A 98,507-nucleotide genomic window follows, 5' to 3' on the forward strand; every position below is an offset into this window, starting at 1 on the left:
GCAAGTCAAGATCGTGGCAGACGACGCAACCTGTACGATTGCGTCCAATGGAACTCCCAATCATGACTTCAACGGAGCCACCGCTCGATTTGCGAACGATTTTAAGCCTCTTCTTAGCGAATTTCAGGTTCCAAGAAATCCCAAGAAAGCGAGTAAACCTACACCGCTGGGCCAAAGGGCCTATAATGCGGTGTTGCTAAACGGCACTCCGGTCGATCTGCTTTCGGCTGGCTGTTATCGACCAAGTGGCCCACGTGCTGACAAAAACGGAAACGTTCTGGCTGGCTGCACCACTCGCGATCCCTGGCTTATTGACCCGCCCTCGTATGACAAATACTTCGGCGTTGACCTGCATAATGCGCATACCCAACCCGATGGTCGCTATCACTATCATTCAAATCCCAACGCTCTCTTCGTTGACCGAGTATTAGACAAGCCCTCCCCAGTCATAGGCTTCGCATCCGACGGATTTCCGATTTTCGGAACTATTTTCAAGGATTCCGATGGCAATATCCGCGCAGCTGTTTCTGGTTATTCACTGAAAACAGAGGAAAGACCCGCGCCGCCTGAAGGGCCGGGCGGAAAGCCAGACGGTACTTATATCGATGATTATACCTTCACCGGTCAAGGTGATCTGGACGAGTGCAACGGCATGACCGTTAACGGGCAATACGGATACTATGTCACAACAACATATCCATGGATCATGAATTGTTATGTCGGCACACCTGATCCTTCTTTCAGAAAATAGAGGATAGGAGGCACAACACCTCGCGCCCCTCTTCCCCCGGACCACATCACCTGCCATAATGGGGGAAACTCAAAAACAAGAGCAGCACCCATGCCCGACGATCTGTTGACGCCCGAAGTGACCAATACCTATGACGCCTCCTCGATCGAGGTGCTCGAAGGGCTGGAACCGGTGCGCAAACGCCCGGGCATGTATATCGGCGGCACGGATGAACGCGCGTTGCACCATATGGTGGCTGAAATCCTCGACAACTCGATGGACGAGGCGGTTGCGGGTCACGCCAACCGGATCGAGGTTGAACTGCACGCAGATTACGCCCTGACCGTTCGTGACAACGGGCGCGGTATCCCAATCGACCCGCACCCGAAATTCCCCGACAAATCCGCGCTTGAGGTCATCCTGTGTACCCTGCACGCGGGTGGGAAATTCTCGGGCAAAGCCTATCAGACCTCGGGCGGTCTGCATGGCGTGGGTGCGTCGGTGGTGAACGCTCTGTCGGATTCGATGGTCGTGCAAGTGGCGCGCGATAAGCAGCTATTCGAACAACGCTTCTCGCGCGGTATCCCTCTGGGACCGGTGGGAAAAGTAGGCGCAGCGCCCAATCGGCGCGGAACAACCGTGACCTTCCACGCGGATGCCGACATCTTCGGCCATCACAAGTTCAAACCGGCGCGCCTGTTCAAATCCATACGCTCCAAGGCCTATCTGTTCTCGGGCGTTGAGATTCGCTGGAAATCCGCCATCGACGATGGTGAAACCCCGACCGAGGCGACGTTTCACTTCCCCGGCGGTCTGTCGGATTACCTGAAGGAGACAATGAACGGCTCGTCGACCTATGCCGAGCAGCCCTTTGCCGGCACCGTGGACTTCAACGAGAAATTCGGCACCCCCGGCAAGGTCGAATGGGCGATCAACTGGACGCCCTCGCGCGACGGTTTCATCCAGTCATACTGTAACACCGTCCCCACCCCCGAAGGCGGCACCCATGTCGCCGGGTTCTGGGCCGCCGTCCTTAAGGGGATTAAGGCTTATGGCGAGCTGATCAACAACAAGAAGGCCGGTCAGATCACTCGTGACGACCTGATCACCGGTGGCTGTGCGCTAGTGTCGTGCTTTATCAGTGAACCGGAGTTCGTGGGCCAAACCAAAGACCGCCTTGCCACGGTCGAGGCACAACGGCTGGTCGAAAACTCGGTCCGCGACCATTTCGACAACTGGCTGGCGGCTGACACGAAATCCGCCGGGGCGATCCTCGACTTCCTCATATTGAGGGCCGAGGAACGCCTGCGCCGACGGGCCGAGAAGGAAACACAACGCAAGTCCGCCACTAAGAAACTTCGTCTCCCCGGCAAGTTGGTGGACTGTAGTAGTTCAACACGCGACGGCACGGAATTATTCATTGTCGAGGGTGACTCGGCGGGCGGCTCCGCCAAAATGGGCCGCGACCGCAAAACACAGGCCCTGCTGCCCCTGCGCGGCAAGATCCTGAACGTGCTGGGCGCGGCCAGTTCGAAACTGGGCACCAATGCCGAAATCAACGACCTGACCCAAGCGCTGGGTGTGGGGCTTGGCACCAAGTTCAACGTCGACGACCTGCGCTATGACAAGATCATCATCATGACCGACGCGGATGTGGACGGAGCGCATATCGCCTCGCTGCTGATGACGTTCTTCTTTACCCAGATGCGGCCCATGATCGATGCTGGGCACCTGTACCTCGCCTGCCCGCCCCTCTATCGCCTGACCCAGGGCGCCAAGCGCGTTTACTGCCTGGACGAGGCCGAGCGGGACGAGTGGCTTGAGAAAGGTCTGGGCGGCAAGGGCAAGATCGACGTCTCGCGCTTCAAAGGTCTGGGCGAAATGGACGCCAAGGACCTGAAAGAGACCACCATGGACCCCGCCTCCCGCAAACTGATCCGCGTCACGATTGATGAGGACGAACCCGGCGAGACCGGCGACCTTGTCGAGCGCCTAATGGGCAAAAAACCCGAACTGCGTTTCCAATACATTCAAGAGAACGCGCGGTTTGTGGAGGAGTTGGATGTTTGAGAGAAATGTGATAAACTAGCTAATTAGTTGTATTTTAAGCTAGGATTACTAATGCCGAACTCAATTGGTGAATGGGTCGGGCTGGTTGGTGGGTTGATTGGGATAGTTGGCGCCGGCGTTGCAAGTATAGCATTCGTTCTACAGTATTTCGCAACACGCGAAGAGCTACGCATAGTAGATTGCCAATACCACTATAGAACCGAAATTATCGAGGCCCAGGCCGCTATTAAAGTATATGCTGATGTTTTTCCGTCTCTAAGAGCTGCGGCCGCTAAAGCTGAAATTCTCCACAATGGAGACAAAGAAGACGAAAGTCTATTGATCGCTTACAGAGAAGCCGTTGAAAAACAAAACGACGCTAAAGAAGTAATTGAGCGCGCTAGAGCTCAAGAAGCCAATGCCAAGGAGGAGATTGTAAAATGCAGACATCCAGGAGAAGAAAATTTTCAGCAATCATAGTTTGCTTCACACTATTTGCCGGTCAAACAAATGCTTCGCCAGATTCTCGATCAACCCTTACGGATTTGACTAGCAGCGGTCTGGATACACTAATAATTTCGCTCCCGGCTCCAATTATTTTTTCTCCCCGGACTGTTAGAGAGTAAAACAATCTGGAGTTCTTTTTGTTCTCAATAAAATTAACAATTGTGGACTATCTAATCCTTAGACTTCAGAATGTCTAAGTTCCTCCACCGATTTGGCGAATACAAAGCGTCAGAAAGCATCGTATGGATGCCTACATTCATCGCTCAATATATCCACTGTTCATAGTTGATAATAGACACACTGCCTAAAATTATCATGTGAATCAGTCGCTGCGGATTGGCGCATGGTTGATGTCTTGTATCAAGCGCTGGGTTAAAAACGCGCGACACATCCCCGGTAGGCCGGGCTTCAGCCCGGCACGCCGCAACCCCCTTGCCTAACCCGTTGATCCCGTTCACACTTACCCTCAATCCGTCATCCAAGAACGACCTGTGAGGTTCCGAGCGTCCAAGACCCAATTTAACAACCAACAGATTCCGAACGGGAGGACAACATGAAAACACTAACCCTCGGGCTGGTCCTGACTCTGCTGGCCTCGGCAGCCCCCGCGCAGCAGATGCTTAGCACCGCATCCCCCATTCCAGACGGGGCCGAGACGCGGTTTTGCTATTATGGTGGCATGGCCTATTCACCGGACTCGTTCATCCTGCTGACCGGCGACAATACCGTCACTTCAACGATCAGTACGCGCGAGGAACGCCTGCTGCGGTGCCATCGCAATGACGATGGCTCTCTGACATGGCGACCGCAGAGCACGTTTCAGCTGAACAAGTAGGATGGGTTTCTAACCCGTCACTGCGGAACAAGTGCGATGGGGTTAAACCCCATCCTACCCTGCTTTGTCTTCCAACCACGCGACAATCTGTTCGGCTGGCCCTTCCCATCCCGGCTCCATGAACAGAAAATGCGCGTGGTTTTCCGCGGGCAGAAACGTCGCGCGATCTCCGTAGAGTTTCGCCAGCGCGCGGCAGGTATTGGGGTTCACGGCCCGATCCTCGGTGCCCGACACGATCAGAACCGGGCAATCGACCTTGTCGATATCCACCTTCATCGCGTGGTGATCGTCGAACATCCAGAAGAACATTTCGAACATCACCCGCCCGCTTTCCGGGCCGAGTTGGTCGAAGACTTCGTGCTGCTGAGCTTCGGGCATCTTGTTCAGCGCGAAAGGGGCCATCAGGTCAAAATCGACGCGCATGGGCTGTTTCCAGAATGCCCCGCCTTCCATCAAAGCGCGCGGCACGGCGCGTTCGTCATCGGTTTCGGGCAAGGTGCCCCAGGCCGCGTTCGGGTTGATCAGGACGATGGCACTGGCCAAGCCCCGAGACGCCACCTGCTGCGCCACCACCCCTGCGATAGCGTGCCCGAGCAGAACCGGTTTGCCGTCCAACCCCTGCACGAAATCGGCAATGTCATCGGCGTAATCCATGACGCTGGTATCCGTCAGGCCAGGATCGGGATCTGCCTTGGGATCTCCGCCATGAAAGCGCAGCGCGGGTGTATGCACTGTCCAGCCGCGTGCGCGGAAGAACGCGGCGTAATCCTGCATGCACCACGGCCCGGCAAAGGCCCCGTGGATCAGAACAATCTCTTTTGTCATGAAAATCTCCCTCACCTCTGATCAGTATGAGAGGTGAGGGATGATATCTGCAAGCCTGTTAAAGCGCGGTTCTGAACAGCGTGGTCAGATTGTCCTCGGTCAACTCGATCGGGTTGCCGCCACAGGACGGGTCGATGATCGCGCCTTTGACCAGTTCGGGGATCGACACTTCGGTCACGTCTAGGTCGGACAGTTTGCGCGGAATGCCGAGCGAGTCGTTGAACTCCTGCACAAAGGCACGGAAGCCGTCGAAGCCGCCATCGATGCCCAGATAAGCCGCTGTCTGTTGGAAACGATCCGCAATGGCAGGCGCGTTGAAATCCAGCACGGTCGGCATGCACACCGCGTTGGTCGTGCCGTGGTGGGTATTGAACATCGCACCAATCGGGTGACTCATCGCATGGATCGCACCAAGACCCTTCTGGAAAGCTGTCGCCCCCATCGCCGCCGCACTCATCATCTGGGCGCGCGCTTCGATATCGGTGCCATCGGCATAGGCACGCGGCAGATAATCCTTAACCAGCCGCATGCCTTCCAGCGCGATGCCCTGAGACATGGGGTGATAATGCGGGCTGCTATACGCCTCAACGCAATGGGCAAAAGCGTCGAGACCAGTACCGGCGGTGATGAACTTGGGCATGCCCACCGTGAGCTCAGGATCGCAGATAACAACCGTTGGCAGGACCTTGGGGTGGAAGATGATCTTCTTGGCATGTGTCTCAGAATTGGTGATGACGCTGGCGCGCCCCACTTCGGACCCGGTTCCGGCGGTCGTGGGAACGGCGATGATTGGCGCGATGGCATCGGCATCCGCTCGGGTCCACCAGTCGCCGATGTCCTCAAAATCCCAGACCGGGCGGGTTTGACCGCACATGAAGGCAACCATCTTGCCAAGATCCAGCCCCGAGCCGCCACCAAAAGCGATCACCCCATCATGGCCGCCCGCGTTATAGGCTGCAACACCGGCCTTGAGGTTCTTTTCATTGGGATTCGGGTCCACCTCGGAAAACAACCCGCGGCCCAAACCTGCGGCCTCCATGATATCCAGCGTCGCAGTTGTGATTGGGAGATCAGCCAGTCCCTTGTCTGTGATTAGCAGCGGCTTGCTCATACCCGCAGCTGTACAAGCCTCGGGCAATTCCTTGATCCGCCCTGCCCCGAATTTGATCGCAGTCGGATAAGACCAGTTTCCAACAAGTGTCATGTCAGATTTCCTTCTTAATAAGGGCCTGCCCCGGCGAGGGGGTTAATCCGGGGCAGGCAAATCGTCCTTAGCCCGTTACCTTCTTGAGGTGATAGGATTTGGGACGTGTCAGATTGTGGTAGCCGATGACAGACAAGCCGCCACCGCGCCCGGTGTTCTTGCAACCCGTCCAGCAAAGGCCGGGGTCTAGGTAGTCCGCTCGGTTCATAAAGACGGTGCCGGTTTCGATCAGATCGCCAACACGCGCAGCCCGATCCACATCGCGCGTCCAGAGGCTTGCGGTCAGGCCAAACTCGCTGTCATTCATCAGCGCGATAGCTTCCTCGTCTGAAGACACTTTCATAATGCCGACGACGGGTCCAAAACTCTCATCCCGCATAACGCGCATGTCATGGGTGACATTGGTCAGGATCTGAGGTGTCAGATATGCGCCACCATCATCCTCGGGGAACGTGTCGATATGGGCCACCGCGCCAGCCTCGACCGCCTCGGCAATCTGCGCCCGTACCTCATCGGCAAAGCGCGCATTGGCCATCGGGCCCATCGTTGTCTCAGCATCTAGCGGGCTGCCCAGCTTATACTCCTTCACGATCTCCACCGCTTTGGCGACGAATTGATCGTAAAGGCTTTCGTGCACGTAAATCCGCTCGATCCCGCAACAGCACTGACCCGCGTTGAACATGGCGCCATCAATCAGAGTATCCACCGCCGCATCCAGATCGGCATCTTCCATCACATAGCCCGGATCCTTGCCACCCAGTTCGGTGCCGACGCCGGTGAAGGTCCCCGCCGCGGCGTGCTCCATCGCTTGGCCACCACCCACTGAGCCGGTGAAGTTCACAAAATCAAACGCCTTGCCTGCGATCAGATCATTGGTCACGTCATGGCTCAGAAAGACATTCTGGAACACATCTTCTGGCACACCAGCTGCATGGAAAGCCTGCGCCATGCGCTCGCCCACCAGCAGCGTCTGTGTGGCATGTTTCAACACCACCGTATTACCAGCGATCAGCGCCGGAGCCACCGTATTGATCGCTGTCATGTATGGGTAATTCCAAGGTGCCACCACGAATACCACCCCATGCGGGATGCGCTTTATGTAGCGCTTGAAGGTCCCATCTTCGCCCACGGCGATATCGGCCAGAGACGCCTCGGCGATCCCGGCCATATGGCTGGCACGTTCGTTGAACCCGCCAAACTCACCGCCATAGCGCACAGGACGTCCCATCATGTGCGCAAGCTCTGGCACGATCTCATCATTCATCGCACCAACTGCGGCCACGCCCGCCATGACAAGATCAATCCTCTCCTGCAGCGGACGCACCGCCCACGCTGCCTGAGCCGCACGTGCACGCGCAGCAACCTCAAAAGCGGCGTCCTGTGACAACACCTCGCGTTCGGCAAAAACCGACCCGTCAATCGGCGAGACACATTTCAACATCTGTCCCATATTCACTCCATTTCCGAAAGAAACAGGATCCCTGCTTCATCTGGCCATAAATATCTCGGGGAGCGCGAGGGGCTGGCCCCTCGCTTCCACCCTCTCAAGCCCGCTCAAACCCGCGGGCAACTTCCCAATCGGTCACCACGCGCTCGAATTCCTCAATCTCCACTTCCGCCGCGCGGGCATAGTGATCGACAACCTCATCCCCCATCGCTGTGCGCAACATGGCCGAGCCATGCAGCGCTTCCCGCGCCGCTTGCAGATTGCCCGGGATCATCCCGGTCTCACCCTGATAAACATCGCCCGTGGTGGGGGGCTGCAACTCCAACCCTTCTTCTATGCCAGCGATCCCCGCAGCCAGCATCCCCGCCATCGCCAGATATGGGTTCATGTCCGAGCCCGGGATACGGCATTCCACCCGAACCGCTTTGGTTCCGTCTCCGCACAAACGGAAACCCGCAGTCCGGTTATCCACCGACCAGATAATCCGCGTCGGCGCAAAAGTACCCTTCATGAACCGCTTGTAGCTGTTAATGTAAGGTGCCATGAAATAAGTGTAGTCGGCGGCGTACTTCAACAAACCCGCCATATAGCTTTTCATGATCGCCGACATTCCAAGCGGATCTTTTTCGTCGAAAAAGATCGGCACCCCATCCGCCCAAAGCGACTGATGCACGTGTGAAGAACTGCCGACTTTCTCATGATGCCATTTCGGCAGGAAAGTCGCCGCATGACCGTGCTGCCATGCAATCTCTTTCACCGCGTTTTTTGCGATCGAGTGATACTCAGCCGTGTCCATCGCCGGCGCGTATTTGATGTTCAGCTCTTCCTGCCCGGTCTCGGCCTCACCCTTCGTGTTCTCGACCGGTATCCCCGCATCCCACAGATGGTTGCGGATCGGGCGCATCACATGCTCTTCCTTGGTGGTCTGGAGAATGTGGTAGTCTTCGTTATAGCCCGAGATCGGCTCAAGATCGCGAAAGCCCTCCTTGCGGATCTGATCAAAGCTCTTTTCGAACAGGAAAAACTCCAGCTCGGTCGCGCACATCGCATCATAGCCCATCGCCTTCAGCCGGTTCACCTGACGTTTCAGGATCGAGCGCGGCGCGTGCGGCACTTCCTCATGCGTGTGATGATCCAGCACATCGCACATCACCATCGCCGTACCTTCCAGCCACGGCACCGGACGCAGGGTGCTCAGGTCCGGTTTCATCACATAATCGCCATACCCCCGTTCCCAACTGGTTGACGCATAACCATCGGGCGTTCCCATTTCGAGATCGGTGGCCAGCAGGTAATTGCAACAATGGGTTTCCTCCCATGCGCCAGCAACAAAGTGCCCTGCGTGAAACCGTTTGCCCATCAAACGGCCCTGCATATCGACCATGCAGACCAGCACGGTATCAATCTCTCCGGCAGAAACCTGCGCCTTAAGATGCTCGAACGTCAGCATTATTCACCTCTGCGATGCGCGAGAATTTTCGTCGAAAATTCTTGACCTCTGTTTGGTCCGGCCCGCATTAAAGCGGACCGGTCCTGTTCTGTCAGCCGTAGCGGTAAGGCCGACCGGCCTTGAGCATCTCGGCATTATAGCGTTTGAAGATATCCACAACCTTTGCCTTGGTCTCGGATTCTGCTGCGATTTCATCCCAGAATTTCACAGCAGCCTCTTCGACCGTTGCCCATTCCGCGTCGGGGATGGTGGTCAATTGCATCTTGGTTCCGTTAACCCGCAGATTGGCCTCGCCACCCCAATACCACCACTGACGATAATAATGCGACTGGTCACAGCACACTTTGAACAGCGTCTGCAGATCTTCGGGCAACTCGTTCCAGCGGTCCATATTGGCAAAGAAATGGCCCGCCCAGGCACCTGAGATGTTGTTGGTCAGGAAGTAGTTGGTTACATCCGCCCAACCCACAGTATAGTCTTCGGTGATACCTGACCAGGCGATACCGTCCAGCTCGCCGGTCTGTACCGCAACCTCGATGTCCTCCCATGGCAGAGTCACAGGAACCACACCAAACTGGCTGAGGAACCGGCCCGCCGTTGGGAAGGTAAAGACACGCTTGCCTTGCAAGTCCGCGAGGCTGTTGATCGGGTCTTTGGTGGCAAAGTGGCACGGGTCCCACGCTCCGGCGCTGATGTGTTTGACACCGACCTTGGAATATTCTTCGTCCCAGATCTCGTTCAGGCCCCATTGGTTGAACAGCACTGGCACATCGAGCGAGTAGCGTGAGGCGAACGGGAAGTAACCACCGAACACCGTGACTTCGGTTGGCGACGCCATCGAGTCGTCGTCCGACTGCACCGCGTCAATGGTGCCCTTCTGCATAGCGCGGAACAGCTCGCCGGTCGGGACCAGCTGATCGGCATAGAACAGCTCGATCTGCATGCGGTCGCCAGCGATCTGGTTGAACATCTTGATGGCCGGATCGATCACATGCTCGGCCAGTGCTGGGCCCGCATAGGTCTGCATCCGCCAGGTGATCGTGCTCTGCGCCAGTGCAGGCGTTGCCAGAGGTGCTGCGGCAACACCGACACCTGCGGTTTTCAGAAACTTACGTCTTGTCGTCATGTCAATTTCCTCTCCGTTAAAGTTTGGGTGCCCGTTTGCCGGGCCTTCTGGTTAATTTCCGTAAACATACCCGGGCAGCCACAAGGCGATCTCGGGGAACGTCATGATGATCGCGAGCGCTAGGATCATCACCCCGACAAAAGGCACGATCGAGCGATAGATGTCTTTCAGGCTGATCTCGGGCGGCGCCATGGCGCGCATCAGGAACAGGTTATAGCCAAAGGGTGGCGTCATATACGCGATTTGGGTCGTGATGGTGTAAAGGACGCCGTACCAGATCAGATCAAAGCCGAGCGCACCGACCAATGGCACATAAAGCGGGGCGACAATGACCAGCATCGCGGTGTCGTCCAAAAACGTACCCATCACGATAAAGCTGAGCTGCATCAAGATCAGGATCAGCCAGGGCGACAGACCAAGTTGCTCGGTGAACAGGTTTTCTATTGCCTTCACCGCGCCTAGCCCGTCAAACACCGCACCAAAGCCTAGCGCTGCAAGAATGATCCACATGAACATGCAGGAAATTGCCAGCGTCTGTTTGGTGCAGTCCTCGAAAATCTTCCACGTCATTCGACGCTTGAGGATCGACGCCACCAGCGCTGCCAGCGCCCCGATGGCCGAGCTTTCCACCAGAGAGGTCCAGCCGTTCACGAAGGGCAGCATCATCGCGGCAAATATGATCAACGGCAAAGCCCCTGCCCCGAGAAGGCGCAGCTTTTCGGCCCGAGGCACTTCGTGCGCATCTTTCATCGCAGGGCCCAGATGTGGCTGAAGGCGGCATCGGATCCAGATATAGAGGATGAACATCGACGCCATCAGCAGCCCCGGCACAATGCCAGCCAACCACAGCTGTCCCACAGGCTGCCGTGCGATCATCGCGTACAAGACCAGAACAACCGACGGCGGCACAAGGATGCCAAGGCTGGACCCGGCCTGAATGACCCCAGTCACCATGGTTTTGTCATAGCCGCGCCTTAGCAGTTCAGGCAGTGCGATCGTTGCCCCAATAGCCATACCGGCCACGCTGAGCCCGTTCATCGCCGAGACCAGCACCATCAGACCGATGGTGCCGATGGCAAGCCCACCGTTTACCGGCCCCATCCAAACATGGAACATGCGATAGAGATCGTCAGCCAGACGGCTCTCGCTGAGGACATATCCCATGAAAATGAACATCGGCAGGGTCAGCAGCGGATACCATTTCATTAGTTTCATCGCCGCAGAAAACGGAATGTCCTGCCCGCCTGTCCCCCAAAGCGCCAGCGCGGCAACGGCCGCAACGGCACCAATCGCCCCAAAAACGCGCTGCCCGGTGAGCAGCATCAGCATCATCGAGGCAAACATAAAAATGGCGATAAATTCCTGGCTCATGCCCGCGCCGCCCCGATCTCTTGCCCGTTGATTCGCGCAATGTCTTTGAAGAATTCTGAGATTGCCTGCAGCAGCATCAGGAAGAAGCCGAACACCATGATCGCCTTGATGGGCCAAATGTAGGGCCGCCATGCGGTAGATGAACGCTCCAGCCGCCCAATCTCTTCGCTGCCGGTTAGAAGGCCGGTGAAATAGGTGACAGGTTCATCACCCCAATAGCCAAGGCTGTAGGCGGTTGAACCGAGGCCACCATAGAAAAGGACGCCGAGATACAGGATCAGTAGCATCACTGTGAAAGCGTCGAACCATGCCTTCTTGCGATGGCTCCAATTGTGGTAGAATAGGTCCATCCGAACGTTCGATCCCATCTGGATCGAATATGGCCCGCCCATGATGTAATAGGTCACCATCGCGAACTGCGCCATTTCCAGAGTCCACAGCGATGGGAGGAAAAACGTTTTCGAGATCGATGACCACAGCAGAATGCCCATCATCACAAACAGGCCCCACATCATCACCCGGCCAATCCGATAGTTCACCGCATCGACCACTCGCACATATGTTGCCATCGCCCTGATCATGCGACGTCTCTGCTGCGCATGATCGACAATGTGCGATTGATCCATGGCGCCAGGCAATCCGCCATGACTTGCTGCTGCTCATGGGTCTGGATCAAGTCGTTTCGGACCTCGATCATGACATTCAACAGCCCATTGGGCATCGCATGGCAATCCAACGTATGAGCAACACCATCTGCTGCCGAATAAGGTTCGTTCAGGCGCGTAATCAGCGGCAAATCGGGGTCTGCGCTGGTTATCATCTTTTTGGCGAATCGCGCGTCCTTGCCATGTAGCAACCCGAGTTCGACATCGCGGGGAGTGCCCCGATACACAGGCGTGAAGCTGTGCACCGTTACCATCAACTCTAACGAATGAATGTGCTGGGATATGGTATCATTCAGCGCCTGCGCAAATGGTGCATAGACGCCATCAACGCGATCTTGACGCGCCTTTGGTACCAAATCGACATTGGCGGGGATCACGGTGTCTTCGCTCTGTGCCGGTATTGCATCGCGTGCCTCGGGCGGGCGGTTACAGTCATAGACCAGCCGCGAAATTTCACCCTGCACCAGAACGCCGTCCAGCTGTCGGGCAAGCGACTGGGCGACCGGCAGCGCGCCCGGATCCCAAGCGATGTGGCTGCTCAGCGCTTCGGAATTTAGACCCATGTCCCCCAGCCAAACCGGAATTCGACGAGATGCATGTTCGCAGACCACCACGACCTTGGGCTCACCTGTCGTCTCGCCGATGCGAACGACCGGGCCAAAGTCAGGGCAAACATTGATTGCAGAGGGGTCGCGTGATTCCATGTGGAAAAATTTCCACAGACAATCTTCACCTGTCAATAATTTTCCTGTACAAAACCTTACACACAAGATTGCTTTGTCAAATTTTATACAGCAATGTGTCCGTCAACTGACTGAGGAACTTGCCGTGCGGGTGACAGAAAGGCTCCATGCGCATCGCGAAACGATGACGCCGTCTGAACGACAGTTGGTAAATGTGCTTTTGGATGACTATCCGATGGCGGGCCTTGGCAGCATAACGGAACTGGCGAGCGTCGCCTCGGTATCGACGACGACAGTTGCACGGATGCTGCAGAAAACTGGATTTGAGGGTTACCCCCAGTTTCAGGCTGCGATCCGTGGCGAAGTGAAAGAGATGATCTCGGGTCCCGTGGCCAAACGCGATGTCTGGCAAAATGACCTGCCTGAAGAACACATCCTCAACCGTTATTCACGTCAGGCGCTTGAAAACCAGAAACGTTCGATTGATGAGATTGACCCGGCAGAATTTGACAGTTTCTGCCGCCTGCTCTGTGATCCCAGCCGGCGCGTTTTCATCACCGGGGGCCGGATCACCGGTGCGCTGGCGCAATACCTATATCTTCACCTGCAAATGATCCGCCCGGATGTGAAGCTGTTGTCTGACGCCGCTTCTTGGACCCACGATCTTCTGGAAGTGCGTGAGGGCGATGTGTTGGTCGCATTGGATGTGCGCCGGTATGAGAACACAACCCTGCTGATCGGACAGCTCTGCCACGAACGCGGGGCCGAGGTGGTTCTGCTGACAGACCAATGGCGATCCCCGATCCATCGACTGGCGAAACATACATTTGCCGCCCGTATCGCAGTACCTTCCGCCTGGGACTCGATGGCGTCGTTGTTGGTTTTGCTAGAATGCGTGGTTGCAGAGATGCAAGAACGCCTATGGGACAGCGTTAAACAGCGTACAGACGAGTTAGAGCAGGCGTTCGACCGCACAAAACTGTTCCGCAAATTCGGCCAAAGCTCTGGGTCCTGATCGCATCCAAAGCGTTATCGGGTACAACTGCGCGTGAGGACTGTTGTCAGTTTCCGCGCAAGCCGTACACTCCCCTCCATGACATTTATTGCCGACAATCAACTGCCGCTGCTGATCCTGGCCTTCCTGATTGGCCTGATCGGCACCGGGTTCCTGTTCCGTAAGCCCGCAGGCCATCGGGCGTGGAAACTTGCGGATCTGGTCTGGGTCGTCCTGGGCGGGATTGGTGCGCTGGTGGCGGTCATGGCGGGGCTCTACACGTCGGACAGTTCTCGGCTGGACCGTCAGATTGATGTGGCCTATGCCGCCACACTTGCGTTCGACCGAGATGCCGCAAGATTCCGACTGCGTTTCTGCGATCCGGCCTATGACCCGGACACGGCCGTTTTATGTGAGAAGGTGGAATTCCTGTCAGCCTCGACCGCAAGCAATGCCGATTTACCTTTGTTTATTGCCGTCACAAACGAAGTGGCGCCGCTGCAAGGGCTTCATTTTCTGTTCGGCCGCACCACTCAGGATGACATGGACGAGGCGCGCGAAATGACGGCAAAGGCGGATGCGTTCAGCATTGATCAGTTCCTTGTTTTCACCTCACTGGATGAAGCAACACAAACCGCGATTGACAACATGCGGCGCAAAGTGCCTGCAATTGCCGGAGATTATCTGATCCTGGCTCAGAGTTACGACGATCTGATCGAACAGGTCGGCAAGCTCAAGGACGAATGGGAATACCTGCAGGCAAATGCGCATATTTTAGTGCTGCAGATTATCGCCTTGTGCCTCGTCAGCTTTGCCGCGCCCTTCCGGCTGGGCAAGTCCATCGTCGAACTGCGCACCGCGTTCAACCCCGATACGACTGCGCCAAAAGGTGCGGATCAGCCCCAAGAAAGTACCGCGCCAGTGTCCAAAGGTTCCGTCCACCCCGCCGAAACCAGCCCTGACGGATATAGCGTTCCGCACTCGTAACCGCGTCAGCCTTTAACAGTACTGGGCGCGGCAATGCACGAATCAAGGCCACGTCTTCCATCAGCGGCTGATCCGGGAACCCACCAGCTGAAGTATAGTCCTGGCGACGCACCAGCAGCCCCTGATCGCCATAAGGCAATCGAAACAGACGGCTACGCAGATTGGCCCAAGCGGCGACCCAACTGGCACCAAACCCGCTGGCACGAAATCGTAACCGGAATGCTGCTGGCTGGTCCGTTTCCAGATGCTCTGCAACCACGGTACTCCAACCCGATTGCAGCTCCGTGTCGGCATGCAGAATCAATAGCCAATCACCCAGGGCCTCTGCACATCCTCGCTGCAACTGCCCGCCGCGCGATGCAGGGCCAGTCACGATCCGGGCTCCTGCCTCATCAGCGATTTCCAGCGTCGGGTCGTCCGAACCGCCATCGCTTACGATCAACTCGCGGATCAGTCCGGTCTGGAGCCCTTCCATCAACGCCTGCAAGGTGCCCGGCAGGGCCTGCCCCGCATTCAAGGTTGGAATCACGATAGAGATCGGGGCGGACACGTCTGAAACCCTCTGGTCATGGCAGCGCGATCTCCTATATCACGAGGCCAGACGAAATAACGAGGATCAACCCATGTCCAATCGCCGCATTCTGCGCCTGTCCGGCAAGGATACCGAAAGCTTTCTGCAGGGGCTGATCACAAATGATGTGCAGCGGCTGGACGACGGTCTGGTCTATGCCGCTCTTTTGACCCCACAAGGTAAGTATCTGGCCGACTTCATTCTGAAGCGGGATGGTGCCTCGATTTTGCTGGATGTGGCCGAAACACTGGCCGATGGGCTTGCCAAACGGTTGACCATGTACAAGCTGCGCGCGGATGTAACCATCGACGAAACTGATCTTAATCTTCAGCGCGGCACCGGCCCTGCGCCGGATGGCGCCCTGCCCGACCCTCGGCACTCTGATCTGGGATGGCGCGCCTACTCCGCTGCGCCCGAAGGCGATGACGGAACCGACTGGAATGCGATCCGAGTTCGGCATTGTATCCCCGAAACAGGTATCGAATTAACGCCCGACAGCTATATCCTTGAATCCGGTTTCGAGGCCCTGAACGGGCTGGACTTCAAAAAGGGCTGCTATGTGGGTCAGGAAGTCACCGCGCGCATGAAGCACAAGACCGAGCTGCGCAAAGGGCTACGTGTTGTCGAGATCGAAGGCGCGGCACCGGTCGGGACCGAGATTCAATCAGGCGGCAAACCCGCCGGTGTGTTGTTCACGCAGTCTGACGGTAAGGCGATCGCTTATCTTCGGTTGGATCGCGCGAGTGATAACATGCAGGCGAGTGACGCGAGGCTCAAACTGCCAAGCTGATCTTTGTTGCCGAGCCGGCACGGCCTCTTGCCTCTAGACTAATGCGCAGTTGAAGCTGCCAAGCTGCTCGGTATCACTATTGGTATTCGGCCAAACGGGGTACTTGGATGTTACGCCTTTATACTGCGATATGGCGTGTCAGCGCCGGGCGGCAAATCATTCTCATATTACTGTCCTTGGCAGTCGCTGCGCTTGCTGCAGCACCGCTGGAGTTTCAGCGCGACATCATCAACCACCTGACCTCGGACAGTATCGAGGTTGATCACCTGCTATTGCTTGGCGCTGGAATGATGGGTGTCATTTTACTGAGCCTCGCGTTGAAGTGGGTGCTTGGGTATCGGGCCGGAACACTGGGCGAAGACATCATCCGCCTTATCCGGGGACGACTGCTGGTGCGCGCAATCGATGTCAAAGCCGAGGGGCCCGACCTAGGTTCAGGCACGATGACAACAGCCATATCCGCCGAGGCGGAAGAGCTGGGTAAATTCGCAGGCGGTGCGTTCTCCGATCCGGTTGTGCAGATCGGGACCTTGATAAGCGTGATCGGCTACATCTCGGCCACACAACCAGGGTTGGGATTGATCGCGCTGTCCATGATTGTACCGCAGATCATCATTGTGCTGGCTTCGCAGCGTAAGGTGAATGTCTTCGTGGCCGAGCGTGTACGGATACTGCGCAGCGCAACCGACAGTGTGACGCATAAGGACCTTGAGGCAGCCTCAAAAGCGATTGAGACGCAATTCGACGAGATATTCGAGACCCGCCGCAAGATGTTTATCTGGAAACTCTCGGCCAAGTTTCTACTAAGCGTGATCAACGGCGCGGGTACCGTCGGCATCCTGATGCTGGGCGGCTGGCTTGTTCTGCAAGGTCGCACCGATGTCGGCACCGTTGTGGCCGCGATTAGCGGCCTTGGCCGCATTCAAGGACCTACAGCATTTCTGATCGCGTTTTATCGACAGGTCAGCGCCAATCGCATCAAGTACGAGTTGATGTTAGAGCTGTTCGGAGATCACCCCGAGCGCTATCGCGTTCGCCCCCAATAAAAAAGGGCCGCTCAGCGACCCTTTGTTTGGTGAAGCTGCAGGACGTCAGGCGCGTTCGGAATATTCCATGGTCTCGGTATTCACCACAATCATCTCATCCTGCCCGACAAAGGGCGGAACCATGACCTTTACACCATTGTCCAGAACGGCCGGTTTGAACGAGTTCGCGGCGGTTTGCCCTTTGACGACCGGCTCGGTCTCGACGATCTTGCAGGTGACCTTCTGAGGCAGCGTGGCGTTCAGAGCCTCGCTCTCGTAGAACTCGACCACAATGGTCATGCCGTCCTGCAGAAACGGGCGGCGTTCGCCCAAAAGGTCCGAAGGCAGTTCGATCTGTTCGTAGGTCTCAGAATCCATGAACACCAGCATGCCATCGGATTCGTACAAGAACTGCTGATCTTTTTGCTCAAGCCGTACACGCTCAACTTTATCTGCCGAACGGAACCGTTCGTTCAGCTTTGAGCCATTGCGCAGGTTGCGCAGCTCGACCTGCGCAAAAGCACCGCCTTTACCGGGCTTTACATGATCCACTTTGACAGCTGCCCACAGCCCATCGTTATGCTCAAGCACATTGCCGGGGCGAATTTCGTTCCCATTTATCTTGGGCATGACTTAAATCCTTCACAAACGGTTGATGCGTCAGTTGTTGTCCCTATATCTGGCGTGACCACACCTGACAAGACAACGAAACCTAGTGCTGCACACGCAGCAAGCTATGCAAATGACGCAACGTAGTTATGCAATTTAGGTGTATCCGAATCGCATCTAATAGGTCATAAGGACCGTCACGCCGAAAATTGCAAGAGCAAGAAAAACAGGAAAAACGAGATGAGAGATTTCGTTGACGGCACGGCCTTTAACAACGAACAAGGCAATCGTGCACGTAAACTTTTCGCAGCCGTTGTACTGGCTGCACTGGATGATGCCATCGCTGACGACAAGAAGTATGGCAATGGACCAGAACAAATTGCCCGCTGGGCGCGTTCGCGCGATGGGCGCGAAGTATTGTCATGCGCCGGTATCGACCCAAATGAGCGGGTTGTCGGCGGGTTGATGGAGTTCGTTGGTCGTGGCGTGCGCACATCTGTTGCACTGTCGCGCGAAGAAAGCGAACGTCGGAATGCGGCACAGCAGGCTGAAGCGGCCTGATTGATCCCGGCATCCAATTGAAAAAACGCGCCCTGACATCAGGGCGCGTTTTTCATTTGTGAGATCAGAAATACATGATCCATTGCCGCGCAACCCAAAGCTCGGCTGCAAGCAGAACTGTAAACAGCAGTTTTGACGAAGCTGACAAACCGCGCTGCCATAAGACTGCATAGGCAGCGATGCACATGGCCATTGAGACCGGTGCAACCCAAAACGCGTAATGTGCGCTGTCCCAATAACTGACCGGACTGTGAAAAACCCAGGAACTGAATGGCCAAAACTGCGGGCGGCCATCACCTGCATGCAGGAAAAAGTCCATCACGAGATGCAGCAGCCCCGCCGATGCGCCAACGGTTAACAGGCGCCATCCTCGCCACAGCCCCAACCCCAGCGCCAATCCCCACAGAACAAACGAGTTATCGATCGCAAACACGGTTTGCCATGCCGGCGAAAAGTAGAGCTGATCAAACACAACTTGCGGCGGGATATTCAAGACAAACACCGAGGCACTGACCATCACATAGAGCGACAGGTCAGGCAGCAACGATCCGAACAGCGCAGCCCCAAGGGTCGGCCCCCGAGCCGGGCGCGCAAAAACGGCAGCGCCGATCAAAAGATGCGCAGGTGTGTTCATCTGGGGCTTTTCCTTTGGCCTTGAATCAGGTCATCTGCGCCTGAGCATAGGAGACAGGCCATGGCACGGTCCATCATGATTCAGGGCACTGGCAGCAATGTCGGCAAATCGGTTTTGGTGGCCGGCTTGGCTCGCGCATACACCAGACGTGGGCTAAGGGTCGCTCCGTTCAAGCCGCAGAACATGTCGAACAATGCCGCCGTGACCGAAAACGGCGGAGAAATCGGGCGCGCGCAAGCCTTGCAAGCGCGGGCAGCAAAACGGCCAACCCATACGGATATGAACCCGATCCTGTTGAAGCCTGAAACCGATACGGGCGCTCAGATCATTCTACAGGGTCAGCGCGCTGGCACCATGAAAGCAGGCGATTACCGCAAGGATAAATCCAAGCTGCTGGGTGCAGCTCTGCAAAGCTTCGACCGGCTTTGCAGCGATGCCGATCTGGTGCTGATCGAAGGCGCAGGAAGTCCGGCAGAGACCAATTTGCGCAAAGGTGACATTGCCAATATGGGATTTGCCAGTGCCGCTGGGGTTCCGGTTGTTCTGGTCGGTGATATCCATCGCGGCGGCGTGATTGCCCAGATCGTTGGGACTCAGGCCGTTCTAGAGACCGGGGATCTCGAGATGATCCGAGGCTTTGCAATAAACAGGTTCAAAGGAGACGTTTCCCTATTTGATGAAGGACGCGATGATATCGCAACCCGAACCGGTTGGCCCTGCTTGGGTGTGGTGCCATGGTTCCATGACGCCTGGAAACTTCCTGCCGAAGATATGATGGACATTCGCTCTCACGCTGGTGGCGCTTGCAAGATCGTCGTGCCGCAGCTTGAGCGCATGGCGAATTTCGACGATCTCGATCCACTTTCTGCAGAACCTGAGGTCACGGTCGAGATCGTCCCCGCGGGTCGCCCTCTGCCCGGAGATGCCGATCTGGTGTTGCTGCCTGGCAGTAAATCTACAATCGGTGATCTCGCCTATTTCAGGGCACAGGGCTGGGACATCGACCTCTATGCTCATGTCCGCCGTGGTGGCCATGTTCTTGGTCTGTGTGGTGGTTATCAGATGCTGGGAAAAACCATATCAGACCCTGATGGCGTCGATGGCCGCCCCGGTCAGGTCGACGGGCTGGGGCTGCTGGATATCAGGACCGTTATGGCAGGCAAAAAGCAAGTCACACTGCGCTCAGCAACCGCCCTGCCCGGTCGTGAACCTGTCAGCGGTTATGAAATCCATATGGGCAGAACCGATGGCCCGGATTGCGCGCGCGCTTGGTTACAGATCGAGGGGCGCCCAGAGGGCGCCGCCAGCGCCAATGGACGCATTCGCGGCAGCTATCTGCATGGGATTTTCACATCAGATGCATTTCGCGCCAGCTACCTCGGCGAATTGGGCGTGACATCAGAAAACGCCTATGAGGATGGCGTCGAACAAGTGCTGGACGACCTTGCCGACCATCTGGAACAGTATATGGACCTAGATCTGCTTTTATCGCTGGCGCAGACACCGCGCGAGACTTAAGCCTTAGTCAACATCCGACGCGGCCATCGCTCGTGTGATCTCGCGTCGAACCATCTTGCGCAGATTCTTTGTAATCCGCTCTCCCAGTGCGCCTTGCAGCTCTTCCCGGACAATTTGAGCAACAAGCTCGCGCAATTCTTCTTCGCCAATCGTCACATCAGTTGGCTTTTTAGCCATAGCTTCCACCACGGACGGATCGCGAACGAAAATCGCCTCCGATCTGAATCCTGTTTCTTGAGAATGCGCAAAGCTCTTTTCTACTGGCCACTCGACGGCATGTGTCTTTGTACCAGAGTATTCATCATCACTCTCACCATCAGGCTCCCATTGATCCTCGGTGCGTGCGATCGCGGCTTCCAAGGCTTCGATCTTAGCGCTGAGGCTTCCTGCAAGATCACGCTTCGGCGCGTCTGGCTTTGCGTCGGTGTTAGTTGGCCGCACGATCTCGCCGGGCTGTAATCTCATCGGCTCGGCGGGATTACTCGGCGCATTCGCTGGCTGCTTTGATGCACTGTCACCGGCACTGTGCTGAGGCATCAACTTCAACGGCGCGGCCTTCTTGGCAATCAGCGGTTCATCGCTGACGCGGAGCGCATCAGTCAGTACCAGCCGCCCCGGCTTGGGCGCCGAAGCGGTTGGGACAAAAATAAACTCTGATTCGTCATGTACGTCTTCGTTGACCATTCGCTTGACCGACGAAAGAACGTCCTGAATATTGGCGTTTACCACACGATCTGACATTTTTTTGCTACCGCTCTAACCTTGATCCGATTGTAACCAATCCGGACCATCGTCACAACAGGTAGCTATGCCCTTTAGTCGCGGCGCAACGCCTTGAGCACCCGATCCAGATCCCGACTTTGCTTGCTGACTTGCGATGGCGCCTTCTTGACCAAATTGTAGTACAGTGTCGGATCATAGATCTGAACAGCAAGACCTAAACGTTCCGCGGTCAGCAGACCTTGCGCCTGAAGCAGCTCATATGCCGCCCGAGACCGCTCGGTCCTTGAAGCCACCTCGGCCAATTGGGCGTCCAACAAATCCTGCTGAGCATTAAGAACATCCAAAGTTGTACGTGCTCCAAGAGTCGCCTCTTCCCGAATACCGTCAAACGCGACCTGCGATGCGCGCACGCGTTCTGTAGATGCCCGCAAGCTAGCAGTCGCGGCTTGAAATGCCGCATAACGGTCGGCAACGCCCTGGGTGATGTTCTTCTGTACGTTCAACAGGTTTGCTCGTGATGCATCCCGCGTGGCCATGGCCCGACGTACCGCAGCCGCAAGCCCACCACCCGAATAAATGGGCTGATTGAAGTTCAGTGAAATTGTAGCATCATTTACATAATCGTCGTTGTCGTAACTTTCGGTCACACCCGCATCCGCGTTCAATCTGACATTCGGGCCCAAATTGGCGCGCTGCTGTTGTACGATTAGATCTAGTGCACGGACCTGATGCTGCGCGGAGATAATTGCAGGGTGATTGCGCTGGGCCAAATTAACCGCATCAGACTCCGAACGCGGAAGGTTCGGCAGCCTTGGCTGACCCGCGGTACGTCCGGGCGCTTTACCAACAGCGTTCACGTATTCAGCCTGCGCAATGCTTAGGTTACCGCGTGCCACGGCCAAATCAGCTTGGGAACTGGCCAACTGCGCCTCGGACAAAGCGACGTCCGTTCGTGTGACCTCACCCACTTCAAAGCGATCCTGAGACGCACGAAGCTCTTCCGCCGACACTTCGACGTTGTTTTGGCGGATCCCGACGGTCTCTTCTTGCAGCAGAACGCCAAGATAGGCATTTGCCGCCCGGATCAGGATTTGTTGTTCAATATCAATCAGCGACTGACGCGTGGACAGCACGGTTTCCTGCGCAGATTGCTTGCCAAGAACCGAGGCGCCTCCGTCATAAATCAGCTGGCTCAGCGTAAGGCCCGAAAAAAATCTAGAAGGATCAGCAGTGTTGATCAGATTATTTGTATTGGTGCGCGTATAGTCTTGGCTAACACGCACGGTCCAGTTGATAATCGGACGCAAGGTGGAAAGTGCAATTGCAACATCTTCGTCGGCTGCCCGCAACAGTGCACGGTTCTGCTCAAGCAAACCACTGGTGTTATACGCACCGATAAACGCATCGGTCAGATTGTCAGCCCAAACCGACCGTCCGGGTATCGCACTAAACGCGATCCCAGCCGCCAAAGTGAAGCCTTTGACCAGCTTTCCTGCCGTCGTCCCGCGCATCACCAAATCCTCTCAAATCGAAATTACGCAACCACTGGCGCAGTTTGCGCCGGTGTTTTCAAGTAATCAAGGCATCAATAAACTTCTATCGCCAACTATAGCGAAAATGCACACTCGGCTCGAAATGCTGGCAAAATCGGTGCGCTAGCATTGAACGCATATCGCCAGGATACTCGACCCGCAGACTTTAGCCCCACGCGCACTGTGCCAAGATCGCATTCCATAAACAGGCAAGCGATCCTGCCACCATCCTTGAGCTGGTCTAACAAAGTGTCAGGCACCTGTTCGACGCCACCCTGAATCATGATCACATCATACGGTCCGTGCTCCACCGCTCCTTGATCGAGCGGGCCTTCATGAACAATCGCATTGTCAGCGTCTGCTTCCATCAAAAGGCTCTGCGCCTCAGCAGCCAAACCTTCATCAGCCTCCACGGCGACGACAAGCTCTGCCATACGCGCGGCAATCGCGGTCGAGTACCCCAAACCTGGGGCGATATCCAGAACCATTTCATCGTTGGAAATATTCACTGCGTCCAACATCTTAGCCAGGGTTCTGGGCTCAAGCAAGCACCGTCCGCTGCCCAATTCGATCAGATCACCGACATACGCCGCCTCACGATGCGCATCAGGAACAAAATTCTCGCGCGCCACGTTCAACATTGCATCAATGATAGGAAATTTGGTCACATCGGACGGCCTGACCTGAGTGTCAACCATCGTGAGACGCCGGGCTGCGAAATCTGTCATGTGATCGCTCATTCCTTATCAGATTGTTATTCGGCTTTTGCCACATCCAATTGTCAGCAGCAACGGGCCAGATCGCATTTACCGGCGCGGCAAAAATTCCAACAGAGTCTGGAATATTCGCGCTCATGGCTCTGGACGTTCACCTTCAAAGCTGTTAGAACGCCGACCACACCACGGCAAGTAATTGATTTTGCTTGAAAAGGCGAGTTGGCGGAGTGGTGACGCAGCGGATTGCAAATCCGTGTACACCGGTTCGATTCCGGTACTCGCCTCCATTTTATTCTAAATCATTGACTTAGCCCTGTGGTGCTCGGGTGTGACACAAAGTGGGACACGCCTACAATGAAGCAGTCATCCTACCTAAGCCTTTCAAGACACGGTGTTTATTACTTCCGTTGGCCTATCCCTCCGTCTTATGAGCAAAAGAGATCATCTGTAAGAATATCGCTGCGTACTCGTTGCCCGCATAGGGCTGGTGATCTGGCGCGCTTTCTTGCATCTTGCGGTCGATTAATACCGGATCAAACAAACGTGCCCCGACTAAGACAAGACCAAATCCGATCAATGGTGCATCGGCACTTCAAGGCTTCGCTCGACAAGTATTTGGAACGACTAAACGACAAAGGCTTTCCAGATGGATCAATCAGTGCGATGCAGCAAGAGATTGAAATCCATGAAAACGCTGGTGAAGGCGAGGATTTACTGTCAGACCTCTATCTCGACAGCGATGCGTTTTGCGAAGCCTCTGACATAAGCACACAGGACTGGGACGATAACGCGATGGACCTACGCCGGGAGTGGCGAAAGGGACGCAGAGATATGCTCAGGCGCGTTCTGGAGGCTGTAGAACGCCTTGAACACTATTCTTATGATGACGCCCCAGCCGAGACTGTATCACCGCCCGCAAAGGCGCTCCCTGCCTAATCACCAATAGGTACCGCAATTGATGACTTCATTACGGAACATTCGCGTCAGTGGGCTGAAAAAACAGTTAGCCAGAACAGCGCGTACCTGAAAATTCTTGTTGAGTATTTTGGGCCAGACAGGTTGCTGAGCACGATAACGAAGCAAGATGCGAACGAGGTCAAAAAGGTTCTGCAAGCCTTACCATCCAGCCGGAACACCAAGCCCGCCCTGAAAAACATACCTTTGATGGAAGTCATCAAGCTGCCGGGTCAGAAGACAATCGCCCCCAAAACGATCAATAGCCACATACAAATGTTCAAAGGGTTTTTTGATTGGGCCGAACGACACGGATACTCACCGCATAGCCTCTTCGACGGCATGAAGGTGGCAAAGGCCAAAAACAGCGTAACCGAACGCAAACCCTTCAAGCCCGACCACGCCCGCTTGATTTACAAAGAACTAACAGAAAACCCGTCTGGGCTGGTGCGCAAAGAATGCCACAAGTGGGGTATGCTACTAGGAATGTTCACAGGTGCGCGCCTGAACGAGATATGCCAACTGGACATCGCCGACGTTCAACAAGAAGGTGGCGTATGGTATCTTAACATTACAGATGAGGGCGAGGACCAGCGGGTGAAGTCTGATGCCGGAAGACGCAAAGTACCCGTACACGCCGAATTGATACGCCTAGGTTTCTTGAACTTTGTAGAGAGCAGAAAGTCAGGGACACGCCTATTCCCTGAATACAGCTTCAACGCAAACGGGGGTTATGGACGCAACCTAGGACGCTGGTGCAACGAGAGTTTCTTGAAAAAGCTGCGCATTAAAGAGCCCGGCTTGGTATTCCACAGCTTCCGGCACACAGTCGTGACACGACTGAGCCAAGCCGGAGTAGCTGAGCCCATTGTACAGTGTATCGTCGGCCACGCTCGATCTGGCGTAACTCAAGAAGTGTATATGAGAGAAGGCTACCAGCTAAACCAACTCAAGACCGCGCTAGACAAATTCAATCCCTGCTGAACTTTCAAACCTAACTCGGGTACGGCTTTGAATGCGGCCCCTCGAAAAGAGACTTGGCGCTGGGGGCCGCAGCGATTGCAGCCCGAACATCTGCATCTTTGAGGTCCAACGATTGGAAACCCACCGCTTCAATCTTTGCTACAGCTTCAATGCGGCCAAATTCATCACCATGGCGTTCGGCATAACTTTTCAGACCGAGCAACTTCGGCAATGAATCAGCCAAGTGTTGCCCATGCGGGTCAACAAGATTGGCCTTAACGCTACCGTCACTGGATTGTTCAAAGAAAACAAAGTCAGGTCGCAGGATACTGGCCTGACCGTCTTCATCATAAACGATTCCCAAGGATTCGGGCTTTGCAGACGACGGATTGCGGTACCATGCCACAGATGTTTCTAGCGCCATTTCCACTTCGATCACTCTGGCTTCCCATGAGTTCAGTGCGTCAGGGTATTTACCATCTTCATCGCACAAAAGATGGTGATCATGACGCGGCAAAGGAACTTCGGTGCCGTTTTCCCTAACTTCGACTGTTGGCTGCAGCCTGTTCTTTGGCATAGCAAGCGTCACGTCCAGTGGTTCGGCGCTGAGTTCGCGCAACTCTCGGTATACGTCCTGCCGCTCATCAGTCAGCGCCTTGATTGCAGCCTCCTGCGAAGTAAGCCATGTATTTGCCAAGGCTTCCGCCTCAGCTTCCAGTGTGACTTTCACAATGTCGATCAACCCGAGCGCGGCCACATCCGTATGTGTCTGGATTGCGCATTGAGAAAAGCGGCCAGTGTAGACTTTGCATGATCGCGAAGTACGCTACCGGCAACAACACCCTTGATTGCTGAATACGGGTCTGCAGGTATAGTGGCGTTCGCCTTTGCCAATAGTACCGCTGGATTAAAGCCTCTGTAGTCGACCTCTACTGTTCTCTCTCCATTGATCCTCACTGTTCGCCTCACATGCTTGCGCACGTATTGCCACCATCCTCCATGGAACCTGCCACCTTGTTCAAACGTGCCGTTGTTGAAGATGCGGCGTAGGTACTTTGCATTCTCTGAAAACGCTAGGTCTGCGTAATCCTTGCTTATGTCTTCGTACCCCAATGACTTTGTTGAGGTTATATCAGCCTGTCCATTCACCTCGTTAATCAAGAGCAGTGCTGCCCTCATGGCATGGGTCTGTCTGGTGTCGGGATACTTAATGGGTTGCTTTTCGCTATCCCTTAGTATCAGCACCTCATCTGGCTCTGCATTCTTGAAGGCCTTCATGGTCAACTGTTCTGTGTACAGTGCCTGTATCGACTTTGAAGTCATTGCAAAGCGGGTGTGCTGTGCATTGTCCCCGTATTGGTATCCATCCGCGGTGATGCATATAAGGTCTGTACTCAACAGCCAATCAAGTGCCATGCGGAAGCGATGGGTAGTCATGTATGCCGGTCTATACCTGCTCTCACGATCAAGGCGCTGTTTCTGCCGTCCTATTCCTACGGACATTCCGCACTTTTTCACATGGGCCCGCAACACATTGACAAGCACAGTCCCTGCACAGTCACTAAACTTTTGCTGTTCTCGTTGATTGCGTTTGCGCGCATAGCTTGCTTGCCACTGCGCGCAAAGCCAATCGAGCTTGGCATCCAACCTACCCTGCGCTTGCTCATTGTTAAGTTGTAGATACGGCTCGAATGCCCAAGACTGCGCGGCACCTTGATCGGGTAAGTTAGCCTCTTCTATAGCTTGCCTAATGTGCCTCAGAAACTCTTGGCTCCGGTCTTGGTTCATTACAAAAATCCGACATATTTTTGCGCGCTCCTATCTATCTTCTTTGTCGAACCCACTTCCCCCATACCCCTCACTTCTGACCGTGTTGTTTGCTTGGCTCTTTAGCCGGGCCTTTGGGAAGTATCTAGTTCATCAGACTTTGACACGAGAGGTTAGCACCCTTTGCCATCGCTTTTTGGGCGTTGACAATACCCGCGTCAATCTCCAGCTTGTGTGACACAAAGTGAGACACACAAGCCAACCTCGCCCCCGATAACTTTGGGTATTCAATGGCTTAGAAAAATGGTAGCGAGTCCGGTACTCGCCTCCAATATTCTCAATGAAACAGTCGATTTTTTGCCTTACGGCATCGCAAGGCATATCTATTCTAACAGTTGCGCATGCGCTCTTGGGGTAAGGATGCCATCCCCAGACTTGGCCTTGTGGCCTTCCCCCAAGCTATAGCGGAGGACACGCACTAACCAATTTCAGCTCAAAACGGTAGTTATGCTGGCCTTAGCCTGCACTTAATGGCCAGCGAGCGGGACGGTCGGTTTTGTAGTGGTGCAAGAATGCACGAAACTCTGCCCAGTCTTGTCGTTCATAGAGTTCAGAAATCTTCTGTCTGTGCCAAAAACACGCTCTTTCGTGCAAAGACATAAGCTGATCGTCCTTCGCCAAGCGCGCCTTCTCGGCAGTTGCGCGGTCCCATAGTGGAAGGATCGTGCGATCCTCAACGAGGTTCGCGTTCATATTGTGCCAGTAGGCTTCGGCCTGGTCATCGTGGATGTGATTGGTCTTTCCACGATCGCGCTTGACCAGAAATGACCCGATTGAGCGGGTAACATAGTGATGAAGACGCGCGAAATCGTGGCGATACCCGGGCTTAGCTCGCCAGGTAATGGCTTCTGGATCGAGGAGCTGCCCGCCTCCGTCCACCCATCGCACCTCGGCAATGCGCTCAGGCGCGACGCCTTTTGGGCGGTGTGGACCGTAACGGGTAAACAGACCATTGTTGCGCGTGATACTCTTCAACCCTCCGGCCACGCCCGAGTAGAACCCTTGTTCGATATCACAGAGAAAAAACTGCTCAGCCACGGGCGTATCAACAAAGTCTTCAACACCTCCGCATCCGAAAATTTTCCAGGCAAAGGATGCGACATCAAAGGGCCCATCTGCTGTCTCCTCGAGCTTTTTCAACAGGTCGTGCAGAGACGGGTTTGGAAGTCGGATATTCAGATACTCATCAACATCCAAGCCGAAGGTCCAATCAGCATCCAGAAATCGCGGATGACTGCGCACACGCCTGAGCATGGTGTTCTGCGGGCTTTGGCCGGGTTTGACCGAATTGTCGACATGGGTCGCAACGCCCAGATGTTCCAGCCGTTTTGCAATCAGGTCAGTGCCATCATCACAATCATTGGTGTAAATCAGGAAATGTTCAACACCGAGCGATAGATAGTAAGAGACCCAATCAATCATGAATGGCCCCTCATTCTTCATGGTGGTGTAGACGACGATTCTGTCACTCATTTCTGGACTCTCTGCCATCTATTCAACGACCATTTCGAACAACGCTCAATGTATTGCCACAGGCTCATTATCTGATGGCATTCAAATCATCGCTCAAAGCTTCTGAACCGCAACCTGTGCGCCCTTTATCGCCTTAAGGCGAAGCCCAGCGGCATTTGCGCCCAGAAATTCGTGGAACGCGCGCATCACGCCGTCTTTCCACCAGCCCCGCCTGTGATAGTCATCAAGCATGATGACGCCACCCTCGATCATCTTGGGGAAAAGCGCATCCAGATCAGCCTTTACGCCTTCATAGGAATGGTCGCCATCAAGGTAAGCAAATCCGATGCTATGGTCTTCGAACAGGCCAAGTGCCGGGATCGAAAAATCACGTATGATCGAGATTTGTCCTTTCGCGATCTCGGTACTGTATTTGTTCGCGACCTCACCATAGATGCGATCCATGTCGTTCTGACTTTTGGCTCCGGCCAGCGAGGCACCGCCATTGGGATCAGGTTGAACCCCCCAAGGATCGATGAGGCACAGCTTGGAAGGCCGAAGTTCTTCAAGCAAAATCTGTGAAAACTCGCCCCGCCAAACGCCAATTTCAACGCTAAGACGTCCGTGCGGCATGGTCCTCAGCATTTCACGCCTCAGCGTATCTTTACGCTCTCGCTGCTGTGCCTGCTGTTTGCGGCGATCTTTGGCAGTCGCGGGGTCAGCCATGGGCTTCTTCTCCGGAATAGGAATTTTGCAGCGCGTCGACCAGATCGGCCCAGTCTGGCCGGGCTTTCAATTCTTCGGCTTTCGAACGATGCCATTCGCATGCCTTTTGATGCAGGTCTGCAAGTTCCGGATCTGCCATCATTTCGGCTTTGATCTCATGCATTGCCGGCGTGTGTTTCAAAAGCGAGCGATCTTCCACATGATTGTGGTTCATCATCATCCAATATTTGAGACCCTGATCTTGCCCTACATGATTGGTGCGTCCCCGATCTCGTTTGACAAGAAAGCTATCGGTGCTGCGGACAGCATAGTGGTGGATACGAGCATACTCGTGGCTGAAACCGCGCCATGCTTTCCATTTCACTTGATCAGCCGGGTAAAGGTTGCCACCTGCGTCTCGCCACAATATCCCTTCGTATGGCGCGTCTGGGTTGGGCGCGTCTTCCGGGTTAATTCGGGGCCGATGGGCGCGAAAACGGCTGAATTTGCCATTGTTCCGGAACAGCGTTTTGAAGCCTTTCGCCCGATGATGGGGATATGACTCTTCCGGGGCTGCGCCGAAAAACATCTCGGGCACAGGCTGATCTACAAAATCATTCAACCCTGCATTGCCGAACATTCGCCAGCAGATCGAAATCGCGTCTGCCTCTCCGCTGGTTTCTACAAAGCTGCGGATGTTACCCTCGGGCAAACGGATGTTGATGTATTCGTCAACATCCAAGCTCATGATCCAATCTGACGAATGGTAGCTTGGATGGCTCAGAGCGCGTGAAAACGCACGACCCTGAGGCGCAGCCCGAGGACCGACCTTGTTCCGCTCGTGATGCGCCCAACCTAGCGTCTGCATCCGGTCAGCTATCGTGTCGGTGCCGTCCGCACAATCATTCGTGTAGATCAGAATATCGTCAAAACCGATTGCGCGGTTGTAAGCCACCCAATCGATCATGAAAGGCCCTTCGTTTTTCATCGTGGTCACGATGAGAAAGGTCTCATTCGTCATAAGTAATACTCTTGCCTGTGCCGTTATCGGACTCTTGTCGATCTGTTTAGAATAGCCTTAGAATTTTGTCCAACTCAGTGGTAACTTCTGTTGGGGCAATTTGACGAGCCACATCCGTCATCCGAGCCTGTGCAAGTCCCCAACGCTGTCCTCCGAATTCCGCCTTTGCGCGTGCCACACTGTCGCTGATCGCTGTGCAGTCGGTGCCGTCTACGAAATACGGGTAATCTGCCCCGAGATAATATTCCGCATCATGAACCTGCCGATTGACGAGCACATTTGCTCCAACGACTGATGCATTGAAGCCTTTGGTAAATGGCTTAGCAGAGAGAATTCCGCGAGTAAGTTTCTGACTTGGATCCCGCGTGCAAATGTGGAAATTTGCTTCTGACAGTCGAGCGATGAATGCATTCACATCCCCTTTACCATCATAACCAGGAATGATCGCTTGCTCTGATATTTCGGGTGGCAGAACGGCATTATTCGGCAGTCCGAAATAGCCTAGTCTGAACTCGCCTTTGGGTGCTGACCCCGATTTCAACCGAGGATCAGCATGATGTCGCAGATGGCGCACTTGAACGCCTGGAGTTGGATCAAGCGCCGAAAGGCCCTGGCTAAGGGAACGCTCACTCTCGTAAGAGGCGGCGATATGGACATCTACAAAGCCGGGTTCAAGTGCACCGGCCACGACATCCAGATGATCGACACAGATACCTGCAGCAAGCTTTCTCAATGATGCCCTGAATTCTGGTCCGAGATTTGATGCAGCACTTTTGTGAAAAATCACAATCGCACCGCTACAAGACTCTAAAAAGCGCTGACATGCATGTGCTCTAGAGGCCTTGGGCGCTAATGCGACTTCAAATTCATAGCGCTCCGACAAATGCGCTTTGGCCATGGCAGCCAGTTGATCGACACGCATCGCCTTGCCGCCCATAGTTTTCTGGCCGATACGATATGCAAAGATCACCTTCATGACTTATGGCCGAATTCGACATCTGCGGTACGGTTTGGCCAAGAGCGATCCAAGTTTATTGATTGTATGGCCGTAAAATTGCGGCGCTTGGACAATGCGCAGATTTTGAAAACCTTCGACATCAAATCAGATCGATGTGATTCCAAGCCCAGTAATCCCTTAGAAAAAGCCGACTCCTGAATTCAGGAATTGAGACTGAATGATACAAATAATTCTTGCGATTGCATAGCTTACCACATCACATCGGCCTTTCAATGTGATGGTACGCATTCCGTTACGCGGAATGAATATACCGTCTGTGAGGATGACTCCTGCACTAAGCTTCGCTGTAGTTTCACCGATTTTGCGGGACCACCTCGTAGCCCGGCTCTTCTGGCTCATCATCCAGCATCTCTGTTGGAAATCCTGGCGCCTGGATCTCGAGCCCGGTCGCGTCTTCCAGCCGTCTGATGATATTCGGAGACAGCTCTCTCTCACCATATCGCGCGATGCCATCCTCGAATATCTTGATCATCAGCGGATTCATTTCCAGCGGCACACCTGCTCGGTCCGCTACTTCTTGAAACAATCCGATATCCTTTTTCACCAAATCCATGGTGAATGAGATATCCCGCGAACCATTCAGAATGACTTGGCTTTCGGTCTCATGCACAAACGAAGTGCCCGATGAGATTTTGATCGCCTCGTATGTGGTTCCAAGGTCCATTCCGGCGGCCTTGGCGGTCACCAAAGCCTCGGCGCAGGTGATCAGGTTGGCGGTGGCGAGGAAGTTTGTCATCACTTTCAGAACCGAGGCCGAGCCCAGCTCACCAGTATGCAGAATGCGCCGCCCCATAGTAGTCAGGAATGGCAGGATGCGCTCGAACGTCTCGCGATCGCAGCCAGCGAAGATCGAGATGTTACCTGTCGCGGCACGGTGGCACCCGCCTGAAACCGGGCAATCCACCGCTGCGCCGCCTCGTTCAATGACCATTGCGCCAAGGCGTTTAACTTCGGCTTCGTCGGTGGTGGACATCTCCATCCAGATTTTGCCGGGGACGACTTCTGGCAACATCTCCTGCATCACCGCGTCCGAAGCGGCAGGCGAAGGCAAGCAGGTGATGACCGCATCGCAATCACGCATCAGCTGCGCCGGACTTTCGGCAGCTTTGGCCCCTTTGGCGACAAATGCAGACACCAGCTCTGGATTCAGATCATGCACGGTCAGATCGATTCCATTGCGCAGCAGTGAACCCGAGAGCTTGCCTCCAACATTCCCTAGCCCGATAAACCCAACTTTCATGCGCTGCATCCTCCTGTACGCGTCTTGCAACCATGCCACCACGACACTGCAAACAGATCATGCCGCCCAGCGACCCAGACAGGTCGCTTTTTACCTGCGATATCACGGAATATCGCGACTCGCTTGACAAGCAGTACATCAGTGCCGCATGTCCCATCCGTTGGTGTCTGCGCAAGCAGATGAAAAGGGAATGCGTCAGCGGAATCACCGTCAAACGCAGCCGCCCCCGCGACCGTGACCGGAGAGGGTGCCCAAGCCACTGGCAAATGCCGGGAAGGCGGGACATCCGACAGAGGCCTCCTCTGACATCCGCAAGCCGGGAGACCTGCCAACGCCCGAAGTTGAAACCGGACGGGGTGTTCCGGTGTGCGGCTTTAATCGGCCCGCATGAAACCCCGTCCCCCACGAAGAGGATTTGGGGGGATGAGAGACATGACCGAGACCACACCGGTCGAACTGCTGGTTTGCACCACCTGCCGTCGCGGGCTACCTGTCGAAGACGATGAACAGCGCCCTGGTACATTGCTGCACAAAGCACTTGAACAGGCGGATCTGCCCGAAGGCATCACGTTGAAAGCCGTGGAGTGCCTGTCGAATTGCGATGAAGGCTGCTCGATCGTTTTGCGGGGGGGGCCGGATCGCTGGACCTTTGTGTATGAGCATCTGAACGAAACCGACCATGTCGACGCGATCGTCGAAGGCGCCACCAAGTATCTCGCGACCGAGGATGGCCTCGTCAAATGGCGTGAGCGTCCCGAACATTTCCGCAAAAATTGTGCTGCCCGCATACCCCCGATTGGAGCCCTGAAATGAGTAACCTCGAAAAACTCCCCGTCACCGTAATCACCGGCTTTTTGGGCTCGGGTAAAACCACACTGGTGCGCCATCTGATGCAAAACCCGCAGGGCAAGCGCTTGGCTGTTGTGGTCAACGAGTTTGGCGATGTTGGCGTTGACGGCGACATCCTGAAATCCTGCGCCATCCCGGATTGCCCGGCCGAGAACATAATGGAGCTTGCGAACGGCTGCATTTGCTGCACCGTGGCCGATGACTTTATCCCGACCATCGAAGCTCTGATGGCGCTGGAGCCACGCCCCGAGCATATCCTGATCGAAACTTCCGGCCTCGCCCTGCCCAAGCCGCTGCTGAAAGCATTTGACTGGCCTGACATCCGCTCGAAAATCACCGTCGATGGCGTAATTGCTCTGGCAGACGCAGAAGCCGTAGCCGCAGGTCGCTTTGCCCCGAATGTCGAGGCGGTGGACGCCCAGCGCATGGCCGATGACTCGATTGACCATGAAACACCCCTATCCGAGGTGTTCGAGGATCAGATTTCCTGCGCCGATATCATCCTGCTAACCAAGCCGGATCTGGCTGGGCCCGAAGGTGTGGCCAAAGCCAAGGAAATCATCGCCGCCGAAGCGCCCCGCCCCCTGCCTGTTGTCGAGGTCGCCGAGGGTGTCGTCGACGTGCGTGTGGTATTAGGCCTGGAAGCGGCGGCCGAAGATGACATGGAGGCGCGTCCCAGCCATCATGATGGCCACCATGATCACGAGCATGATGATTTCGAAAGCATCATCGTCGAACTGCCGGAACAATCCGACCCGCTTGATCTGGTCGCGAAAATTGAACGTCTGGCCAAGGAACTGAATATCCTGCGTGTCAAGGGCTATGCTGCGGTTCAGGGCAAGCCGATGCGCTTGCTGGTTCAGGCAGTTGGCGCACGCGTGCGTCAGCAATATGACCGCCCGTGGGAACCCGGCGAAGCACGCCGCTCGCGCCTCGTGGTCATCGCCGAGCATGATGACATCAAAGAGGCCGAAATCCGCGATATCCTCGTGGGTGTAACCGAGGCTGCCGAGTAAGACCCATGCACGTCGTCTTCCGCGAAAGCCACGGGCTCGAGGAAACCGAGACCCCGACCGATCTGGGCCAGAGCCCGGCAGATCTGGTCGTGCTGTCATTTTCCGACAGCGACCTTGGCGCTTTCGCGGCGGGCTGGCATCGCGGCGGCGGCCCTGAAGGGCGGATGCCGACGATGCGGCTTGCCAATCTGACGGCTCTAAAACATCCCCTTTCAGTCGACACCTATGTCGAACAGACATTAGAGGGTGCCAAGGGCATCCTTATCCGTTTGATCGGCGGGGTTCCCTATTGGTCCTATGGTTTGCAGCAGGTTCTGGCACTGGCGCAGGCCAAAGGGATAGCGCTTGCCGTTCTACCCGCAGATGGGCGCGAAGATACGCGACTGGATGAATATTCCACCATGCCCGTCTCAACCCTGCGTCGGTTGGCGCATTTGTGTGACACGGGCGGAGAGGTTGCAGCGCAGGCCACTCTTGCTCAGATGGCGCTGGCCGCAGGATTGTATGCGGGCCCGGTCATGGGTGCGAAAACCATTCCCGAATGCGGTGCGTGGTGTCCGGATCGCGGCGTGATCCCGGCGCAAGATGCCCTGGCAGGTGATACGAACCGCATTATCGTCACCTTCTATCGCGCTTACCTCACTTCGGCGGATACTGCGCCAATCGCGGCGCTGATCCGCAGCTTGCGGGCGCGGGGGTTCGACGCCATCGGCCTATTCGCCCCATCGCTTAAGGCACCGAATGCAGCCGATTGGCTGCGCGGGTCCATATTAGCGCTGAAACCTGCAGTGATTATCAACGCTACCTCCTTCTCAGGCAAAGGTGCGTCGGGCACCTCGCCTTTGGATGCAGCGGGAGTTCCCGTCTTTCAAGTCGCGCTCGCTACCTCGCGTCGCAAGGCCTGGGCCGAGGCGGAACGTGGTCTTTCGCCAGCGGACCTTGCCATGCATGTGGTCCTGCCCGAGGTGGACGGCCGGATCAACGCAGGCATCATTTCGTTCAAAGAACCGGGCAAACGCGATCCGCATCTGGAATACTCACGCTTTGCGCACCGGGCCGAACCCGAACGGATCGAGGCAATTGTTGACCGCGTCACCGGCTGGTTGAAGCTCAACAACACTCCGAAGGCAGATCAAATCCCCGCGCTAGTGCTGTCCACCTACCCCGGCAAGGATTGGCAGATGGCACATGCCGTCGGGCTGGACGCGCTGGCCTCAGCCGAGGCGATACTGTCTGATTTGCAGGCTGAAGGCTATGATGCCGCGCCTGCCGAACCGCTTGCCCAAACTTTGTTGGACGCTCGAATTTCTTGGCCTCTGCAAGACTACAAGGCCGCGCTTGAAACCCTGCCCGAGCAATTGCGCGATGATCTGCAAACCGTTTGGGGTGAACCCGAGAATGACGCCTGCTTTGCAAATGGCGCGTTCCAGTTCACCGCTTTGCGACGAGGCAAGGCCCTAGTCGCACTCCAGCCCGAGCGAGGGACACCTGAGCTGCGCGACGACGACTATCACGACCTGTCGCGCACCCCGCGCCACAGCTACGTCGCCTTCTATCTCTGGCTGCGCGAAAGTCTCGGCGCGGATGCCCTGATCCATATCGGTGCCCATGGGACGCTCGAGTGGCTGCCGGGCAAATCAGTCGCTTTGTGCAACGAATGCTGGCCCGAAGCACTGATCCGTGACTTACCGGTGATCTACCCCTTCATCGTTAACGACCCCGGCGAGGCCGCACAGGCCAAGCGTAGGATCGGGGCGGTTACGCTAGGGCATATACCGCCGCCCATGAAGGAAAGCGGTACTCCGGACCGAATGGTACGGTTGGAATCGCTGTTGGACGAGTTTTCGAACGCTGATGGCTTGGACCCCAAACGCCGCGATCGCCTGCAGGAGGATATCCGGGACGAAGCCCAAACCATCGGGCTTGAAAGCGACCTCGGCCTTGATCAAGCCACCAGCACGGCTGAGGCAATTACACGTATCGACCGCTTTGTCTGTGACATCAAGGAAAGCCAGTTCGGCGACGGGCTACATATCTTTGGCCGCGTGCCACAGGTGACCGGCAACTTCGACCCCGCCCCATCAGCCCATGCCGAGCGCAAAGCCCTGATCGATGCGATGGCTGGGAAACGGATTGAGGCCGGACCGTCGGGCTCGCCCTATCGCGGGCGCACGGATGTGCTGCCGACGGGGCGTAATCTTTATACCACCGATCCGCGATCCGTGCCCACACGCGCCGCGTATACGCAGGGTGTCAAACTCGCAGAAGAGCTGGTTCGGCGGCACCTGCAGGAAGAAGGCGATTATCCCAAGGGACTGATCGTCGATCTGTGGGGCTCGGCCACCATGCGCACTGCCGGTGAGGAATTCGCGATGGCGCTGCACCTTCTTGGGGTTAAGCCGATATGGGACAAGGGCTCGGAGCGGGTTTCCGGTATCGAAGTTTTGCCGATCACTGACCTTAGCCGCCCGCGTCTGGATGTGACACTGCGGGTCTCGGGGTTGTTCCGTGATGTGTTTCCGACCCTTTCTGCACTCTATGGCCAAGCTGTTCGCGCATTGTCCGCGCGCGATGAAGCGTCAGACTGGAATCCTTATGCCGGACAAGAACCCGCCGCGCGTGTGTTCGGCCCGGCCCCCGGGAGCTATGGGTTGAACATGACCCAACTGTCCGAGACCTACACGGACGAAGCGCGTATTCAGGCCGGTGAAGCGTGGCTTGAGGCGAGCTCGTTTGCTCTGGAAGGTGAGCATATCGCCCAAGACAAAGACGGAATCACGCAACGCGTTGCCAACGCTGACAGCTTTGTCCACCTGCAGGACCTGACCGAAACCGACCTGCTGCTGGCCAATGACTATGCCACACACGAGGCCGGGTTTGCAGCGGCCAAAAAGGTCACCGGCGGCTCAGTTCAACTTTATCATTTGGACAACACCAATCCTGAGAACCCGCGTGCGCGAACCTTGCCGGAAGAAATCAGCCGCGTTGTTCATGCACGCGCGGCTAATCCAGATTGGATTGCCGGGATGCAGCGGCATGGGTTCCGTGGGGCCGCAGAGATCGCTGCGACGCTTGATCACATGGCCTCTTTCGCGCATCTGTCCGGAACGGTCGCGCCGCATCTGTTCGATCTGTATCACGACGCAACGCTTGGCGACGAGGAGGTCGACGCCTTTCTGCAGGACGCCAATCCACAAGCACATCAAGCCATGCAAGACCGTTTCCGCGCGTTGCTGGAGGCCGGGCTGTGGAGCACGCGCCGGAACTCGATCCGCGCTGATCTGGAGGCACTGCGATGAGCGCGCCCATCGTCCAAGGTTGGTGCCCCGGTGCCCACCGACCAATGATGTCGGGGGATGGCCTAGTCGTCAGGGTGCGCCCGAGACTGGCACGTCTGGACGCTGAGCAAGCGAAAGGTCTGTGTAAGCTGGCCGAGCAGTTTGGCAATGGCACCATCGACCTGACCAACCGGGCCAACTTGCAGTTGCGCGGCGTTCAGGAAGACAGCTACCAACTGCTCTTGGCCGAGCTGGCTGCGCTTAATCTGTTGGATGCTGAACCTGGTATCGAAATACGGCGCAACATACTGGTTTCACCGCTCTATCAAGCTGGTGATCTGACGGCGCAATTGGCGCAAGAGTTGATCGACCGTTTAGCGGAACTGCCTACGCTACCAGGAAAATTCGGCTTTGCGATTGATACTGGCCCCGAGCGTCTGCTGGCATCGGATTCAGCCGATATCAGGCTTGAACGCAGCGCTGAGGGCCTGATTCTCCGCGCAGACGGCGCCGACACCGGGCGTCAGGTGTCAGAGTCAGACGCCATCGATCACCTGATCGCACTGGCGAACTGGTTTGCCGAACATTACACGTCTGAGACCCGGCGCATGGCACGGATCGTGGCATCATCTGGATTACCCGGCGAATGGCAGGGCGCCGTTCCCGGCCCGATTGGCCCGCTGCCTCAACCCGGTGCCTGCACTCAAGGTACAATTTACGGAGCTGTCTTTGGGCAGTTACCAGCGAGCGTGCTTTGTGATTTGATCGAACAAAGCGGTGCCGCTGCCATTCGTGTCACCCCTTGGCGTTTGATCCTGCTGGAAGGTGGCGCAGCTATTCCCACCTCTGATTTCGTCACTGATGGCAACGACCCGCTGATGGCCACCGACGCCTGCCCCGGCGCACCCTTCTGCCCGCAGGCTCAGGTAGAAACACGCGACATCGCGCGCGCGGTGGCATCGCGCATAGCGGGCAGACTGCATGTGTCGGGCTGCGCCAAAGGATGCGCCCGCATGGGGCCAGCCGATGTCACATTGGTGGGCCATGCCGGACGATTTGACCTTGTCAAACAAGGTTGCGCAGGGGATGAGCCCAACCTACGCGGCCTGACCGAAGAAACACTTATGACCATGGACTTCACCTGATGCCCTATGAATACGAAACCGACGGCGCGGCGATCTACAAGCAGAGCTTTGCCACCATCCGGTCCGAGGCCGATCTGGCCCGCTTCGATACCGACGAAGAGCAGGTTGCCGTCCGCATGATCCACGCTGCGGGTATGGTCGGTTTGGAAGACTTCGTCCATTTCTCGGACGGTTTCGTTCAGGCGGCCCGCACGGCGCTGGAAAACGGTGCGCCGATCCTGTGTGATGCCCGCATGGTCAGCGAAGGTGTTACGCGTTTCCGCCTTCCCGCCGAGAACGAGGTAATCTGTACTCTGCATGACGACCGCGTGCGCCCTCTGGCCACTGAAATGGGCAACACGCGTTCCGCTGCTGCATTGGAACTGTGGCGTCCGCATCTGCAAGGCGCATTAGTCGCCATCGGCAATGCCCCCACCGCGTTGTTCCACCTGCTCAATATGCTGGAAGACCCTGATTGCCCGCGCCCTGCTGCAATCATCGGTTGCCCGGTCGGGTTCGTCGGAGCGGTCGAATCCAAAGATGCGCTGTGGGAGGCGCAGCCGGTGCCGTCTTGTATCGTCAAGGGACGGCTCGGTGGCAGCGCCATAACCGTTGCCGCCATCAACGCCATCGCGAGCCGCGCAGAATGAGCGCGGGCAAGATCTATGGCGTGGGCCTCGGCCCCGGCGATCCGGACTTAATGAGCGTCCGCGCGGACCGCCTGCTGCGCAACGCACGCCACGTAGCATTCTTTCGCAAACCCGGTCGGACGGGGCAAGCGCGTAAGATCGTGAACGGAATGCTACCGGGCGACGCCATCGAATTTCCGATGGAGTATCCGGTGACAACCGAAATCCCAGTGTCGGATCCAAAGTACAACGAACTCCTTTCGGGGTTCTATGAAGATTGCGCAGCGCATTTGAAGATCATTACTGAACGTGGCGAGGACGTTGTTGTTCTGTGTGAGGGTGATCCATTTTTCTACGGATCATTCATGCATCTTTACAACCGGTTACGAGAGCAAGCTAATGTAGAGGTTGTGCCAGCCATTACCGGTATGTCGGGCGCTTGGACCGCGACTGGTGATCCGATTACTTGGGGTGATGATGTCCTAACAGTTCTAGTCGGAACACTTCCCGAAGAAACCTTGACCAAACGCATGAGCCAAACCGATGCTCTGGTCGTCATGAAGATCGGGCGCAACTTCGACAAGGTAAAACGAGCACTTCGAAGTGCAGGTCTTTATGACCGCGCATGGATTGTCGAATACGCTCAGATGCCGAACCAGAGGGTTTGCAAGCTGTCCGACAATTGCGAAGGTCTGACACCCTACTTCTCGATCATTCTGGTCCATGGTCAAGGGCGGCGCCCATGAGTGGTTGGATCAAGATCACTGGCCTTGGGCCGGGGGACGAAGCTTTGGTGACGCCCGAAGTGACGGCTGCTCTGGCCGAGGCAACGGATGTTGTGGGTTATATTCCCTACGTCGCGCGCGTGGCCGAGCGTGAAGGGCTGACCCTCCATGCCAGTGACAACCGGGTTGAGATCGACCGCTCTCAACATGCGTTGCAGATGGCCGCCGAGGGAAAGCGCGTTGTTGTGGTCTCATCCGGCGATCCTGGCGTGTTTGCCATGGCTGCAGCCGTGTTTGAGGCTCTGGAAAACGGGCCGGAAGGCTGGCGCGACATCCAGATTGATGTGTTGCCAGGCATTACAGCGATGCTGGCGGCTGCGGCCCGTGCCGGTGCCCCTTTAGGGCATGATTTCTGCGCCATCAATCTAAGCGATAATCTGAAACCATGGGGTTTGATCGAAAAGCGCCTGCGCCTTGCCGCTCAGGGTGATTTTTCGATGGCATTCTACAATCCGCGCTCAAGGTCCCGCCCGGAAGGTTTTGTAAAAACGCTGGAAATCTTGCGCGAAGAATGCGAGCCGGAACGCCTGATTATTTTCGCCCGTGCGGTGTCGCGTGAAGATGAAGCGCTGCGGATATCAACGCTGGCCGAGGCAACGCCCGAAATGGCGGACATGCAAACCGTCGTCATCGTTGGCTCATCCCTGACCCGCGTGATCGAGCGTGACGGTGCGCCGATCGTCTATACTCCGAGGTTCACATTAGCCAAGGATCAGGTATGAGCCAGCCAGTCCAAGACCTGCGAGACCTTCTCGAATTCAATCCGCTGGGGCACAGCGGGTCGGTCGATCATCAGGACGGGCAGGCACAGCAGCCGCGCGGCATCAAGCTTGGCGCGCGCACCCCTGCCACCCGCATTCTTGGACACAACCAATTGCGTGCCATGGCGTTGCATCAGTGCGCGGTCATCTTCCACCGTAAACGGACCGCGCGATACAACCACATCGCTGTGAGGCAGCGGCACAGTTTCCGGTGCATCCACCAACCGCAGCAGATAGTGATGCTGGGGTTGGGCTGCAAACTCTTGCAGATGCATACGACCAACGGCCAAAAACACGCGCTGTGCCGGGCCGCTCAAGGCGCTGACTGCTGCGTCGATATCCGGCACGCGCAGCCAATTGTCTCCCTTTTCCGCGGTCCAGGCAGGCCGCGTCAGCACCGCCAACGGCGTCGCGGATACAGCACAGGCTTCAACCGCGTTGCGGCTCATCTGCGCGGCAAAGGGATGAGTTGCGTCAACAACATGGCTGATCCCATGGTCGCGAACATAGCGTGTCAGTCCGACTGCACCGCCGAATCCGCCCACACGCGTTGGCACCGGTTGATGGCGGGGCGCGACAACACGGCCTGCATAGGAGTAGGTCGCCGGAATGCCTTGTTCGGCGACAGATTTTGCCAGAGCATTCGCCTCGGTCGTGCCACCAAGAATCAGGAGGTTGCGCATGTCTAAAGCTCCGTGGCTGACCGTTCTGGGTTTGGGCGAAGATGGACTGGATGGCCTGTCACCCGCAAGCCGTCAAGTGCTTGATCGGGCCGAGGTCATCATGGGCCCGCCGCGCCATCTATCGTTGATCCCAGACTGCGCGGCGGAACAGATTGAATGGCCGGTTCCCTTTGCTGATGGGTTGCCAATCCTAACCGGGTTGCGTGGAAGACGCACCGTTGTTCTTGCTTCGGGCGATCCTTTCTGGTTCGGGGCCGGCTCGGTGATTGCACGAAATTTCGACGCGGGCGAATGGACCGCCCTGCCCGGGCAATCGACCTTTTCGCTGGCCGCCGCTCGGCTGGGCTGGCCGCTTGAAAGCACGTTGACCTTCGGATTACATGCCGCCCCCCTGACGCGCCTGCGTCCACATCTGGCGCCCGGCCTGCGCGCGATACTGCTACTGCGCGACGGTAAAGCTGTGGCTGAGCTTGCAACATTTCTTGGCGAAACAGGTTTCACCGATTGCGCGCTGCACGTAATGGAGGCCCTTGGAGGCCCCCGCGAGCGCGCGCGCAGCGTATCCATGACCGAGGCGCTGTTAGGCACGTTCGAACATCCCGTCTGTGTCGGGCTGGACGTCGCGGGTGCCGGGCGTGCGTTTCCCAAAGCCTCAGGTAAACCGGATGAGATTTTCGAGACAGACGGTCAGATCACCAAGCGCCCCATTCGTGCGCTAACCCTATCGGCCCTCGCGCCCCAACGCGGTGAGCATTTGTGGGATATCGGCGGAGGCACCGGATCGATCAGCATTGAGTGGCTGATGTGTGACCCCACGCTGACCGCCGCCACCATTGAGCCGCGCGCAGATCGTGCCGAGCGTATTCGCCGAAACGCCGATGCGCTTGGGCAAGATCGACTGAAGGTGGTTCACGGTACCGCGCCTGAGGCACTGGCTGATCTCGACCAACCTGATGTGGTTTTTGTCGGTGGCGGCTTGAGCGCGGATCTGCTGAACTGGCTGCAAGAGAACCTGAGTGCCGGCACAAGGCTTATCGCCAATGCGGTAACGCTGGAAAGCGAAGCTCTATTGGCTGAGTGGCAGACCAAACTGGGTGGCGACCTTCTTCGTATCGAACTATCGCAGGCCTCGGCATTGGGCGACCGGCGCGGTTGGAAATCTGCCTATCCGGTGGTGCAGTGGAGCGCGAGGCTATGATCGTGGCCGGGTTCGGGTTTTCTTCATCGGCGACGGTGGCGAGCCTGCGTTCTGCGCTGGAACAGGCCGCGGATGGGCAAAGCGTCGACGCTTTGGCGACCGCCTCGGACAAAGACGGGCACCCGGCGCTTTCAGCGTTTGCTAAAACGGTCGCATTAAGGATTCACTTCATCCCGGCAGATCAACTCGCCGGGCAGCGCACCCTCACCTGCTCGCCCCGCAGCAGTGCCACATATGGCACCGGCAGCGTGGCCGAAGCATCCGCTCTTGCCGCAGCCGGGCACGGCGCGCGGCTGATTTCACCCAGACAAATCTCGGACGACCGGCTTGCGACCTGCGCCGTCGCCATCGGAGGACAAACATGACTGTTCATTTCATCGGCGCCGGGCCGGGTGCCGCCGACCTGCTGACCTTGCGCGGGCGCGATATCATCGCATCTTGCCCAGTGTGCCTCTACGCAGGTTCATTGGTTCCTGAGGAGATTTTGGGCCATTGCCCCGAAGGCGCGAAGATCGTGAACACCGCTCCGCTGGATTTGGATCAGATCATGGCCGAAATCGAAGCGGCTCATAGTGCGGGGCAAGACGTAGCGCGGCTGCATTCCGGCGACCTCTCTGTCTGGTCGGCTATGGGAGAACAAATCAGGCGGTTGAAAGAAATGGGTATCCCGGTCAGCGTCACGCCCGGTGTCCCCTCATTTGCGGCTGCGGCTGCGGCGCTCGGGACCGAGCTTACACTGCCCGGACTGGCGCAATCGGTTGTGTTGACCCGGACGCCCGGGCGCGCATCTTCGATGCCTGCCGGTGAAACACTGGAAAACTTCGCACGCACAGGGGCCACGCTGGCGATCCATCTGTCGATCGGCAATCTGGATACCGTTATCGCAGACCTGACGCCCGCCTATGGCGCCGACTGCCCGGTTGCTGTGGTTTATCGTGCCAGTTGGCCGGATGAACAGATCATCCGGGCGACGCTGGCCACCCTGAAAGATGCACTAGATGAACGAATTTCGCGTACGGCGTTGATCATGGTTGGTCCGGCGCTTGCAGGCGAAGGGTTTGACGAAAGTTGTCTGTATTCCAAAACATACGACCGCCGCTATCGCCCGCAAAGCGCCGATAGCCCGTGGTCGAGTTGGAGCCCCGAGAATGAATGAGTCGATGACTAACCCCCCGGGAATACTAATTTCCGCGCCGTCTTCGGGCACAGGTAAGACCACGGTCATGCTGGGATTGCTTCGGGCGCTGGCCGAGGACGGATTAAAGGTACAGCCGTTCAAGAGCGGGCCAGACTATATCGATCCAGCGTTCCACCGTGCTGCGGCGGGCCGAGCCTCGTTCAATCTGGATAGCTGGGCGATGGGAGAGCCGCTGCTCAGTGCAATCGCAGAGCAGGCGACGGGCGCGGATGTTGTGGTGGCCGAGGGCTCGATGGGCTTGTTCGACGGCGTCGCCAAGCCCGGAGAACTGGGCCATGGATCGAGCGCTGAAACAGCGCTGCGCATGGGATGGCCGGTGGTGCTGGTTCTGGATGTCGGAGGACAAGCACAATCAGCAGCCGCGACGGCGCTGGGGTTTCGGATGTATAATCCTGATCTACCCTTTGCAGGTGTGATCCTGAATCGCTGCGCCAGTCCGCGCCATGAACGCCTGACACGGTTGGGCATGGAACGTGCCGGATTGCCGGTACTTGGGGTTCTGCCTCGCCGGGGTGATCTGACCTTGCCCGAACGGCATCTGGGCCTGATCCAGGCAGTTGAGCATCCCGATCTGGAAACAGCAATCGCCGGATACGCCGCATTTCTGCGCGAGCATGTCGATCTCGAGACAATCAAAACGGCGGCTTCCTCAGGCCCCGATGGGCCATCGTCAACCGCGCTGCCGCGCCCTCCAGCCCAGCGTATTGCCTTGGCTCAGGATGCCGCATTTTCGTTCACCTATCCGCATCTTCTGGAAGGGTGGCGCAGTGCTGGCGCCGAGATTTCGCCCTTTTCTCCGCTGGCAAATGAAGCACCTGCAGAAGATGCCGATCTGGTCTGGCTGCCAGGGGGCTATCCTGAGCTACATGCCGGGACATTGGCTTCAGCGGATAACTTCCTGACTGGGCTGCGGAAACACGCAGATAGCCGACCTGTACATGGCGAATGCGGGGGCTACATGGCGTTGGGAGAGGTCCTGATTGACAAGGATGGCACCCCGCACCAGATGGCAGGATTGTTGGGTCTGCAGACTTCATACCAAAAGCGCAAATTCAATCTGGGCTATCGTAAGGCAGAACTTTTGACTCCGATGCCCGGCTTTGCGGCAGGTACAGCCTTGCGTGGGCACGAATTCCACTATTCTTCGATTGTCGAACAACCGGATGCGCCGCTGGCTCGCGTGTTCGATGCCGAGGGCGCAGAAGGTCCACAGACAGGGTCACGACGCGGCAATGTCACCGGCACGTTCTTTCATTTGATTGCTGAGGCCTCGGCATGAGCGGGTTTGTCTCATTCATCGGCTCCGGTCCGGGCGATCCGGAACTGTTGACTCTCAAGGCTGTGGACCGGATGCAGAAGGCAGACGCGGTGCTGTTTGATGATCTCAGCAGTGGGCCGATCCTGACCCATGCGCGTGACGATGCTGATCTGGTTGGTGTTGGCAAACGTGCTGGTCGTCCCTCGCCCAAGCAGGATCATGTCAGTCGACTACTGGTCGAATACGCGCAAACCGGTCAGCGGGTGGTGCGGCTCAAATCCGGTGATGGCGGGTTATTCGGACGGCTGGAAGAAGAATTGGTCGCATTGCAGGCCGCCGGTATCGAATATGAGATCATACCTGGCATCCCCTCGGCGATCGCCGCAGCTGCAGCGGCTGGTATCCCTTTGACCCGGCGGCTGACTGCACGTCGTGTGCAGTTCGTCACAGGGCATGACGTAAGTGGCAAACTGCCGGCTGATCTGAACCTGCCCGCTTTGGCTGATGCGATGGCAACGACCGTTGTTTTCATGGGCAAGCGCACCTTTCCGCTGCTGGTCGATGCTCTGCACACGCATGGCCTTTCGCTGGATACACCTGCGCTGATGGCCGAGTCCGTCTCGACCCCCGAACAGTCTTTGCATCGCTCGACGATCGGGGAGTTGTCCGAGAAGCTACAGGCCGAGATCGGAACCGCCCCGGCGTTGATCCTCTATGGCCCGCTGGCGGAGTTCGAAGATGTTTGACCTGACCCTGATCGGGATTGGGACCGGCAACCCGGATCACCTTACCTTTCAGGGCGCGCAGGCGATCAGGACTACTGATCTGATCCTGATCCCGCGCAAGGGTGAGAACAAAGCCGATCTGGCCGGGCTGCGCGAAGACATCATCGCGCGGGTCACCGAAACGCCCCCTCAGATCACGTATTTCGACATTCCCAAACGTCGGGCCGATGATGGCTATCTGCAAGGTGTCGACGACTGGCACGACGCAATCGCGCTACGTTGGCAAGAGGCGATCTCGGCCCACCCAAATGCGCGAAACATAGCGCTATTGATTTGGGGCGATCCGTCGCTTTATGACAGCTCGTTGCGGATTGCGTCGCGCCTTGACCCGCAGCCGAATGTCACAGTTGTGCCGGGCATTACGGCGTTGCAGGCGCTGACGGCCGCCCATGCGATTCCGATCAACGATCTGGGGGCTCCTTATGTTGTGACAACAGGCCGCCGCATCCGCGATGAGGGCTGGCCTAATGCGGCTTCAAAGGTTGCTGTTATGCTGGATGGCGAATGCTCGTTTCAAAGCCTCGAGATGACCGACTATGACATCTGGTGGGGGGCCTATGTGGGCATGAAAGAGGAAATCCTGATCAATGGCCCACTTGCGGATGTGGCACAGGAGATTCTGGAAACCCGTGCACAGGCCCGATCAGATCACGGCTGGATCATGGACATCTATTTGCTAAAGAAACGCGCCGCCTGACTTGTGTGCACAGGATTGTGAGGACGGTTTCAACGCTTTTCTGCCAATTATTTCCAAACCAACAGGGAAAGTAAGTTGATGAAAGCGTTCTGGGTCATGATGTGTCTGCTAGCCGTTCCTGCATGGGCTGACGGCATTGAACCCCTTTCTGGGTGGGCGGTTTACTCGAGCAACAAAAGTTACGAGAGCCTTGTTGAAGACACAAAAGCAGCCATCAAAGAAAACGGCCTGATTGTTGTAACGCAAGCCGGGCCAACCAAAGCGGCGGCTTCGCGCGGCATTACCATACCGGGCAATCGGGTAATCGGCGCGTTCAACAATGACTACGCTGTTCGGGTTCTTGAAACCTCGACCAACGCAATGATCGAAGCGCCTATCCGGTTTTACGTGACCGAGAACAAGGACGGCACCGCGACCTTGTCTTACAAAACACCCGGCTTTGTATTTGCGCCCTATGCAGATGAGGGCGGTGAAGCGCTGCACGAAATTGCCGTTGAACTTGACGCAAAGTTTCAGGCCGTGGCGGAAAGCGCCGTCAAATAGTCACACTGACGTGAAGCTGCTTGCGTCCGGGCGCGTCCTCCGCAATCTGCTGAAAGATAAACTTGTCGGAGCTTGATTGATGCAGGACCTGTCCCCCCGCGCTGCGGATATGTTGGCACAACGCCTTTATGAGGCCGGATGCCGCCACGCGTTCGGAATGCCCGGTGGCGAGGTCCTGACCTTGGTGGATGCGCTGGAAAATGCGGGCATCACCTTTCATCTGACCAAGCATGAAAACGCAGCCGGTTTCATGGCCGAAGCCGTTCATCACCGCGATGGCGCGCCCGCGATTCTGGTGGCCACGCTTGGCCCCGGTGCCATGAATGGTATCAATGTGGTCGCGAACGCCTTGCAGGATCGGGTGCCCATGATCGTGCTGACCGGATGCGTTGATGCGGATGAGGCGCTAACTTACACCCATCAGGTGATGGATCACGCGCAAGTCTATCGCTCAATCACCAAGGGTACGTTTATGCTGACGGCTGACGGAGCTGATATCATCGCCGATAAGGCGGTATCGCTCGCTAACCAGCCGCGCCCTGGCCCGGTGCACATTGATGTCCCCATCTCGGTGGCCGATAGGCGCGTATCAGGGATTAAACGTCGCCGACTGGCAAAAGTTGCCCCTGTCGCGCCCGGCGCGGAATGTCTGGAAAAGGCCCGTCGCTGGGTGGCTGAGGCCGAGCGTCCCTTGGCGATCATCGGTCTTGATGTTCTGTACGATGACTCACGCTGTGTCGTGCGTGCGTTTTTAGAGCATTTCAACATCCCCTTCGTCACCACCTACAAGGCCAAGGGGGTGGTGCCTGAGGATCATCCGCTGTGCCTGGGCGGGGCCGGTTTGTCTCCGCTGGCCGATAAACATCTTATCCCGCTGGTAGAACAGGCTGATCTGGTGCTGTGCCTGGGCTATGACCCTATCGAGATGCGCCCCGGCTGGCGCGAGATCTGGGACCCCGAAACCAAACGCGTGATCGACATATCAGCCGTCGTGAATGATCACTACATGCATCAGGCCGGTTTGAATTTGGTGGCAGATACCGGTGCAACGCTTGAGGCCATCGCCAAAGGCAACCCGGCCCGCAAGACATGGCCGCGCGGTGAACCGGAACTGGTCAAAGCCGCGCTGGCGAAAGCCTTCCCAACAGATGAAGCCTGGGGACCAGCCGCTATCATCGCAGAAACCCGTGCTGCGCTGCCTGCCGAAACACTCGCCACCGCTGACAGCGGTGCGCACCGCATCCTGCTCAGCCAGATGTGGGAGTGTTCAGAGGAACGCGGTTTGATCCAGTCTTCGGCGCTTTGCACAATGGGCTGCGCAGTTCCGATGGCCATCGGATTGAAACTGGTCGAACCGGACCGCCCTGTAATCAGCTTTTCCGGTGATGCCGGATTTCTGATGGTCGCCGGAGAGCTTTCGACCGCCGCCGAATTGGGTGGCAACCCGATTTTCCTCGTCTTCGTTGACGCCAGCCTTGCTCTGATCGAGCTGAAGCAGCGCCAGCGCCAGATGGGCAATCGCGGAGTAGACTTTGACCGCCATGACTTTGCCGCCATGGCGCGCGCATTTGGTGGGTACGGTCACACGGTTCGAAATCGCGAGGAATTGCGTGCCTCGCTGGATCAAGCGTTGAAAGCCGACAATTTCACTGTCATTGCTGCGGAAATCGATCGTGGAGGATATGATGGCCGCATCTGAAGGACCGCTGAAAGGCGTCAAGGTACTGGACTTGTCGCGCATTCTGGCGGGGCCTACTTGCACACAGCTGCTGGGCGATCTCGGGGCCACCGTCATCAAAATTGAAAACCCGGCGACCGGAGGCGATGATACGCGGCAGTGGGGTCCTCCTTACGTTGAGGATGCGGATGGCAATCGCTCGGATCTGAGCGCTTATTTCATGTCGTCCAATCGCAACAAGAAATCGGTTGCATTGGATATCGCAACACCTGAGGGTCAGGCAGAAATCAAGCGCCTGGCGTCCCATGCCGATATCCTGATTGAGAATTTCAAGCCCGGTGGGCTGGCGAAATACGGGCTCGATTATGCGAGCTTATCCAAGGAGTTTCCCAGTCTCGTCTATTGCTCGATCTCAGGCTACGGACAGACAGGCCCGAATGCGTCGAAACCCGGTTACGACCTGATGGCGCAAGGCTATGGCGGGATCATGTCGTTGACTGGTGATCCCGAGGGCGCGCCAATGAAAGTGGGCGTAGGAATCGCTGACGTGATGTGTGGCATGTATGCCTGCGTTGGTATTCTGGCTGCTCTGCGTCACCGCGATCTGACCGGCGAAGGTCAGCAGATCGATCTTGCGCTGGTGGACGCCCAGATCGCCTGGTTGATAAATGAAGGCGTGAACTATCTGACCTCGGGCGACGTACCTCAGCGGCGCGGCAATGGGCATCCCAACATTGTGCCTTACGAGGTCTACCAGACAGCTGATGGGCATGTCATTCTGGCGGTCGGAAATGACAGCCAATTCCGACGGCTCTGCGGCTTTATCGAGAAACCGGAGCTGGCCGACGACCCCCGATTTGCCACCAACCCGGCCCGCCTTGAACACCGCGATGCTTTGAACGCGGTCCTGCGCCCGGCCGTTCAAGCGCTGCAGACCAGTAGCGTCATTGCAGGGCTGGAAGGGCTGAAAGTACCTGTTGGCCCGGTGCGTACACTCGATCAGGTTTTCGCCTCTGATCAGGTCGCCGCCCGGCAAATGCGGATTTCGATGCAGGCCGCACCCGGCGAGGTGCAACTGATCGGGAATCCCCTGAATCTGTCGCTCACGCCTGTAACATATCGCAGTGCGCCTCCGGTCTGTGGGGCTGACACACAGGCGGTTCTGAGCGCGGAAAACCCCTTCGAAGATTGAAACACTCTGCCCGTTTAGGCGGCAAGTTGCTGAAACATGCCCTTGAATCGGCGGTTTTTTTCGCTTTTCCCACACACGTGTTTTCACCAATTCGAGAGCAGGGTCGATACTGTTACGACCCCGCTGCACACTCTGTTACATCGAACAGTAGAGAATACCGCAACCAGATTGGACCCGAGCATGAAACAAGACGTCTTTGGACAGATGAACACCCTCAGCCAGCCCGCAAGCGTCGAGGCGTGGGATGGTGTTCTGCTTGGGTTCATGGCGCACGCAGCCGTCACGCCGCAACATCTGGGCAAGGTGCTGGAGCTTGAGCCGGATTTTGCACTGGGTCACGCGATCAAAGGTTTGTTCATGGTCCTGCTGGGCCGGCGCGAAATGATCCCGGTCGCAGCCGAGGCTTTGACAGCAGCAAATGCGGCGATGGAACGCCAACCGATTTCAGCCCGCGAAAAGCTGTATGTTGAAGCACTGGCGTTGTACATGGCCGACCTGCCCTCTCAGGCCATACAAAAATTCGAAGAAATTCTTCGGCAACATCCCACGGATACGCTGGCGATGAAACTCAGCCACGCCACCCGTTTCGTTTTGGGCGATTCACACGGCATGCGCCGGTCGATCGAGCGCGTGATGCCTGCCTACGAACCAGATCACCCCGGGCGCGGATATCTGCTTGGCTGCCACTCCTTTGCGCTTGAAGAGACAGGTGCCTACGAAAAGGCCGAGATTGCAGGACGTCAGGCCTTGTGGATGGTTTCGGACGATGCGTGGGGTCTACACGCCGTCGCGCATGTGCACGAGATGACCGGCAATGCTCAGCTGGGTCTGGACTGGCTCGCCGGGCGCGAGGACGCCTGGGCGCATTGCAACAACTTCCGCTATCACGTGTGGTGGCACAAGGCGCTGATGCATCTGGATCTAGGTCAAGTCGATCAGGTGATGGCGCTGTATGACCACCACATCCGTCAGGACAAAACTGACGATTACCGCGATATTTCAAACGCGACATCGCTGCTGTCACGGCTTGAGCTTGAAGGCGTGGACGTCGGCAATCGTTGGGAAGAGCTGGCTGATCTCAGCGCGGCGCGCACTGAAGACGGCTGTCTGATCTTTGCAGACTTGCACTATCTGCTGGCGCTGACCGGCGACAACCGAACGGATGCGACCGCGCAGATGCTACAGCGTATCCAGAAGGACGCTCAGCGCAATCAGGGTGATACTCCGATCCGCATGTCCGATCCGGGCATCGCAGCGGCCAAGGGTCTTGAGGCCTTTGGCGACGGCCTTTATGGCCAAGCCTTTGATTTCTTGTCAAATGCGAGGGGCGGCATGCAATTGGCGGGTGGCAGCCACGCCCAACGTGATGTATTCGAGCGCATCACCATCGATTCCGGCCTGCGTGCCGGCCGTCTGGATGCTGTCGAGCGCATTCTTGACGACCGCCGCGCCAAGCGCGCCGGAGGTGAGGATAACTACGCCCTCGCCCGCCGCGCATTGATCGAGGCCGCACGCGACGGCGGCGACGCACAAAGCGTCCCTGCCGAGTAACAACAAAAAAGACCAAGAAGGACAGAAACCGTATGGCGACTGCATCGCCCGCTTCTGATTTTGCTCCGGTGGCGTCTCAGGTCGCTGCCCCTGCCCATACGCGCGATCCGCGTCTGGACTTCTACCGCGGCATCGCGATGTTCATCATCCTGATCGCGCATATCCCGAATGATCCGTGGGCCAAATGGATTCCCGCCCGGTTCGGTTTTTCCGATGCCACCGAGATCTTTGTGTTCTGTTCGGGCATGGCATCCGCCATCGCATTTGGCGGAGCGTTCATGCGCAAGGGCTGGTGGCTGGGAACCGCACGCGTTTCCTTCCGCATCTGGCAGGTTTACTGGGCGCATATCTGCCTGTTCTTCTTTGTCGCCATGTCAATGGCCGCGCTGGATCAGTCCGGGTTGTTCGAGAAAACCTATATCTCGTCGCTCAACCTGCAGCATTTCTTCAATGACCCTGCGCCTCAGATCGTGGGGCTGTTCACCCTGACCTATGTGCCGAATTACTTTGACATCCTTCCGATGTATCTGGTGGTACTGGCGATGATGCCGTTATTCATGGGGCTGCACCGCATTGGGTTCTGGGCAGTAGCGCTGGCCTCGGTCACCATCTGGCTTATCGCCCAATTCGATTATTTGGACCTTCCGGCCGAGCCATGGTCTGATCGCCAATGGTTCTTCAACCCATTTGGCTGGCAGTTGCTGTTCTTCACCGGATTTGCGTTCATGCGTGGCTGGATTCCGGCGCCTCCGGTTTCGAAAGCCCTGATCTGGGCGGCTGCGCTGTTTCTGATCTTTTCGATGCCTTTCGGCTCGTGGAAAGTGTTCACGTGGATCAACACCGCGGCACCTGATCTTGGGGAAGAAATCCGCAAGGTTTGGCCGGTAACCAAAGAGTTCCGCAACAAGTCTGACTTTGGCCTGTTCCGGTATCTCCATTTCCTGTCGCTGGCCTATCTGGGCTGGGTCGTCGCGGGTGAGCATGGTCACCGACTAATAGCCACCGGGCAGGGTGCTGCGGCCAAAGTCTGGCAGTTTCTGCTGACAGTCATCACCAAGGTCGGGCAGCAATCGTTGGCGGTGTTCGTATTTTCCATGGCAGCGGCACGACTTATCGGTGTTGGTCTCGACCTGAGTGGGCGGGATGTTGCCAGTGTCTTCGCTGCCAACATGATTGGTTTTGCCATGATCATCGGCGTGGCTTATCTGGCCGCTTGGTTCAAGTCTCAACCTTGGAAATCTAAGAAATGAATTTTACACGTCGTGCATTTCTCGCCTCATCTACGGCACTGGCATTCGCCTCAGCAGCGTATGCAACAGGTGGCGAGACCCCGTTCAGCCGCGAAGATGTCATTGCGATGGCCCGCGATCTGGCCAGTCGTGATTATGCCGAGCGTGAGATGGTGCCACAGGAATGGCAGGACCTGACATATCAGCAGTACCGTTCGATCCGGTTCCGGTTGGATCGCGCCTTGTGGTACGAGACAGAGACGCCCTTCAACGTGGATTTCTTCACGCCGGGCCTCTATTTCCCGCGTACGGTCAAAGTGTCGACTGTCGAGGATGGCATGACCAAGCCGGTCACCTTCGATCTGGCCATGTTCGACAAGTCCGAAGATGTTCCCAAGCTTCCGATCGACGATACTCTGGGCTTCTCAGGTTTACGCCTGCGCACTGAAATGCACCGCCCCGGTGAAACGGATGAGTTCTGCGTCTGGCAAGGGGCCAGCTATTTCCGTGCGATCGGCTTGCACGAGGTCTATGGTCTCTCGGCTCGTGGCCTGGCACTGAAAACCGGCGATCCGGATGGTGAAGAATTCCCCGAGTTCATTCGCTTTTGGCTGGAACGACCAAAGCCTGGTCAGCGCAACATGGTTGTTCACGCCCTAATGGACAGCCCCAGCGTCACCGGTGCTTATCGCTTTGACGTCACCGCAGGTGCGGATTGTATTATGGATGTCGAAGCAACGCTGTTCCCGCGCACCGAATTGACTCATGTCGGCATCGCACCCGGTACCTCGATGTTCCTGTTCGACCAGACCAACCACAGCCGGTTCGACGATTTCCGCCCCGCCGTGCACGATAGCGATGGCCTGCTGGTTCGCAATGGTGCCGGAGAGGTCCTGTGGCGGCCACTGGCAAACCCGACACGCTTGCAAATCTCATCTTTCGTCGACATGAACCCGCGCGGCTTTGGCCTGATGCAGCGCAAGCGTGAATTTTCAGACTATGCCGACCTCGAGGCCAATTACCACAAACGCCCCGGCCTTTGGGTCGAACCAAATGGCGATTGGGGCAAGGGTTCGGTCACTTTGGTTGAAATCCCAGCCGATCAAGAAATCTACGACAACATCGTCGCCTATTGGCGGCCGATGGAGCCTTATGCGGCAGGCAGCCAGATCGATCTGTCCTACCGTCTGATCTGGGGTGAAGAACCCCAGCGCACGCCCATGGCGCGTGTGATCAACACCGCGATGGGTGATAACACATTTGGCGAGGGTCGGTTGGCCGTGATCGATTTTGAGGCCAGCGAATTGTTCGACGATCCCGAAGCGATCACCATTTTCGTAGACTCTCCCCATGCCGATACTTCCGATGGCGTTCTGCAACGTAACCCCGATACCGGTGGTATGCGGCTTGCATTCTCGTTCGAACCGGGTGAACGCAACCACGTGGAACTACGCGCGCAGCTTCTGAAAGACAAACAGCCGGCTTCCGAGGTCTGGCTCTACCGTTGGACCACATGAGCCGCGATCTGCATATCATGCCGTCCGAAGCCCCACTGGCGATGCCTGCGCAGAACTTTGCGCAAGGGTTCCGCGACGCGCAGGTGCCTGCCGGGGGCAGAAAATCCTCTGCCGGGTTCTGGCGTGCGCTGGCGTTTTCGCCAGCGATGGCGGCGACGCTGGGCTTGCTTTGGGTGATGTCGGACTGGTTCAGCGCTGAAGGGATCAACTTGATCGAAGGCATCCTGCTGACGCTGATCTCGTTCAATTTCTTCTGGATTTCCTTCACGGTCTGCACCGTGCTGCTGGGCATGGTTTCGCTGTCGCGGCAGGAGCCACCCAAACGCGAGGGCCGTGCACAACCGCTGCGCGTGGCACTGCTGACCCCGGTCTATAACGAAGTGCCATGGAACGTGCTGGGCAACGCCCGCACGATGTTGGAAGACCTGCAAAAACGCGGCGATCGGCATCACTATGCCATGTTCATTCTGTCCGACACGCGCGACCCCGAGATTGCAGCGCAAGAACAGGCCAGTGTTGAAGCGCTACGCACTACGCTAGCACCAGGACTTGAACTCTATTACCGCCGCCGCCCTGAGAATACGGATCGCAAGGTTGGCAATATTGCCGATTGGGTCAGCCGCTGGGGTGCGGACTGGGATGCGATGCTGGTGCTGGATGCCGACAGCTTGATGACTGGCCGCGCGATCACCCGCCTGACTGACGCACTGGCGCGTGATCCGGGCGCAGGCCTGATCCAAAGCTACCCGCAACTGATTGGCGCGCAATCTGTTTTTGCCCGGATGCAGCAGTTTGCCAACGGCGTCTATGGCATTGCCTTTGCCGAAGGTCTGGCGCGCTGGTGCGGGCAAGAGGGCAACTATTGGGGTCATAACGCCATCATTCGCACCCGGGCCTTCGCCTCAAGCGCTGGATTGCCCAAGCTCCGATCGTTCAACGGCCAGGACAAGCTGATCATGAGCCACGATTTCGTCGAAGCAGGCCTGCTGCGCCGCGCCGGTTGGGCCGTCCGCTTTCTGCCGCGCATTCGCGGATCCTTCGAAGAAACACCACCCACCCTCATCGACCATGCCATGCGGGATCGCCGCTGGTGTCAGGGAAACTTGCAGCATCTGAAGCTGCTTAGCTCGACCGGATTCCGGGCGGTCTCACGGTTCCACATGTTCCACGGTGCGGTCGGCTATTTGATGTCGCCGCTGTGGTTTGCCTTGTTGGTGATGTGGGCGCTGATTGGTCAGGGCGAAGAGGCTTCGGTTCTGCACTACTTCAGCCCAGACAACCCGCTGTTCCCGCAATGGCCCGAGATGTCCGAGACACGGCATGTACTGATCATTCTAGTTATGTACGCGATGCTGCTTGCGCCCAAGGTTCTGGGCGTTGCCGCCCTGCCGCTCAGCGGTGTGCGCTATTCCGACTTCGGCGGAAAGGTAAAGTTTTTTACTTCGTTCCTGTCCGAGGTCGTTCTGTCGATCCTCTATGCTCCGATCCTGATGGTGCAACAGATGATAGCGGTGTTCCGCACCGCTCTGGGTATTCAGAAAGGCTGGTCTCCGCAGGCGCGTGACGGTGGCAGCTATGGGCTGCGTACCTTGGTTCTGTGCCACACGCTGGAAACCGTCAGCGGTGTTGCGCTGAGCGTGGGCATCCTCGCCGGACTGGTATCGGTTTGGCTGGCTCCGATTGCGATCAGCCTCGCACTGGCGATCCCGCTCTCGGCGCTCAGCGGAGTGTCCGCCGGTGCCGCGCGTCGCATGGTCGGAATGCGTGAAGATGTCAACGAACCTGCCATCACCCGTTCGGCCCGGCGTTATCGTGATGAATTGAAGCGTTTGATCGAAGGCAAAGGCGTCGTCACACCCGCAGAATAATCAGCTGCCGGGCAGACCTTCGTACCAGTCCACCATCATGTCGGCCCATCCTTGTGGCACTGTATGCCCACCTGGAAAAAGCGCAAATTCCAGCGCACTGCCTTCGGCGCATCCCATCCAGTTCCGACGCATGAACTGACCGGTGGTCGAAAACCCGCTTGGCTTGGTATCGACGCACCCGTTGGCAACACGCCAGATTTCGAGACCCGCGAAGATATCACCTTGATGAAAGCGGCCACCGCCAAGCAGGCGCCCCTCAAGTGGAACCACGTTGTCCGTCCAGCCATGGGTGTGGAACATGCGGATCGGTCCCTCACACGCCTCGGGGTGCGGGCGCCAGAATCCGCCGGAAACAGGCACATAGGCCGAGAATGTCTCGGGCGCGTCACAGGCGAGATAATAGACCATAAAGGCACCGGCTGAGAAGCCACCCAGAACCACACGCTCGTCATCGATTCCGAACCGTGCTGCCGCGTCTTGCACTGCTTCGGTCAGGAACGTGGTCTCATCGCGTTCGCCGAAGCCCGGATAGAAGTTCCAGCTTTTAGTGCCGCCCCTATCTGGGCGTTCTAAGCCTTCGGGCGCCATGACGGCATAACCGCGATCGAGCAGGGGTTCGACCATACCACGGTTCTTCATCGTGCCGGAACCACTGCCGCCATACCCGTGCAGGAATACCACCAATGGTGGGTTTTCGGCGTTAGGAAGTTCGATGTGATATTCGCCCGAAGCCGTCTCGCACGTACCCTCCTCCGGGCCGCACGCCGCGATAGCCGATTGTCCCGCAATCGTACAGCAAAATGCCAACCAATACTGCGTCTTCATCATGTTCCCTCAGTGAAAGATTCAACCGGCAAACCGGCGCGCACCCAACCCGGCCCGGCGGCAGAGCCAAGCATTCCTTCGGGCACATCCATGATATTCGTAAAACCCGCTTCGGTCAGTTGGTTGCTCAGTCGTGCCGACCGAACCCCTCGGGCACAGATCAACGCAATGGGGGCAGCACTGTCACCCCCGGTGAGTTGCATCAGGGCCTGCACGAAATCCTCGCGTCGCATATCCAATGGCAGCGCGCCCTGTCCAACTCCTGTCGCCCGCCATTCGCGTGGTGTTCGGATATCGACCAACAGGATGTCCTTTGACACGGCCTTCTGATGGGCCTGTGCGACATCCAGTTGTCCGCCTGAATAGTCCTGCGGGATCAAGCGGTACTCGCGTATGGCGAACCCGGCGGCGATCGCTGTTCCACCGCCAATCAAAACCCATCTGCGACTTCGATTTTTAACGTCCGCCATGCGGCGTTCTCCTGCACTCTCAGGTTGGTTCTAACATATGCCAATTCGCAGAGCTTTCGGGAAATTCGTCCCTCAGATCAAGTTCGCGTCATTATTACGCAGATAATCGCATCTAATATGTAGGTTCTAACGCTTGTCGGAACCTTGCAATTTCGGTGCAGTCAATAAATTATCCCTAGCAATTCAGTCATATTGACCGCACAGACCGGAGTATCGCACTTGTCCCTATTCCTTATCGCGGCCCTTCCCTTCCTCGGAGCTGTATTTCCAGCCCTGCTGATCCGGGCAGGACGTAACGCAGCAGCATCAGCGGCGGGGTTGACCACATTCCTGGCATTGATGGGCTTGTTGATTCACATCCCCAGCGTCATGCGAGGTGATGTGGTGACCGCGCGGTTCGACTGGATTCCGGGTCTGGGACTGAACGCGAATTTCATGCTTGACGGTCTGGGGTTCCTATTTGCCTTGCTGATCCTGGGGATCGGTCTCCTGATCATTCTCTACGCCCGGTTCTACCTGTCACGCGAAGATCCGATGGGCCAGTTCTACACGTATCTGCTGCTGTTTCAGGGCGCTATGGTCGGGATTGTCCTGTCCGATAATATCCTTCTTCTGCTTATATTCTGGGAACTTACATCGCTAAGCTCATTCCTTCTGATCGGGTATTGGAAGCACCTTCCCGAAGGGCGGCAAGGTGCGCGCATGGCGTTGGCAGTGACCGGCTCGGGTGGTTTGGCAATGATTGCGGGGATGCTGATCCTCGGCAATATCGTGGGCTCATATGACCTGAGTGTCATTCTTCAGAACAAAGAGGTGATCCAGGCCTCACCCTACTATCTGCCCGCTTTGATCTTGATCCTTCTAGGCTGTTTCACCAAATCAGCGCAGTTCCCATTCCACTTCTGGCTGCCTCATGCCATGGCGGCGCCAACGCCGGTTTCGGCCTACTTGCACTCGGCCACCATGGTTAAGGCAGGTCTGTTCCTAATGGCGCGGATGTGGCCGGTTCTGGCAGGTACAGAGGCGTGGTTCTACATCGTTGCCACAACCGGCTTGATCACCATGCTGCTGGGCGCGGTGATTGCGCTATTCAAGGACGATCTAAAGGCACTGCTGGCCTTTTCGACGGTCTCCCACCTGGGATTGGTGACCATGCTCTTGGGCTTTGGCACCAAGTTCGCGGCCGTTGCTGCCGTGTTCCACATCATCAACCACGCGACATTCAAGGCGGCCTTGTTCATGACCGCTGGGATCGTCGACCACGAGACCGGAACGCGCGACATCAAACGGCTGGGTGGTTTGCGGCATCTGATGCCGATTACTTTCACCATCGGTACTATCGCTGCGCTATCGATGGCAGGCCTGCCTCCACTGAACGGGTTCCTGTCGAAAGAGATGATGCTTGAGGAAACGGTCCACACGACCTGGCTGAACTCGCATTATTTGGTACCTGGCCTTGCGCTATTCGCGGCGCTGTTCTCGGCGGCGTATTCTTTCCGTTTCGTGAGCCATGTGTTTCTGGGCCCCGAGCGTGACGATTATCCTGCGCACCCGCATGACCCACCGGTCGGGCTATGGCTGGCTCCGGCCTTCCTTGTCGTGCTGGTTGTTCTGATCGGTCTTTATTCGGCGGCAATCGTCGGTCCGCTGGTCGCCGTTGTCGCCAGTGCGGTGATCGGGGGCGAGAAGCTGCCCTATTACTCGCTGAAACTGTGGCACGGCTTTACGCCTGCGCTTTACATGTCAATCGTCGCAACGCTTGGCGGTTTGTTCTTGCTATCGCTGCACAAACGTGGAGATCAGATCTGGAACGCCCTGCCCCGTCCCGAGGCAAAGGTCATCTTTGAAGCAATCATCGAGGCGTTGACCCGCGCAAGCCGCTGGATCACGGATGAACTACATAACGGCGTGCTCAGTCGCTATGCGATCATCTTCGTCGCATTCACCGTCGGGCTTGGCTATTACGCCTACTCCACAGGCACGATTGGTGTTGAAACGCGCGTGCCCTTGCCGGCGCAGATCATCCCGATCATTGGCTGGATCTGTCTGGTGGGCGCGACGCTGGCGATCATGTGGTTCCACCGCAACCGCCTGCTTTCTCTGGTGCTGATCGGTGTAGTCGGCCTGATCGTTTCGATGGCGTTCAACTATCTCTCGGCCCCTGATCTGGCGCTGACACAAATCTCGGTCGAAGTGGTAACGATGATCCTGTTGTTGCTGTCGCTGAACTTCCTGCCAACCGAGACACCGTGGGACAGCAGCGCGGCGCGGCGCTGGCGCGATGCGGCGATATCGGTTGTTGCCGGGATCGGCTCGGGCGCGTTGATCTATGCGCTGATGATGCGGGACTTTGCCTTCCCGACGATCTCGGAGTTCCATCTGGCCAACTCGTACAAAGGTGGTGGCGGAACCAACGTCGTGAACGTGATCCTCGTCGATTTCAGGGGGTTTGATACCTTTGGCGAGATCATCGTGCTGGGGATCGCCGCACTGATCATCTATGCGCTGACCGAGGCGGTCTTGGGCACCAATGTGCGTGGTTATCTGCTGAACCGCAAACCGCATTGGCCGCAGTCAGGGGATTCACATCCGCTGATGATGGTGGTCGCCACCCGCGTGATGATGCCCATCGCGCTGATGGTGGGCGCTTACATCTTCTTCCGCGGCCACAACCAGCCCGGAGGCGGCTTTATTGCCGGCCTCATCGTCGCTATAGCCTTCCTGATGCAATACATGGCCAGTGGCTATACCTGGGCCATCGAACGACAGCGGTTCTACTATCACGGTACTATCGGCTGGGGCGTTCTGATCGCTGCGGCAACAGGAATTGGCGCATGGTTCAATGAACGCCCGTTCCTGACCAGTGATTTCGGCTATATCAACTGGCCTCCATTGGAAGAGTTCGAGTGGGCAACCGCAATCCTGTTTGATACTGGCGTATTCCTGGCGGTTCTGGGCGCGGTGATGCTAGCGCTCGACAGCTTGTCGCGGTTCGCTTGGCAACCGGGTATGGCGCAAGAGTTCCCGATGGATATCAACCCGCTGCGGGATGAACCTCAGGATGAAGACAACGAGAAGGAGCAGGCCTGATGGAAGCGCTGGTAGCCTCTGCCGTAGGCGTCATGACCGCCGCCGGGATTTTCCTGATCCTGCGCCGCCGAACTTTCCCAGTGATCCTGGGCCTGTCACTGATCACCTATGCGGTGAACGTGTTTCTCTTTGCCACCGGACGGCTAGCACTGAACGCGCCCGCCGTGCTGAACAAGTATGAAGACGTCGCCTATACCGACCCGCTGCCGCAGGCTCTGGTACTGACGGCAATCGTGATCTCATTCGGGATGACAGCGGTGATCGTGATGATCGCACTATCGGCCTATCTGTCCTCAAAAGATGATCATATCGACATGAGCGCTAGCGACAGTGTGGACGCGCCGGGAGAAGACGCATGAACCACTGGATCGTTGCGCCGATCGTCCTGCCCGCGATCCTGGCCCCGTTCATCATCATGGTCCTGCGCTATCATCTGGACTTGCAGCGCATTTTCTCGATCGCCGGTGTCGTGGGACTGCTGGGCATCGCCTTGACCATTACAGCGCAGGCGACAACCGGTGAAATTCAAGTCTATGAGCTGGGCAACTGGCCTGCTCCGTTTGGTATCGTCATGGTATTGGACAAACTGTCTGCCATGATGGTGCTGCTGACGGCGCTGCTGGCCTTGCCCATTGTGCTCTATGCCATTGGATCTGGCTGGGACGAACGGGGCAAACATTTCCACGCGCTGTTCCATTTCCAGCTTATGGGGGTCTGCGGCGCGTTCCTGACCGGTGACGCCTTTAACCTTTTCGTGTTCTTCGAGGTCTTGCTGATCGCGTCTTATGGCCTGATGACACATGCAGGCGGCTCGGTTCGGTTGAAATCGGGCGTGCAGTATGTGGCCTACAACCTGCTGGGTTCGACGTTGTTCCTGTTTGCGTTGGGAACGCTTTATGGCGTCACCGGCACGCTGAACATGGCTGATCTGGCTGTGCGCGTGGCAGAAATACCGCCAGAAGATACAGCCCTGCTACGCGTCGGAGCGGTCCTGCTGTTGCTGGTGTTCTGTATAAAGGCAGCCGTGTTGCCATTGCACTTCTGGCTACCGGCCAGCTATGCCAACGCTCCGTTACCGGTTGCAGCCCTGTTTGCGATCATGACCAAGGTTGGGGCCTACTCGATCCTGCGGGTCTATACACTGGTGTTTGGACCGGATGTTGCCGCGACAGACGGACTGGTTGGAACATGGCTACAACCCGCAGCCTTGCTAACTCTGGCTGTTGGGGCCATCGGTATTCTCGGCTCACAGCATATTGCTAGGATGGTAGCCTTCTGTGCCATTGCCTCGATGGGCACCCTTCTGATTGCGATCTCGCTGTTCGACGAAGCCGCAACAGCCGCTGCGCTCTACTACATTTTCCATTCGACACTGGCGACCGCATTGCTGTTCCTCGTCGCGGATATGGTTATGGAACGCCGAGGTGGGGCCATCTCTCCAACAGCACCCATGGCGCAATCTGGGCTGATCTCGGCCCTTTTCTTTGTCGGAGCCATTGCGATGGCGGGGATGCCACCCCTGTCTGGCTTTATCGGAAAACTGCTCGTGCTCGATGCATCACGCGGGGCACCGGATGCCACTGCGGTTTGGGCCGTGATCCTGATCGGCTCATTCGTTACCATTGTGGGACTGGCGCGCGCAGGTACGCTGATCTTCTGGAAAAGCTATGACGCGCAACTTAATGTTGAGCCCGAGCCTGCCGAGGAAGACGTCGGCCCCCAAACCGCACCAGAGCCCTATCCCGGGCTTGCATTCACATCAGTTTTTGGTGCGGTTCTTGGACTGGTGTTGCTGACGCTCTTTGCGGGTCCAGCGCTTGAATACGCCGGAGGCACCGCAGCGCAATTGTTCACACCGGATGACTACATTTCGGCCGTGCTGGGAGGGGAAGAATGATGAAGCTTCTGCACCGGATATTTCCGCACCCGCATCTGACAGCACTACTGACACTGGTGTGGGTGCTGCTGGCAAACAATGGCTCGTTGAACTCGTTGGTGTTTGGACTTCTCTTGGGGATCATCATTCCGTTCATCACCCAGCCCTATTGGCCTGATCGTCCAAAGTTGCGCAATTGGCCGATGGTGGTGGAATACATGCTGGTTGTCCTGTGGGACATCGTGATGGCCAATATCGCTGTGGCCCGGATCATCCTGTTCAAACGCGATGCAGACCGCCTACCGACTTTCGTCAGCATACCACTGGAACTGCGCACGCCCGAAGCCATCACCGTTCTGGCGGGGACCATCACCATGACACCAGGCACCGTCAGTTGCGACTTGTCCGCTCAGGGGCATTACCTTCTAGTCCACTGCCTTGACGCACCCAACCCTGAAGAGGTGCGTGACCAGATCAAGCAACGCTATGAGCGCCGCCTGAAGGAGATTTTCGAATGATCATCACCTATTCAATTTACTTTACATTTGCCTGTTTCGGCGCAGCGGTCATGATGTGCCTGTGGCGGATCATCACAGCCGAAGGGGTCGGCACCCGTGTTCTGGCCTTGGATACGATGGTGATAAATACCATCGCTTTGATGATCCTCTATGGCCTAAGTCTGGGCACCGAGATTTTCTTTGAGGCCGCGATGATCATCGCCATGCTGGGTTTCGTTTCAACGGTTGCCTATGCGCGCTTCATGCTGCGCGGCAATATCATCGAGTGAGGGCGGCATGACATTTATCTTCGAATTGCTCATCGCCTTCTTCCTGATCGTCTCGGGCATCTTCGGCTTCGTCGGCTCATTTGGCATGATCAAACTGAAGGACCCGATGTCCCGACTGCACGCTCCAACCAAGGCAACGACGTTGGGCGTGGGCGGCGTTCTTCTGGCCTCGATCGCGCATTCGGTCCTGCTTGAGGGGAAACTGTCGCTGCACGAGCTGCTAATCACGTTGTTCCTGTTCCTGACGGCTCCGATCACGGCCCTGTTCATTGCCAAATGGCATATTCACCGCCATGAAAAGCCCAGCGATCTGCCGGATGCGGGCGAGGATGAGCTTTGGGCCACCCACGCCGTCGAGCAGGTCGAAGACGTCCCGGACCACAGCACGAACTGAGACCCATGCATACACCTCCGCTGCCCCTGACCCGTGATCTGGTTCTGATTGGCGGAGGCCACACCCACGCACTGCTGCTGCGCAAATGGGGTATGAACCCTTTGCCTGGTGCACGAGTCACCGTGATCAATCCCGGCCCCACTGCGCCCTATTCCGGGATGCTACCGGGTTTTGTCGCCGGGCACTACAAACGGTGGGAGCTGGATATCGATTTGGTCAGATTGGCACGGTTTGCCGGTGCGCGCGTTATTCTGGGCGCTGTCGACGGGATAGACCCGGATAAGCGACTTATCCACGTGCCAGGACGTCCGCCTGTAGCGTTTGATGTGGCCTCGGTCAATGTCGGGATCACATCTGATATGCCTGCCGTGAGTGGATTTGCCGAACACGCGGTTCCAGCCAAACCTCTTGGCCCCTTTGCGGCCCGATGGGAGGAATATCTTGCCGAAACCGGGCCAGCCTCGGTCGCTGTGATTGGCGGCGGTGTCGCGGGTGTCGAACTTGCAATGGCGATGGCCCATGCCCTGCGGTCCAAAGGACGCAAAGCTCGGGTCACATTGATCGACAACTCAACGGTTTTGACTGCCACAGTCCCAAAGGCCTCCGCCACCATCCGACAGGCAATGCAGCGCCTCGGTGTCGAGGTTTTGGAAAACACGACGATCCAGAAAATTGAGGCGGGACAGATCCAGCTAGATGATGGCGGTCAAATACAGGCCGATTTCATCACAGGCGCGGCGGGTGCGCGGCCCTATGACTGGTTGGCCGAATGTGGGATCGCACTGCACGAGGGCTTCATCAAAGTAAATGCAGACCTACAGTCGAGCGATCCCGCAATTTTCGCGGCAGGAGACTGTGCGCATCTGTCCGATAACCCACGCCCCAAAGCCGGGGTCTATGCAGTGCGCGAAGCGCCTGTCCTTTATGACAACCTGCGCACAGCGCTTGGGGCCGGGAAAATGCGGCGCTATGTGCCGCAGAAGGATTATCTGAAACTGATTTCGCTGGGGGGAAAGTCCGCTCTGGGTGAACGATTTGGAACTTCGTTCAGCGGACCACTGATGTGGCAATGGAAAAACCACATCGACCAAAAATTCATGAACCGGTTTCGCAACCTGCCCCATATGCCCACCCCTGCTTTGCCTCGACAACACGCGGCAGGTCTGCAAGAGACACTTGGGGAAAAGCCAATGTGCGGGGGATGTGGCGCCAAGATTGGCCGAAGTGCTTTGCAAGCAGCATTGCAGGAATTGCCGCGATTAGATCGGTCGGACATCACTCCGCTGCCCGGTGACGACGCGGCGCTGCTGAAAACTGGTAGCGTGCGCCAGGTTATGACCTCGGATCATCTGCGCAGTTTCATCGATGACCCTGCTCTAATGACGCGTATTGCCGCCGTTCACGCGCTTGGCGATATCTGGGCGATGGGCGCAGAGCCTCAGGCTGCGACGGCGACAATCATCCTGCCACGGATGTCGGCGGAGCTGCAGCAACGGACAATGGCCGAGATCATGCAAGTCGCAAGCGATGTCATGCACAAGGCCGGGGCTGAAATTGTTGGTGGCCATAGCTCGATGGGTGACGAATTGACCATTGGCTTCACGTTGACCGGAATCTGTGAGGCCGAGCCGATAACACTAAGCGGTGGAAAACCCGACGATGCGCTGATCCTGACAAAGCCTTTGGGAAGCGGCGTGCTTATGGCTGCCGAAATGGCGGGAAAGGCCAAAGGGACTTGGGTCGCCGCGGCAATTAACGAGATGGTACAGCCGCAGGGCGATGCATCGCGCATCTTACGCAATGCCCACGCGATGACCGATGTCACCGGATTTGGTTTGGCAGGCCATCTGCAAGGCATCTGCGATGCGTCGAGTTGCGGGGCGATGCTGTCTCTAAGCTCCATCCCGATCATGACGGGTGCGGAAGAACTAAGCGATCAGGGCATCCGATCCACGATTTACGTCGATAACCGAGCCATAGTTCCGGGCCTTCCAACCGGAGGCAAAGCAGAACTTCTGTTCGATCCCCAGACTGCGGGGGGGCTTTTGGCTGCTGTTGATCCCGAGGACGCCGAGCGGTTTTGCTCGGAACTGCGCGCAGAGGGTTATCCGGCGGCCATAATTGGTCAGCTCACCCAAACTCCTGGCTTACGCGTTCAAAGCTGATCCAACGCATTCGCGATCCGCGTAGCAGTCGCTGAAAGCCCAGCGTCATCAAGAGACTGCGCGTGAACCTGAGCCACCACATCGGCACGCTGCGCCTTGCGCGATTTGGCGTAGGCCGGATCATAGTGCTGCTCCATCAATGCTTTTGTAAGCCCGGGCTTATCCCCGGTGTCGATTAATTCCAGCCAACCATCGACGACCTCGTGCCCACGGTGAAACCGCAAAGGCGACAGCCGATCACGCAGCCGTTCACGGTCCGAAAGGATATCGTCGTAAGCAGAGACCAGATAGGTCGTGCGCGCATCGATTGGTGCGGTGATCTGTATGCGGGGTGCTGAACACAATTCGGACCAGAGGCTGGGTGGCAGGATAAGGCTGCCTATCTTGGACGATTCCGCCTCTACGACGACCGGCTGTGCAACGTCAAACCCGCTCAAAGCAGCGGCGATCGCTGATTCAAACGCCTTTTGGCTTGGTTGACCACCCGGCATCTCTCCCAACAGCGATCCTCGGTGATTTGCGAGCCCCTCAAGGTCCAGAACCTGAACGCCCAGCGCTTGCAAATGCGCCAGCAGTTCGGTTTTGGCGGTGCCTGTGTAGCCATCCAGCGCGACCAACTGATAAGGCAGCGCATCATCATACAAAAACCGTTTTACCAGCCGCCGATAGGAGCGATACCCTCCATCGATTACTTCGGCGCGCCAGCCGATTTGCTGCAGCATCCAGCTAAACGAGCCTGACCGTTGCCCGCCGCGCCAGCAATAGACCAGCGGTTTCCAGTCGCCCTCATGATGACTGAGGTGTTTCTCAATATGGTCAGCCGCATTACGGAACACCAATGCGGCACCCAGTTTACGAGCAAGAAATGGGCTTTCCTGCACATAGATTGTGCCAACCCGCGCGCGTTCTTCATCGTTTAGAACTGGCAGATTGATGGCACCCGGTATGTGGTCTTCGTTGAACTCGGCCGGGCTGCGCACGTCGATAATCGTATCAAACGCATGGCCGTAGAACTGCGGCAAGCTGGAAACGTTTTGAACCATTTCAGCGGTCTATCGTGTATGTTGTTGGAAGAAAAGCCAGATAGACCTTGATGAGTTTTCACTCGTGGCAACTTGTGATGTCTCTACATTGGGCCAATGCCTACCGGTGGTATTTGTAGGTATCTCTGAATAAAGAAGGCCGCCCCGAAAGGCGGCCTCGTTGCTTTCAAGATCGCATCATTTCTGTTTGATGCGCCCGTCCACGTAGGGTAGGTATGGTGCGTTTTCGGCAAGGTATTCAGCGGTCACATCCGCCAGATCGGGGCCGAAATCATAGGCGTTTTTATCATCACCCGAGAATACGCTGTAACCGTCACCGCCATTGCGGACATAGTTGTTTGTGACGACCAGATAGGTCGCTGCCGGGTCGATAGGCTCAAACCCGTCACCATTGGCAACCATGACTTCGACGATGCGGCCTTCATTCGGGGCAACTGAGGGGTCCCAGGTAAAGGTCATGCCAGCCACCTGCGGGAAACGACCTTTGACTTCCTCGACCTGGCTCACACCATTTTCAAGCGCATCGATGACGCCCTGCCCGCTGATCTCAAAGGTCGAAAGCGTATTCTGGAATGGCAGAACTGTCAGAACTTCGCCCATAGTCACCTCGCCCTCGTCGATCGAGGCACGCAGCCCGCCCGAGTTGGCAATCGCTATCTGTGCTCCTTGATCTGCAACACGCGCAAGCATCGCGTCCGCGACCAGATTGCCCATCTCGCATTCCTGAACACGGCAGATATCGCGAGAGCCTTCGATAGCAGCGCCCGAATTGGCCACGACGCGCTGTTTCATCTCTTCAATCGGGGCACCCATTTCAGCGACACGCGCTGCGATATCTGCGTCTGGCGTAACCGAGGCATCCAGCAGGATCGGCTCACCCTCTGCCGAAATCAGGTTGCCGTCATCATCAAATGTCAGCGTGATTTCACCCAGGTATTTAGAATACGCATAGGCCTGAACCACCGGCACATCGCCCACCATTGTCGGATAGGCGCCTGCGGCGTCCTCATTTGTGTTCGACAGCAGTGTGTGCGAGTGGCCGCCAACCACGAGATCCAGACCCGGCACTTTCTCAGCGATCTCGATATCTTTTGCCAGGCCCACATGGGTAAGCGCGATAATGATGTTCACGCCTTCATCTTGCAGAGCTGCAACGTCCGCCTGCAAACTTTCGATCTCATCCTGAAAGACGACATCTTTGCCGGGGCTCGAGGTTTCGACTGTATCCGTCGCCAGTGCCGAGATGATGCCCACTTTCTGGCCGCCAACGTCCAGCACAACGTGGTTCTCCACTTTGCCTTTCAGCTCTGCCGACGATGACAGATCCAGATTGCCCGACACCACGGGGAAACTGACCGCATTGATGAAAGCGGCCAGACCTGCCGGGCCGTCATCAAATTCGTGGTTGCCAACTGCCATCGCGTCATAACCGATGGCTTCCATGAACTCAGCTTCGGCGGCACCCTTGTAGGTGGTGTAGAACAGCGAGCCCTGGAATGGATCGCCTGCATCAAGCAGCAGAACATTTTCATCAGCCAGTTCGCCGCGCTTTGCATCCACAATGGTCTTCAGACGCGCAACGCCACCAAAGCATTTACCTTCCGCCTCTCCTTCAGCGTCACAGGTCGAATCGTATTTGTTGATCGATTCGATCCGGCTGTGAATGTCATTGGTATGCAGAATCGTTAGCTTGTATTCGGCAGCGGCCATACCTGCGGTCAGGCCCAATACGGCTGCTGAGGCAAGAAAACGGGTGAACATCTTATTACTCCCTATCGTTGATTGCGGTGATCGTGCGCCGTGCATCGCAAAGAGTCAAAGGGGGAAATCCGGCTTGATTCCATCGTCCGCGCGGGGCATCAGACCGATATGCTGATTTACAAGATATTCCGGGCCGATGAATGGGCCAAATTGCAGGCAAACGGTGCCACGAACGGTGCGCCGATTGATGTAAGCGACGGGTTCGTCCACTTCTCAACCGCCGAACAAGCAGCCGAGACAGCCGCCAAACATTTTTCTGGTGTCGAAGGGCTTACCTTGCTGGCTTGTGACGCAGACGCGATGGGAGATGACCTGAAATGGGAGGTCTCGCGTGGTGGTGCGCTCTTCCCTCATCTCTACCGCCAGATTCGCATGTCTGACGTGCTCTGGTCTAAGGATCTGCCCTTCGATGGGACGGTCCACCTGTTCCCGGCGGAGATGAAATGACCCGTTACGTCGATCCCGAGCGTGACCAATTTGAAGCGTTCAAGACCTTCGACCGGGATCATCCGATCGAGATGCTCAATCTGGTAAAGTTTCGTAGAGCGGCTCAGTATCCTTCCGATCACCCATTGGCCGATGCCGGACTTACCGGCGCGCAGGCCTATCACAACTATGGGTCCGAGACCACGCCCATAGTCGCCCGTATCGGTGCGTCGATCCTTTGGCGCGGCACTTTTCAGACAACTCTGATCGGTCCGCAGGATGAAGCTTGGGATGAAGTGTTCATTGCCCGCTATCCCACTGCTCACGCATTTCTGGAAATGGTGACTGACCCAATCTATCGCGCTGCGGTCATACACCGACAGGCCGCCGTTGAAACCTCGCGCTTGATCCGCTGCGCGCCAACAGAAGGTGGGGATTCCTTCGGATGAAACTGACCGAGAAACTGGGGCTGGCCGCATTGCACCGCCTTGATCCTGAAACCGCACATAGGCTTTCGATCAAGGCTCTGACCTCGGGCCTTGCCCCGACACCGGGGCCGGTCACATCGGATCGTTTGAAAACAAAAGTCGCAGGTCTGGATTTGCCCAACCCTGTCGGCCTCGCTGCAGGGTTCGACAAGAACGGTGAGGCCTTGGGCCCGCTCTCGCGCGCAGGGTTTGGGTTCATCGAAGTCGGTGCCGTTACGCCCCGCCCGCAACCCGGCAATCCAAAGCCGCGCCTGTTTCGCCTGACCGAAGATCGCGCTGCGATCAACCGCTTCGGGTTCAACAACGAAGGGATGGAGGTCATGGCCGGGCGTCTCGCCCACCGCCCCAAGGACGCGGTGATCGGGTTGAACCTTGGCGCAAACAAAGACAGTGACGACCGGCCCGGAGACTTTGCCGAAGTGCTCGCCCATTGTGCCGCGCATTTGGATTTTGCCACGGTCAATGTCTCATCACCCAACACCGAAAAACTGCGTGACCTGCAAGGCAAATCGGCGTTAACTGCATTGCTGAACGGTGCGATCGAAACCCGAAACGCTCTGCCCCGTCCAATTCCCATCTTCCTGAAGATCGCACCGGATCTGACTGAGGCGGAATTGCGGGACATCGCCGAGGTCGCCCGCGAAACCGGCGTGGACGCAGTGATCGCCACAAACACCACCCTGTCCCGCGACGGCTTGAACAGCACGCACAAGGATCAGGCCGGTGGTTTATCCGGCGCACCATTGTTCGAGAAATCGACCCGAGTGCTGGCACAGCTAAGCCAGTTGATCGGCGAAGACATCCCATTGATCGGGGTTGGCGGCGTCAGCACTGCCGAACAAGCCTATGCCAAAATCTGCGCCGGCGCTTCGGCAGTGCAGTTCTACACGGCGATGGTCTATGGCGGCATCTCACTTGCCGCTGAAATCCCAACAGGTCTGGACGCATTGTTGGCGCGAGATGGTTTCGCTTCGGTCGCAGAAGCCGTGGGCAGCAAAAGAGAGGACTGGTTATGATCGAGTACTGGCACAATCCACGCTGCTCCAAATCCCGTACCGGGCTGGCGTTGCTGCAGGAAAACGGCGTTCAGCCTGATATTCGCAAATATCTCGAAGATGCGCCTAAGGCTGACGAAGTCCGTGCTGTGCTGGCCAAGCTGGGTATTCCGGCGATCGCTATGATGCGGACCGGTGAGAAGACGTTCAAAGAGTTGGGTCTGACCAAAACATCACCCGATGACGTACTGATCCAGGCCATGGCCGATCACCCAATCCTGATCGAACGTCCCTTGGCCATCGCAGGCGACAAAGCAGCGATTGGACGCCCGCCGGAAAACCTGCTGGATTTACTTTAAACGACCTGCGCCTCGAGTTTTAGATAGCGCCAGCCCAGCGTGACACCGCGCGTGATGTTCAACACCATCAGCGCGGCCCAAAGGCCGTGATTACCCATGCTCGGCACCAATACGAACAGGGCCACCACATAGATCGCGACCGACTGGATCATCGCGTTGCGCATGGCCCGCGTCCAGGTCGCGCCGATATAAATACCGTCGAACATCCAGCTTGCGACCCCGATAACCGGGGCTAACGCGGCCCAAAACAAGTATTCTCGCGCAGTCATGCGCACCTCGGGTGATGTTGACATTAGGTCAATCAGCGCAGGACCGACCAGATAGAACACGAGCCCAAGCCCGACCGCCCCACCTACGCCCCATTGCGAAGCCATCACCGACGCGCGCCTGACTTTTTGCCGATCCCGCGCACCAACGGCACCGCCAACCAGCGCCTCGGCAGAAAAAGCAAAACCATCCAATGCAAAGGCTGTGATTTCCAAAAACTGTAAAAGCACCTGATTGGCCGCCAAATTCACGTCACCCAGATCAGACCCTACAAACAGAAAAGTAGTGAAGGCCCCGGTCAGCAGGACCGAGCGTACCATTATATCCCCGTTTACCTGCATCATCCGACGCAAACGTGTTGGATCAAATATTCGCGGCCAATCCCGCCATTGTTTGCCTCCAAACGCGTCGCTGCAAAGCCAAAGACCCAACGCTAAGCCCGTCCATTCTGCGATCAGAGTCGCGATGGCGACGCCTTCGACGCCCCATCCAAGACCCAGCACAAACCATAGATCCAATACGATATTCAGCCCGTTCATCCAGATTTGCAGAACGAACACGCCGCGTGTGCGTTCGACGGCAATCAGCCATCCCGTCACCGCATAAAGGGCAATCGTGGCCGGAGCACCCCAGATACGAATTTCCAAATAGGCGCGAGTCAACGACTCGACTTCGGCGCTGGCTGGCGAAAGCGCAAAGACCCCAAGAAAGACCCAGACTTGCGTTGCGATAAAGATCAGGCCCGCTGATCCGCCCAACAGCAATCCTCGCATCAGCAAGGCTCCGGTTTCAGCCGTATCACCCGCGCCGCGTGCCTGAGCGGCCAGCCCGGTGGTTCCCATCCGCAGAAAGCCAAAAATCCAATAGATCGCCGACAGGATTACCGCACCCATCCCCACCGCTCCGATGGGGGCTGCCTGCCCCATCTGGCCGACGACTCCGGTATCGACTGCCCCAAGGATCGGCACGGTGGCGTTCGACAACACGATCGGTACAGCGATCTTCAGAACGCGCCGATGCGTTATGGGCGCGTTGGCGTCCTCCAAACTCACGGCTTGATCGGAGGTTGCGGCATCAGGAAATGTCCGGTGCCTTGCGCAAACAGTTTGGCGTGATTGTCTTGCCAGGCCTCAACCCGGACCGAGGCATAGCGCCGACCCGAGCGGTTGATGAATGCGCGCGCATATGCGTCGCGTGGCAAGCCCGAGCGCAGGTAATCGACGGTAAAATCGATTGTCTTGGGGAAACGGATACTCTCGTCGGTCAAAATATCTTCAGCACCGGTCTCTCCGCTTTCGATTCTTGGAAACATATGTTCCCAACTCAGCGTGATGACGGCGGTGACTTCCAGAAAAGCTGCTGTCACGCCGCCGTGGATGGCGGGAAGGAAGGGGTTGCCGATCAGCTTTTCATCGAAATTCAGAACCCCAGTCAGCTCATCCCCACGCCGGTCGAACGTGATGTGGAGGAACCGAATATACGGCACACCTTCAACTAACGCAGTCAAAGCGGCATCGCGGCGTTGTTTGACAATCTGCATAGGCTCAGGACGAGGTCGTGCCATCTCAGCTCCCCTCCACGGTGAATGCGCCCGAGGCGGTCGCAACAGGCCGATCGCTGTCATCATCCGTCGCCGTAGCACGAACAAAGGCCACGTTGCGCGTGATGTGATAGCAAGTCGCACGGGTCCGGATGCTTTGCCCCGGCGTCGCAGCCCGCATGTAGTCAATGCGCAGATCGATGGTCGCCGTGGCGCCGGGTGCCGAGGGATGGCTCATCACCGCAGCACCACAGCAGGTATCAAGCATCGCCGAAACCGCGCCGCCATGGATCACTCCGGTTCTGGGGTCACCTATCAGCTGCTCATTGTAGGGCATCGAAATTTCAGCCTCACCCTCTCCGATTTGGGTCAGTTCCAGCCCCAAAGCTTTCGCATGTGGAATCGCCTCGATGAATTGCCGCGCTAAAACTGTCTTATCAACCATGGGGTTGGGTCCTGTCTTTGTACCTGCCCCTTTATGGGCCCGCGTTTGTGCCAAGGGCAAGCCTGCCTGTTGCGCTTGCCGCAACGACGCCCTAGGTTGCAGCCGAGGAGACCCGGAATGTCCGACACCCGTTTGTCATTCAAAGAGATGTGCGCCGAGTTTGATGTGACCCCGCGCACCCTGCGTTACTATGAGTATATCGAATTGCTGCAGCCCGACCGCGAAGGTCGGTCGCGGTTTTACGGGGCTCGTGAATGCGCTCGGATGAAGCTGATCATGCGGGGTCGCAAGTTTGGATTTCCTCTCGAAGAGATTCGCCAGTGGTTGTTGATATACGAGGATCAAGGCAATCAAGCGCAGATGGCGACGTTCATCGAAATGGCGGACCGCCAGATGGAAGAGCTGCGCCAGCAACGCGCACAATTGGATGAGGCGATGGACGCGTTGCAGCAATTACGTGACCAGACAGTCAAACTGCTGAAGTAAACTGCCTTCCCCAGCGGCAACAAAATTGCGAAAACCCCTATTTACGCGACCGGATGTTACGTCAACTTATTTGTGACGCAGCGTCCGCATTACGTAAACGTCACTTGTGTGTTGTAAAACGCTTATCGACTGCGCAACTCAGATTGCATGACGCCAGTGATGAGAGTTTTGAACAATGACCGAAGATCTGCTGACCATCCGCGAGATGTGCGAGACATATGATGTCACGCCCCGCACTTTGCGGTTCTACGAGGCCAAAGAGCTTTTGTTTCCGATCCGCGAAGGCCAAAAGCGCCTGTTTACCAAACGGGATCGCGCACGCCTGAAGCTGATCCTACGCGGCAAGCGCTTTGGCTTCAGCCTCGAAGAAATCCGCCAGCTTTTGGACCTATACCATGTGGGCGACCAACAGCTGACCCAGATGTCTCGCACTTATGAAATCGCGTGCGAGCGCCTTGCTGACATGGAATCGCGTCGCGAAGAGTTAACGCAGGCCATTGACGAGTTGAAAGAGCAGCTGCGCTGGGGCGAAAAAGTTATCGCTTCTATGAAACAAGAAAAGAAGGCGGCCGAATAAACCCGCCTCCGGACATTTGAATTAAGGGAGCTTCACATGCCCGTCTACACCGCGCCAACCAAAGACACGCAGTTCATCCTGCATGACGTTCTGAAAGTCTCGCAGTCGGACATTCCCGGCTATGACGAACTGGAAGCCGAGTTTACCGGCGCAGTTCTGGAAGAGGCCGGCAAAGTTGCCACCAACGTACTGCACCCGCTGAACGTGGTTGGTGACACCGAAGGGTGTCGATTGGAAAACGGGATTGTGTACACCCCTACTGGTTTCAAAGATGCCTTCGAGCAGATGAAAGAAGGCGGCTGGACTGGCCTCGACATGCCGGAAGAGTATGGCGGCCAGAACATGCCTTACGTGATGGGTACTGCGGTGGGCGAGATGTTCTCGGGCGCCAACCAGGCGTTTGTGATGTATCAGGGCCTGACCCACGGCGCGGCTTCGGCCATTCTGGCGCACGGCACTGACGAGCAGAAGAACACATACCTGCCCAACATGGTCAGCTGCGAATGGACCGGCACCATGAACCTGACCGAACCGCATTGCGGTACCGATCTGGGCCTGATGCGCACCAAAGCGGAACCACAGGGCGACGGCAGCTACAAGATTTCCGGCCAGAAGATCTTTATTTCGGCTGGCGATCACGACATGGCTGACAACATCATCCACTTGGTTCTGGCCAAAATCCCAGGCGGCCCCGAGGGCATCAAGGGCGTATCGCTGTTCATCGTGCCCAAGTTCATCGTCAACGAAGACGGGTCTCTGGGCGAGCGCAACGGCGTCTCAGTCGGTAAGATCGAAGAGAAGATGGGCATCCACGGCAACTCGACCTGCGTCATGAACTATGACGAGGCGACCGGCTGGCTGCTGGGCGAAGAACACAAAGGCATGCGCGCCATGTTCACCATGATGAACGAAGCGCGTCTGGGTGTCGGTATGCAGGGCCTATCTCAGGCCGAGGCCGCGTTTCAGAACGCTCTGGAATATGCCAAGGACCGCTTGCAGGGCCGCGACGTAACAGGTGTGAAGAACCCGGATGGCCCGGCCGATCCGCTGATCGTTCACCCGGACATCCGCCGCAGTCTGATGGATCAGAAAAGCTTCACCGAGGGCGCACGTGCGTTCATCCTGTGGGGCGCGACCATGATCGACAAGGCGCACCGCTCGGGTGACAAGGATGCGGACGGGCTGATCTCGCTGCTGACACCAGTTATCAAGGGCTTCCTGACGGACGAAGGCTACGACATGACCGTTCAGGCGCAGCAAGTCTATGGCGGTCATGGCTACATCGAAGAATGGGGCATGTCGCAATACACCCGCGATGCCCGTATCGCGATGATCTACGAAGGGGCAAACGGCGTTCAGGCACTGGACCTTGTGGGTCGGAAACTGGCGCAGGACGGCGGTAAGCATGTCATGGCGTTCTTCGAGATGGTCAAAACCTTCTGCAAGGAAAACGCAGGCCAGAACGAGGCCTATGACAAAGCCTTCATTGAACCACTGAAAGCTGCGTCCAAGGATCTGCAGGCCGCAGGTATGTATTTTATGCAGGAAGGAATGAAGAATCCGAACAACGCTCTGTCCGGGTCATATGACTTTATGCACATGTTCGGCCATGTCTGCCTGGGCCTGATGTGGGCGCAGATGGCGAAGGCCGCTCAAGACGCGTTAGATGGTGGGGCCTCGGACAAAGAATTCTACGAGACCAAGATCAACACCGGTCGCTTCTACATGGCTCGTCGCCTACCCGCGACCGCCATGCATTTGGCCCGCATCCAAACCGGAGCGGACACGGTAATGGCGCTGGACGCGGCGAACTTCTGATCTCAGTGTGGGCTCGGGCTTTGCAATCCGAGCCCACGGTTGGAGGAAACAAGATGCCAAAACGCTTTCGCCTGACCCGCCGATTTCCCGTCGCCATGACCGAGGACGGCTACCGTAAGCTCCGCGGTTTCGCGCGAGAGGCAGGATTGGATGAAGGTGAGGCTTTGTCGTTCCTCTTCGAGAATTTCAACAGCGTTATCGACGAGGAAAACCTGACGCATAGGCTGCGCATCTTCAACTCCGAACTTGAGGCACGCAAGCGGTGAGCTTGAGAGACAATTCAACCGGCATCGCGGGTTTTGAGCACGGATGCCTCCGGCGGGAGTATTTTTGAAAAGATGAAGATGAGATGCGCCCCTGCCACCGGGCGCGCTCGCCATCAGGACAGGGACGACTTCACCTTTTGCAGTCATCGGCTCTCCAGCCTGTACCGCAAAATCAAAAGAACAGATCAAGGTTGATCAATGGTAAACATCGCCTCTTCATCTTTTCACAAATACTCAAATACCGACCTAACCACACGCGCCACGGGAGGGGCGATCATATGACCATTAAGCTTCATTGCTTCGGAGAAAGCGGGAATTCATATAAAGCCGCGCTGGCGCTGGAAATGTCCGGGCTGGAGTGGGAGCCTGTATTTGTAGACTTCTTCAACGGCCAAACCCGCACACCCGAATTCCGCGCCGAGGTCAATGAGATGGGCGAAGCACCGGTCATGGTGGACGGGGATTTCCGCACCAGCCAATCCGGCGCAATTCAGGCCTATGTGACCGAAAAATCAGGCAAATTCGGCGGCAAGGATCGTGATGAGAACTATGACATCTTCCGCTGGGTTCTATGGGACAATCACAAGCTTAGCTCGATGGCCGGACTGACCCGATTTCTGATCAACTTCCTGCCGGAACAGCACCGCAACCCGGATGTGATTGCGTTCAATCAAGGCCGGTTGAAAGCAGCCTATCAGACGCTGAATGCTCATCTTGATGGCCGTGATTGGATCGTTGGCGACGAGGTAACAAATGCTGATATCAGCTGCTGTGGCTATCTCTATTACCCAGAACCCTTCGGCTTTGATCGCGCCGACTGGCCCAACATTGACGCCTGGTTGACGCGTCTCAGCGAACAGCCCGGCTGGAAACACCCCTATGACCTGATGCCCGGCAACCCGTCGGATCGAGCTTAAGGAGAAGACCCCATGACCGAAGCCTATATCTATGACGCCCTGCGCACGCCGCGCGGCAAGGGCCGCAAGGATGGCAGCCTGCACGAAGTAACGTCGGTGCGCCTGTCCGCACTGACCCTCAACGCGATGAAAGAACGCAACAATCTGGAAGGCCACGCCGTTGAAGACGTGATCTGGGGAAACGTCACACAAGTGATGGAGCAAGGTGGCTGTCTGGCACGCTCGGCGGTTCTGGCCTCGGATCTGGATGAATCGATTCCCGGTCTTGCGATCAACCGGTTTTGTGCCTCGGGTATGGAAGCGGTAAATCTAGCGGCTAACCAGGTGAAGGGCGGCGCAGGTGAAGCCTATATCGCGGGTGGCGTGGAGATGATGGGCCGCGTGGCCATGGGCAGCGACGGTGCGGCAATTGCGGTTGATCCCTCGCTCGCGATGGAGACCTATTTTGTGCCGCAGGGTATCTCGGCAGATATTATCGCGACCGAATATGGTTTCAGCCGCGATGACGCGGATGCGCTGGCCGTTGAATCTCAGAAACGCGCTGCAGCGGCGTGGGAGGACAACCGGTTCGAGAAATCGGTCATCACAATCAAAGATCAGAACGGCCTGACCATTCTGGACCGCGACGAATATATGCGCCCCGGAACAGATATGCAGAGCCTTGGCGCGCTGAACCCGTCATTCCAGATGATGGGTGAACAGATGCCGGGGTTCGACAAGGTGGCGATGATCAAATACCCGCATCTTGAGCGGATCAACCACATCCACCACGCGGGCAACAGCTCGGGCATTGTGGACGGGGCGGCGGCTGTTCTGATCGGCAACAAGGAGTTTGGTGAGAAATACGGCCTGAAGCCGCGCGCCCGTATCAAGGCGACTGCCAAGATCGGCACCGACCCGACCATCATGCTGACCGGCCCGGTTCCGGTGACCGAGAAGATCCTGGCCGATAACGGCATGAAGATCGGTGATCTGGACCTGTTTGAAGTAAACGAAGCCTTTGCCTCGGTCGTGCTGCGCTTCCAACAGGCGTTTGATGTCGACCCGGAACTGGTCAACGTCAACGGCGGCTCAATCGCTATGGGTCACCCGCTAGGTGCAACCGGTGCGATGATCATCGGCACGCTGCTGGATGAGCTAGAGCGCCAGGACAAGGAAACCGGTCTGGCCACACTCTGCATCGCGTCCGGCATGGGTGCGGCAACTATTATCGAGCGTGTCTGATGCCCAAGATTGATCTGTCCAAACTACCCTTTCAGAACGGGTCGGGCTATCCCGGAAAACTGGCGCGCGCAGGCGATGAACGCTATGTGCAGCGTCTCGGTGATCCGAATGGTTTGACCCAGTTCGGCGTCAATATCGTGCGGCTGGAACCCAATGGCCTGTCCTCGCTGCGCCACTACCACATGGAGCAGGACGAGTTTGCGATCATGCTCAGCGGTAAATGCGTGCTGATCGATGATGATGGCGAGCATGAAATGCTGCCGGGTGACTGTGCGGCTTGGCCCGCCGGTGAGGCCAACGGCCACCACCTTGTGAACAAGACCGATGGGCCCGCGACATTTCTAGTGGTGGGCACACGGACCCCGACAGAGACTGGCTATTACAGCGACATAGACATGATGGTGAAGTTTGAGGGCGACGACTTTCGCTTTACCCGCAAGGATGGCAGCCCGCTGACGGCTGACCAGATTGGAGATGACAATGACTGATTTCACGCTGAGCAAAGACGCAGACGGCGTTGCCTTCATCACATGGGACGTTCCGGGCAAATCCATGAACGTCTTGTCACGCGAAGCGCTGACTCTGGTTGGCGAATTGATCGACCAAGCGCTTGCGGATGACGAGATCAAGGGCATCGTCATCACCAGCGGCAAGGAAGGCTCATTCGCGGGCGGCATGGATCTGAGCACACTTGCAACGATCCGTCAGGAAGCTGGCGACCAACCCGCGCAGGCACTGTTCGATTTCGTCATGACCGGCCACAACATCCTGCGCCGGCTGGAACTGGCAGGCATGGACCCCAAGTCCAAGAAAGGCGGCAAGCCAGTGGCCTGCGCCATCAACGGCACCTGCGCCGGGATCGGGACCGAGCTTGCATTGGCCTGCCATCACCGTGTGATGACCTCGAACGCAAAGGCCAAGATCGGCCTGCCCGAGATTCTGCTGGGTATCTTCCCCGGTGGCGGCGGCACTATGCGCTACAGCCGTATGGTTGGTGCAATGGCGGCGGCTCCGGTCTTGCTGGAAGGCAAGATGATGGAACCGAAAAAAGCCAAAGGCGCGCAGCTGATCGACGACATCGCGGATGATCCGGTTGCTGCGGCCAAGGACTGGGTTCTGAATGCCAAGGATGCTGATCTTGTAAAACCGTGGGACGCCAAGGGTTATAAAATGCCCGGCGGCGCGCCGTATCACCCTGCAGGGTTCATGACATTCGTCGGTGCAAGCGCGATGGTCAACGGCAAGACCCAGGGTGCCTTCCCGGCAGCCAAGGCTTTGCTGAGCTCAATCTACGAAGGTGCTCTGGTCGATTTCGACACTTCGCTGAAGATTGAGGCGCGCTGGTTCACCAATGTCCTGATGAACCCGTCCTCGTCAGCCATGATCCGGTCGCTGTTCCTGAACAAGGAAGCGTTGGAGAAAGGCGCGGTGCGGCCCAAGGATGTGCCCGATCAGCGGGTCAAGAAGGTCGGCGTTCTGGGCGCAGGTATGATGGGGGCTGGTATCGCTCTGGTCTCGGCACAGTCCGGAATGGAAGTTGTGCTGATCGACCGGGATCAAGAGGCAGCCGACAAGGGCAAAGCCTATTCCGAGGCCTATCTGGACAAAGGCATCAAACGTGGCAAGGTCACGGCCGAGAAGAAAGAGGCCATGCTGGGCCAGATCACGGCGACCCCCGATCTGGATCACCTCAAAGGCTGCGATCTGATCATCGAAGCGGTATTCGAAGACCCGGGTGTGAAGGCCGAGATGACCAAAAAGGTCGAGACGATCATCCCTGAGGATTGTATCTTTGCCTCGAACACCTCGACCCTGCCGATTACCGACCTGGCCAAGGCAAGTATACGCCCCGATCAATTCATCGGTATCCACTTCTTCTCACCAGTTGAGAAGATGTTCCTGGTCGAGATCATCAAGGGCAAGGAAACCGGAGATCGTGCGGTGGCCAAGGCTCTGGACTACGTTCGCCAGATCAAGAAGACGCCGATTGTAGTGAACGATGCGCGGTTCTTCTACGCCAACCGCTGTATCATCCCTTACATCAACGAAGGTTTGCGGATGATCACCGAAGGCGTCAGCCCCGTGCTGATTGACAATGCCGCGCGCCAGTTGGGCTTCCCGGTGGGTCCGATCCAATTGAACGACGAGACTTCGATTGATCTGGGGGCCAAGATTGCCCGCGCCACCAAGGCTGCAATGGGCAACGCCTATCCGGAAAATCCGGGCGACGATCTGATCTTCTGGATGGAAGAACAGGGGCGTCTCGGCCGCAAAGCCAATGCCGGGTTCTTCGATTATGACGACAAAGGCAAGCGCGTCGAATATTGGAAAGGGCTGCAGGACAAATATCCGATGGCCGAAGAACAGCCCGACCTGATCGAGGTGCAGGAACGTCTGATGTTCGCACAAGTCCTGGAAGCAGTTCGTGCGTTAGAAGAAGGTGTTCTGGAAGACATCCGCGAAGGCGATGTGGGTGCAATTCTTGGTTGGGGTTTTGCCCCTTGGTCCGGTGGCCCGCTCAGCTGGCTGGATATCATTGGCACGCCCTACGCCGCCGAACGTTGCGACCAACTGGCCGAGGCCTATGGCGAGCGCTTCACCTGCCCGCCGCTGCTGCGTGAGATGGCTAAAAAGGGTCAGAGTTTCTATGGCCGCTTCAATCCCGAAGCACAGGCCGCCTGAACAAAACAAAGCAGGCGCATGAATTCATGCGCCTGCGTCTGATATTTTGATTGTTAGTGTAACTGCCATTCCGGCCGCAAAAACAACGCAGGCATGGTAGGCCGCCCCGGACGCCCCGGTCGCCGCACCCCTATCGCAGGTCGAATTGGAAAGATCGGCTCTTGCGGAATTGGCGCAGGCAAGGCGGCCAACGGATTGGCCAAAGCCGAGATATCCCCTTTGGTGGCAACAGCCTCAATCAGCAGATCGGCGTGTTCGGCATCTGCGACTTGATATAGTTCTGAATTCCGGCTGGACCCGACATTCATTCGGCCAGATGGGCAATATGCTTGAAAGCCGCCTTCGATGAAGACCAGTTCATCCTCGTCAAAGAACAAAGACGTGACATCGAATGATTGCGCGGGTGTGCTGGATTCCAGACGCCCTATCCCGCTTAGCATTCGCGCGGGGATGATAGATGTCCCCTCGATGCCAACACCCAGTTTGCCTTGGTCCAACGCCATCCCCTGTTCTGGCATAAGCCAGACAGGACGCCCGTTATATGCTGCACGAGACGGAACCAAAACCGGCAGATGCTCGGACCTGCGTTCGTCTCCCGGCACCACGATTCGGTCCACACATACGCGCCTTATTTTTTGGAACCCGTGATCCAGTGTTCGCACCAGATCACCTGCAACCAGTCTTTCGACCCGCTTCCAGCCCCCTGTTGTGGATACTTTCGTACCGTGCAGCAATCCCCCACGCCGCGCTGACGCAGTCATTCCTGCAAAGCCCTGCGGGCCTTCGACGTCACGTTTCGAATACCCCGAAACACTCACTAACTCTAACACGTGCCTTCCCCCTGTTGGCACCTTCAAACAACTCAGAAGGTCTTAATGTTGTGACTCAGGAAGACTTAGTTCTGCCACATTTAGGGCCAATTTCGCCCTATTTCGCTTCAAAACAGCGAATATCGGCAAACAAAGCTATATCTATTCAGGGCTTTTGCCACAAACCGGAAACGATAATGCACCGTATGATCGGAATAAGGATACGAATCTACGCCGAGATCATTCTGCGGTATGTGGCACCCGGCTCACTCGGCTTTCACGCCAACCCAAAAGCGCTCCGGCCGATGCGATCATGCCTATTCCGATGATCTGCATCGGCCCCAAGGTCTGCGCAAATACGATCCAAGCAAAGAGTGGCCCAAAGATCATGACCGAGTATTCGAAGACGGCGACGTAAGATGGCTCACCCAATTGATACGCCTTGATCAGCATGAATACGGCGATCGTCGAGCCCACCGCCTGTACCGCAACCCAAGGCAACGCTTCTTGCATCGGCCAGACCAAACCGCGCATTGCGAACCCATCGGGCCCGTCTGGTGCGCCAATCGGGAACAGGGCCAACCAGATCAATCCAATCGCCCCTGCAATCCCCAGCGTGACAACCATCGCCGCCAGCAGCGCAACGGTGCTTTCATTGGCGCAGTGTGTGCGGGTTACCACCGCGCTGAGCGCATAGAAGAAACCGCCAGCGACCGGCAGTAGTGTCTTGAGGTCAAACGCTGTCGGGTCTGGTTGGAGAACACAGAGAATTCCCGAAAAGCCCAGAATGACAGCAGTAATCCGCCAAGGCCCGATGCGTTGTTTCAGTAATAGGGCCGAGATCAGCAGCACAAAGATCGGCGATGTAAACAATCCTGCCAGCGCCTGCGCAATCGGCATCAATGCCAACGCACTGAAATAGAAAAGCATCGCCAGAGTGATCAGAACGCTGCGCACGGCCACGATGCCATACCGTTGCGGCCTGAGCGTCCCAAGGCCCAAAATCGAAAGTACCACGATCAGTGGCAGCATCAGCAAAGAGCGACTCAGGTGAAGCTGCCAGAGCCCGATGCTTTCTGCCACGCGGATCACAAAATTGTCGATGACCCCGATAATGGCCATCGACGCCACCATCAGCAAAGACGCCATCACCGACTGGGTTTGTGGTTGTGACTGCATTCGCGCCTCTGCCTTCGAAATACACGCGCCGAGATAATCTTGGCCCGGCCCACTCAGCACAATTCATAATCCAAGCGCAACAGGTTTGCGCCGCAGCTTTTCGCCATGCTAAGCTTGGGACAAAATAATATTCGAGCAGCATTACCCGATGACCGCACTGAAACAGTACCAGCGGATTGAGGCCACCGGTCTGTGGCGCCCTTCGCCCGATGAGCAGCGGCGCGAGGTTGTGGTTTCAATTGGTGAAGCTACGCTGACTATCTCGGATTTCAACGATAGCGCGCTTACCCACTGGTCGCTGGCGGCGTTAGAGAGGCAAAACCCCGGATCCTACCCAGCTGTGTTCAATCCGGACGGTGATCCAGGCGAAACGCTGGAGCTTGCGGAATCTGAGACCACGATGATCGAAGCGATTGACCGGCTGCAGCGCGCGATCGAACGCGCCAGACCGCATCCGGGTCGCCTGCGCTGGCTCAGCGTTGCAGGGGTCGTACTTGCGGTTTTGGCGGTTCTTTTGCTCTGGCTGCCCAGCGCATTGCAGCACCACGTTGTTTCTGTGGTGCCAGAGGTCAAGCGACAAGAGATTGGCGATGCAATACTCCAGCGGATCGAGCGCGTCTCAGGCAAGGCGTGTTCGTCACCTGACGCACAGGAATCGTTGGACCGGCTCGCGCGCCGCACAGGTGTTCGGCAAATCGTGATCCTTCCGGCCGGACTGCCAGACAGCCTGAGCCTGCCGGGCGGAACCGTCTTGCTGAATCGCGCCTTAGTCGAGGATTACGAAGATCCTGCCGTTGCAGCAGGATATGTGATCGCTGCGCGCGCACGCGCAACGCAGCAGGCACCGTTGGACGATCTGTTGGACCGGACAGGCCCAAGTGCCGCCTTTCGATTGTTGACCACCGGGGAATTGACGCCCGAGATCGTGGATACCTATACCGAACTGGTCCTGGCCACCCGACCGCCAGAACTGAGCGATGACGTGCTGTTGGCGATCTTTGCTCAGGCAGCGCTGCCCTCGACACCTTACGCTTACGCGCTTGATATCACGGGCGAGTCTGTTCTGGGATTGATCGAAGCCGACCCGATGGCAGGGCGCACGTTAGAGCAGGTATTACCGGACCGCGATTGGGTCCGGCTGCAGAATATCTGCGGACAATAGCGCCTATTTGGTGCCAAACATCCGATCCCCGGCATCACCGAGACCTGGCATGATGTAGCCCTTTGAGTTCAACTCGCGATCCAATGCCGCCGTGACTATTTTCACATCCGGATGCGCCTCTTTCATGCGCGCGACCCCTTCCGGGGCGGCCAGAAGGCAGAGAAAACGAATATCGCTCGCCCCCTGCTCTTTCAGCAGATCGATCGCTGCTGCCGAGCTGTTGCCGGTGGCCAGCATCGGATCAACAGCGATGACCAGTCGATCCTTCAGCCCTTCGGGCGCTTTGAAATAGTACTGCACTGGTTTCAGCGTCTCTTCGTCCCGGTAAAGCCCGACAAAGCCGACGCGCGCCGAAGGGATCAGTTCCAGAACCCCGTCCAGCATCCCGTTCCCGGCCCGCAGGATAGAGACCAGCGCCAGTTTCTTGCCCGCCAGAATCGGCGCGTCCATCTCTTCCATCGGGGTTTCGATGTGGCGCGTGGTCAGCGGCATCTCGCGGGTGACCTCATAGGCCAGCAGCAGCGTAATCTCGCGCAGCAGTTGCCGGAACACAGCGGTCGAGGTTCCCTTGTCTCGCATGAGCGTCAGTTTGTGCTGCACCAGCGGGTGGTCGACGACGGTCAGGTGATCGCTCATGATATCTCCAGTCTTTTCTTGACCCTTGCGCGGGTCTCTTCATCGCAAAAGGCCGCGTTCAGGGCCGTTTCATTGAGGGCTGCAAAGTCTTCAGCCTGCCAGCCAAACGCTGCGCCTAACATCTCATATTCGCGCCGCATGGTGGTATGGAAAAACGGCGGGTCGTCGGTGGATACCGTGACCTTCACCCCCGCATCGCACAGCTTCGCGATTGGATGGGCTGCGAAATCGGGAAACAGGCCCAGCACCACATTCGAGCCCGGACAGACCTCAAGTGTGATGTCCCGGTCGACAAGTTCGTGCACTAGGTCGGGGTCTTCAATGGAGCGAACGCCGTGACCGATGCGCTCAACGTCCAGATCGCGGATGGCATCGCGCACGCTTTCGGGGCCGCCAAACTCTCCCGCATGGGTCGTCAGTTTCAAACCTGCCTCACGCGCGCAATCAAAGGCCCATTTGAAATCGCCTTGCTTACCGATGGCTTCGTTACCGCCCATGCCAAAGCCAGTGATCCAGTTCCCCGCGGTTTCGGCCGCGCAATAGGCACTGCGCTTGGATTGCTCGGGCCCGAAATGGCGCACGCAGGTTACGACACCGCGAAGTGTAATCCCGAATTTACGCTCAGCCTCATCCGCGGCGTCCTGAATGGCGGTCAGATAATCCTTCCAGGCATGCAAATCGCCGCCACCGCAGAAATCCGGGCTTAGGAAGGTTTCCGAATACACCACTCCATTCGCAGCGCTTTCTTCCAGAATTGCCAACGTCAGGCGGCGAAAATCCTCGGGTGATTTCAATACCTCTGAGGCAGCCTCATACACGCTGAGGAAGTGGGCAAAGTCGCGAAAGTCATATGAGCCATCGGGCTTGAATATCCCGCTGAGGTCCACGCGCTTTTCATGGGCAAGCTGGCGAATGAAGTCGGGCGGCGCAGCCCCTTCATGGTGCAAATGCAACTCGATCTTCGGTAGGTCGGCGACGGTCATAGAAAGTTCCTTCCCGGCCCTTGCGCCGGTATATTCAGATGGTGTGCAATGCTGGCCGCAATGTCGGCAAAGTTCACCGAACCAATCTCGCCCGTTCCTTGCCCTGCGATCAGCACTGGCACTTGTTCACGTGTGTGATCAGTGCCGCTCCAGCTTGGGTCGTTGCCATGGTCTGCGGTTAGAAGCAACAAATCACCGGGGCGAAGCTCTTGCAGGATCACCCCAATCTCACGATCGAACCACTCCAGCGCGCGGGCATAGCCGCTAATGTCACGACGATGACCATATAGGCTGTCGAACTCAACAAAGTTGGCAAAGGTCAAGCTGCCCTCTTCCGCCTCATCGACGAGTTGCGACAGGTGACGCATCAACTCTGCATCCGAGCCCTTGTGCAGCGTGTCGATCCCTTGCATCGAGAAGATATCGCCAATCTTTCCCACCGCATGCACACGGCGACCGGCATCCTGCGCCCAATTCGTCAGGACGGGTGCAGGTGGTAGGATGGCAAAGTCCTTGCGGTTGGTTGTACGGGTAAAACCAGTTTCGGGCGTGCCGACAAAAGGCCGGGCGATAACCCGACCCACCTTCATCTCGTGCAGGTGGGGCGCAAGGGTGCGGCACATGTCCAGCAAGCGATCGAGCCCAAAGCTGTCTTCGTGCGCGGCAATCTGGAACACGCTGTCTGCCGAAGTGTAGCAGATCGGCCAGCCGCTCTGCATATGCTCGGCCCCAAGTTCAGCAATGATTGCCGTGCCCGAGGCGTGGCAATTGCCTAAGATGCCTTCGGTTCCCGCTGCTTCGGCAGCGGCTAGACTAAGGCTTTCGGGAAACGCTGGTTGGGAGTCCGGGAAATAATGCCAATCCCAGGGCACCGGCAAGCCTGCCAATTCCCAATGGCCCGAAGGAGTATCCTTGCCGGGTGAATGTTCACGCGCACAGCCCCAAAGACCAGTGGGCGCAGCCTCTAGCCCCGGCGTCGGCGCGCCTGCGGCCAAACGGGTCGCTGCACCCAGCCCCAAGGCATCCAGATTGGGCAGATTTAATGATCCGGTTCGCCCTTCTTCCGCGCGCCCCTCGGAACATGCCTGCGCAATATGGGCTACCGTATTCGCACCCGTATCGGGTTTTGTCCCGTTGAAGAACTGATCCGCATCCGGCGCGCCGCCGATACCGACCGAGTCCATCACCACAAGGAACGCGCGGCTCATGGGCTGATCCTTTCGTGAACCTGCGGCGGTTGGGCGACCAGCGTATCGCTTAGGGTAATTGCGCTCAAAACCGACGCCGCAGCCTGCTGAGCTGCGTCTTCGCGGCCCGCATGGACAACCGCCAGCGGGGCACCTTTGGCCACCTTGTCGCCGAGCCGCAGAATGCCCGACAAACCGACCGCCGGATCAATCTCGTCGCTTTCGACCTGACGTCCGCCACCCAGCGCCACGACCGTTAGGCCCAGCGCTTCGCCATTGATGGCAGAGACGTAACCATCTTGAGGGGCGTGCACCTCTTGAATGACATTGGCCTCGGGCAAAAAGCGCGCCCAAGTGTCAACGAAATGGACCGGGCCACCGACAGCGGCCATCATGCGACCGAACCGTTCGGCGGCGCGGCCATCGCGGATCACCTCGGCGATCTTGGCTTGCCCCTCATCTGCGGTTGCACACATTCCAGCATCCGCCATCAGAACACCACCCAACTCGGCAGAAATCTCTGCCAGCGGTGACCCCTGCCCGCTGGTCAGTGCCTTCATCACCTCGGCCACTTCCAGCGCATTGCCCAGCGCCGACGCAAGGGGCTGGCTCATATCGGTGATCACAGCGGATGTCCTGCAGCCAGCGGCATTTGCTGTCTCGGTCAAGGCTTGGGCTAACTTGCGCGCGTCCTCGAGCGTTTTCATGAACGCCCCGCTGCCCACCTTGACGTCCAGCACCAGCGCATCCGGACTGGCCGCCAGCTTCTTGGACAGGATCGATGCCGTAATCAGATCGAGGCTTTCCACCGTCGCCGTCACATCGCGCACTGCATACAGACGCTTGTCCGCTGGTGCGATCTGACCGGTTGCACCCACAATGGCCGCCCCCGTTTCTTTCAGCACTTGCGTCAGCCGCGCCTGCCCGATCTGAGTGGCAACACCCGGTATAGCCTCCAGCTTGTCCAGCGTGCCGCCGGTATGACCAAGGCCGCGCCCCGAGATCATCGGCACGTAAGCGCCGCACTCGGCCAATGCAGGTGCCAGCAACAGGCTGACGCAATCGCCCACGCCGCCGGTCGAGTGTTTGTCGACCACAGGCCCGTCCAGATCCCAAGTCAGCACCTCGCCGCTGTCGCGCATGGCAACGGTCAGATCTGCCCGCCCCTGGGCACCCAGTCCAACCATGCAGACAGCCATTGCAAAGGCACCGGCCTGTGCGTCACTAACGCCGCCGTCGGCGAGGCCCTGAGCAAACCAGTGCAGTTCGACACCAGTCGGCACCTCTTGGCGGCGAAGCTTGGCGATGATCGAGCGCGCATCCATGCGGTTAGACATCCTCCATATGCGAAGCGTCGAATGCGCCGGGCAACAGATCGGCGATTGTGGTCTTGGTTTCAACTCCATCAACCGTCGCCATGGTGACGACCACATCGCCCTTGCCGAACTCGGCCAGTTTTTGTCGGCACCCGCCACATGGCGGTACCGGTTGCGGGCTGCTGGCAACCACGTAAACCTCGGTCAGTTCCGTTTCACCGGCAGCAACCATTGCTGCAATCGCGCCAGCTTCGGCACAGGTGCCCTCGGGGTAGGCCACGTTCTCAACGTTGCAGCCGCGATAGACCACGCCCGAACCAGACTGGATCGCCGCCCCAACCTTGAAATTTGAATACGGCGCGTGGGCGTTTTCCCGAACGGCCAAAGCTGCATCTTTCAAATACATGGCGAATCCCAATTTTTGATCATCTGGTCAGAATATCATACCCTAATGGAAAGCGTCGGAGGATTTGAAGCCCCCCAGCGCCTTTATCAGCGTCTTCTTTGCCCTAACCCAGCGTTGTGTTGAAGGTCCCAGGCAAAGTCACCTCAAGCAGCTCAATGTCCGCTGAGGGATCCGACAGCCGGGTTCGCATCCCCGGCGGGATAACGAAAGCATCCCCCTGCTCCAGCCGATAGGGCTCGCGCCCTTCACCTTCAAGCGTTACCTCACCATTCATCACAAAGGTAAAGTGTATGTCAGTGTCATGGCTGGCCCATTGCGGGCTCCCCTCGCCTCGGCGCACGACCTGAACGCCCGCCACACCTTTGGTATTCTCGGCAATCGTCGTGTCGCGGCAGATGTAACCAGGCAAACGGAATGGCACCCAGTCGGCAACTTTCGCCTGGTTGTAAACGAACCGCTGCCCGTCCCATTCCCGATCCGGACGGTAATGAGGCGTTGGCAATTCCATCTCATGATCAATCTCGGTGACATGCTCGGCTGGTACGCCAATTTCGATCACCTGCACATTATCCGAGGCTTCCAGAACGCGGTGGCGTATTTCGGGTGGCTGGATAAAGCAATCGCCTGCCGTCAGGCGCATCTTGTCGCCCTGATCCTCGTAAACCACATCGACCCAGCCATGGATGCAAAAGATGAGCTGAAACCCCACTTTGTGAAAATGCACCATATCCGGTACCGGACCGCCGTCAGGGATACGGATATGGCTGGCGATGATCGACCCGCCCAACCGATCCGGCACAAGGTCTCGATAATGCATGCCCGCCCGCCCAATGATCCACGGCGCTTGATCCTTGAGCCTGCGCACCACGTAAGAATGCACCGTGTCAGGCATGACCAACGGTGGGTCCAATTCGTCAATCTCGATCCGGGTACCGTTTGGGGCTACCAGACTGCGCTGTCCATCTGCGAACTCGTCTGGGTTCGAGGTTAGAATGCACAAAGTGCCCGCTGCCTCGGGCGCGTCTTTCTCGATCCGCACTCGCAGACCATGACCTGAAAACACTGCAGTGCGGGGATCATCTGCTGGATAGATCATGTCCATCCGCATGCCCAGAACCTTGGTATAAAATGGAATATCGTTGCGCAGCTCTTGCGTCGGAAGTCGGATTTCAGCGCGCGTCTGGGTCTGGCTGGGATTGCTGTTCATTCTGTGTCTCTTCGGAACGGGGTTTTGGCCATCCGATCAGAACGGCGGCCAAAATGCCAATCGAAAAGTACATCTCGAGCGTTTCTTCCAATACAAACAACCGCGCAATCATCAGGTGTGAAAGGCTTGCCCCAAAGAACCCACTGATTTCCTCAAGCAGTTGCGCGACAACAGCGGCAAATCCAGCCATGACAAATATCAGTAGAAATGGCGCGCGGACTCTGAATGCGCGCCATGCGCTGGGAATTCCGTGCCAAATGACACCACCGGCAACAATTGCAACCAAGGCCACGCGCACCATCGTCGTATCGAGAAGCATGTCCAGCCCATTGAGGATCATATACGCAACGCTGTCTGGTGAGAACACTTCTGCCTCAAGCTCTCGCTCCGCCAGCAACAGACAGACGAGGCCTATATAAAGCCGCGTTATTCCCGGAAACCGGACCAGTGCTGTCAAACCCGCCGAGAGCAACGCCCCAGCCGAGATCGTTTCGATCAAACCACCTTCGTGGTTGAACGCAGAGAACTGGAGGGGCCAGATGGCAATTGCGCATAACAGCGAGATCATCAGAACCATAGTTGCACGAAACAAGAAGCTGTTGATGCAAAATGGCGTTGAGGAGCCTAAGCGAACCGCCCGTGTTCGGCTTTCATTTTTGTAGGCCATGGTGATGATTACCGCTTGTATGCTTTGGCTGAAAATTCGGCTTTAGCGCATGTAAAAATCTTATGACACGTTACAACCAACGATTTCGTGAGATACCGGCAAATACCCTTCTGACCTGGCGTAGCCAAGCCTTGCGAAATGGCTTAACCATTGAACAAGTTCTCGAAGGGAGTTGAATTGCCAATGTCTGACACACCGAACCTGCGACAGGCTGCACTTGATTATCACGCTCATCCAAAACCCGGAAAGCTTGAAATCAAGGCCACCAAACCGATGGCAAACGGTCGTGATCTTGCGCGGGCCTATTCCCCGGGTGTCGCCGAGGCCAGCCTTGAAATCAAATGCGATGCGGCGAATGCCGAGAAATACACTGCCCGCGGGAACCTTGTCGCTGTTGTCTCAAACGGTACAGCGGTTTTGGGGCTGGGCAATATCGGAGCTTTGGCGTCGAAACCTGTGATGGAAGGTAAGGCCGTCCTGTTCAAGAAATTCGCAGGTATCGACTGTTTCGATATCGAAGTCGACCAACCCGATCCCGAAAAGCTGGCCGATATCGTCTGCGCGCTTGAGCCGACATTTGGTGCGATCAACCTTGAAGACATTAAGGCACCGGATTGTTTTATCGTCGAAAAGCTGTGCCGGGAACGGATGAACATTCCCGTTTTTCACGATGACCAGCACGGCACCGCCATTGTCGTTGGCGCCGCAGCAAAGAATGCCCTGCATGTAGCGGGCAAGAAATTCGAGGATATCAAAGTTGTATCCACCGGCGGGGGCGCTGCCGGGATTGCCTGCCTCAGCATGCTGGTGAAGCTTGGCGTCAAACGTGAAAACATCTGGCTGTGTGACATACACGGGCTGGTCTATGAAGGTCGCGCCGAAGACATGAATCCGCACAAGGACCAGTTTGCGCAGAAAACGGATCTGCGCACGTTGGATGATGTGATCGGAGATGCCGACCTGTTTCTAGGTCTCAGCGGGCCGAACGTTCTGAAACCCGAGATGGTCGAGAAGATGGCCAAGGCCCCGATCATATTTGCTTTGGCCAACCCTACCCCGGAAATCCTGCCTCAAGCCGCGCGCGAGGTTGCCCCTGATGCGATCATCGCAACAGGCCGCAGCGATTTTCCGAACCAGGTGAACAACGTTCTGTGCTTTCCGTTTATCTTCCGGGGGGCGTTGGATGTTGGCGCGACCGAGATCAATGATGAGATGCAGATTGCCTGCGTCGACGGTATCGCAGACATGGCGCGTGCGACGACCAGCGCCGAGGCTGCTGCCGCCTATAAAGGCGAGCAGCTGACGTTTGGTCCTGATTATCTAATCCCCAAGCCCTTTGACCCGCGCCTTGTAGGGGTGGTTTCTTCATCGGTTGCGCAGGCCGCTATGAAAAGCGGTGTTGCGAAACGGCCGATAGACGATTTGGAAGCCTATAAAGAGCGGCTGAACCAGACCGTGTTCAAATCCGCTCTTCTGATGCGGCCCGTGTTTGAAGCTGCCGCCGCGGCCTCGCGAAGGATCGTTTATGCCGAAGGCGAGGATGAGCGTGTGTTGCGCGCAGCACAGGCAATCCTTGAAGAAACGACTGAAACACCGATCCTGATTGGGCGACCCGATGTTATCGACGCACGCTGTGAACGACTGGGGCTGACGGTTCGGCCGGGACAAGATTTTCAGATCGTAAACCCCGAGAACGATCCGCGTTACTACGATTATTGGAACTCGTACCACCAGATCATGCAACGCAGGGGCGTCACCCCCGATCTGGCCAAGGCCATCATGCGCACCAACAACACCGCCATTGCTGCGATCATGGTACATCGCGGAGAAGCCGATAGTATGATCTGCGGGACGTTCGGTGAATATCGCTGGCATCTCAACTATGTCGAACAGGTGCTGGACGATGGCGATCTGCGCCCGCATGGCGCGCTGTCGTTGATGATTTTGGAAGATGGCCCCCTGTTCATTGCGGATACGCATGTCAGACAGTTGCCATCGCCGGAAGAATTGGCCGAAACAACCATCGGCGCGGCCCGTCACGTGCGCAGGTTTGGTCTGGAACCCAAAATCGCATTCTGTTCGCAATCTCAGTTTGGCAACCAGGCCGAAGGATCGGGCAAACGTCTGAGGGCAGCGCTTGAAATTCTCGATTCTGAACCGCGTGATTTCACGTATGAAGGTGAGATGAATCTGGACTTGGCTCTGGATCCAGATTTGCGCGAACGCATCTTTCCAAACTCTCGGATGAAGGGCGCTGCGAATGTCCTGATTTTTGCCCATGCCGATGCCGCAAGCGGGGTGCGCAATATTCTGAAGATGAAGGCCGATGGGCTCGAAGTTGGTCCAATCCTGATGGGGATGGGAAATAAGGCCCATATTGTGACGCCGTCGATTACCGCCAGAGGTCTCTTGAACATGGCAGCAATCGCTGGGACGCCGGTTGCTCACTATGGATAGTTGCGGGTGAAGCAGATCGATATCGAAAAGCGGGTGCCGGATCAGGTGCCCGTTTTGATTCTGTTAGCGTTGCCACTTTTGCACCATCAGGTTTGCAGATTTGCAAATTCTCACTTTCGCTGCTTAAACTAACCACAGCGCCATAGGGTTTGCAAAAATTTGCAGGCAATTCTGAAAGGTTCTGCAAAGATTTTGCGATAAACTGACGCGCTGCAATCCGCATTGCTTGCCCGACGCAACCACGATGCATAACACGATGCTGAGGGATTTTGGGAGGAGGCCATAATGGCATATCAAGACGTCTACGCGAGCTGGAAGAACGACCCCGAAGCGTTTTGGATGGAGGCCGCGAAAGGGATCGATTGGGTTCAGGCCCCCAGCAAGGCTCTGTTTGACGATAATGCCCCTCTTTACGAATGGTTCAGCGATGCCAAGGTGAATACCTGCTGGAACGCGTTAGATCGCCATGTTGAAAACGGTCGAGGTGAGCAGACCGCAATCATCTATGACAGCCCAATCGCCCACACCAAACGCGAAATATCATATGTTGAGCTGCGCAACCGCGTCGCCAATCTGGCAGGCGCGTTGCGTGCAAAAGGCGTCGAGAAAGGGGATCGTGTCATCATCTACATGCCGATGATTCCCGAAGCGCTTGAGGCGATGCTGGCCTGCGCCCGCCTTGGCGCCGTGCATTCGGTCGTGTTTGGAGGTTTTGCCAGCAATGAATTGGCAGTTCGGATCGACGACGCGAAACCCAAGGCGATCATCGCCGCCTCATGCGGGATCGAGCCGGGGCGTGTTGTTCACTATAAACCCTTGCTTGACGGCGCCATCGACCTGGCCAGTCACAAACCCGAATTTTGCGTGATTTTTCAGCGCGAACAAGAAGTTGCACAGTTGATCGAGGGTCGCGATGTCAACTGGCATGGTTTTCAGTACGGAACCGAGCCCGCAGAATGTGTACCGGTCAGCGGCGACGATCCGGCCTATATCCTCTATACCTCTGGCACCACCGGTGCACCCAAAGGTGTTGTGCGCCCGACAGCGGGCCATCTGGTCGCGCTGAACTGGACGATGAAGAACATCTACAATGTTGATCCGGGCGACGTGTTTTGGGCGGCCTCGGATGTAGGTTGGGTCGTGGGCCACTCTTATATCTGCTACGCTCCGCTGATCCACGGAAACACGACGATCGTGTTCGAAGGCAAGCCCGTTGGAACGCCTGACGCGGGAACCTTCTGGCGCGTGATCTCTGAGCATAAGGTGAAAAGCTTCTTTACCGCTCCGACCGCCATTCGCGCCGTCAAACGCGAAGACCCGGGGGCGGAATTGATGTCGAAATATGATCTGTCCTGCCTGAAGGCTTTGTATCTTGCCGGCGAGCGGGCTGATCCCGACACAATCATCTGGGCGCAGGATGCATTGAACGTTCCTGTCATTGACCACTGGTGGCAAACCGAAACCGGCTGGACCATCGCAGGGAATCCACTTGGGATCGAGGAACTGCCGATCAAGCTGGGTTCACCTGCCAAACCCATGCCGGGCTATGACGTTCAGATATTGGATGAAGGTGGCCATCCAATGAAACCCGGTGAGCTAGGGGCCATCGCCGTTAAGCTCCCATTGCCACCGGGCACATTACCGACACTCTGGAACGCGGAAGAGCGGTTCAAGAAGTCTTATCTCGAGCATTTTCCGGGATACTACGAAACCGGCGATGCAGGCATGATCGACGACGATGGGTATCTTTACATCATGGCCCGCACAGATGACGTGATCAACGTTGCAGGCCACCGCCTGTCGACCGGTGGAATGGAAGAGGTTTTAGCCGCACACCCTGATGTCGCAGAATGCGCTGTGATCGGGGTATCAGACCAACTCAAGGGGCAAATGCCCGTTGGTTTCCTGTGCCTCAATGCAGGTTCGGATCGCAGTCACGATGACGTCGTGACGGATGTCGTCAAAATGGTGCGTGACAAAATCGGGCCGGTTGCCGCGTTCAAGACGGCGGTTGTCGTAGATCGTCTGCCAAAGACGCGGTCCGGCAAAATCTTGCGCGGGACGATGGTGTCGATCGCTGACGGCAAGGAATATAAGATGCCAGCGACGATTGATGACCCGGCCATTCTGGATGAAATAACAACAGCTCTGCGCAGCATTGGTTATGCGCAATAGCGCTTGAAGGGCGGAGTCCATCCATCCAACTCTGCTGTTCCCCTTGCAACCCGTCTCAAGCCGCCTAATGTCGGCCTGAGACTGCGAGGGCCCATGACACAAAGCGACATCTGGCGGCTGAGCGCCACTGAACTGACCGAACTGACCCGCTCGGGTGAGATCAGCGCTGAAGAAGCGGTGAAAAGCGCGCTGGATCGTATGCACAACACCAACCCTGCTCTGAACGCGGTGGTCGAGGATCTGAGCTCGGAGGCGCTAGTACGCGCAAAGTCACTGGACACCGCTCGAGCAAAGGGCACACCAGCGGGGCCATTGCACGGTGTTCCCGTCACGATCAAAATCAATGTCGATCAAAAGGGCCACGCCACGACAAACGGCGTGGTCGCCCTGAAGGATACAATTGCGCCGGACGACGCTCCGGTTGTGTCCAATCTGCAGGAGGCGGGAGCCATCGTCATCGGGCGCACGAATACGCCAGAATTCTCATTCCGCGCGGATACTGACAATCCGCTCTATGGGCGTACGCATAATCCCTGGGGTCGTCATATCTCACCCGGCGGGTCGTCGGGTGGCGCGGGGGCTGCTGTGATGGCTGGAATCGGCGCGCTGAGTCATGGCAACGATATCGGCGGCAGCCTGCGTTTTCCGGCAGCAGCCAACGGCGCGACTACCGTGAAACCGGGGCTCGGTCGTGTTCCTGCATGGAACCCCAGCCAAAAGGTCGAGCGTGGGATGCTCGCACAATCGATGTCGGTGCAGGGCCTGATTACGCGCACCGCCAAGGATTTGCATCTGTCGATGCCGAGCCTGATCGCCGCAGACGCGCGCGACCCTTTCCATGTTCCAATGCCTTGGCGCGGTGAGGAATTGGATCGGCCAATCAAAGTCGCCTTTACGAAAAACACCTTTGGTTATGCTTTGCATCCAGACGTAGACAAAGCGCTCGATACCGCGCGGGACGCATTGGTCGATGCCGGGTACTTGGTTGAGGAAATCGATCCGCCGGATGTCTTCGAATGCGGCCGCGTCGGGTACCGCGCGCTGATGGGTGAAGTGCTGACCTTAATGAAAACTGATATCGAGGCGGCCGGTTCGCAAACCATTCGTGATATCTTCGACGTCTATTTTCAGGAATTCCCACCAATCATTGGCGAAGACTTGATACAAGCGCTGGCCAAGCGCAGCCACTATGCTCGCGAATGGTCTCTGTTCATGCAGGATTATCCTTTGGTTCTGTCCCCCTTCCTGCCGCAACCCTTCTTCAAGCCTGATCGTGATACCGAAGGTGCCGATGGTGTGCATGAGGTTCTGGGCTGCGCCGTGTATTCTTATGCCATGAATTTTCTCGGGCTACCCGCTGCAAGCGTTCCTGCGCGACTCGCCGAATTGTCGAGTGGGCCACAACCTATCAATGTCCAGATCGCCGCCAGGCGTTGGCGCGAAGACATGGCCGTCGATGCCGCAGCGGCAATTGAAGAACGCATAGGTTCGTTGGCTTCGATTCTATGGGAACGAATGGACATCTGAATTGGCGCCCGCCAGGCCATTAGCGCCTAAAAAGAAATCGACCCCGGGATTTTGTACCCGGGGTCCGCATAATAAAATAAGCCCGGATTAAGATGACGAGCGTAGCACCACCCACCCTCGCCAGCGCGTAAACTGCGCAATTATTAGAAAACACCGTCTGATGGCCACTCACTTCCACCTTGGCGTGTTCTCCGGGTAGGTCGAAGTTAACAAACACTTATCGAACTGCATGTGAACTGGTTCACACAAGAGACAGAAAAATCATCAACGTGCTGATATTTATGTAAATTGTTCTGAGATCAAGCGCTCTTCCAACCCATGCCCGGGGTCAAACAAGATGCGATGTTGGATTGAAGCTTCTGATCTGATCTCAACCCAGTCGATATCCGGGAACGATATCGAATCGGCAGCAACGATAACTGGACGCTTGTCGGCCTCGATCACATCGAACCTGACCTTCGCCACCTTCGGCAACAACGCCCCGCGCCAGCGTCGTGGACGAAATGCTGCGATCGGGGTCAAGGCCAAAACGTCTGCGCCAATAGGAACGATGGGACCGTGTGCCGAGTAATTGTAGGCGGTTGAGCCCGCTGGCGTGGCCAGAAGCGCGCCATCGCACACCAGCTCGGCCATCCGAACGCGCCCATCCACACTGATCCGTAGCCGCGCGGCCTGAGGCCCCGCGCGGAGCAGGGAGACCTCATTGATCGCCAGTGCTTCCTGCGTTTGGCCAGATTGATCCATCGCAGTCATCGCTAGTGGGTTGATCACCTCTTCCTCGGCTTCCGCAAGCCGGGCCATCAGATCGGTTTCGGCATATTCGTTCATCAAAAAGCCGATGGTGCCGCGATTCATTCCATAAACCGGCGTGTCCAGATGTTGGATGCCCTGCAGAGTATGCAGCATGAAGCCATCCCCGCCCAGCGCCACCACCACATCCGCATCTCGCGGTGCCACATTGCCGTAGCGCTCAGTAAGCGTATCGCGGGCAGTTTGCGCCACTTTGGCATCGCTAGCCAGAAAGGCGATTCTCTTGGTCATGTTTTGTGGTTTCCAGTGCTGCACATTTGGTTCCGAAACAAACATACCTTTCCACATTAGGCCAGAGTTGACGCCATAGCAGGCCATTTCGTCGCTTTACAGCCTTTCTGACATTCATCGTTTCCGATAGGAAATCCGCCAGATAAACCCCAGCCCTGTGGAGCCACTATGAACGCCAACCTTCGTGATACCGGTTTCTTCACCCAATCGCTTGCTGATCGTGACCCTGAGCTGTTCGGCTCGATCACGTCCGAATTGGGTCGTCAACGCGATGAGATCGAGT

At 57.0% G+C, this 98,507-nt stretch carries 93 protein-coding genes, 1 tRNA gene and 1 riboswitch (1 of these 95 running past the window's edge); of the genes, 55 read left to right on the forward strand and 39 right to left on the reverse strand.

The features are described 5' to 3' along the window. The 4 genes from ACR0NN_RS04225 to ACR0NN_RS04240 all read left to right on the forward strand — a co-directional run. A protein-coding gene (locus tag ACR0NN_RS04225) for a YHYH protein (RefSeq protein ID WP_170719967.1) crosses the window boundary here: on the forward strand, window positions 1-751 show its 3' portion. 194 nt of this gene lie to the left of the window's left edge; 751 of the gene's 945 nt are visible here — the last part of the coding sequence; the start codon falls outside the window, past its left edge; it ends in the stop codon at window positions 749-751. 90 nt (window positions 752-841) lie between these two features. Further along, a complete protein-coding gene (gene parE, locus ACR0NN_RS04230) occupies window positions 842-2,800 on the forward strand; it encodes a DNA topoisomerase IV subunit B (protein WP_170719969.1) in 1,959 nt (652 codons plus the stop codon). A gap of 51 nt (window positions 2,801-2,851) precedes the next feature. Continuing rightward, on the forward strand, window positions 2,852-3,259 hold the full coding sequence (locus tag ACR0NN_RS04235) for a hypothetical protein (protein WP_170469074.1): 408 nt from the start codon (window positions 2,852-2,854) through the stop codon (window positions 3,257-3,259). Between the two features lie 580 nt (window positions 3,260-3,839). Next, the gene (locus tag ACR0NN_RS04240; protein ID WP_170719971.1) at window positions 3,840-4,121 is read left to right on the forward strand and encodes a hypothetical protein; all 282 of its coding nucleotides are present in this window, start codon (window positions 3,840-3,842) and stop codon (window positions 4,119-4,121) included. A gap of 54 nt (window positions 4,122-4,175) precedes the next feature. On the opposite strand, the gene ACR0NN_RS04245 is transcribed toward ACR0NN_RS04240, so the two are convergent. From ACR0NN_RS04245 to ACR0NN_RS04280, 8 genes are all read right to left on the reverse strand, one after another. Then, window positions 4,176-4,946, reverse strand: a complete 771-nt coding sequence (locus ACR0NN_RS04245) for an alpha/beta fold hydrolase (RefSeq protein ID WP_170719973.1) — start codon at window positions 4,944-4,946, stop codon at window positions 4,176-4,178. A 58-nt stretch (window positions 4,947-5,004) separates the two neighbouring features. Further along, entirely contained in the window at window positions 5,005-6,150 is a 1,146-nt protein-coding gene (locus ACR0NN_RS04250) for an iron-containing alcohol dehydrogenase (protein ID WP_170719974.1), read from the reverse strand. Window positions 6,151-6,217: 67 nt separating this feature from the next. After that, complete coding sequence (locus ACR0NN_RS04255) at window positions 6,218-7,600, reverse strand: aldehyde dehydrogenase family protein (RefSeq protein WP_170719976.1); 1,383 nt, start codon at window positions 7,598-7,600, stop codon at window positions 6,218-6,220. A gap of 94 nt (window positions 7,601-7,694) precedes the next feature. Next, complete coding sequence (locus ACR0NN_RS04260; protein ID WP_170719978.1) at window positions 7,695-9,047, reverse strand: glutamine synthetase family protein; 1,353 nt, start codon at window positions 9,045-9,047, stop codon at window positions 7,695-7,697. A gap of 91 nt (window positions 9,048-9,138) precedes the next feature. Further along, window positions 9,139-10,173: a TRAP transporter substrate-binding protein gene (locus tag ACR0NN_RS04265; protein ID WP_170683113.1), complete on the reverse strand. Its 1,035-nt coding sequence runs from the start codon at window positions 10,171-10,173 to the stop codon at window positions 9,139-9,141. A gap of 51 nt (window positions 10,174-10,224) precedes the next feature. Next, window positions 10,225-11,544, reverse strand: coding sequence for a TRAP transporter large permease subunit (locus tag ACR0NN_RS04270; RefSeq protein ID WP_170719980.1), 1,320 nt, complete (start codon window positions 11,542-11,544; stop codon window positions 10,225-10,227). Further along, window positions 11,541-12,125, reverse strand: a complete 585-nt coding sequence (locus ACR0NN_RS04275) for a TRAP transporter small permease subunit (protein ID WP_170719983.1) — start codon at window positions 12,123-12,125, stop codon at window positions 11,541-11,543. Before ACR0NN_RS04275 ends, ACR0NN_RS04270 begins: the two co-directional genes overlap by 4 nt. Further along, the gene (locus tag ACR0NN_RS04280) at window positions 12,122-12,913 is read right to left on the reverse strand and encodes an N-formylglutamate amidohydrolase (protein WP_170719985.1); all 792 of its coding nucleotides are present in this window, start codon (window positions 12,911-12,913) and stop codon (window positions 12,122-12,124) included. The genes ACR0NN_RS04275 and ACR0NN_RS04280 overlap by 4 nt, the downstream gene beginning before the upstream one ends. 130 nt (window positions 12,914-13,043) lie before the next feature. Between ACR0NN_RS04280 and ACR0NN_RS04285 the strand changes: the two genes are divergently transcribed. Next, window positions 13,044-13,907 carry a MurR/RpiR family transcriptional regulator gene (locus ACR0NN_RS04285; protein WP_480683949.1) on the forward strand — a complete coding sequence of 288 codons (864 nt, stop codon included), beginning with the start codon at window positions 13,044-13,046 and terminating at the stop codon, window positions 13,905-13,907. An 841-nt stretch (window positions 13,908-14,748) separates the two neighbouring features. On the opposite strand, the gene ACR0NN_RS04290 is transcribed toward ACR0NN_RS04285, so the two are convergent. Then, window positions 14,749-15,423: a TIGR04283 family arsenosugar biosynthesis glycosyltransferase gene (locus ACR0NN_RS04290; RefSeq protein WP_170719989.1), complete on the reverse strand. Its 675-nt coding sequence runs from the start codon at window positions 15,421-15,423 to the stop codon at window positions 14,749-14,751. 73 nt (window positions 15,424-15,496) lie between these two features. On the opposite strand from ACR0NN_RS04290, the gene ygfZ reads away from it, so the two are divergent. Both ygfZ and ACR0NN_RS04300 read left to right on the forward strand, forming a co-directional pair. After that, window positions 15,497-16,234 carry a CAF17-like 4Fe-4S cluster assembly/insertion protein YgfZ gene (ygfZ, locus tag ACR0NN_RS04295; protein WP_170719992.1) on the forward strand — a complete coding sequence of 246 codons (738 nt, stop codon included), beginning with the start codon at window positions 15,497-15,499 and terminating at the stop codon, window positions 16,232-16,234. A gap of 107 nt (window positions 16,235-16,341) precedes the next feature. Further along, complete coding sequence (locus ACR0NN_RS04300) at window positions 16,342-17,280, forward strand: ABC transporter transmembrane domain-containing protein (protein WP_170719996.1); 939 nt, start codon at window positions 16,342-16,344, stop codon at window positions 17,278-17,280. A 45-nt stretch (window positions 17,281-17,325) separates the two neighbouring features. Here the strand turns inward: ACR0NN_RS04300 and efp are convergent, their stop codons facing one another. After that, complete coding sequence (gene efp / locus ACR0NN_RS04305) at window positions 17,326-17,889, reverse strand: elongation factor P (RefSeq protein WP_170591483.1); 564 nt, start codon at window positions 17,887-17,889, stop codon at window positions 17,326-17,328. 219 nt (window positions 17,890-18,108) lie between these two features. Between efp and ACR0NN_RS04310 the strand changes: the two genes are divergently transcribed. Further along, window positions 18,109-18,429: a DUF6280 family protein gene (locus ACR0NN_RS04310; RefSeq protein WP_008757056.1), complete on the forward strand. Its 321-nt coding sequence runs from the start codon at window positions 18,109-18,111 to the stop codon at window positions 18,427-18,429. 64 nt (window positions 18,430-18,493) lie between these two features. On the opposite strand, the gene ACR0NN_RS04315 is transcribed toward ACR0NN_RS04310, so the two are convergent. Next, window positions 18,494-19,063 carry a cobalamin biosynthesis protein CobQ gene (locus ACR0NN_RS04315; RefSeq protein ID WP_170719998.1) on the reverse strand — a complete coding sequence of 190 codons (570 nt, stop codon included), beginning with the start codon at window positions 19,061-19,063 and terminating at the stop codon, window positions 18,494-18,496. Between the two features lie 60 nt (window positions 19,064-19,123). Here ACR0NN_RS04315 and ACR0NN_RS04320 point away from each other — a divergent pair, with 60 nt between their 5' ends. After that, complete coding sequence (locus ACR0NN_RS04320) at window positions 19,124-20,581, forward strand: cobyric acid synthase (RefSeq protein WP_170720000.1); 1,458 nt, start codon at window positions 19,124-19,126, stop codon at window positions 20,579-20,581. Between the two features lie 3 nt (window positions 20,582-20,584). On the opposite strand, the gene ACR0NN_RS04325 is transcribed toward ACR0NN_RS04320, so the two are convergent. The 3 genes from ACR0NN_RS04325 to ACR0NN_RS04335 form a co-directional block, all read right to left on the reverse strand. Next, window positions 20,585-21,265: a hypothetical protein gene (locus ACR0NN_RS04325; protein WP_480683953.1), complete on the reverse strand. Its 681-nt coding sequence runs from the start codon at window positions 21,263-21,265 to the stop codon at window positions 20,585-20,587. Window positions 21,266-21,396: 131 nt separating this feature from the next. Next, window positions 21,397-22,815, reverse strand: a complete 1,419-nt coding sequence (locus tag ACR0NN_RS04330; protein WP_170720004.1) for a TolC family outer membrane protein — start codon at window positions 22,813-22,815, stop codon at window positions 21,397-21,399. A 95-nt stretch (window positions 22,816-22,910) separates the two neighbouring features. After that, the gene (locus tag ACR0NN_RS04335; protein ID WP_170720006.1) at window positions 22,911-23,564 is read right to left on the reverse strand and encodes a protein-L-isoaspartate O-methyltransferase family protein; all 654 of its coding nucleotides are present in this window, start codon (window positions 23,562-23,564) and stop codon (window positions 22,911-22,913) included. A 201-nt stretch (window positions 23,565-23,765) separates the two neighbouring features. Here ACR0NN_RS04335 and ACR0NN_RS04340 point away from each other — a divergent pair. The 3 genes from ACR0NN_RS04340 (at window position 23,766) to ACR0NN_RS04350 (ending at window position 25,490) form a co-directional block, all read left to right on the forward strand. Continuing rightward, a tRNA-Cys gene (locus ACR0NN_RS04340) sits at window positions 23,766-23,839 on the forward strand. Window positions 23,840-24,095: 256 nt separating this feature from the next. Further along, complete coding sequence (locus ACR0NN_RS04345) at window positions 24,096-24,488, forward strand: hypothetical protein (RefSeq protein ID WP_170720009.1); 393 nt, start codon at window positions 24,096-24,098, stop codon at window positions 24,486-24,488. Window positions 24,489-24,611: 123 nt separating this feature from the next. Next, window positions 24,612-25,490, forward strand: a complete 879-nt coding sequence (locus tag ACR0NN_RS04350) for a site-specific integrase (RefSeq protein WP_480683954.1) — start codon at window positions 24,612-24,614, stop codon at window positions 25,488-25,490. Between the two features lie 10 nt (window positions 25,491-25,500). Here the strand turns inward: ACR0NN_RS04350 and ACR0NN_RS04355 are convergent, their stop codons facing one another. The 7 genes from ACR0NN_RS04355 to ACR0NN_RS04385 form a co-directional block, all read right to left on the reverse strand. Continuing rightward, window positions 25,501-26,211 (reverse strand): hypothetical protein, encoded by a 711-nt coding sequence (locus ACR0NN_RS04355; RefSeq protein ID WP_480683956.1) that lies wholly within the window; start codon window positions 26,209-26,211, stop codon window positions 25,501-25,503. Next, complete coding sequence (locus tag ACR0NN_RS04360) at window positions 26,208-26,867, reverse strand: hypothetical protein (protein ID WP_480683958.1); 660 nt, start codon at window positions 26,865-26,867, stop codon at window positions 26,208-26,210. Before ACR0NN_RS04360 ends, ACR0NN_RS04355 begins: the two co-directional genes overlap by 4 nt. Window positions 26,868-27,752: 885 nt before the next feature. Continuing rightward, window positions 27,753-28,769 (reverse strand): glycosyltransferase family 2 protein, encoded by a 1,017-nt coding sequence (locus ACR0NN_RS04365; protein WP_170720013.1) that lies wholly within the window; start codon window positions 28,767-28,769, stop codon window positions 27,753-27,755. 93 nt (window positions 28,770-28,862) lie between these two features. Beyond that, on the reverse strand, window positions 28,863-29,474 hold the full coding sequence (locus ACR0NN_RS04370; protein WP_170720015.1) for a class I SAM-dependent methyltransferase: 612 nt from the start codon (window positions 29,472-29,474) through the stop codon (window positions 28,863-28,865). After that, entirely contained in the window at window positions 29,467-30,474 is a 1,008-nt protein-coding gene (locus tag ACR0NN_RS04375; RefSeq protein WP_170720018.1) for a glycosyltransferase family 2 protein, read from the reverse strand. The genes ACR0NN_RS04370 and ACR0NN_RS04375 overlap by 8 nt, the downstream gene beginning before the upstream one ends. Before the next feature lie 46 nt (window positions 30,475-30,520). Continuing rightward, on the reverse strand, window positions 30,521-31,450 hold the full coding sequence (locus ACR0NN_RS04380) for a hypothetical protein (protein WP_170720020.1): 930 nt from the start codon (window positions 31,448-31,450) through the stop codon (window positions 30,521-30,523). 334 nt (window positions 31,451-31,784) lie between these two features. Further along, window positions 31,785-32,741 (reverse strand): NAD(P)-dependent oxidoreductase, encoded by a 957-nt coding sequence (locus tag ACR0NN_RS04385; protein WP_480683961.1) that lies wholly within the window; start codon window positions 32,739-32,741, stop codon window positions 31,785-31,787. A 135-nt stretch (window positions 32,742-32,876) separates the two neighbouring features. Beyond that, window positions 32,877-33,079, forward strand: a riboswitch (cobalamin riboswitch). A gap of 85 nt (window positions 33,080-33,164) precedes the next feature. Between ACR0NN_RS04385 and ACR0NN_RS04390 the strand changes: the two genes are divergently transcribed. The 7 genes from ACR0NN_RS04390 to cobJ are packed head-to-tail and all read left to right on the forward strand — an operon-like array spanning window position 33,165 to window position 41,135. After that, a complete protein-coding gene (locus ACR0NN_RS04390) occupies window positions 33,165-33,545 on the forward strand; it encodes a DUF1636 domain-containing protein (protein WP_170720024.1) in 381 nt (126 codons plus the stop codon). Continuing rightward, complete coding sequence (gene cobW, locus ACR0NN_RS04395) at window positions 33,542-34,597, forward strand: cobalamin biosynthesis protein CobW (protein ID WP_170720026.1); 1,056 nt, start codon at window positions 33,542-33,544, stop codon at window positions 34,595-34,597. The genes ACR0NN_RS04390 and cobW overlap by 4 nt, the downstream gene beginning before the upstream one ends. 5 nt (window positions 34,598-34,602) lie before the next feature. Further along, a complete protein-coding gene (cobN, locus tag ACR0NN_RS04400; protein ID WP_170720029.1) occupies window positions 34,603-37,896 on the forward strand; it encodes a cobaltochelatase subunit CobN in 3,294 nt (1,097 codons plus the stop codon). Beyond that, complete coding sequence (locus tag ACR0NN_RS04405) at window positions 37,893-39,020, forward strand: cobalamin biosynthesis protein CobG (RefSeq protein ID WP_480683964.1); 1,128 nt, start codon at window positions 37,893-37,895, stop codon at window positions 39,018-39,020. Before cobN ends, ACR0NN_RS04405 begins: the two co-directional genes overlap by 4 nt. Then, complete coding sequence (locus tag ACR0NN_RS04410) at window positions 39,020-39,649, forward strand: precorrin-8X methylmutase (RefSeq protein WP_170720033.1); 630 nt, start codon at window positions 39,020-39,022, stop codon at window positions 39,647-39,649. The genes ACR0NN_RS04405 and ACR0NN_RS04410 overlap by 1 nt, the downstream gene beginning before the upstream one ends. Continuing rightward, window positions 39,646-40,374: a precorrin-2 C(20)-methyltransferase gene (locus ACR0NN_RS04415; protein WP_170720036.1), complete on the forward strand. Its 729-nt coding sequence runs from the start codon at window positions 39,646-39,648 to the stop codon at window positions 40,372-40,374. Before ACR0NN_RS04410 ends, ACR0NN_RS04415 begins: the two co-directional genes overlap by 4 nt. Continuing rightward, the gene (cobJ, locus tag ACR0NN_RS04420) at window positions 40,371-41,135 is read left to right on the forward strand and encodes a precorrin-3B C(17)-methyltransferase (protein ID WP_170720040.1); all 765 of its coding nucleotides are present in this window, start codon (window positions 40,371-40,373) and stop codon (window positions 41,133-41,135) included. The genes ACR0NN_RS04415 and cobJ overlap by 4 nt, the downstream gene beginning before the upstream one ends. On the opposite strand, the gene ACR0NN_RS04425 is transcribed toward cobJ, so the two are convergent. Further along, on the reverse strand, window positions 41,126-41,857 hold the full coding sequence (locus ACR0NN_RS04425) for a cobalt-precorrin-6A reductase (protein ID WP_170720042.1): 732 nt from the start codon (window positions 41,855-41,857) through the stop codon (window positions 41,126-41,128). The genes cobJ and ACR0NN_RS04425 overlap by 10 nt on opposite strands. Here ACR0NN_RS04425 and cbiE point away from each other — a divergent pair. The 13 genes from cbiE (at window position 41,856) to mdoH (ending at window position 56,571) form a co-directional block, all read left to right on the forward strand. Next, window positions 41,856-43,055, forward strand: coding sequence for a precorrin-6y C5,15-methyltransferase (decarboxylating) subunit CbiE (gene cbiE / locus ACR0NN_RS04430; protein ID WP_170720045.1), 1,200 nt, complete (start codon window positions 41,856-41,858; stop codon window positions 43,053-43,055). The two genes, ACR0NN_RS04425 and cbiE, sit on opposite strands and share 2 nt — an antisense overlap. Continuing rightward, window positions 43,052-43,420 (forward strand): cobalamin biosynthesis protein, encoded by a 369-nt coding sequence (locus ACR0NN_RS04435; RefSeq protein WP_170720209.1) that lies wholly within the window; start codon window positions 43,052-43,054, stop codon window positions 43,418-43,420. Before cbiE ends, ACR0NN_RS04435 begins: the two co-directional genes overlap by 4 nt. Continuing rightward, window positions 43,417-44,211 (forward strand): precorrin-4 C(11)-methyltransferase, encoded by a 795-nt coding sequence (gene cobM, locus ACR0NN_RS04440; protein ID WP_170720047.1) that lies wholly within the window; start codon window positions 43,417-43,419, stop codon window positions 44,209-44,211. The genes ACR0NN_RS04435 and cobM overlap by 4 nt, the downstream gene beginning before the upstream one ends. 4 nt (window positions 44,212-44,215) lie before the next feature. Next, window positions 44,216-45,532: a cobyrinic acid a,c-diamide synthase CobB gene (locus ACR0NN_RS04445; protein WP_170720051.1), complete on the forward strand. Its 1,317-nt coding sequence runs from the start codon at window positions 44,216-44,218 to the stop codon at window positions 45,530-45,532. After that, window positions 45,529-46,257 (forward strand): uroporphyrinogen-III C-methyltransferase, encoded by a 729-nt coding sequence (gene cobA, locus ACR0NN_RS04450; RefSeq protein WP_170720054.1) that lies wholly within the window; start codon window positions 45,529-45,531, stop codon window positions 46,255-46,257. Before ACR0NN_RS04445 ends, cobA begins: the two co-directional genes overlap by 4 nt. Beyond that, window positions 46,250-46,993: a precorrin-6A synthase (deacetylating) gene (gene cobF, locus ACR0NN_RS04455; RefSeq protein WP_170720056.1), complete on the forward strand. Its 744-nt coding sequence runs from the start codon at window positions 46,250-46,252 to the stop codon at window positions 46,991-46,993. The genes cobA and cobF overlap by 8 nt, the downstream gene beginning before the upstream one ends. A gap of 78 nt (window positions 46,994-47,071) precedes the next feature. Beyond that, a complete protein-coding gene (locus tag ACR0NN_RS04460) occupies window positions 47,072-47,536 on the forward strand; it encodes a DUF302 domain-containing protein (RefSeq protein ID WP_170720059.1) in 465 nt (154 codons plus the stop codon). A 79-nt stretch (window positions 47,537-47,615) separates the two neighbouring features. Then, window positions 47,616-49,235: a thiamine pyrophosphate-binding protein gene (locus tag ACR0NN_RS04465; protein WP_170720062.1), complete on the forward strand. Its 1,620-nt coding sequence runs from the start codon at window positions 47,616-47,618 to the stop codon at window positions 49,233-49,235. Further along, on the forward strand, window positions 49,222-50,406 hold the full coding sequence (locus tag ACR0NN_RS04470; protein ID WP_170720064.1) for a CoA transferase: 1,185 nt from the start codon (window positions 49,222-49,224) through the stop codon (window positions 50,404-50,406). Before ACR0NN_RS04465 ends, ACR0NN_RS04470 begins: the two co-directional genes overlap by 14 nt. A gap of 180 nt (window positions 50,407-50,586) precedes the next feature. Further along, window positions 50,587-51,957, forward strand: coding sequence for a tetratricopeptide repeat protein (locus tag ACR0NN_RS04475; RefSeq protein ID WP_170720066.1), 1,371 nt, complete (start codon window positions 50,587-50,589; stop codon window positions 51,955-51,957). A gap of 32 nt (window positions 51,958-51,989) precedes the next feature. Next, window positions 51,990-53,207, forward strand: coding sequence for an OpgC domain-containing protein (locus ACR0NN_RS04480; protein WP_170683148.1), 1,218 nt, complete (start codon window positions 51,990-51,992; stop codon window positions 53,205-53,207). Beyond that, window positions 53,204-54,703: a glucan biosynthesis protein G gene (locus ACR0NN_RS04485; RefSeq protein ID WP_170720068.1), complete on the forward strand. Its 1,500-nt coding sequence runs from the start codon at window positions 53,204-53,206 to the stop codon at window positions 54,701-54,703. Before ACR0NN_RS04480 ends, ACR0NN_RS04485 begins: the two co-directional genes overlap by 4 nt. Next, the gene (gene mdoH / locus ACR0NN_RS04490) at window positions 54,700-56,571 is read left to right on the forward strand and encodes a glucans biosynthesis glucosyltransferase MdoH (protein WP_170720070.1); all 1,872 of its coding nucleotides are present in this window, start codon (window positions 54,700-54,702) and stop codon (window positions 56,569-56,571) included. The genes ACR0NN_RS04485 and mdoH overlap by 4 nt, the downstream gene beginning before the upstream one ends. Here mdoH and ACR0NN_RS04495 read toward each other — a convergent pair whose 3' ends face one another. Continuing rightward, a complete protein-coding gene (locus tag ACR0NN_RS04495) occupies window positions 56,572-57,396 on the reverse strand; it encodes an alpha/beta fold hydrolase (protein WP_170720072.1) in 825 nt (274 codons plus the stop codon). Then, window positions 57,396-57,866, reverse strand: coding sequence for a rhodanese-like domain-containing protein (locus ACR0NN_RS04500; RefSeq protein WP_170720075.1), 471 nt, complete (start codon window positions 57,864-57,866; stop codon window positions 57,396-57,398). Before ACR0NN_RS04500 ends, ACR0NN_RS04495 begins: the two co-directional genes overlap by 1 nt. A 219-nt stretch (window positions 57,867-58,085) precedes the next feature. On the opposite strand from ACR0NN_RS04500, the gene ACR0NN_RS04505 reads away from it, so the two are divergent. The 7 genes from ACR0NN_RS04505 to selD are packed head-to-tail and all read left to right on the forward strand — an operon-like array spanning window position 58,086 to window position 66,178. After that, window positions 58,086-60,956 carry a monovalent cation/H+ antiporter subunit A gene (locus ACR0NN_RS04505; protein ID WP_170720077.1) on the forward strand — a complete coding sequence of 957 codons (2,871 nt, stop codon included), beginning with the start codon at window positions 58,086-58,088 and terminating at the stop codon, window positions 60,954-60,956. After that, a complete protein-coding gene (locus ACR0NN_RS04510) occupies window positions 60,956-61,315 on the forward strand; it encodes a Na+/H+ antiporter subunit C (RefSeq protein ID WP_170683154.1) in 360 nt (119 codons plus the stop codon). The genes ACR0NN_RS04505 and ACR0NN_RS04510 overlap by 1 nt, the downstream gene beginning before the upstream one ends. Next, window positions 61,312-62,853 (forward strand): monovalent cation/H+ antiporter subunit D, encoded by a 1,542-nt coding sequence (locus tag ACR0NN_RS04515; protein WP_170720079.1) that lies wholly within the window; start codon window positions 61,312-61,314, stop codon window positions 62,851-62,853. The genes ACR0NN_RS04510 and ACR0NN_RS04515 overlap by 4 nt, the downstream gene beginning before the upstream one ends. Further along, a complete protein-coding gene (locus tag ACR0NN_RS04520; protein WP_170720212.1) occupies window positions 62,853-63,350 on the forward strand; it encodes a Na+/H+ antiporter subunit E in 498 nt (165 codons plus the stop codon). Before ACR0NN_RS04515 ends, ACR0NN_RS04520 begins: the two co-directional genes overlap by 1 nt. After that, window positions 63,347-63,619 (forward strand): K+/H+ antiporter subunit F, encoded by a 273-nt coding sequence (locus ACR0NN_RS04525; RefSeq protein WP_480683970.1) that lies wholly within the window; start codon window positions 63,347-63,349, stop codon window positions 63,617-63,619. The genes ACR0NN_RS04520 and ACR0NN_RS04525 overlap by 4 nt, the downstream gene beginning before the upstream one ends. 7 nt (window positions 63,620-63,626) lie before the next feature. After that, window positions 63,627-64,013 (forward strand): Na+/H+ antiporter subunit G, encoded by a 387-nt coding sequence (locus ACR0NN_RS04530; RefSeq protein WP_170720081.1) that lies wholly within the window; start codon window positions 63,627-63,629, stop codon window positions 64,011-64,013. A 5-nt stretch (window positions 64,014-64,018) separates the two neighbouring features. Then, window positions 64,019-66,178, forward strand: a complete 2,160-nt coding sequence (gene selD, locus ACR0NN_RS04535) for a selenide, water dikinase SelD (RefSeq protein ID WP_170720083.1) — start codon at window positions 64,019-64,021, stop codon at window positions 66,176-66,178. On the opposite strand, the gene mnmH is transcribed toward selD, so the two are convergent. Both mnmH and ACR0NN_RS04545 read right to left on the reverse strand, forming a co-directional pair. Next, window positions 66,169-67,221: a tRNA 2-selenouridine(34) synthase MnmH gene (gene mnmH, locus ACR0NN_RS04540; protein ID WP_170720087.1), complete on the reverse strand. Its 1,053-nt coding sequence runs from the start codon at window positions 67,219-67,221 to the stop codon at window positions 66,169-66,171. The genes selD and mnmH overlap by 10 nt on opposite strands. A gap of 177 nt (window positions 67,222-67,398) precedes the next feature. Then, on the reverse strand, window positions 67,399-68,982 hold the full coding sequence (locus tag ACR0NN_RS04545) for a bifunctional metallophosphatase/5'-nucleotidase (protein WP_170720089.1): 1,584 nt from the start codon (window positions 68,980-68,982) through the stop codon (window positions 67,399-67,401). Between the two features lie 108 nt (window positions 68,983-69,090). Here ACR0NN_RS04545 and ACR0NN_RS04550 point away from each other — a divergent pair, with 108 nt between their 5' ends. The 4 genes from ACR0NN_RS04550 to arsC are packed head-to-tail and all read left to right on the forward strand — an operon-like array spanning window position 69,091 to window position 71,250. Beyond that, on the forward strand, window positions 69,091-69,429 hold the full coding sequence (locus tag ACR0NN_RS04550) for a DUF952 domain-containing protein (RefSeq protein ID WP_170720091.1): 339 nt from the start codon (window positions 69,091-69,093) through the stop codon (window positions 69,427-69,429). Continuing rightward, window positions 69,426-69,857: a DUF1330 domain-containing protein gene (locus ACR0NN_RS04555; RefSeq protein ID WP_170720093.1), complete on the forward strand. Its 432-nt coding sequence runs from the start codon at window positions 69,426-69,428 to the stop codon at window positions 69,855-69,857. The genes ACR0NN_RS04550 and ACR0NN_RS04555 overlap by 4 nt, the downstream gene beginning before the upstream one ends. Beyond that, a complete protein-coding gene (locus ACR0NN_RS04560; RefSeq protein WP_170720098.1) occupies window positions 69,854-70,912 on the forward strand; it encodes a quinone-dependent dihydroorotate dehydrogenase in 1,059 nt (352 codons plus the stop codon). Before ACR0NN_RS04555 ends, ACR0NN_RS04560 begins: the two co-directional genes overlap by 4 nt. Further along, window positions 70,909-71,250, forward strand: coding sequence for an arsenate reductase (glutaredoxin) (gene arsC, locus ACR0NN_RS04565; protein ID WP_170720101.1), 342 nt, complete (start codon window positions 70,909-70,911; stop codon window positions 71,248-71,250). Before ACR0NN_RS04560 ends, arsC begins: the two co-directional genes overlap by 4 nt. Here the strand turns inward: arsC and ACR0NN_RS04570 are convergent. Genes ACR0NN_RS04570 through ACR0NN_RS04580 form a run of 3 tightly spaced genes read right to left on the reverse strand, consistent with a single transcriptional unit; the run spans window position 71,247 to window position 73,502 of the window. Continuing rightward, a complete protein-coding gene (locus tag ACR0NN_RS04570; protein ID WP_170720214.1) occupies window positions 71,247-72,563 on the reverse strand; it encodes an MATE family efflux transporter in 1,317 nt (438 codons plus the stop codon). The two genes, arsC and ACR0NN_RS04570, sit on opposite strands and share 4 nt — an antisense overlap. Window positions 72,564-72,565: 2 nt before the next feature. Then, entirely contained in the window at window positions 72,566-73,081 is a 516-nt protein-coding gene (locus ACR0NN_RS04575) for a PaaI family thioesterase (RefSeq protein ID WP_170720103.1), read from the reverse strand. A 1-nt stretch (window position 73,082) separates the two neighbouring features. Then, window positions 73,083-73,502 carry a PaaI family thioesterase gene (locus ACR0NN_RS04580; RefSeq protein ID WP_170683165.1) on the reverse strand — a complete coding sequence of 140 codons (420 nt, stop codon included), beginning with the start codon at window positions 73,500-73,502 and terminating at the stop codon, window positions 73,083-73,085. A 117-nt stretch (window positions 73,503-73,619) separates the two neighbouring features. Between ACR0NN_RS04580 and ACR0NN_RS04585 the strand changes: the two genes are divergently transcribed. From ACR0NN_RS04585 to ACR0NN_RS04620, 8 genes are all read left to right on the forward strand, one after another. Then, window positions 73,620-73,988, forward strand: coding sequence for a MerR family transcriptional regulator (locus ACR0NN_RS04585; protein WP_170683166.1), 369 nt, complete (start codon window positions 73,620-73,622; stop codon window positions 73,986-73,988). A 175-nt stretch (window positions 73,989-74,163) separates the two neighbouring features. Further along, window positions 74,164-74,565: a MerR family transcriptional regulator gene (locus ACR0NN_RS04590; protein WP_039536426.1), complete on the forward strand. Its 402-nt coding sequence runs from the start codon at window positions 74,164-74,166 to the stop codon at window positions 74,563-74,565. 36 nt (window positions 74,566-74,601) lie between these two features. Continuing rightward, window positions 74,602-76,383: an acyl-CoA dehydrogenase C-terminal domain-containing protein gene (locus ACR0NN_RS04595; RefSeq protein ID WP_170720105.1), complete on the forward strand. Its 1,782-nt coding sequence runs from the start codon at window positions 74,602-74,604 to the stop codon at window positions 76,381-76,383. A 53-nt stretch (window positions 76,384-76,436) separates the two neighbouring features. Continuing rightward, window positions 76,437-76,649: a hypothetical protein gene (locus ACR0NN_RS04600; protein ID WP_037310407.1), complete on the forward strand. Its 213-nt coding sequence runs from the start codon at window positions 76,437-76,439 to the stop codon at window positions 76,647-76,649. Window positions 76,650-76,927: 278 nt separating this feature from the next. Continuing rightward, window positions 76,928-77,566 (forward strand): glutathione S-transferase, encoded by a 639-nt coding sequence (locus ACR0NN_RS04605; RefSeq protein WP_170720107.1) that lies wholly within the window; start codon window positions 76,928-76,930, stop codon window positions 77,564-77,566. A 12-nt stretch (window positions 77,567-77,578) separates the two neighbouring features. After that, complete coding sequence (locus tag ACR0NN_RS04610; protein ID WP_170720109.1) at window positions 77,579-78,790, forward strand: acetyl-CoA C-acetyltransferase; 1,212 nt, start codon at window positions 77,579-77,581, stop codon at window positions 78,788-78,790. Continuing rightward, window positions 78,790-79,278 carry a cupin domain-containing protein gene (locus tag ACR0NN_RS04615; protein WP_170720111.1) on the forward strand — a complete coding sequence of 163 codons (489 nt, stop codon included), beginning with the start codon at window positions 78,790-78,792 and terminating at the stop codon, window positions 79,276-79,278. The genes ACR0NN_RS04610 and ACR0NN_RS04615 overlap by 1 nt, the downstream gene beginning before the upstream one ends. Further along, window positions 79,271-81,472 carry a 3-hydroxyacyl-CoA dehydrogenase NAD-binding domain-containing protein gene (locus ACR0NN_RS04620; RefSeq protein ID WP_170720113.1) on the forward strand — a complete coding sequence of 734 codons (2,202 nt, stop codon included), beginning with the start codon at window positions 79,271-79,273 and terminating at the stop codon, window positions 81,470-81,472. The genes ACR0NN_RS04615 and ACR0NN_RS04620 overlap by 8 nt, the downstream gene beginning before the upstream one ends. A gap of 53 nt (window positions 81,473-81,525) precedes the next feature. Here ACR0NN_RS04620 and ACR0NN_RS04625 read toward each other — a convergent pair whose 3' ends face one another. Further along, complete coding sequence (locus ACR0NN_RS04625) at window positions 81,526-82,302, reverse strand: Hint domain-containing protein (protein WP_480683974.1); 777 nt, start codon at window positions 82,300-82,302, stop codon at window positions 81,526-81,528. Between the two features lie 219 nt (window positions 82,303-82,521). After that, a complete protein-coding gene (locus ACR0NN_RS04630) occupies window positions 82,522-83,460 on the reverse strand; it encodes a DMT family transporter (RefSeq protein WP_170720116.1) in 939 nt (312 codons plus the stop codon). A 148-nt stretch (window positions 83,461-83,608) separates the two neighbouring features. Here ACR0NN_RS04630 and ACR0NN_RS04635 point away from each other — a divergent pair, with 148 nt between their 5' ends. Continuing rightward, complete coding sequence (locus tag ACR0NN_RS04635) at window positions 83,609-84,622, forward strand: hypothetical protein (RefSeq protein ID WP_170683174.1); 1,014 nt, start codon at window positions 83,609-83,611, stop codon at window positions 84,620-84,622. A gap of 3 nt (window positions 84,623-84,625) precedes the next feature. On the opposite strand, the gene upp is transcribed toward ACR0NN_RS04635, so the two are convergent. The 7 genes from upp to ACR0NN_RS04670 all read right to left on the reverse strand — a co-directional run bounded on the left by upp (window position 84,626) and on the right by ACR0NN_RS04670 (window position 90,934). Next, a complete protein-coding gene (gene upp / locus ACR0NN_RS04640) occupies window positions 84,626-85,258 on the reverse strand; it encodes a uracil phosphoribosyltransferase (RefSeq protein ID WP_170591381.1) in 633 nt (210 codons plus the stop codon). Continuing rightward, a complete protein-coding gene (locus ACR0NN_RS04645) occupies window positions 85,255-86,241 on the reverse strand; it encodes an adenosine deaminase (protein ID WP_480683976.1) in 987 nt (328 codons plus the stop codon). Before ACR0NN_RS04645 ends, upp begins: the two co-directional genes overlap by 4 nt. Continuing rightward, a complete protein-coding gene (locus tag ACR0NN_RS04650) occupies window positions 86,238-87,449 on the reverse strand; it encodes a phosphopentomutase (RefSeq protein WP_170720120.1) in 1,212 nt (403 codons plus the stop codon). Before ACR0NN_RS04650 ends, ACR0NN_RS04645 begins: the two co-directional genes overlap by 4 nt. Beyond that, window positions 87,446-88,753 (reverse strand): thymidine phosphorylase, encoded by a 1,308-nt coding sequence (locus ACR0NN_RS04655; protein ID WP_170720218.1) that lies wholly within the window; start codon window positions 88,751-88,753, stop codon window positions 87,446-87,448. The genes ACR0NN_RS04650 and ACR0NN_RS04655 overlap by 4 nt, the downstream gene beginning before the upstream one ends. A 4-nt stretch (window positions 88,754-88,757) precedes the next feature. Further along, window positions 88,758-89,150 (reverse strand): cytidine deaminase, encoded by a 393-nt coding sequence (locus ACR0NN_RS04660; protein ID WP_170720122.1) that lies wholly within the window; start codon window positions 89,148-89,150, stop codon window positions 88,758-88,760. A gap of 103 nt (window positions 89,151-89,253) precedes the next feature. Beyond that, window positions 89,254-90,357: a cupin domain-containing protein gene (locus ACR0NN_RS04665; RefSeq protein ID WP_170720125.1), complete on the reverse strand. Its 1,104-nt coding sequence runs from the start codon at window positions 90,355-90,357 to the stop codon at window positions 89,254-89,256. Then, entirely contained in the window at window positions 90,320-90,934 is a 615-nt protein-coding gene (locus ACR0NN_RS04670) for a hypothetical protein (protein ID WP_170720128.1), read from the reverse strand. The genes ACR0NN_RS04665 and ACR0NN_RS04670 overlap by 38 nt, the downstream gene beginning before the upstream one ends. Window positions 90,935-91,207: 273 nt before the next feature. On the opposite strand from ACR0NN_RS04670, the gene ACR0NN_RS04675 reads away from it, so the two are divergent. The 3 genes from ACR0NN_RS04675 to ACR0NN_RS04685 all read left to right on the forward strand — a co-directional run bounded on the left by ACR0NN_RS04675 (window position 91,208) and on the right by ACR0NN_RS04685 (window position 97,183). Then, window positions 91,208-93,481, forward strand: coding sequence for an NADP-dependent malic enzyme (locus tag ACR0NN_RS04675; RefSeq protein WP_170720130.1), 2,274 nt, complete (start codon window positions 91,208-91,210; stop codon window positions 93,479-93,481). Window positions 93,482-93,766: 285 nt separating this feature from the next. After that, the gene (gene prpE, locus ACR0NN_RS04680; RefSeq protein WP_170720132.1) at window positions 93,767-95,656 is read left to right on the forward strand and encodes a propionate-CoA ligase PrpE; all 1,890 of its coding nucleotides are present in this window, start codon (window positions 93,767-93,769) and stop codon (window positions 95,654-95,656) included. A 93-nt stretch (window positions 95,657-95,749) separates the two neighbouring features. After that, entirely contained in the window at window positions 95,750-97,183 is a 1,434-nt protein-coding gene (locus ACR0NN_RS04685) for an amidase family protein (protein WP_170720134.1), read from the forward strand. A gap of 279 nt (window positions 97,184-97,462) precedes the next feature. Here the strand turns inward: ACR0NN_RS04685 and ACR0NN_RS04690 are convergent, their stop codons facing one another. After that, window positions 97,463-98,224, reverse strand: a complete 762-nt coding sequence (locus tag ACR0NN_RS04690; RefSeq protein ID WP_480683979.1) for an NAD kinase — start codon at window positions 98,222-98,224, stop codon at window positions 97,463-97,465. Between the last annotated feature and the right edge of the window lie 283 nt (window positions 98,225-98,507).

It is taken from the genome of Ruegeria sp. BA2, from assembly GCF_056539605.1.

Bases quoted from the DNA above. Each gene is read 5' to 3' on its own strand.
- parE (WP_170719969.1), top strand. From the start codon at position 842: ATGCCCGACGATCTGTTGACGCCCGAAGTGACCAATACCTATGACGCC.
- ACR0NN_RS04235 (WP_170469074.1), top strand. From the start codon at position 2,852: ATGCCGAACTCAATTGGTGAATGGGTCGGGCTGGTTGGTGGGTTGATT.
- ACR0NN_RS04240 (WP_170719971.1), top strand. From the start codon at position 3,840: ATGAAAACACTAACCCTCGGGCTGGTCCTGACTCTGCTGGCCTCGGCA.
- ACR0NN_RS04245 (WP_170719973.1), bottom strand. From the start codon at position 4,946: ATGACAAAAGAGATTGTTCTGATCCACGGGGCCTTTGCCGGGCCGTGG.
- ACR0NN_RS04250 (WP_170719974.1), bottom strand. From the start codon at position 6,150: ATGACACTTGTTGGAAACTGGTCTTATCCGACTGCGATCAAATTCGGG.
- ACR0NN_RS04255 (WP_170719976.1), bottom strand. From the start codon at position 7,600: ATGGGACAGATGTTGAAATGTGTCTCGCCGATTGACGGGTCGGTTTTT.
- ACR0NN_RS04260 (WP_170719978.1), bottom strand. From the start codon at position 9,047: ATGCTGACGTTCGAGCATCTTAAGGCGCAGGTTTCTGCCGGAGAGATT.
- ACR0NN_RS04265 (WP_170683113.1), bottom strand. From the start codon at position 10,173: ATGACGACAAGACGTAAGTTTCTGAAAACCGCAGGTGTCGGTGTTGCC.
- ACR0NN_RS04270 (WP_170719980.1), bottom strand. From the start codon at position 11,544: ATGAGCCAGGAATTTATCGCCATTTTTATGTTTGCCTCGATGATGCTG.
- ACR0NN_RS04275 (WP_170719983.1), bottom strand. From the start codon at position 12,125: ATGATCAGGGCGATGGCAACATATGTGCGAGTGGTCGATGCGGTGAAC.
- ACR0NN_RS04280 (WP_170719985.1), bottom strand. From the start codon at position 12,913: ATGGAATCACGCGACCCCTCTGCAATCAATGTTTGCCCTGACTTTGGC.
- ygfZ (WP_170719992.1), top strand. From the start codon at position 15,497: ATGTCCAATCGCCGCATTCTGCGCCTGTCCGGCAAGGATACCGAAAGC.
- ACR0NN_RS04300 (WP_170719996.1), top strand. From the start codon at position 16,342: ATGTTACGCCTTTATACTGCGATATGGCGTGTCAGCGCCGGGCGGCAA.
- efp (WP_170591483.1), bottom strand. From the start codon at position 17,889: ATGCCCAAGATAAATGGGAACGAAATTCGCCCCGGCAATGTGCTTGAG.
- ACR0NN_RS04310 (WP_008757056.1), top strand. From the start codon at position 18,109: ATGAGAGATTTCGTTGACGGCACGGCCTTTAACAACGAACAAGGCAAT.
- ACR0NN_RS04315 (WP_170719998.1), bottom strand. From the start codon at position 19,063: ATGAACACACCTGCGCATCTTTTGATCGGCGCTGCCGTTTTTGCGCGC.
- ACR0NN_RS04320 (WP_170720000.1), top strand. From the start codon at position 19,124: ATGGCACGGTCCATCATGATTCAGGGCACTGGCAGCAATGTCGGCAAA.
- ACR0NN_RS04325 (WP_480683953.1), bottom strand. From the start codon at position 21,265: ATGGTCAACGAAGACGTACATGACGAATCAGAGTTTATTTTTGTCCCA.
- ACR0NN_RS04330 (WP_170720004.1), bottom strand. From the start codon at position 22,815: ATGCGCGGGACGACGGCAGGAAAGCTGGTCAAAGGCTTCACTTTGGCG.
- ACR0NN_RS04335 (WP_170720006.1), bottom strand. From the start codon at position 23,564: ATGACAGATTTCGCAGCCCGGCGTCTCACGATGGTTGACACTCAGGTC.
- ACR0NN_RS04365 (WP_170720013.1), bottom strand. From the start codon at position 28,769: ATGAGTGACAGAATCGTCGTCTACACCACCATGAAGAATGAGGGGCCA.
- ACR0NN_RS04370 (WP_170720015.1), bottom strand. From the start codon at position 29,474: ATGGCTGACCCCGCGACTGCCAAAGATCGCCGCAAACAGCAGGCACAG.
- ACR0NN_RS04375 (WP_170720018.1), bottom strand. From the start codon at position 30,474: ATGACGAATGAGACCTTTCTCATCGTGACCACGATGAAAAACGAAGGG.
- ACR0NN_RS04380 (WP_170720020.1), bottom strand. From the start codon at position 31,450: ATGAAGGTGATCTTTGCATATCGTATCGGCCAGAAAACTATGGGCGGC.
- ACR0NN_RS04385 (WP_480683961.1), bottom strand. From the start codon at position 32,741: ATGCAGCGCATGAAAGTTGGGTTTATCGGGCTAGGGAATGTTGGAGGC.
- ACR0NN_RS04390 (WP_170720024.1), top strand. From the start codon at position 33,165: ATGACCGAGACCACACCGGTCGAACTGCTGGTTTGCACCACCTGCCGT.
- cobW (WP_170720026.1), top strand. From the start codon at position 33,542: ATGAGTAACCTCGAAAAACTCCCCGTCACCGTAATCACCGGCTTTTTG.
- cobN (WP_170720029.1), top strand. From the start codon at position 34,603: ATGCACGTCGTCTTCCGCGAAAGCCACGGGCTCGAGGAAACCGAGACC.
- ACR0NN_RS04405 (WP_480683964.1), top strand. From the start codon at position 37,893: ATGAGCGCGCCCATCGTCCAAGGTTGGTGCCCCGGTGCCCACCGACCA.
- ACR0NN_RS04410 (WP_170720033.1), top strand. From the start codon at position 39,020: ATGCCCTATGAATACGAAACCGACGGCGCGGCGATCTACAAGCAGAGC.
- ACR0NN_RS04415 (WP_170720036.1), top strand. From the start codon at position 39,646: ATGAGCGCGGGCAAGATCTATGGCGTGGGCCTCGGCCCCGGCGATCCG.
- cobJ (WP_170720040.1), top strand. From the start codon at position 40,371: ATGAGTGGTTGGATCAAGATCACTGGCCTTGGGCCGGGGGACGAAGCT.
- cbiE (WP_170720045.1), top strand. From the start codon at position 41,856: ATGTCTAAAGCTCCGTGGCTGACCGTTCTGGGTTTGGGCGAAGATGGA.
- ACR0NN_RS04425 (WP_170720042.1), bottom strand. From the start codon at position 41,857: ATGCGCAACCTCCTGATTCTTGGTGGCACGACCGAGGCGAATGCTCTG.
- ACR0NN_RS04435 (WP_170720209.1), top strand. From the start codon at position 43,052: ATGATCGTGGCCGGGTTCGGGTTTTCTTCATCGGCGACGGTGGCGAGC.
- cobM (WP_170720047.1), top strand. From the start codon at position 43,417: ATGACTGTTCATTTCATCGGCGCCGGGCCGGGTGCCGCCGACCTGCTG.
- ACR0NN_RS04445 (WP_170720051.1), top strand. From the start codon at position 44,216: ATGACTAACCCCCCGGGAATACTAATTTCCGCGCCGTCTTCGGGCACA.
- cobA (WP_170720054.1), top strand. From the start codon at position 45,529: ATGAGCGGGTTTGTCTCATTCATCGGCTCCGGTCCGGGCGATCCGGAA.
- cobF (WP_170720056.1), top strand. From the start codon at position 46,250: ATGTTTGACCTGACCCTGATCGGGATTGGGACCGGCAACCCGGATCAC.
- ACR0NN_RS04460 (WP_170720059.1), top strand. From the start codon at position 47,072: ATGAAAGCGTTCTGGGTCATGATGTGTCTGCTAGCCGTTCCTGCATGG.
- ACR0NN_RS04465 (WP_170720062.1), top strand. From the start codon at position 47,616: ATGCAGGACCTGTCCCCCCGCGCTGCGGATATGTTGGCACAACGCCTT.
- ACR0NN_RS04470 (WP_170720064.1), top strand. From the start codon at position 49,222: ATGGCCGCATCTGAAGGACCGCTGAAAGGCGTCAAGGTACTGGACTTG.
- ACR0NN_RS04475 (WP_170720066.1), top strand. From the start codon at position 50,587: ATGAAACAAGACGTCTTTGGACAGATGAACACCCTCAGCCAGCCCGCA.
- ACR0NN_RS04480 (WP_170683148.1), top strand. From the start codon at position 51,990: ATGGCGACTGCATCGCCCGCTTCTGATTTTGCTCCGGTGGCGTCTCAG.
- ACR0NN_RS04485 (WP_170720068.1), top strand. From the start codon at position 53,204: ATGAATTTTACACGTCGTGCATTTCTCGCCTCATCTACGGCACTGGCA.
- mdoH (WP_170720070.1), top strand. From the start codon at position 54,700: ATGAGCCGCGATCTGCATATCATGCCGTCCGAAGCCCCACTGGCGATG.
- ACR0NN_RS04495 (WP_170720072.1), bottom strand. From the start codon at position 57,396: ATGAAGACGCAGTATTGGTTGGCATTTTGCTGTACGATTGCGGGACAA.
- ACR0NN_RS04500 (WP_170720075.1), bottom strand. From the start codon at position 57,866: ATGGCGGACGTTAAAAATCGAAGTCGCAGATGGGTTTTGATTGGCGGT.
- ACR0NN_RS04510 (WP_170683154.1), top strand. From the start codon at position 60,956: ATGGAAGCGCTGGTAGCCTCTGCCGTAGGCGTCATGACCGCCGCCGGG.
- ACR0NN_RS04515 (WP_170720079.1), top strand. From the start codon at position 61,312: ATGAACCACTGGATCGTTGCGCCGATCGTCCTGCCCGCGATCCTGGCC.
- ACR0NN_RS04520 (WP_170720212.1), top strand. From the start codon at position 62,853: ATGAAGCTTCTGCACCGGATATTTCCGCACCCGCATCTGACAGCACTA.
- ACR0NN_RS04525 (WP_480683970.1), top strand. From the start codon at position 63,347: ATGATCATCACCTATTCAATTTACTTTACATTTGCCTGTTTCGGCGCA.
- ACR0NN_RS04530 (WP_170720081.1), top strand. From the start codon at position 63,627: ATGACATTTATCTTCGAATTGCTCATCGCCTTCTTCCTGATCGTCTCG.
- selD (WP_170720083.1), top strand. From the start codon at position 64,019: ATGCATACACCTCCGCTGCCCCTGACCCGTGATCTGGTTCTGATTGGC.
- mnmH (WP_170720087.1), bottom strand. From the start codon at position 67,221: ATGGTTCAAAACGTTTCCAGCTTGCCGCAGTTCTACGGCCATGCGTTT.
- ACR0NN_RS04545 (WP_170720089.1), bottom strand. From the start codon at position 68,982: ATGTTCACCCGTTTTCTTGCCTCAGCAGCCGTATTGGGCCTGACCGCA.
- ACR0NN_RS04550 (WP_170720091.1), top strand. From the start codon at position 69,091: ATGCTGATTTACAAGATATTCCGGGCCGATGAATGGGCCAAATTGCAG.
- ACR0NN_RS04555 (WP_170720093.1), top strand. From the start codon at position 69,426: ATGACCCGTTACGTCGATCCCGAGCGTGACCAATTTGAAGCGTTCAAG.
- ACR0NN_RS04560 (WP_170720098.1), top strand. From the start codon at position 69,854: ATGAAACTGACCGAGAAACTGGGGCTGGCCGCATTGCACCGCCTTGAT.
- arsC (WP_170720101.1), top strand. From the start codon at position 70,909: ATGATCGAGTACTGGCACAATCCACGCTGCTCCAAATCCCGTACCGGG.
- ACR0NN_RS04575 (WP_170720103.1), bottom strand. From the start codon at position 73,081: ATGGCACGACCTCGTCCTGAGCCTATGCAGATTGTCAAACAACGCCGC.
- ACR0NN_RS04580 (WP_170683165.1), bottom strand. From the start codon at position 73,502: ATGGTTGATAAGACAGTTTTAGCGCGGCAATTCATCGAGGCGATTCCA.
- ACR0NN_RS04585 (WP_170683166.1), top strand. From the start codon at position 73,620: ATGTCCGACACCCGTTTGTCATTCAAAGAGATGTGCGCCGAGTTTGAT.
- ACR0NN_RS04590 (WP_039536426.1), top strand. From the start codon at position 74,164: ATGACCGAAGATCTGCTGACCATCCGCGAGATGTGCGAGACATATGAT.
- ACR0NN_RS04595 (WP_170720105.1), top strand. From the start codon at position 74,602: ATGCCCGTCTACACCGCGCCAACCAAAGACACGCAGTTCATCCTGCAT.
- ACR0NN_RS04600 (WP_037310407.1), top strand. From the start codon at position 76,437: ATGCCAAAACGCTTTCGCCTGACCCGCCGATTTCCCGTCGCCATGACC.
- ACR0NN_RS04605 (WP_170720107.1), top strand. From the start codon at position 76,928: ATGACCATTAAGCTTCATTGCTTCGGAGAAAGCGGGAATTCATATAAA.
- ACR0NN_RS04610 (WP_170720109.1), top strand. From the start codon at position 77,579: ATGACCGAAGCCTATATCTATGACGCCCTGCGCACGCCGCGCGGCAAG.
- ACR0NN_RS04615 (WP_170720111.1), top strand. From the start codon at position 78,790: ATGCCCAAGATTGATCTGTCCAAACTACCCTTTCAGAACGGGTCGGGC.
- ACR0NN_RS04620 (WP_170720113.1), top strand. From the start codon at position 79,271: ATGACTGATTTCACGCTGAGCAAAGACGCAGACGGCGTTGCCTTCATC.
- ACR0NN_RS04630 (WP_170720116.1), bottom strand. From the start codon at position 83,460: ATGCAGTCACAACCACAAACCCAGTCGGTGATGGCGTCTTTGCTGATG.
- ACR0NN_RS04635 (WP_170683174.1), top strand. From the start codon at position 83,609: ATGACCGCACTGAAACAGTACCAGCGGATTGAGGCCACCGGTCTGTGG.
- upp (WP_170591381.1), bottom strand. From the start codon at position 85,258: ATGAGCGATCACCTGACCGTCGTCGACCACCCGCTGGTGCAGCACAAA.
- ACR0NN_RS04645 (WP_480683976.1), bottom strand. From the start codon at position 86,241: ATGACCGTCGCCGACCTACCGAAGATCGAGTTGCATTTGCACCATGAA.
- ACR0NN_RS04650 (WP_170720120.1), bottom strand. From the start codon at position 87,449: ATGAGCCGCGCGTTCCTTGTGGTGATGGACTCGGTCGGTATCGGCGGC.
- ACR0NN_RS04655 (WP_170720218.1), bottom strand. From the start codon at position 88,753: ATGGATGCGCGCTCGATCATCGCCAAGCTTCGCCGCCAAGAGGTGCCG.
- ACR0NN_RS04660 (WP_170720122.1), bottom strand. From the start codon at position 89,150: ATGTATTTGAAAGATGCAGCTTTGGCCGTTCGGGAAAACGCCCACGCG.
- ACR0NN_RS04665 (WP_170720125.1), bottom strand. From the start codon at position 90,357: ATGAACAGCAATCCCAGCCAGACCCAGACGCGCGCTGAAATCCGACTT.
- ACR0NN_RS04670 (WP_170720128.1), bottom strand. From the start codon at position 90,934: ATGGTTCTGATGATCTCGCTGTTATGCGCAATTGCCATCTGGCCCCTC.
- ACR0NN_RS04675 (WP_170720130.1), top strand. From the start codon at position 91,208: ATGTCTGACACACCGAACCTGCGACAGGCTGCACTTGATTATCACGCT.
- prpE (WP_170720132.1), top strand. From the start codon at position 93,767: ATGGCATATCAAGACGTCTACGCGAGCTGGAAGAACGACCCCGAAGCG.
- ACR0NN_RS04685 (WP_170720134.1), top strand. From the start codon at position 95,750: ATGACACAAAGCGACATCTGGCGGCTGAGCGCCACTGAACTGACCGAA.
- ACR0NN_RS04690 (WP_480683979.1), bottom strand. From the start codon at position 98,224: ATGACCAAGAGAATCGCCTTTCTGGCTAGCGATGCCAAAGTGGCGCAA.